Below are 115343 nucleotides of genomic sequence, written 5' to 3' on the forward strand. Positions count from 1 at the left end.
TCCACCCCGAAGGGCTTCACCGTTCGACTTGCATGTGTTAAGCACGCCGCCAGCGTTCGTCCTGAGCCAGGATCAAACTCTCCGTGAATGCTTTTTCACGAAAGAGCGGCACGGCAACCACCGGAATAAGGTGATCCCGCGCACTGCGTCCTCGCTAGTGTTATTTCAAAAGGAATCTCCAACCCCGATCAGACGATCGAGGCCGGGGATGTCAACATATCTGGCGTTGACTTTTGGCACGCTGTTGAGTTCTCAAGGAACGGACACTTCCTTCGGACCGCCTTCCAGCGGGCCCTCCGGGCGCTTCGTTCTTTCGTGTTTCCAGCTTATCAGATGTTTTCCGCTCCGTTTTCCCGGAGTTTCCTTCATCGGATTCGCTTTCCGCTTTGTCGCCCCGGTCTCCCGCGGCGACTCCGGAACTGTACGGGGCCGGGCCCACCACATGCAAATCGCCCCGCCCTGCTGTCGCAGGACGGGACGATCCGCTGTTGCAGCACCGTCAGGCGCGGCCCATCTCCTCGGCGATGGCCGCCGCGAAGGCGTCGATGTCCGCCTCGGTGGTGTCGAAAGCGCACATCCAGCGCACCTCGCCGGTGTGCTCGTTCCAGAAGTAGAAGCGGTACCGCTTCTGCAGCCGCTCGCTGACCTCCCGCGGGAGGATCGCGAAGACCGCGTTCGCCTGGACCGGGCGCACGACCTCGACGCCGTCGATCCGCCGGACCGCCGCCTCCAGGCGGCTGGCCATCGCGTTGGCGTGGCCGGCGTTTCGCAGGTAGAGGTCGCCGGAGAGCAGCGCCTCGAACTGCACGGAGACGAAGCGCATCTTCGACGCGAGCTGCATCGAGGTCTTGCGCAGGTACTTGATGTTGCGGACCCGCTCGGGGTTGAGCACGACCACGACCTCGCCCAGCAGCAGACCGTTCTTCGTGCCGCCGAACGACAGCACGTCGACGCCGACGTCCGTCGTGAAGGCACGCATCGGCAGGCCGAGCGAGGCGGCGGCGTTGGCCAGGCGGGAACCGTCGACGTGGACGAGCATGCCCAGCTGGTGGGCGTGCTCGGTGATCGCGCGGATCTCGTCGACGGTGTAGACGGTGCCGAGTTCCGTGCTCTGGGTGATCGAGACCACGAGCGGCTGCGCGCGGTGCTCGTCACCGAAGCCCCAGGCCTGCTGGTCGAGCAGCTCGGGAGTGAGCTTGCCGTCGGGGGTCGGGACGGTGTGGAGCTTGATGCCGCCCATCTTCTCCGGGGCGCCGCCCTCGTCCACGTGGATGTGGGCGGACTCGGCGCAGACGACCGCGCCCCAGCGCGGGAGCAGCGCCTGGAGGGCGACGACGTTGGCGCCGGTGCCGTTGAAGACGGGGTACGCCTCGGCCTTCTCGCCGAAGTGGCGGCGGAAGACGTCCTGCAGGTGGGCCGTGTAGTCGTCCTCGCCGTAGGCGATCTGGTGGCCGCCGTTGGCGAGGGCTATCGCGGCGAGGACCTCGGGGTGCACGCCGGCGTAGTTGTCGCTGGCGAAGCCGCGGACGGCGGGGTCGTGCCGCCGTACCGCGTCCGTGCGGGTGGAGTCGATCATCGGGCTGTCAGCCACAGGTGCTGTCCGTTCAGTTCTGCTGCGGGGCGGTCCCAGAGGCCCGCCAGGTGTCCGGCGAGGTCGGCGGTGTCGGTGAAGCCGGCGAACTTCGCGTCCGGCTTCTCGGCCCGCATTTCGGGGCTGACCAGCGCCTTGATCACCAGGATGGCAGCTGCGGCGGTGGGCTCGCCGTCGGGGGAGGTGGTCTCCTTCTTGAAGGAGTCGGCCATGGCGAGGGTCCACGCCTCGGTGGCGGCCTTGGCGGCCGCGTAGGCGGCGCCGCCGGCGGTGGGCTTGTGGGCCGCGGCGGCGGAGACCATCGCGTACCGGCCGGCGGGGCTGCGGACCAGCGCGGGCTGGAAGGCCAGCGAGGTGTGCTGGAGGGTCCGCACGACGGTGTCGTGCAGGAAGTCCCAGTCGTCGAGGCGGGTGTCGAAGAACGTCTTGCTGCCGCGCCAGCCGCCGACCAGGTGGAACAGGCCGTCGACGTGGCCGTGCTCCGCCTCCAGGTGGTCGGCCCAGTCGTGGACCTCCTGCGGGTCGAGCAGGTCGATCACCTGGCCGCTGACCTTCGCTCCGCGCACGGCGACGCGGGTGGCGTCGAGGGCGGACTCGAGCCGTACGGCGTCGATGTCGGCGCCGATCACGGTGGCGCCGTCGGTGGTCAGGCGGCGCAGCACGGCCTGGCCGGCCGGGCCGCTTGCTCCGGCGACGGCGATGACCTTGCCGGCCAGCGGGCCGTTGGAGGTGGTGGTCACGCGGCGACTCCCTTGATTCCGGTGCCGGTGATGCCGGCGGTGGCGGCGATGACGCCGCTGAGCTTCTTGGACAGGGCCTCGTAGAACATGCTCAGCGGGAACTCGTCCGGGAGCACGGCGTCGCACAGGGCCTTGTTGAGGGCCTTGCCGTCGGTGATGTCGAGCGGGAGCGCGTCGGAGCCCTTCGCCCAGGTGGAGGCCGGGTGCGGGGTGAGGTAGCGGGAGACGAGCTCGTAGGCGGCGATCCAGTGGGCCGGCTTGGGCCGGTCGATGCCGTCGCGGTACAGGGTCTCGATCTCGGCGCAGAGCGCGTTGGTGACCTGCGGGGCGCGGTCCCAGTCGATGGTGAGGCGGTTGTCGCGCCAGCGCAGCGCGTCGTTCTTGTGGAGGTAGGCGAAGAGGAGCTGACCGCCGAGGCCGTCGTAGTTGCGGACGCGGTCGCCGCTGACGGGGAAGCGGAACAGGCGGTCGAAGAGGATCGCGTACTGGACGTCGCGGGCGTGCGCGTTGCCCTCGGCCTCCAGCTTCACCGCCTCCTTGAAGGTGGTGAGGTCGCAGCGGAGCTCCTCGAGGCCGTACATCCAGAACGGGCTGCGCTGCTTGATCATGAAGGGGTCGAACGGCAGGTCGCCGTGGCTGTGGGTGCGGTCGTGGACGAGGTCCCACAGGACGAAGGTCTCCTGCGCGCGCTCCTGGTCCTGGAGCAGGCCCTCGGCGTCGGCCGGGATCTCCAGGCCGAGCTGCTGGACGGCGCTGGTGGTGACGGCGCGGAAACGGGCGGCTTCGCGGTCGCAGAAGATGCCGCCCCAGGTGAAACGTTCCGGCGCCTTGCGCACGGCGACCGTCTCGGGGAAGAGCACGGCGGAGTTGGTGTCGTACCCGGCCGTGAAGTCGGTGAAGGTGATCGGGACGAACATCGGGTTGTCGAAGCGGGTGCGCTCCAGCTCGGCCAGCCAGTCGGGCCACACGACGCGCAGCAGGACCGCCTCGAGGTTGCGGTCCGGGTTCCCGTTCTGCGTGTACATCGGGAAGACCACGAGGTGCTCGAGGCCGTCGACGCGCTGGTCGGCGGGCTGGAAGGCGAGCAGCGAGTCCAGGAAGTCGGGCTCCCGGTAGCCGGTGTCGGCCCACTTGGCCAGGTCGGCGTCGACGGCGGTCAGGTAGGCGGCGTCGTGCGGGAACAGCGGGGCGAGCTCGGCCACGGCGCTGCGGACGGTGGCGACCAGCGGGTCGACCGTGTGCCGCTGCACTGCGGACAGGTCGATCGAGCCGTCTTTGGACTGCAACGGGCGCAGGGTCTCGACGGCCTCCTTCAGGCGCAGCCACGCCGGGTGGCCGGCGAGGGTCGAGACCGGGGCGTCGGCCGCCACAGCGAGCCTTGGCGAAAGATTCTGCATCGTGGACTCACTTCGACAGGAGGTTTTCGATGTGGACACCATAGATACGAAAGGTTCTCCTGTTCAAGGGGGCTCCGATCGGAGGACCTCCGGTGATGCGGGGTCTTGGGGGCGCCGCGGCCGGATGTCCGGCATGTGGACGCCGCGGTGGATGTTCTGGACAGGCGAGCCGTCGGGGTGCGAATCTCCCGGCATGCTCCCGGCGGTGATCACGATGACCGAGTGCCACGACGGCCTGTTCCGGGTGCCCTCTCGTTGTCACGCCTGCCGTGGCACGCGCGGCCGTTGCCGCCGCTGTCGTTGATCCGCCGATCCGCTCGCTCGCCGATCCGCCGATCAGCTCGGAGGGCGCCGCGGACGCGGGCCCGTACGCCGACCATGCCGCGTGTGTTCCGGCGCCGCCACCGGGGGGAAGTGACCCGCCGGGTCCGCGGCCGCCTCCGGCGCTCTTCGCCGCCTCCCCGTCCTGCCCGGCCTTCCTTCCCTGGAGCCCCGCCATGACCGACCTCCGCCTCCGCAAGTCCGCCGTACTCCCCGTCGCCACACTGCTGGCGGCCGCCGCCGCACTGACCGCGTGCGCTCCGCAGGACGCCGGGACCGACGGGGCCTCGGCCTCGGGAACGTCGGGGACGGTGGCCGCCTGCGCGCCCGGGGCGCTGGCGACCCGGACGGCGGGCACGCTGACGATCGGCACCGACAAGCCCGCGTACGACCCGTGGTTCTCGCAGGACAAGCCGGAGAACGGCAAGGGCTTCGAGTCAGCGGTCGCGTACGCGGTGGCCGACCGGCTCGGCTACCCGAAGGAGAAGGTGAGCTGGGTGGTCGCGCCGTTCAACAAGGCCACCTCGCCCGGGCCGAAGGACTTCGACTTCGACATCAACCAGGTGTCGATCAGCGCCGAACGCAAGCAGGCGGTGGACTTCTCCTCCGGCTACTACGACGTCCGCCAGGCCGTCATCGCGCTCAAGAACTCCAAGGCCGCGAGCGCGAGGAACATCGCCGACCTCAAGGGCGCCAAACTCGGCGCGCAGGTGGGCACGACCAGCCTGGACACCATCACCGACACCATCAAGCCGAGCACCCAGCCAGCCGTCTTCGACTCCAACGACCTGGCCAAGGCCGCGCTGAGGAACGGTCAGGTCGAGGCGCTCGTGGTGGACCTGCCGACGGCCTTCTACATCACCGGCGCCGAGGTGCCGGAGGCCCAGGTGGTGGGACAGTTCGAGAGCGCGACGCAGGGCGAGCGGTTCGGGCTGGTGCTGGACAAGGGCTCCGGGCTCACCGGCTGCGTGTCGCAGGCCGTGGACGCGCTGCGGGCGGACGGCACGCTCGCGAAGCTGGAGAAGCAGTGGCTGTCCGACGCCGTCTCGGCTCCGGTGCTGAAGTGAGCGACAGTACCGGGGCGAGCGGCGACGTCGACGTACGTGCCGACGGCGCAGGTGACGACAGCGCAGGTGATGGCGGCGTACGTGACGACAGCGTACGTAACGACGGCATTCGTGGCGACGGCATTCGCAACGACGGTTACCGCCCGTCCGAGCGGCGGCTCGCGCGCGAGGCGTACCGCCGCGGCCGGGCCCGGCGATCGGCGTTGGTCGCGGGCTCGTCGACCTTGGTGACGGCCGTCGTGCTGTGCCTCCTTATCGTCAACTCCCCGGGCTGGGAGGTGACTCGGCGAACGTTCTTCAACCTCGACTACGCCCGGCAGGCACTGCCCGAGGTACTGACGGGGCTGCGGCTCAACCTGGAGCTGATGCTCGGCTGCGGCGTGCTGATCCTGGTGTTCGGCCTGCTCCTGGCAGTGCTGCGGACCCTGCGCGGTCCGGTGTTCCTGCCGGTGCGGCTGCTGGCCACCGCATACGTCGACTTCTTCCTCGGGCTGCCGATGATCATCTGCCTGCTGGTGATGATCACCGGGGTGCCGGCGCTGCGGCTCACCGGGGTCACCACCGATCCTCTGCTGCTCGGCGGGGCGGCGCTGGTGCTGACGTACTCGGCGTACGTGTCCGAGGTGTTCCGCGCGGGGATCGAGTCGGTGCACCCCAGCCAACGGGCCGCGGCGCGCTCGCTCGGACTCACCAACGCACAGGCGATGCGGTACGTCGTGCTGCCGCAGGCCGTGCGGCGGGTGGTGCCGCCGCTGATCAACAACCTGGTCAGTCTGCAGAAGGACACCGGGCTCGTCTCGATCGGCGGGGCGATCGACGCCGTCTACGCGGCGAAGATCATCGCGTCCCGGTCGTTCAACTACACGCCGTACCTCGTCGCGGGGCTGGTGTTCATCGTGCTGACCGTTCCGCTCACGCGGTTCGCCGACTGGCTGACCGCGCGCATGAACCGTCGGCAGTTCCAGGGAGGTGCGGTGTGAGCGCGAACGGGGGCCCGGCGTCGGACCGGGTGGCGGACGGAGCGGCCGTGCTCCGGTTGGAGTCGGTCCGCAAGACCTTCGGCGCCCAGGTGGTGCTGCGCGACGTGGACCTCGCCGTGCCCGAGCACTCGGTGACGGCGCTGATCGGGGCGTCCGGCTCGGGCAAGTCCACGCTGATGCGCTGCGTCAACCTGCTGGAGGGGATCGACGACGGCGCGATCTTCCTGGACGGCGAGGAGATCACCGACCCGCGGGCGGACGAGGACGCCGTCCGGCGCCGGATCGGCGTCGTCTTCCAGTCGTACAACCTGTTCCCGCACATGACGGTGATGGAGAACATCACGCTCGCGCCGCGGCGGGTGCACGGGCTCGCACGGGCCGAGGCGGAGGCGAAGGCGCTGGAGCTGCTGGAGCGGCTCGGACTGGCTGCCAAGGCGGAGGAGTACCCGGACCGGTTGTCCGGTGGGCAGCAGCAGCGCGTCGCCATCGTGCGGGCGCTGGCCACCGGGCCGCGGCTGCTGCTGCTCGACGAGATCACGGCGGCGCTCGACCCGGTGCTGGTCGGGGAGGTGCTGTCGGTGGTGCGGGATCTGAAGGAGCAGGGCATGACGATGGTCCTGTCGACGCACGAGATGGGGTTCGCGCGCGAGGTGGCCGACCAGGTCTGTTTCCTGGACGGCGGGGTGGTGCTCGAACAGGGGCCGCCGGAGCAGGTGTTCGGCGATCCGCGGGAGGAGCGGACCCGGCGGTTCCTCAGCCGGATCGTCGCCTCGGGGCGGCTCCAGGGCTGAGGCGGGCAGCCCGGGGCGACCGGTCCGGGGTGGGCCCGGGGCGGGGGCGGGGCGCTCGCAGCGACGCACACCACTGGTCACCACTGTGCGCCCCTGCACGCGCCCTGGCCGCTCGGGAGCGGCAGCGGTGATCGTGGACAGGACGATCGCCGCAGAGTACGGGTGGCGGCGAACGGCTGACAGATTTCATCATCTGTCATCTGAAATCTGTCAGCCGTTCGCTGTTCGCCGTCCTCCCGCCACCCCAGGAGGCCGCCGTTGCACGGACCCACCCTGGTCAACTGGCTCCTCGCTCTCTTCACCGCCACCGCCGGGGCGTACTGCCTGACCCGGCTCCGGCACGCCCCGCACTCCCCCTGCGCCCCCGCCGCCACCCACCGAGTGGGCGCCCACCGCCTGCTCGCCCGCGAGGCGGACGCCGCCGAGGCGCTGATGGGGCTCGGCATGGCCGGGATGGCCGTCACCGGTGCCGCCGTCCCGGCGGCTTTCTGGGCCTGGCTGTTCGGCGTCCCCGCGGCCGGCTTCCTGCTCGCCGCCGTCAGCGCCCCGGCCCGTCGGGGGCACCGGCTGCACCACGCGATCGGCGGCCTCGCCATGACGTACACGGCGCTCGCGATGACCACCTCCCCCGGCCATCACCACCACGCGCCGAACGCCGGCGCCCCGCTGCTGACCGGCGCACTGCTGGTCTACTTCGGCGCCTACTCGCTCTGGACCGGCACCCGGCTCCTGCACGCCCCCGGCGGGAGCGTGACCGTCGGAACGGCGGGCCTGCCGCAGGCCTGCCGGCTCACCATGGGCATCGGGATGTTCGCGATGCTCCTGACCTTTTGACCTCCCCGCGCGCCCCGGCGCGGCCATACCCGGAACCAGGGTCCCCCGGGGCGCGTGGCGTTGGTCACTGGCCGACCGAAAGCCGTTCCACCGGGCGTCGCCACCGCATAGGTTGGCAGGGAGCGCGTTGTCGCGCTCCGTGCGTACTCGGGGAGCCCATGCGATGACTGCCCTGATCGGCCTGCTGCTGCTCGGCCTGCTGTTCTCGACCGCCGTGCCCCGGCTCCTCGCACGGGCCCGCTGGGTGGAGCGCGAACCCGTGCTGGCGCTGCTGGTGTGGCAGTGCCTGGTCGTGGCCGTCCTGCTGTGCTGCGCGTTGAGCCTGGTACTGGCCGCCTCGGCCGCGCTGCCCGAGCTGCGCGCGCTGGTGTTCGCGGGAGCTCCGCACGGGGTGGAGGCCGCGTACGGGCTCCAGGACGCCGAGGGCTGGGGCCGGCTGTGCGCGGCGGTGCTCGCCGCGGGCGGGGTGCGGACGGTGCTGGCGCTCACCCGCGAGGTCCGCTCGGCGAAGGCGCTGCGCGATCAGCGCCACGCCCAACTCTCCGACCGGGCACCCGAGTTGCCGGAGGCGATCGCCGCCGCCCGGAGCCGCCGGGAGCGGCTGGTGGTGCTGGAGAACGTCCGCCCGGAGGCCTGGTCGCTGCCCGGGCCGAACTCCCGCCTGGTGGTCACCACGGGCGCTCTCCAGCAGCTGACCGCGCGGGAGTTGGCGGCCGTGCTGAGCCACGAGCGCGGCCACGTCCGGGCCCGGCACCACTGGCTCGCGCAGGCCGCCCAGGCGCTCGCGTCCGGCTTCCCCGGCGTCCGGGTGTTCAGCACCTTCCGGGACCAGGTCGGCGAGCTGGTCGAGCTGGCGGCCGACGACCGGGCGGCCCGTCGGCACGGGCGGCACACCACCGCCCTGGCACTGGCCGAACTCAACCTGGGCCGCGGGGTGTTCGGGTCGTGCCCGCCCGGCCTGGCGCAGTCCCCGAAGCGGGTGGACCGGCTGCTCGCGGGCCGTCCACGCCTGTCCGTGCCGCACCGGCTGCAGCTCACCGTCGCGGCGATCGCCGCACCCGTGGCCGTCGTCCTGCTGGCCGCGGCGCCGGGACTCGCGTCACAGTTCTAGATTGCCCGGCCCGTCACTGCGGGCCTCCCGCAGGCCGTCAGGATGATTTGCCGCACTGGCCGCCGGCCTCACCGCCGAGGGTTCGGGCGAGCACGTCGCGGTGCAGTGCCCGGGCCTGCCGGTAGCGCTCGCGCCCCTCGTCCGTGAGGACGATCAGGATCCCGCGCCGGTCGTCCACGCACATCTCGCGCGCCACCAGGCCCGCCTTCTCCAGCCGGCCGATCAGCCGCGACAGCGCGCTCTGGCTCAGGTGGACGACGTCGGCGAGCTCCTGGACCCGCAGCCGGTGACTGCGGTCCACCGAACAGCCTTCGACCAGGCGTTCCAGCACCTCGAACTCGCTCATCCCGAGCCCGTGCTTCTCGCCCAGCTCACGATCCAGCGCGCAGGCGGTCTCGGCGTGCCGGGCCAGCAGTTCGCGCCACTGCGCGACGAGACCGGCCTCCGCCGGAGAGTCGAGTTCAGCCACGGCGCCAGCCTACCACCGCCACCGCAACTTATGCATTTACATCTTATTCACTTGCATTGAATGCATGTGCATGCAAGCCTCCTCCTCATGACCACCGCGACCGTCACGTCACCCGACGCATCGTCAACGAGCGGGCAGCCCTGGACTCCACGCCTCTGGGGCGCCCTGATCGTGCTCTGCGCCGCGATCTTCCTGGACGCCCTGGACATCTCCATGGTGGGAGTCGCCCTTCCCTCCATCGGCTCCGAGCTGCACCTCTCCACCTCCACCCTGCAATGGGTGGTCTCGGGCTACGTGCTCGGCTACGGCGGCCTGCTCCTGCTCGGCGGACGGGCGGCCGACCTGCTCGGTCGCCGCCGGGTGTTCCTGGTCGCCCTGGGCGTCTTCGGCGCCGCCTCCCTGCTCGGCGGGCTGGTCGACGACGGCGGCCTGCTGATCGCCGCCCGCTTCCTCAAGGGTGTCGCCGCCGCGTTCACCGCCCCGGCCGGCCTGTCGATCATCACCACGACCTTCGCCGAGGGCCCGGCCCGCAACCGGGCGCTGTCGATCTACACCACGTGCGGTGCCAGCGGCTTCTCGCTCGGCCTCGTGCTCAGCGGCCTGCTCACCTCGGTCGGCTGGCGCTGGACGTTCCTGATGCCCGTCCCGGTCGCACTGATCGCGCTCGTCCTCGCCGTCCGCCTGCTCCCCCGGCCCGTCGAGGAGCGCGCCGAGGGCGGCTACGACGTCCTCGGCGCGATCACCGGCACGCTCACCGTCCTGCTGCTCGTGTTCACCGTCACCGAGGCTCAGGGCGCCGGCTGGCTCAGCCTGCGCACCCTCGGCTCGTTCATCGCGGTCGCGGCCCTGGCGGCCTCGTTCCTGGTGATCGAGATCCGCGCCGCGCACCCGCTGGTCCGGCTCGGCATCTTCCGCAACGGCGCGGTGGCCCGGGCCAACGTGATCGCCTTCGCGATGCCCGGCGCGTACGGCGGCTTCCAGTTCATCGTGACGCTCTACCTCCAGCACCTGCTCGGCTGGTCGGCGCTGGAGATGGCGCTCGGGCTGCTGCCGGCCGGCGCGTTCATCGCCCTCTCCGCGCCGTTCATGGGCCCGATCGTGGACCGCTTCGGCACCGGCAGGCTGCTGCCCATCGGCGTGCTGTCGCTGACCGCGGCATTCGCGCTGTTCCTGCGGCTGGACGAGCACAGCTCGTACCCGGCGCTGGTGCTGCCGTCGATGCTGCTGCTCGGCGTCGGCTTCGCGCTCGCCTTCCCCTCGGTGAACATCGCCGCCACCGACGGGGTCGCCGACGAGGAGCAGGGTCTGGCCTCAGGCCTGGTCAACACCGCGATCCAGGTCGGCACCGCCGTGGTGCTCGCCGGGGCGACCGCGATGATCACCGCCGGGAGCGCCGGAGGCGACAGCCCGCAGGCACAGCTGGACGGCTACCGGCCGGCCCTGCTGTTCGTCACGGCGGTCGCTCTGCTCGGGTTCCTGATCGCCCTCGCGGGCGCACTGCTGGAACGGCGACGGAAGTCAACTCCCACGTCAGTACCGGATTATGACTACCCATCACTGCGATCCGACGCGGCGGGCCGGGCGGATGTCCCGACCAAGCTCTGACCGCCGCCGCGCGGACGGCTCCTCGCCGGCAGCTGCGGGCATCCGCCGATCCGGATGCATTCCTTCGGCCGCGGACACCCGTCAGCACGGACACCGCCCCCCGGACAGTGGCGCCGGCTCCACCAAACCCCCGTGTTGGTGGAGCCGGCCGTCTCTTCGTACCCGGCCGTCTTCACACCCGGCCGCCCGGGCGCCGCCCGTCATCGAGGTTCCACGGATCGACCGTCGGCTCCCCCAGTATATTGGCCGGGAGTCAACGAACGTTCGGAGCAGACACGATGGCACCTCGTGGGGATTCGGTCAATGAGGAAATGCGCCAGCGGTCCCGCCGGCGCATCATGCGGGCCACCGTCGAGCTGGTCGACCAGTACGGATACGCCGGGACCACGCTGACCGACATCGCCGAGCGCGCCGGGCTCGCACGCGGGCTGCTGTCGTACTACTTCGACGGCAAACGGCTGCTCATGCAGTCCGCGACGCACCGGATGATGCACCAGTCGCTCACCCGGGCGCTGGCCGAACTCGCCCCGGCCGCCACGCCCGAGGCCCGGCTGGCCCGCGCCATCGACGCCGTCCTCGGCCTCGCCCTCGACCACCCGCGGGTCATGCGCTCGCACCTCGCGCTGATCCTCGACCCGGACACCGGCACCTTCGTCCAGGACCCGGAGCAGCAGCGACTCGGCGCAATCCTCCAAAGTCTGCTGCGGGACTGGGGTGCGCCGGATCCGGTCGCCGAGCACGCGGTGTTGCGCAGCGCGCTCATGGGCGGGTGCATCGGCGTCCTGCTGCCGGGCGCGGAGGTGCCGCTGGCACCGATCCGGGCCGACCTGTTCCGGCGCTACGACCTGGCGTGGGAGCTGGGCCGCCCGCCACAGCGGCTGCCGCCGGAACGCGAACGGCCGCCGGAACGCGGCTGACGGCGGGTGGGCGGCAACGGGTGCTTCCCGGCGGTCGGTTCGGGCAGCGAACCGCGGACGGTTCGGGTCCGGCCGTTCGTCCGACCGTTCGGGCCCGGACGTTCCGGCTCCGGCGGACGCAGGCTCAGCGTTCCTTCAGGATCGAGGCCAGCAGGTCTATCGTGCGCTCGGGCGTGAGGCTGTCCACGCAGAGCCGCTCCATGACCTGGATGTAGGCGTCGACGTCGTCCCGCTTGTCGAGGTAGAGCGCGCTGGTGAGCTGCTCCAGGTAAACGACGTCGGCGAGGTCCTGCTCCGGGAAGCGCAGGATCGTGAACGCGCCGGACTCGCCCGCGTGCGCGCCGAAGCGAAACGGCATGACCTGGATGACGACGTTGGCCTGCTCGGCGACGTCGATCAGGTACTGGACCTGGCCGCGCATCACCTTGGGCCCGCCGACCGGGCGGCGCAGCGCGGCCTCGTCGATGACGGCCCACAGGCGCGGGTTGTTGCCCTCGGTCAGCAGCTTCTGGCGGCGCAGGCGGAGGCTGACCCGCCGTTCGACCTCCTCCTCGCTGATGACCGGCCGACTCTGGCCGAAAACCGCCCGCGCGTACTCCTCGGACTGCAGCAGTCCCGGGATGAACTGAACTTCGTACGTACGGATCAGCTGCGCGGCCTCCTCGAGGCCGACGTAGGTCTGGAACCAGCCCGGCAGGACGTCGTTGAAGCTGTGCCACCAGCCGGACTTGTTGGCCTCGCGGACCAGGCCGAGGAGGGCCTCCCGCTCCAGGCCGTCGTCCACGCCGTAGAGGCTCAGGAGGTCGGCGACATCGCGCTCCTTGAAGCTGACCCGGCCGAGCTCCATGCGACTGATCTTGGACTCGGAGGCGCGGATCGCGTAGCCGGCGTCCTCACGGGTGATGCCGCGCGCTTCGCGCAGGCGTCGCAGCTGTGAGCCGAGGAGGATCCGGCGGACCATCGAGCCGCCGCCCGGCTGAACTGTGGTCATGCGGTCGATACCTCCACCTAGGGCAAACAGCGCACAGTCTGCCATCAGTTGAGCGCTCACGGTGCCGATACTGACGGATGTTCCTATCAGTTCTGCACTCCACACACCAGGATGCACGTGCATCCGGCGCTTGCATATGCCAATAGTGCGACTGCACGTGAATCGACTCTTGCATCTGCAGTGAGCGCAGAGGACCATGGTGCACGTGCACCTGCACATCCCTGGCAATCCCGCGGGCTCCGCGTCGACCCCACGCGCGACTCCGTGCACCAGCCCGGCAGCGTCCCCCGCGCCACCGGGCGTTCGTGTGCGCGCGCGCCTGGTCGAGGAGGGGGCCGTGCGGCCGAGCGAGTCGGAGGTGACCGGCATGACCCCGGCGGGTCCAGCCGTGTCCGCCCCCTTATGGGAGGAGCTCTTCATGAGCACCGGTACGGCTTTGGCGGTTGACCCCCTTGTGGTCACCTGTACGCTCGCTCCTCGTTTCGAAGCCGTCAGAACCGCGCGTGACTTCGCCAGAACCGCCCTGCAGCGCTGGGGGCTGATGGAGTTGTTCGACGACGTCGCGCTGGTCGCGTCGGAACTCGTGACCAACGCGCTGCGGCATGCGATCGGCGCACGGCCCGACCCGGTGGGCGGCGCCCTGGGCGAGTACGACTTTCCCACACAGCCCACCGTGGACGGCAGGCTGCCGATCCGAATAAGCCTCGTGCACCGCGCGCCCCAGATCGTCTGCGCGGTCAGCGACCCGAGCAGCATCGGCCCGGTCACCCGGGAGGCGGACTTCGTGGCCGAATCCGGCCGCGGGCTACACCTGGTGGACTCGTTCAGCCACTCCTGGGGCTGGCACCCGCTGGGTGGCGGCAAGGTCGTCTGGGCGCTGTTCGAGGCCGAATCGGAAGCGGCGAGCTCCGAACTCGGTGGCCGGCACCGGCGCTCCGCCTAGTGGCGGACGGGCACGCACCCCCGCAGCGCGGGCGCGCGTCCCCGGATCGATGGACACCCCGGGAGGGTCGAAACCCCGGGACGGAGCGGCAGTTCACCCCGGCCGGGCTCGCGCCGGAGACCCCCGGGAACCCCGCAGCGCACCCGCGACGACCGGTGCGCCCTCGGCGGCCGACGGGCCGTCGGAGACCGGCGGGCCCCCGAACGCGCGGAACGCCAGGAGCGTGGAGCGCACGGAAGACCCGCGGAGTGCGCGGAGCGCGGAGAAGGCACCGAGCGCGCGGTGCGCGGAGAACACGCGGTACGCGGACGCACCGCAACGCGTGGAGGCCGACGCGAAGAAGACAAAGGCCGTCGCGGTGTCAGCACCCACGACGGCCCCCCGATGGCTCCGAGAACGGAGCGGTGGCCGGCCGGACGGACGTCCGGACGAGTGGCCGGTCGATCGACCGGACGAGTGGCCGGACAGCCGGTCAGACGGCCAGGTGGTCGAACTCCCCGTCCTTGACCCCCAACAGCATCGCGGCGATCTCGGCCCGCGTGTAGATGAGCGCCGGACCGTCCGGGAAGCGCGAGTTGCGCATCGCCACGTCGCCCCCCGGCAGCGCGGCGAACTCGACGCAGTTTCCCTGGGAGTTGCTGTGCAGGCTCTTCTGCCAGACCACTCCCTCCAGCTCGGTGGCGGCAATCCCGTTGTAGGGACCGTACGAGCCGCCCAGGTCCTGCGAATCGTGCGAGTCGTGCATAGAAGTCTCCCGAAGAGCCCCGGAGTTGTGGTCCAGCGCGGCGCCCCCGGCACCCGCCGAACGAACGGGCCGGCCCCGTACCAGCCCGGCACAACGCCTCACTTGACGCGATGATAGCTGTTGTGCACGTGCATCAGCACGAGACGTTGCAGGTGCACGAGGCCTTTCGCCACCCGACCTGAACCCTTCACGGACCCTTCTCCTGGCGGTACGTAAACGGACATAGTCGACCGAACCGGCCGGCTTCCGATAACCGGCCGTGAGCGGCCCCCCGCTGAATGTTGATCTTCGAAAGCCGGGAGTCGCACCCTCGTGACACTCCGTCAGGCCGCCCGTCCACTGTGAGACATCTCACGCGCCACGGGTGCAACGCGACGCCCCGCCCGCCGCGTCTCCTGGAGATACCGGCGGACGCGCGGGGGTTGGGGCAGGCATGTCCGGAATGTGACCTAATGACCGCTCATCGGCCCGCGCACGCGAGCCTTTCGCGCGCCACACACACGACGCTCGCGCGAAACCGGCACGGCAGCCGACTGCAGCCCTGACGGGCCGATGTCCTACGATCTCCGCCATGAGCACCGCAGCCATCCCGGGCGCGCCACTGCCCGTCCGCACCCCAGGCTCCCGCGCGCGGGGGCGCCACCGCCGCCCCGAGCGCCCCGAGATCCCCGCCGGCTCCCCGGCCCTGGTGCTCGCCGTGCCCGCGACCGCCGGGCCCGAGTCCCGCTCGGTCGTCGAGGAGCTCCTCTCGATCGTCCGCAGCGAGCAGAACGGCGTCGAGACCGCGGTGGGCTACCTCCCCGGCAACCACACCGAGGGCGCGGACGACCACGAGCGCAGCGTCGGCGAGCTGCTGGCGGCCGCCGCCGAGGCCGGCGTCCCGGCGCCGATCCTGGTGCCGCTGGTGCCCGGCCCGCACGGCTTCCTGACCGAACTCCACGCACTCGCCGCCGAGCACGGCGCCCACGTCACCGACGCGCTGGGCCCGCACCCGCTGCTCGCCGAGGCCGTCCACGTGCGCCTGTCCGAGGCCGGACTGGCCCGCGCCGACCGCGCGCGCCTGTTCGCCATCGCGACCGCCGCGGACGGCGTCGTACTGACCACCGTCGGCGGCGAGGACGCCGCGGCGGCCGCCGGCATCACCGGCGTGCTGCTCGCCGCCCGCCTGGCCGTCCCGGTCGTCGCCGCCGCGCTCGACGTGCCCGGCTCGGTCGCCGCGGCCGTCGCGCACCTCAAGGAGACCGGCTCGCAGCGCCCCGCGCTGGCCCCGCTGGTGATCGGCCCGGAGGCGGACTCCGAGCTGCTCGCCGCGGCCGCCGAGGAGACCGGCTGCCCGTCCGCCGCGCCGCTCGGCGCGTACCAGACGGTCGGCCAGCTCATCGCCTCCCAGTACCTCGCCGCACTGCCGGCCCCGTCGCCGGAGGCGCTGGCCGCCGCGCAGGCCGAGGCCGAGGCTGCGGAGGCCGCCGCCGGGGGCTCCCACGCGGCCCACGCGGCCGGTGGGACGGCCGCCGGGGCAGCCGAGGAGTCTGCCGGCGAGTAGCAGGCACACGCTCGAGAAAGGGCTCGGAACGGCTGCGTTCCGGGCCCTTTCGGCTTGCGCCATAAGGGAATTAAGAACCAAATATGTAAAATGTCCGTTTTGTAAATATTTGCACCTTGGTGACGCTCTGTCATTCCGATTCTGAGATCCCGCCAGCTGTACACATCCATGGGCCAATTGCAGGAAGACGATCATTTCCGATCATGAGGAGCTGAATTTTTGGCAGTTTCCGATAACCCGTGATGCACATCACAGATATTTGCAGTTTGAACTTAAGTCTGCTTAACGTGCTCCCCGTTCGTGACCACACGAACCCAGCTCATCCGCAACGCCGAGTCCTGCCGTCGGGTGCGCTGGCAGCGCGAAAACGCACCACGGCAGGAGCGGGGGACCCACAGGTAAGTCGCCCCGGACCGCTCCACGGAACGGTTCTGGGCTAGGGGTGAAGCCGCGCCACAGCGCGGCCGGGCAACTCCAGCCCGAATCCGACAGCTCACCTCGCAGGCGTGGGAGAGGACCGCGTCTTCATGCTGCCCACCAACGGCACCCGCCTGTCCAGCCGCACCCATCGCGTCATCGCCGCCCTCGGCGTCGCAGGCGTCGGCCTCACCATCCCCTGCCTCTCCTCCGGGACCGCCTCCGCCGCCTCCGTCGCCACCTGGGAGAAGGTCGCCCAGTGCGAGAGCAGCGGCGACTGGAGCATCAACACCGGCAACGGCTTCTACGGCGGGCTGCAGTTCACCTCCAGCACCTGGGCCGCCTTCGGCGGCACCGCCTACGCCCCGCAGGCCAACCAGGCCACCAAGGACCAGCAGATCGCGATCGCCGAGAAGGTCCTCGCCTCCCAGGGGCCCGGCGCCTGGCCCGTGTGCTCCGTCCAGGCCGGCCTGACCAAGGGCGGCGCCCCGGCCGCCGTCGACACCTCCGCCGGCGCGACCGCCGCGAAGGCTGCCGCGCCGGCCGCCAAGCCGGCTGCCCCGGCCGCGAAGCCTGCCGCCCCGGCGCAGGACCAGGCCCCGGCCGCCGACAACTCCGCCAAGGGCAACTGGGCGCAGAAGCGCCAGGGCTGGACCCAGAACGGCACCCAGACCAACGGCTCCGACTACACCGTCGTGGCCGGCGACTGGCTGTCCTCGATCGCCGACAAGCACAACGTCAAGGGCGGCTGGCAGCGGCTGTTCGAGCTGAACCGCGGCATCCTGACCGAGGGTCCGGACATCATCTACCCGGGCCAGCACCTGACCTTCGGCGACCCCGCCCAGGCTCCGGCCGGCCAGTCCGGCGACTTCAACTGGTTCGACCGCTCGCAGAAGTCGGGCCAGTCCTCCGCCGGGAACGCCGTGAACGCCCAGCCGGCCGCCGAGACCCAGACCCTGGCCGCCAAGCCGTCGACCAAGCCCGCCGCCAAGCCCTCCGCCCAGGCGCAGGCCAAGACCCCGGCCCCTGCCCCGGCCGCCACCGGCACCATGGCCGCCGCGGTCAACTTCGCCAAGTCGCAGGTCGGCCAGGCCTACGTGTACGGCGGCACCGGCAACGGCGGCTGGGACTGCTCGGGCCTGACCCAGGCCGCGCTGCGCGCCGCGGGCATCTCCGTCCCGCGCGTCGCCGCCGACCAGGCCGCCGCCAGCACCCACGTCTCGCTGGACAGCCTGCAGCCGGGCGACCTGCTGTTCTGGTCCAACAACGGCCAGAACTCCGGCGTCTACCACGTCGCGATCTACATCGGCGGCGGTCAGTACGTCGAGGCCGCCAACCCGAGCTCGGGCGTCCGCCTGCAGACCATCGCCAACTGGGCGCCGGACTTCGCCGGCCGCGTCTGACGACGGGTAGCAGATTGCGGATGACGGCAAACAGGTAACAGATTTCATCATCTGTTCGCTGTCATCTGTCACCCGTCCGCCCCGGGGAGAGTCTGGTCGCTCCTCCCCGGGGCTTCGACGTCTCCGCGCATCCGCGCCTCCGCGCCTCCGTGTCTCCGCGTGGTCAAACTCCGGACCAACGGGCATGCTTCTGCTCCGCACCCGAGGAGGAGTCACCCATGGCCCACGTCACCGTCGCACTCGACGCGAACCTCGCGATCGACGCGATGATGCTCTCCGGTACCAAGAACCCGCAGGACGCCGTCGAACTGATCCTGCGCGACTACCTTGCCCGTGGCCGCCGCACCGAGACCCGTACCGGCGAGGCCGCCGACGGCCACCGCCTCACCGCCGACCGCCCGGCCGTCCAGGAGGGCTGACCCTGGGCACGCCGAAGGGCCCGGAGAGCAGCCGCTCTCCGGGCCCTTCGCCGCAAGGCACCGGACCCCGCGCTCAGCGCGCGCAGGCCCCCGTGGAGCCGCGCATGACCAGCTCCGGCTGGAACATGAACTCCCCGCGCTGGGCGGCGTTTCCGCCCACCTCCTCCAGCAGCGCGTCCACCGCCGCCGTCGCCATCGCCTCGACCGGCTGGCGGACCGTCGTCAGCGGCGGCTCCGTGAAGGCGATCAGCGGCGAGTCGTCGAAGCCGACCACCGACACGTCCTGCGGCACCGAAAGCCCCCGCTGCCGCACCGCCCGGATCGCCCCGAGCGCCATCATGTCGCTGCCGCACACGATCGCCGTGCACCCCTTGTCCAGCAGCGCACCGGCCGCCGCGTGCCCGCCCTCGACGCTGAACAGCGTGTGGTGGACGAGTTCCTCGGCCTCCTCCTGCGTCCGCCCGAGGACGGCCTGCATCGCGGCCGTGAAACCCTCGATCTTGCGCAGCACCGGCACGTACCGCCGCTGCCCGACCGCCAGCCCGATCCGCTCGTGCCCGAGCTCGGCCAGGTGCTGGACGGCCATCCACATCGCGGCCCGGTCGTCCGGCGAGATGAACGGCGCGTCGATCCGCTCGCTGAAGCCGTTGATCAGGACGAACGGCACCCCGCGCCCGGCCAGCCGGGCGTACCGGTCGTGGTCGGCGGTGGAGTCGGCGTGCAGCCCGGAGACGAAGACGATGCCCGCCACGCCCCGGTCCACCAGCATCTCGACCAGTTCGTCCTCGGTGGACCCGCCGGGCGTCTGGGTGCACAGCACCGGCGTGTAGCCGTGCCGGCTGAGCACCTGCTCGATGACCTGCGCGAGCGCGGGGAAGATCGGGTTGCTGAGCTCCGGCGTGATCAGCCCGATCAGCCCGGCGCTGCGCTGGCGCAGGCGGGTCGGCCGCTCGTACCCGAGCACGTCGAGCGCTGCCAGCACGGTCTGCCGGGTGGCGGCGGAGACGTTCGCCTTGCCGTTGAGCACGCGCGAGACGGTGGCTTCGCTGACCCCCGCCTGCGCCGCGATGTCTGAAAGTCGCGCCGTAGTCACGGGCCCAGAGCCTATTGCACCCACGTCAGACCGCCCACCAGCCGGTGCTGTCCGGAGCGAGCACCGTCTCGCCGCCGTCCACCACCAGCTCCGTCGAGGACAGGAGCAGCTTCCCGGGGGCGGGTATCCGCACCGGCTCGCCGCTCGTGTTGACCGTGCAGACGAAGGAGCCGCGGCGCAGCGCCAGCGTGCCCTCGGGCGCCTCCAGCCACTCGACCTCCGTGCCGGCGCCCAGGTCGGGCTGCGCCCGGCGGACGGCGAGCGCGCTGCGGTAGAGCTCCAGGGTGGACGTCGGGTCGCCGGTCTGCGCCTCGACGCTGAGCCCGGCCCACTCGGCCGGCTGCGGCAGCCAGGACGGCCCGCCGGCCACCGGCCCGAAGCCGTACGGCGCCTCGGTGCCGGACCACGGGATCGGGACGCGGCAGCCGTCGCGGTAGCCGTCCTGCCCGGCCTGGCGGAAGAAGGACGGGTCCTGGCGGACCTCGTCGGGCAGGTCGGTGACGTCCGGCAGGCCGAGCTCCTCGCCCTGGTAGACGTACGCGGAGCCGGGCAGCGCGAGCATCAGCAGGCTGGCCGCGCGGGCCCGGCGCAGGCCGAGTTCGCGGTCGCCGGCGGTGCGGATCTGGGTGCCGAGGCCGGGCGGGTTGGCGAAGCGGGTGGCGTGCCGGGTGACGTCGTGGTTGGACAGCACCCAGGTGGTGGGGGCGTCGACCGGGCGCATCGAGTCGAGCGAGACGTCGATCACCTCGCGCAGCGCGGCGGCGTCCCAGTCGGTGCCCAGGTACTGGAAATTGAAGGCCTGGTGGAGCTCGTCGGGGCGGACGTAGTTGGCGGTGCGCTGGACGGTCGGGGTCCAGGCCTCGGCGACGCCGATCCGCTGCCCCGGGTACTCGTCGAGGATCCGGCGCCAGCTGCGGTAGATCTCGTGCACGCCGTCCTGGTCGAAGAACGGCATGACGTCGTTGCCGAGCAGCTTGAGCTGGTCCGAGCCGCCGAGGTCGGGCAGGCCGGGGGCCTTGACCAGGCCGTGGGCGACGTCGATGCGGAAGCCGTCCACGCCCATGTCGAGCCAGAACCGCAGGATCGAGCGGAACTCGTCGGCGACGGCCGGGTTCTCCCAGTTGAAGTCGGGCTGCTCCGGGGCGAACAGGTGCAGGTACCAGTCGCCGGGGGTGCCGTCCGGGTTCTCGGTGCGGGTCCAGGCCGGGCCGCCGAAGATGGACTCCCAGTCGTTGGGCGGCAGTTCGCCCGTCTCGCCCTTGCCGGGACGGAAGTGGTAGCGCTCGCGCAGCGGGGACGCGGGACCTTCGCGCAGGGCGCGCTGGAACCACTCGTGCTGGTCCGAGGAGTGGTTGGGGACGAGGTCGACGATGATCCGCAGGCCCAGCTCGTGGGCGTCGCGGATCAGCGCGTCGGCGTCCAGCAGGGTGCCGAACATCGGGTCCACCGCGCGGTAGTCGGCCACGTCGTAGCCGGCGTCGGCCTGCGGGGAGGCGTAGAACGGCGAGAGCCAGACGGCGTCCACGCCGAGGTCGCGCAGGTAGGGCAGGCGGCTGCGGATGCCCGGCAGGTCACCCATGCCGTCGCCGTTGGAGTCGGCGAAACTGCGCGGGTACACCTGGTAGATGACCGCGTCCCGCCACCAGCCTCTGGACGCGCTGACGTTCGCCTCGTGAGCGGTGGCGTCGGCGGCAGGCCGGGAGGTGTCGGCCAGGTTCTGGGTCATGGACGGTATCCCTCGGGGACTAGAGGAGCGCTGCGGGAGCGCCGGAGAGCGGGGAGCGCGGGGGCGTTACGACTTCGAGGCGCCGGCGGTCAGGCCGGTGACCAGGTGTCGCTGCACCAGGTAGAAGAAGGCCGCGGACGGGATCGCGATCAGTACGGCGGTCGCGGCCATGAGGTTCCACTGGGAGTCGTGCTCGCTGACGAAGGTCTGCAGGCCGACGGCCAGCGTGTACTTGTCGGAGCTGAGCATGAAGGTGGAGGCGAAGGGCACCTCGGCCCAGTAGGTGAGGAAGGAGTAGAACGCGGCCACCGCCAGGCCCGGGCGGGCCAGCGGCAGGACGAGCCGCCAGAAGGTGCCGAACGGGCTGAGTCCGTCGACGCGGCCGGCCTCGTCGATCTCCACCGGGATGGTGTCGAAGTAGCCCTTCAGCAGCCAGGCGCAGTACGGCACGGTGGTGGTCGAGTAGACCAGGATCAGGCCGGTGTAGCTGTCCAGGAGGCCGAGTTCGGAGAGCATCGTGTACATCGGCACGATCAGCACCGCGATCGGGAACATCTGGGTGACCAGCAGCGACCACATCAGCGGCTTGTGTCCGGGGAACTTCATCCGCGAGACGGCGTAGCCGGTGGTGGCGGCGAGCATGACGCCGAACACCGTGGTGATGCCGGAGACCAGGAAGGCGTTGCCGAACCAGGTGAAGAAGTCGGTGTCGGACAGCACGTGCTGGTAGTTCGCCAGCGTCATCTTGCCGAGGATCCCTCCGGGGTGGAGGTAGTCGGTCTTGTCCGGGCCGAGCGAGACGTAGAGGATCCACACGACCGGGAACAGCGCGACGAGGCTGGCCAGGATCAGGGCGCCGTGCGACAGCGCCTTGGCCAGCGGGCCGCTCTCGCCGCGGGGGCGGACCTTGGCGGGCCGGGCGGCGGGGGCCGCGGCGGCGGTCGCGGCGGGTCGTTCGGTGGTGGTGCTCATCGGGATTACCTGCCTTCGTGGGTCAACTGGGTCCGCGGCCTCAGCCGTTGGCCTGCTCGTTGCGGGCGAGCCAGCGCCGGTAGAAGGCGGTGAAGACGATCAGGATGGACAGCAGGATCACGCCGTACGCGGCGGACTGCGCGTAGTCCCGGGGCTGTTGGCCGAAGCCGAGCTTGTAGGCCCAGGTGACCAGGATCTGGGCGTCGGGCGCACCGGTGCCGAACAGCAGGAAGATGACGCCGAACTGGTTGAAGGTCCAGATCACGCCGAGCAGCACCACGGTGGAGGAGACGGTGCGCAGCCCGGGCAGGGTGACGTACCGGAAGCGCTGCCAGGGGGTGGCACCGTCCATCTCGGCGGCCTCGTACAGCTCGGCCGGGATGGACTGGAGGCCGCCGAGCAGCGAGATCATCATGAACGGCACGCCGACCCAGGTGTTGACCAGGATCGCGGCGGCCTTCTGTGCCCACGGGTCGGTGAGCCAGCCGGGCTCGGGCAGGTGGAGGAAGGAGAGCAGGCCGTTGACGGCGCCGCCGTCGGCGAGCATCAGGCGCCACGAGAAGACGGTGACGAAGGTCGGTACGGCCCACGGCAGGATGAGCAGCATCCGGTAGACGGCGCGTCCGCGCAGCTTCTTGTTGAGCAGCAGGGCGAGGCCCAGTCCGAGGGTGTAGTGCAGGACGACGCAGATCACGGTCCACGCGATGGTCCACACGAAGTGCGACCAGAAGCGGTCGTACGAGCCGGGGCCCCACAGGATGTCGGCGTAGTTGTCGAAGCCGACGAACTTGTAGCTGGCCGGGATGTGGTTGACGCCGATGGTCCGGGCCGAGTTGAGGCTGTTGGCGTCGGTGAGGGTGAGCCAGATGCCTTCGACGAGCGGGTAGAGCACCAGCACGCCGAGCACGAGCACGACCGGAGCGATCATCGCGTAGGCGTACCAGTGCTTGGCGTAGGAGCGCTTGAGGCGCTCCAGCGGGCCCGGACGCTGCTCGCGCTCCCGGCTGCCCTTGCCGGTGGCGCCCTGCACGGCGACTGACATCGATCACACCTTCTCGGGGGAAGTCTCGGGGGGAAGCGGGTCCGGCCGCCTCAGGAGAGACGGGTCCGGCCGCCTCGGGAGAAGCGGGTCCGGCCGCCGGGCCCGCCGGGGTGAGGGACGTGGGGGTCTCCCTCACCCGCGGCGGGCCGGGCGGCTGGCGACTACTTGGCGAAGCCCGGGAGGAGCTTGGCGTAGTCGGTGGCGACGGTGTTCAGCGCGTCCTGGGTGCTGGTGCCCTGGACGGCCTTGCCGAGGTTGGTGCCGAGCGAGGCGAACAGCGAGCTGTACTCGGGCAGTTCGGGGCGCGGCTTGGCGCTGGCGAGGACGGCCTGGAAGCCGGCGATGCCCGGGTCGGCCTTGACGTCGGGGGTGAAGGCGTCGGAGCGGGTCGGCAGGGTGGAGTTCTTCTGCGCGATGAACGCCTGGCTCTCGGCCGAGGTCATGAAGGCGGCGAACTTCTCGGCGGCGGCCTTGTGGGCGGCGTCGGCGCCGGCGTAGACGGAGATGTTGTGGCCGCCGGTGGGGGCGCCGGCCTTGCCGGTGGAGCCGGCCGGGACGGCGGCGATGCCGAGGTTCTTCTTGTCGGCGAACGCGGAGCCCTTGTAGATGTTGGTGATCTCCCAGGGGCCCTGGATGATCGCCGCGACCTTGCCGCTGTTGAAGGCGTCCATCATGTGCGCGTAGGCGTCGGTGGTGACGTCGGCCTTGGCCGTGCCGGGCGAGGTGAACATCGACTTGTAGGTCTCGATGCCCTTGGCGGCCTCGGGCGAGGTGATGGTGATCTTCTTGCCGGCGGCGTCGACGGTGTCGGTGCCCTCGCCGAACAGGAACGGCATCGCGTAGTAGCCGTCGGCGGCCTTCAGCCAGAAGCCGTCCACGCCGTCCTTGTCCTTGATGGTGGCGGCGTCGGCCTTGAGCTCGTCCCAGGTCTTCGGGGCGTCGGTGATCCCGGCCTTGGTGAACAGGTCCTTGTTGTAGAGCAGGCCCAGGGTGTCGGTCACCAGCGGGACGCCGTACAGCTTGCCGTCGTACTTGGCCTGCTGGATCAGGCTGGGCTGGAAGGCGGAGGTGTCGGCGGCGGCGGGGGTGCCGTCGAGCGGCTCGAGGTAGCCGGCCTTGGCGAAGGCGGCGGTCCAGCCGACCTCCGAGCGGAACACGTCGGGCGCGCCCTTGGCTCCCATGGCGGTCTGCAGCTTGTTCTGCGCCTGGTCGAACGGCACGTTGACGAAGTCGACCTTGATGTTCGGGTTGGCCGCCTCGAACTTCTTGACCAGTTCCTGGTAGTTCGGCGCCTCGTTGGTGGCGTTCGACGTGTCCCAGTAGGTGAGGGTGACCGGCCCGTCGGCCTTGCCGTCCGAGCTGGAGCCGCTGCTGCCACAGGCAGCCATCGAGACCGCGAGGGCCACAACGAGGGCAGAGGCCGCGATGCCACGCCGCATGAGAACTCCTTGGGAGGGTGGGGGTGCCCGAGATGTTCGGAGACAGGCGCATAATGGCTGCCTCGTGCCGACTGCACCTTCGCTGCCGTCGGGCTGGAAGGAAGTTAACAGCGGGCGAAACGTCACGGAAACCCCTTGCAGAAACTTTCTGCAAGAAACGGCGATCGTTACAGCCGCGTGTCCTGGATGTTGCCACACGGTAGTTGACAGTGGCCATACATGTCCGGATTTGACCGGTTGGCCCCATCGGCCTGTGGCCCGGAACGCCACCCTGTGTGGCCGGATACCGCTTGCACGAGACGTGGTCGCATGCGCATCGGACCCGCCGCGACGGACGAACCGCCCCTGCCGTGCGAGCTGGAGCGGGCCGCCGGAGCCCCGTTCGCCGCCATCGGCATGCCGGAGACCGCCGAGGACGAACCCCCGGCCCCGGAGGAGCCGACCCGTTATCCGGACGTGGCAGCCGGGGCCGTCGCCCTCGTCGCAGCGGACGCCGACGACTCCCCCCGTCGCCTACCTCCTCGCCGGACCGGTCGACGGCGCCTGCCACATCGAGCAGGTCTCCGTGCACCCCGGCCACGCCCGCCGGGGCATCGGCCGCGCGCTGATCGAGCACCTCGCTGCCACCGGCGACGCGCCCGCGCTCACCCTCACCACCTTCGCCGGCGCCCCCTGGAACGCCCCCTACTACGCCCGCTGCGGCTTCCGCCCGCTCGCCGACGACGAACTCACGCCGGGCCTGCGGGAGATCCGCCGCAAGGAGGCCGAGCACGGACTCGACAGCCGGCCCCGGCTCTGCATGCGCCGGGACCTGCGAGAGGAGACGCCCCGCTAGTTCGTCCCGAGCCGCAGCACGGTCGTCGAGCGGAACTCCTCCCCCGGCCGCAGCACGGTGCCGGGGAAGTCCGGGTGGTGCGGCGAGTCCGGGAAGTGCTGCGTCTCCAGCGCGATCCCGGCGAACGGCCCGTACGGCACCCCGCTCGCGCCCGTCACCGCACCCTGGAACTTGTTGGCCGTGTAGACCTGGACGCCCGGCTCGGTGGTCAGCACCTCCAGGGTGCGCCCGCTGACCGGGTCCTCCAGCAGCGCCGCCCGGACCGGGACGCCGTCGGCCGGGCGCGGGCGCAGCACCCAGTTGTGGTCGTAGCCGCCGGGCCCGGCCAGCTGCGGGTGCTCGTCGTGCAGAGACTTGCCGATCGGCGTGGCCGTCGTGAAGTCGAACGGCGTGCCGGCCACCGGTTCGATCCGCCCGGTCGGGATCTGCCGTTCGTCGGCCGGGGTGTAGGCGTCGGCGTCGAGGGTGAGCAGGTGGCCGAGGACGTCGCCGCCACCTTCACCCGCGAGGTTGAAGTACGCGTGGTTGGTGAGGTTGACGACGGTCGGCCTGGTGGTGACGGCGCGGTACGCGATCGTCAGCTCGCCCCCCGCGTCCTCGCCCCCGGCGTCGAGGGTGTAGGCGACGGTGACGTCCAGCGCGCCGGGGAAGCCCTGGTCGCCGTCCGGGCTGTGCAGCCGCAGTTCGACGCCGCCCGGGATCGCGGTGGCGGCCCACATCCGGTTGGCGAAGCCGTCCGGGCCGCCGTGCAGGGTCATGCCGCCGCCGGTGGGGGCGAGCGGGTGCTCCTCGCCGTCGATGGCGATCCTCGAACCGTCGATCCGGTTGGCGTAGCGGCCGACGACGGTGCCGTAGTGCCGGGCCGGGCCGAGGATCTGGGCCAGTTCGTCGGTGGCGAGCAGGAGTTGGGCGCGGCGGCCGGCGCGGTCGGGCGCGGTGAGGGTGTGCAGGGTGGCGCCGAGGGTGAGCACGCTCGCCTCGTACGGACCGGCGGTGAGCGTCCAGCGCTCGATCGCGGCGCCCGCGCCCGAGGCGTCGAAGGGTTCGTGGCGCACACCGGTGGCCTCAGTCGCCATGCCCTGCTCCTCACTGGCGGCCGCGGGTTCCGCGGTCGCCCCGTTCCGGGTCGGTCCGGGCCCGGCTGCGGCCGCCCCGGTGTGCGTCAGCCTAACGACGGGGACGGCCGCGGGGGCGCTCCCGAACCCCCGCGCGCCGCCTGTGCGCTTCCGTCCGCCGGGTGCGGGAACCCGGCCGGAACGACGGCTACGCGCCCTCCGCCCCCTCGCGCTCCGCGTTCCTGCACTCCGTGTCCCCGGTCGGCCGCGTCGCCTCGCGCGGCCGCCCCGGCAGCCCGAGCGCGGTGGCGAGGCCGTCCGGCCCGCTGCCCGCCTTGCGGTAGACCGCGGCCAGCCGCCGGTTCACCAGGCTGAGCTGCACGCCGAGCTCGTCGGCGATCCGCTGCGGCGGCACGCCCCGCACGGCCAGCTGGGCGACCTCCCACTCCGCGTTGCTGAGCGCCTCGCGGTAGTCCCGGGAGTCCCCGAGCCGGTTGGGCCGCAGCCCGTAGTTGGCGAGCTCCCGGCGCGCCTGCTCGACGAGGCCCTCGGCCGAGCAGTGCTGGGCCAGCTCGATGCCCTGGTAGAGGTACTCCTGGGCGTCCTCCAGCCGCCCGACGCGGCGCAGCGCCGCCCCGAGATCGACCAGCGCGACGGCGTGCTCGTAGCCGGCCGGGGACTGGCCGAGGTAGGTCACGGCCTGCTCCAGGAGCTCGACCGCCTGCTGGCCGTCCTCGATCTGGGCGTGCAGCCGCAGCGCGGTGCCGATCGCCGAGGCGGTGCCGAAGGTGCGCGCGTCCCGGACGGCCTTCTGCGCGTACTCGCGGGCGCGCTCGGGCTCGTCCTGGGCGATGGCGATGGCGAGGTGGCCGGCCCACGGCGCCCAGACGGTGTTGTGCCAGCCGCGGGCCTCCAGCTGGGCGCCGGCCTCGGTGAGCGCGGCGGCGGCTCCGGCGAAGCGCCGCTTGGCGACGAGCAGCTTGCCGTACAGCGAGGGCGCGTCGGGCAGGACCATCGCGGTGTCGTGGTACGGCGGCTGGAAGCCGAAGCCGGTGGCGAGCTCCCAGGCCTCGTCGACGCGCCCGCGCGCGAGCAGGGTGTCGACGAGCACGCCGACGGCGTCCCACGCGAGCGGCAGCTTGGGGGCGATCCGCTCGGAGAGCCGCAGCGCGCGGCGCAGGAAGTCCTCGGCCTCGGCGAGCAGGCCGCGGCGGAAGCGGGCGAGGCCCATCAGGAAGTAGGCGAAGCCCCGGTGGGCACCGCTCCACCCGGCGACCTCGAACTGGACGATGGCGTCGGCGAACAGCCGCTCGGCCTGGGCGATGCGGTCGTTGTAGGTGTACGTGAGTCCGAGCATCGAGGGCAGTTCGAAGCCCCAGGTGCTGTCGGTCCAGCCGAGGCCCTTGGGCAGCCGGCCGGCCTCCAGGACCTCGTCGGCGTGGGCGAGCGCGTCGGCGCAGGGGGCGCCGCGCAGGGTGAGGTCCCAGGCGCGCATCGCGAGGACGGCGCGGTCGGCGGTCTCGCGGCCGGTGAGGCCCTCGCACATCTCGCCGAGCCGCCGGGAGCGGCCGGGGCCGTCCTCCTCGGACCTGCGGAACGCGTGCCACATGAACGAGGCGGCCTGGAGCCGCAGTCGGCCGGCCGGGTCGCCGGTGACGGCGGCCTCGTCCTGGCAGGTGACCGCGGCCTCGCGCAGTTCGCCGCTGTGCGCGAGCACTTCGGAGAGCCGGAAGGTGGCGTCCACCCGCAGCTCGGGGCGCAGCGGTCCCTCCTCCGGGTCGAGGGCGAGCTTGAGCTGGTTGACGGTGGCGACGGGGTCGGTGAGCAGCGCGGAGCAGCCGAGTTCGTAGAGCACCTCGGCGCGGATGTCGTCGGCGGGCGGCTCGTTGAGGGCGCGGTGCAGGCAGCGCTGGGCGGCCTCGGGGGCGCCGATGAGCAGGTGTTCGGCGGCGGCCTTGCGCAGCTTGCGCACGGTGCGGTCGTCGCCCTCGCCGGAGAAGGTCTCCACGAGGTGGCGGGAGGCGGCGAGCAGGCCGAGGCCGGCGTTCTCGATCTCGGCCGCGGCGACGCCGTGCATGCCGGTGCGGGTGGCCTCCGGCATGGTGTTGTAGATCGAGCTGCCGATCAGCGGGTGGACGAACTCGAGGTTCCCGTTGGGGGTCTGGGTGAGCACGCGCTGCTTGCGGAGGTGCTTGAGGGACTCGCGGGCGCCCTCGGCGCTCTGGGTGGAGATGCGGGTGGCGAGGTCGATGCGGATGTCGGTGCCGAGCATGGCGCAGGCCCAGGCGAAGCGCAGGGTGCTGGCGCCGAGCCGGTCGAGCCAGGTCTTGAGGGTCATCCCGTTGGCGTCGACGGCGAGTTCGCGCAGCTGGACGGAGTTCTCCTCGACCGGTTCGAGCTCCTGGTCGCGGACCTGGTCGAGCAGGGCGACGGCCTCGTAGGGGTTGCCGTTGACGACGTTCCAGAACTCGTAGCAGAAGGCGTCCTCGGCCTTGTCCCCGAGTTCGGCGCGGATGATGTCCGTGACCGAAACGAGGGAGAGACGGTTGAGCTCGTGCCGACGGGTGGCGAGCTTGAGGACGGTGGCGTGGTGGGGTTGGGCTTCGGTTTGCCAGTCGTGTTCGTCCTCGCGGAACGCGAAGACGAGCAGGACGGGCAGTTCACGGGCGCGGACGGCGAAGTGGGTGAGCCAGGAGAGGGATTCGAGGTCGGCCCAGTGCAGGTCGTCGACGATCATCACCAGGGGCGCACTGCGGGGCGCGAGCTGGGTGAGCACGTAGTCCAGTCCGTCGCGCACGCCCTGCGGGTCGAGGCGGCGGGCGCCGGCCTTGGGCTGCTTGAGGCCCATGGCCGGTCCGACGACCTCCTCCCAGGTGCCCATGACCTGCCGGAACTCGGCGGGCGTGAGGCTGGTGAGCGCGGGCTGCAGGAGCTGGCGCAGCACGTGGTAGGGCTCCTTGACCTGCTGTTCGCCGCCGCGGGCGAACAGCACGGTGGCACCGTCGCGGAGCTTGGCGGTGCGCCGGACCTCGTGCAGCAGGCTGGTCTTGCCGATGCCGGGGCGGCCGGAGATGGTGAGGAGTTCGCCGATCTCGGTGCCGCCGGCGGCGAATTCGCGGCACAGCTTTTCGACGGCGGTCTCGGCGGAGCGCAGTTCCGCGTCGCGGTCGCGCAGCCTGACCCGGGGAGCGGCGCCCTCCCGGTGCCGGCCCGGGCCGGTTCCCGTCCGAAGTCCGTTGCCCTGCTCGGTCACGTCACGCCTCCGCCGCTCCTGCTCGCTCCCTGGTCGTGTGCCGAGGTTAGCGCCGCGGGGGGCGTGCCGTGCGGCAATCGCGCAGGCTGGCGCGGACGGTGAGGGTTCGGACGGCTTACCAAGGGCATTTGCCCTATATCCCTAACGTCCAATCATTACATCAGATACCCTACGGCCCGCAGGGCAAAGATGATCTTGCCATGTCACTCTCACCCTCAAAGCCCCGCCGCGTCAACTCCCCCCACACGCCATGTTCGAACCGCCGGCGCCCCCACCCTCCGCTGCACCGGGAGTCCGATGTCTGACGACACTTCACTTCAGATCCCGTTCCCGCACCGCCGCAGTCCCCACATCCCGTACGCCACCGCACTGCACCGCGACTGGCTCGTCCGGCACCCGCTGCTGCCCGACGCCGACCACCCCGGGTACGCCCACTGGGAGGTCGTCGAGCTCGCCGCCCTGGGGTACCCGGACGCCGGGCCGGAGGAACTCGCGCTCGCGGCCGACCTGATGGGGTTCTACTTCCTCTTCGACGACCAGTTCGACGGCCCGCTCGGCCGCAGACCCACCGAGGTCGCCCCGATCTGCGAACGGCTCATCGCGGTCCTGCACGGCGCGCGCGCCGACCAGAGCTCCTCCGTCGAGACCGCGTTCGCGGACCTGTGGAACCGCAGCTCCCGCGGCATGCCCGCCCGCTGGCAGGCCCGCGCCGCCTACAACTGGGAGTGGTACCTGGCCAGCCACCCGGCCGAGGCCGCGGGCCGGATCTCCTCCCGCCCGCCGGACCGGGACGGCTACCTCGTGCTCAGACGGGGCACCGCAGCCATGGAGACCATCTTCGACATGGTCGAACGGCTGAGCCAGTTCGAGGTGCCGCCCGCCGTCCTGCACCACCCGGTGCTCCGCCAGCTGCGCCAACTGGCGGCGGACATACCGTCGTTGAGCAACGACGTGCGGTCCTTCCCGCTGGAGGCCCCGCGCGGCGACGTCAACAACCTCGTGCTGATCGTCCAGCGCGAGCGCCGCTGCTCGGCCGAGGAGGCGTGCGCGGTGGTCCTCGACGAGGCGCAGATCATGGTCGAGCGCTGCGGCGAGCTGCACGCCCGACTCCCCGAGGTCTACCGGGAGCTGGGCCTGTCCCGGGTCGAGGCGAGCATCGCCCAGCGGTACGCCGACGGGCTGCTCACCTGGCTGGCCGGCTACCAGTACTGGGAGTCCCGCACGGGCCGCTACCACGCCGTCTGACGGCCCGCCGGGGCCGCCCGAGCGCGGCCCGGAACCGGACGGCCTCCGCCACCACGCGGCCCGGCGCCGGGACCCGGCGATCTCCACAACGGCCGGAACGCACACCCTCCGTACGCGAGTACCGTACGGATCGTAGCCGCATCGCGCGGTCACGGCTATCGTGCTCGACGGCGGGCGCCCCCGGCGGGACGCCCCGCGCGAGCGCGTGCCCGTACCCTCCCGCCGGACCGCTCCCGAACCGGGCGGTCCGGCCCGCCGCCCCGCCGCAGGGCCCGGGCGGCGCCCGACGTCGCGAGGAGACACATGACGGTCTACCAGCCCCCCGGCGCCCCCGGCAGCATCGTCGCCTACCGCGGGCGCTACGAGCACTGGATCGGCGGCGGCTGGGTGCCGCCGGTGCGCGGCGAGTACTTCGGGAACCCGACCCCGGTCACCGGTGAGGTCTTCACCGAGGTCGCCCGCGGCACCGCCGAGGACATCGAGGCCGCCCTGGACGCCGCCCACGCCGCCGCGCCCGCCTGGGGGCGTACGCCGGCCGCCGAGCGAGCCCAGGTGCTCCTGCGCATCGCCGACCGGATGGAGACGAACCTGGAGCAGCTGGCCGTCGCGGAGAGCTGGGAGAACGGCAAACCGGTGCGCGAGACGCTGGCCGCCGACCTCCCGCTCGCCGTCGACCACCTGCGCTACTTCGCCGGCGCGCTGCGCGCCCAGGAGGGCGGCCTCTCCCAACTGGACGAGGACACCGTCGCGTACCACTTCCACGAGCCGCTGGGCGTGGTCGGCCAGATCATCCCGTGGAACTTCCCGATCCTGATGGCGATCTGGAAGCTCGCCCCGGCGATCGCGGCCGGCAACGCCGTCGTCCTCAAGCCCGCCGAGCAGACCCCGGCCTCCGTCCTGCTGCTCGCCGAGCTGACCGCCGACCTGCTGCCGCCCGGCGTCGTCAACATCGTGACGGGCTTCGGCGAGGAGGCCGGCGCCCCGCTCGCGTCCAGCCCCCGCATCCGCAAGATCGCCTTCACCGGCGAGACCACCACCGGCCGGCTCATCTCCCGCTACGCCAGCGACAACCTGATCCCGGTCTCGCTGGAGCTCGGCGGCAAGAGCCCCAACCTGTTCTTCGAGGACGTCGCCGACGCCCCGGACGCCTTCTACGGCAAGGCCGTCGAGGGCTTCGCGATGTTCGCCCTCAACCAGGGCGAGGTGTGCACCTGCCCGAGCCGGGCGCTGATCCAGTCCCCGGTGTACGAGCGCCTGCTCGTCGACGGCCTGGAGCGGGTCCGCGCGATGCGCCAGGGCAACCCGCTGGACACCGAGACCCAGGTCGGCGCCCAGGCCAGCGCCGAACAGCTGAAGAAGATCCTCTCCTACTTCGACATCGGCCGCGCCGAGGGCGCCAAGGTGCTCACCGGCGGCGAGCAGGCCGACCTCGGCGGTGCCCTGGCCGGCGGGTACTACGTGACGCCGACGGTCTTCGAGGGCGACAACCGGATGCGGGTCTTCCAGGAGGAGATCTTCGGCCCGGTCGTCTCGGTCACCCGCTTCGACGACTTCGACGAGGCCGTCACACTCGCCAACGACACCCAGTACGGCCTCGGCGCCGGCGTCTGGACCCGGGACCTCAACACCGCCCACCGCGCCGGCCGCGCCATCCAGGCCGGCCGCGTGTGGACCAACTGCTACCACGCCTACCCGGCCCACGCGGCCTTCGGCGGCTACAAGAACTCCGGCATCGGCCGCGAGAACCACAAGGCGCTGCTGGAGCACTACCAGCAGACCAAGAACCTGCTGGTCAGCTACTCCCCCGACGCGGTCGGCTTCTTCTAGCCCGAATCCTCGTCACCAGCCCCCTCGCCGGCCCCCTCGTCGCGGATCGGGAGACCGCTCCCGGTCTCCCGATCCACTGCCACTCCCCGTGACATCAGGGCAGATACCATCAAATCGCCCATTTCGCGATCCAAGCACATGAATGCGTAAATTTCCCCGACGCGCCGCCGACATGCCCGGACACGCCCGGCCAACGCCGTAGACAAGGTCTCCCGTCCCTTTCACCCCGGGAGCCCCCGATGACCATCTCCACCGCCAAACTCTCCGACCCCACCGTGCGCGCCTTCGTCACCGCGATCAACGCGAACGACCGCGACGCCTTCCTCGCCACCCTCACCCCGGACGCGACCATGTCCGACGACGGCTCCGACCGCGATCTGCAGGACTGGATCGACCGGGAGATCTTCGGCTCCCACGGCCACATCGAGGTCCAGACCGAAGCCGACGGCGGCCGCGCGCTGGTCGCCAACTTCCGCAACGAGACCTGGGGCGAGATGCGCACCGCCTGGCGCTTCACCGTCGACGACGGGAAGATCAGCCGCTTCGACACCGGCCAGGCCTGACACCTAGCCCGCGAGCCCGAGGCACCCCCGCACCGCGCGGATGAGGCCCCGCGAGCGGATGTCCCCGGTGACGCCCGGCTGCATCCCGTTGGTGACGTAGCCGAAGCCCAGCCCGAGATCCGGGTCGGCGAAGCCCAGCGAGCCGCCCCGGCCCGGGTGCCCGAAGCTCGCCCGGGACGCCATCGGCGCGGTCGGGCCGTGCCGCCAGAAGCCCAGGCCGAACGTGGAGTTGACGATCAGCACCCGGTCCGGCCCGCTCACCGCCGGCCCGACCGCGCGGGTCAGCACCTCGGGCCCGAGCAGCGGTGCGAGCGCGCCGCCCGAACCGTCGTGCCGGTCGGCCGCGCCCACCAGCGCCGCGTAGAACCGGGCCAGCGAGCGGGCCGTCCCGATGCCACCCGCGCCGGGGATCTCGGCGGCCTGCACGGCCGGGTCGTTGAGGTCCACCCCGGGACGCACCGAGGCGAAGGAGCGGGCGGTCAGCGAGGCCGGATCCTGATAGGCGTCCCGGACGGACTGCTTGGGCCGCAGCCGCAGCCCGCCCGGCCCGGTCCTGGCCGCCTCCGGGGCGGGCAGGTCGACCAGCTTCCCGACCCGCGGCACGGCACCGGCCGGCAGCCCGATCCACAGGTCCAGGCCGAGCGGCCGGGCGATCTCCTCCGCGAAGTACCGGCCGACGGTACGCCCGCTCACCCGCCGCACCACCTCGCCGACCAGCCAGCCGAACGTGTGGGGGTGGTAGCCGTGCGCGGTGCCGGGCTCCCAGGCGGGCGTCTGCGCGGCGACGGCGGCGGCCGCGCGCTCCCAGGTCAGCACGTCCTCCAGGCGCAGCGGCACGTCCAGCGCGGGCACCCCGGCCTGGTGCGAGAGCAGCCAGCTCACCGGCACCCCGCCCTTGCCGGCCGCCGCGAACTCGGGCCAGTAGGAGGCCACCGGCGCGTCCAGGTCGAGCTGCCCGCGCTCGGCGAGCAGGAGGGCCGTGGTGGCGGTCAGGCCCTTGGTGACCGAGCGCAGCACCTGGGCGGTGTCCGCCGTCCAGGCGACCGCGGGCGCGGGCCGCCCGCCCACCTCGGGCCGGGCGTCACCGCCCCACAGGTCGACCACCTTGCGGCCGCGCACGTACAGCGCGAAGGCGGCACCGAGCTCGCCGTACTCGCGGAAGTTCCGCGCGAAGGCCTCGCGCACCGGCTCGAACCCCTCGGCCGTCTCGCCCCAGACATCCACCATCGCGTGCCGCCTCAGCCCGTTCAATGCGCCCCGTGCCCGTTCGTGTCCCGTTCGCGCCCGCCCGTGTCCGTTCGCGCCCGTTCGCGCCCGCGTTCGAAGCGGGCCCAAAAACCCTAACCTGTCCGTCATGACCAACCCTGCCGAAGAGCTGCTGGACGTCGTCGACGAGCACGACCGGGTGATCGGGACCGCGGTGCGCGGGGAGGTGTACCGGCGGGGGCTGACCCACCGGTGCGTCTTCATCCTGGTCCGCGACCCGGCCGGGCGGATCTTCGTCCACCGGCGCACCGACACCAAACTGTTCGCCCCGGGCGCGTACGACATGTTCGTCGGCGGCGTCGTCGGCTCCGGCGAGACGTACGGCGAGGCCGCCGTCCGCGAGGCCGAGGAGGAGCTGGGCGTGCACGGCGTCGCGCCGCGGCCGCTGTTCAAGTTCCTCTTCCAGCAGGACCGCCTCTCCTGGTGGTGCGACATGTACGAGGCCGAGTGGGACGGCCCGGTCGACCCGCAGGAATCCGAGGTGGCCTGGCACGCCTGGCTGACCCCCGCCGAGCTCGCCGAGCGCCTCACCCGCGACGAGTTCGTCCCCGACGGCCGCGAGGCCTACCGCCGCTACCTGGACTTCCACGCCGCGTGACGCCGCACGGGGCCCGTCACGGACGCCGGACAGCGCCGCACGGGCCCCGTTGCGGGAGCCGGATAAGGTGGCGCGCATGGCCTCCCGTACGCCGTCGCCGACGGCCGCCCGCGCCGAACGGAAAGCCGCCCCGGACCGGGCCCCGGCGCCCGCCGTGGCCGGCGCCGCCGCGAGCGAGCGCCCGCGCCGCCGGCTGAGCGTCGACGAGCGGCGCGAGCAGCTGATCGCCGTCGCGCTGGAACTGTTCAGCGTGCGCCCGCCGGAGGAGGTGTCGATCGACGACATCGCCGCCGCCGCGGGTGCCTCCCGGCCGCTGGTGTACCACTACTTCCCCGGCAAGCAGGCACTGTACGAGGAGTCGCTGCGCCGGGCCGGGCGGGAGCTCGCCGGGCGCTTCGAAGAGCCCGCCGAGGGGCCGCTCTCCGAGCGCCTGTACCGCGTGATGGGCCGCTACCTGGACTTCGTCCAGAGCCACGGGCCCGGCTTCGCGGCGCTGCTGCGCGGCGGCTCGGTGGCCGCGAGCGCCGGCACCTCGGCGGTGATCGACGAGGTCCGGCGGGCCGCCCACGACCAGATCCTCAGCCACCTCGCCGTCCCCTCCCCGAGCCCCGGGTTGCGGCTGACCGTCCGCGCCTGGATCGCCAACGCCGAGATCACCTCGCTCGAATGGCTGGCCGAGCGCTCGGTGCCGCTGGAGGAGCTGCAGCTGCACCTGGTCCAGGAGTTCGTCGCCGCGCTCGTCCTCACCGCCGCGCGCGAACCCGCGCTCGGTGCCGAGCTCGCGACGTTCCTCACCGACGAACGGCCGGACGGACCGACCGGGCGCCTCGTTCACGATCTTGCCGGACTGCTCGCCGTCCCCGGGATCACCGAGGCGATCGGGGCGCTCGCCGCACCGCCCGCGGACGAGCCGTCGCCGCAGGCCACGCGGTGATCCGCCCCGGGCGGACCGGCGGCCCGCCGGATGATCGCCGGTTCTGTGCCGCCGGCGGGCTCTGATAGGAATGACCACGGCCGGGAACGGCGCGGACCCCGGCCGGCGCGCCGCCGGGCGCGCGCCCGGACGCACCCGGACACCGACCGCAGACGCAGCAGAGCGGGGGGCTCAACAGTTGACCCAGGACGGCCAGTTCGACGGCCGGTTCGACGACCGGTCCAGCGCGGAGGCCAACCCCTTCGCCGCCGCGGAGCAGGTCAGTGCGACCCTCGGCACCCTCACCGACGCCTTCTTCGACGAGCGCACCTCCCGCCACCCGGCGGCCGTGCTCGGCGCGCACCGCGGCCCGTCGGGCCGGCACCCGGCCGCCGAGGCCCTGTTCGGCCTGCCCCTGGCGCCCAACGGACCGGTGCACGCCGCCCTCGACCGGCTCGGCACCGTCGTCACCGCGGGCACGGCCCGCCCCGGCACCGGCGCACCGGTCGCGGGACGGGCCACCGCCGCGCTCCTCGCCCGCTACGGCGGCGGCGCGGTGCGCGGCGCGATCACCGACCCGGGCACCACCTCGGCCGCGCTCTTCCAGCTGCCCGTCACCGGCGAGATCGCCGACCCCAAGCTGCGCCCGCCGTTCGCGCCCGCACTGGCGGCGCTGGCCGGCGGTCAGCAGACCCGCCTGCCGGTCGAACTGGCCACCGGCGCGGGCACCGAAGTCCGCCTGGTCGTCCCGCCCGGCTTCCACCCGCTCACCTCTCCCGGCGGCCCGGCGGGCGTCTCGGCCAGATCGGTGCCGCCGCTGCCGGCCGGACCGGGCGGCGACCGGGCCGCCGACGCGGCCGCCGACGAGCTGACCGGCCATCTGGCCGAGGTCGCCGAGGAACTGTTCAGCGCCACCGGTCCCGGCCCGCGCCGCGACTTCGCCGTCATCGCGGCCACCCTCGCCGACCTGGTCCACGCCTCGGGCACGGTCTACGCGGGCGTCTGCGCCCTGGAGGCGGACGGCCGCACCACCGAGGCCACCCTCGTCGTCTCGCTCGTCCGGCACCCGCTGCCGATCACGGCGCTCGCCACCGAGCTCGCCACCGTCCGCCGGCACGCCGAGGTGTGGACGGTCCTGCTGCCGGCCGGGCCGGCCGCCGTCCTGGTCGAGGGCCGGACCGTCCCGGTGCCCGGGGCGCTGGCCGCCGACGGGCAGCGGCGCTGGGTGGTCACGTCGGTCGTGGAGGCGTTCGTCCCGCTGCCGGACGGCGTCTCGGTGCTCTGCGTCCAGCTCTCGACGGCGCAGCCGGAGGACTGGGGGCTGTACACGGAGGCGTTCGCGGAGCTTCTGAAGAGCGTCCAGTTCGGGTGGGACGGCGCGCCGGGCGTGCCCGCGCCCATGCCGTCCGAGCGGGATGAGGCCCCGACCACCGCCTCGCCGACGGACTACAACCCGTTCGCCGCGATCGGCGACGCGGCGATCGCCGAGGCAGCGGTCGTCGACGCCGAGGTGGTTGACGCCGCGGACGACCCGGCGCTGAGGGGCACCCCGGTGATGGTGCCCCCGCCGGACTTCAACCCGTTCGCGCCGATCGCCGACACGCCGAACGAGAACGACGCGCCGAACGAGAACGATGACCCGGCGTTGCGGGGCACTCCGGTCATGGTGCCCCCGCCGGACTTCAATCCCTTCGCGCCGGAGACCCTCCCGCCCCTCCCGGAGGACGCCCCGCCTGCGCCCGCCATCGCCACCGACCCGTTCGGCACCGTGACGGCCGACGAGCCGAGCGACCCCTTCGGCACCACGCTCGCGCCCCAGCGCCCGTCCGTCCCGCCGCCGCCCTCGACCCCGCCGCGCATCCCCGCCCCGGCGGGTGCGCCGGCGCAAGCACCGGCGGACGAGGACGAGCCGGAAGGCGACCCGGCTCTCCGGGGGACGCCCGTCAGGGTGCCCCCGCCGGACTTCAACCCGTTCGCCCCGGAGACCCTCCCGCCCCTCCCGGACGAGGCTCCGGACCACCCCGACGCGCCGGCACCGCCCCCGGAGCCGGAGGCCCGGCCGTTCGGCTGAGCCTGCGCCGTACAGGGGACACGTGGCGGGCGGCGGGCGGAGGGTGACAGACGGCGGCGAACAGATAACAACTGACAGATTTCAGATTTCGTTTGCTGTCATCTGTTCGCTGTGATCTGTTCGCCGTCACCCGTCAGCCTCCGCCCACCCGCCGCGCAATCATCGCGCCGATCCCGTCGAGCATCCGCGCCACCCCGAACTCGAACAGCGCGTCCAGGCTCATGTCGATCTCCGGCCCCCGGCTCAGCGCGTCGAACATCGGGAACCGCTCCGGATCCGCCATCAGCAGGTCACGCTCTTCGCTGTCCTGACGATCCATCCACTCATCGGCGGACATCCCGCTGTCCTGGACGGCATGCGCCTCCCGCTCGAAGTGGACCGCCAGCCCACACACGAAGGCCGCCAGCGCGACCGACGCCTGGGCAATCTCCTCGTGGCTCAGCCCCGACCCGGCAAGCGCGGCCATCGCCCGCTCGGTGTGCACGGCCGCTTCCGGCGCCAGCACCGGCCGGGTGAATGACATCGTGCCCGCCAGCCAGCAGTGGCGCCGGTAGATCCGCCACTGCAGCCGGGCGACCGTCTCCAGTCCGTCCCGCCAGCCCGCCGGCAGCGGCTCGGGCAGCGGCTCCTCGCCGAAAACCCGGTCCGTCATGAACCTCAACAGGTCGTCCTTGCCGGGCACATGACGATAGAGCGACATGGTCGCCACGCCGAGGTCGGTCGCGATCCGGCGCATCGACAGCGCCGTAAACCCCTCCTCGTCCGCCACCCGCACGGCCGTCGCGACGATCCGCTCCCGGGTGAGCTCCCGCTCCCCGCCCCGCCTCCGTCGCACAACGCCAGCCCCCGAGCCCCGCTCCGGCCCGCGCCCCGGACCCGGCGCAGAAGAAGCGACCGGAGAAACTGCACCAGCCCGCTCCGCCACCACCGTCCCGACCCCCGGCACCGCCCGGACCAGCCCCTCCTCCCGCAGCCGGCTCAGCACCTTGGTGGCGGTGGCCATCGCGACGCCCCACTCCCGGGTGATCGCCCGGGTGGACGGCACGCGCTCCCCCGGCGCCAACTCCCCCGAGCCGATCCGCCGTCGCAGCTCCACCAGGATCCGCACCGACGGCGTCCCGCCCTCCGCCATGCCCAACTCCTCAGCCCCACAGCCCACAACCCCACAGCACCACAGCACCGAAGCACCACAGCGCCGAAGCAAACCGCCGACGCCCAACCGGCCAAGCCCGCCGACCAGTTGGGCCCCTAGTCGGATCAGTCCACGCGCCGGGCCAGGTGCACCACGTCCGGCACGCCCCGGGAGACCGGCACCTCGCGCGCGGCGACGTCCGAGAACCCCGCCGCGCGCAGCGCCTCGTCGAACGCCGACGAGGGCTGCGCGCTCCACACCGCCAGCACCCCGCCCGGCCGGAGCCGGCGCCAGAGCACCGCGAGCCCGTCCGCGCCGTACAGGGGCGCGTTGCCGTCGGTGACGGTCCAGTCCGGCCCGTTGTCGATGTCCAGGCACAACGCGTCGTAGCGTTCGCCGTCAGCCGCGGCCAGGTACTCCAGCAGGTCGGTGTGGAGCACCACGACCCGCCCGTCCTCCAGCGCGCCGCCGGAGAAGGCGCCGAGCGGCCCGGTCCGGTGCCAGTCGATGATCGCGCTCTCGCGCTCGACGATCGCGATCCGCCCCCAGCGCGGCTCGGCGACCGCGTACGCCAGCGAGAAGCCGACGCCGAGGCCGCCGATCAGCACCGAGGGCTTCTCGACGGTTCCACCCGCGCGGTCGAGTTCGTCCAGCGCGGCCTGGATCAGCAGCCGCTCCGAGCGGCCGTCGGCGGTGTCCATCAGGAAGCAGCCGTTGGCGATGATCTCGAAGTCCCGTCCGCGCTGCCGCAGCACCACCTCGCCGAACGGCCCCTCGCGCCGGTCGAGCGTGACCACGGCCTCGCGGCCGTTCCGTTCGGGCAGTGCGGTCGGCATGCGCATTCCTCGGAAAACTCGGGTGCGGGAGCGTCCCGAAGGACGGTACCCGCCCGACAATACCCAAGGCCGCCGCCGTACCCGGAGCCGTTTTCGTCAGGTCGTGAGCAGCACCCCGGCGTACGAGACGCCCGCGACCATCACCCAGGAGCCGAGCCCGAGCAGGGCGATCCGCCCGCCGGTGCGGACCATGGTGGGCAGGTGCACGGCGCTGCCGAGACCGAACAACGCGGCGGCCAGCAGCAGTTCTTGGGCGTCCGCGGCCAGGGTGAGCGCGCGCTCGGGCAGCACGCCGGTGGTCCGCAGGACGATCATCGCGAGGAACCCCGCCACGAACAGCGGGACGATCGGCGGCCGGCTGTCGCTTTTGACCGAATTCTTCGAACTTCCTTCAGCAATGTTCTTTTTATCCCACTGCTGCCTCCGTCGCACTGCGACCGCCACCCCGGCGACCAGCGGCGCCAGCAGCACCACCCGCATCAGCTTGACCAGGACGGCCTCGCGCAGCGCCCCGGGCCCGCCGGTCTGGGCGGTGGCGACGACCTGTCCGACGTCATGCACGCTCGCACCGACCCAGCGCCCGAACTCCACCTCCCCGAGCCCGAGCGGGTGCTGGAGCAGCGGCAGCACGGCGATCGCGAGGGTGCCGCACAGCGTCACGAGCGCGACGGAGGCGGCGACGTCCTCCTCGTCGCTGTCGGAGGCCTGACTGACCGCGCCGATCGCCGAGGCGCCGCAGATCGAGTAGCCGGTGGCGACCAGCAGCGGCTGGTCCCCCGGCAGCCCGAGCCTGCGCCCGAGCCACAGCGTGCCGGCGAAGGTGGCCGCGACCACGGCGAGCACCATGGCGACGGTGGCCCAGCCGAGGCCGAGCACGTCGTCCAGGCTGAGCTTGAGGCCGAGCAGCACGATCCCGAGCCGCATCAGCCGCTTGCCGGCCGTGGAAAGCCCGGGCCGCGCCACGCCGCGGACGACCGGGCGAAGCCCGGGCAGGTGGGCCGCCGCCATGCCGAGCACGACGGCGGCGGTGAGCTTGGGCACGGCCGGCACCGCCGCGTGGACGGCGAGCGCGGCGGCGACGCCCGCGGCCGCGAGCAGCAGGCCGGGGGCGTCGCTGCCGAGTGGGGGGATGGAGCGGGTGCGGGTGGCCCGCTCCCGGAGGGTCAGCGCCACGCCGCGCTCACCGCTGCCCGTCGGCGGGCAGCCGGTAGACGCGCCGGATGCTGGTGCCGAGCCGCGACACGTCGGCGCCGTACACGTGGATGGAGATGGCGGTGGTGCTGCACGCGTTGCGCACGAGGTGGATGTCACCGGGCGGGGCGAAGGCGGCGACGGTGCCGGCCGGCCCGGCGACGTGCTCGGTCTCGACGAGCCGCGCGGTGCGGCCGTCGGAGACGAGCCGGTAGCGGATCTCGCTCTCCTGGCCCTGGTGGACGCCGGCGACGCACCAGGAGACGTGGTCGTGGATCGGGGTCTGCTGGCCGGGCAGCCAGACCAGGGCGACGACGGAGAAACTGCCGTCCTCCTCGGCGTGCACCACGTGCTGCCGGTAGCGGGCGGGGTCGGCCTCGCACTGGGCGGGGGTGAGCAGGGCACCGGGGCCGTCGGGGTCGGCCGACAGGTGGGGGGCGAGGCGTTCGCCGACCAGGTACGCCGTGAGTTCCGGCGGCAGGCCGCGGTCGACGACGGCGCGGATCTCGCCGATGAGGGCGTTCATCCGCTCGGTGAGACGGTCGCTGCCGACCGTGGCTGAGGCTGTCATGGCAGCAGGTTCGGCCAAGCGGACCCATCACGTCTAACGAGGGATCCTAAGCAGGATCCCAACGCCTGCTTATAAGTCCGCAGACGATCAGCCCCCGCCGCCAAGCCTGGCCGCCCAGGACCCGGCCTCGGCCAGTGGTCAACCGGCAAGAGGGCCCGGCAGAGGTTTCGGGAAAGGGCCCGGGAAGGACCGCGAAAGGCTCAGCACCCCACCCGGCTGGCCGCCGCCTGCCGCAGGTGGTCCAGCACGAGCGCCGTGGCCGGGATCCGCCGGTGCTCGCGCAGCACGAACGCGCTCACGTGCCGCCGCAGGTGCGGCTCGACGGCCCGCCCGGTGACCTTGCGGTGGCACATGAAGGAGAGCACGAGGGCCGGCATCAGCGCGATCCCGACCCCGGCCGCGACGAGGCTCTGCACCGCGAGGTTGTCGTCCGTCGAGAAGACGATGTCCGGCGCGAAACCCTCCTCCGCGCAGACGTGCAGCAGGTTCGCGCGGCATCGCGGACACCCGGCGATCCAGCGCTCGCGGTCGAGGTCGGCGAGCCGGACGGCGTGCCGTCGCCCGAGCGGGTGCCCGACCGGCAGCAACACCGTGAGCAGGTCCTCCATCAGCGGAATCTCGTCCAGCCCCTCCGGCACGTCGCTCGGAGCGCCGGGGTAGCGGAAGGCCAGCGCGATGTCGCACTCCCCGCGCAGCAGCCGCTGGACGGAGTCCGGCGGCTCGGCCTCCAGCAGCTCGACCCGCACGCCCGGGTGCTCGTCGAGCAGCCGCGCCATCGCCTGCGGTATCAGGGTGGCGTTGGCGCTCGGGAACGCGCAGACCCGGACGCGCCCGGTGCGCAGCCGGGCGAGCGCGGCGAGCTGCTGCTGGGCCGCGGAGAGGCTGCCGAGGATCAGTTCGGCGTGCCGGGAGAGCGCCTCGCCGGCCTCGGTGAGCCGCAGCCCGCGCCCGGCGCGGGTGAACAGGGGGACACCGACGGTGCGTTCGAGCGCCTTCATCTGCTGGGTGATGGCGGGCTGGGTGTAGCCGAGTTCGCGGGCCGCCGCCGAGTAGGAGCCGGCCCTGACGACCTCGTGGAACGTCCTGATGTGCCGCGAGTCGAACACCGGCTCCATGGCCCCTCCGCCCGGTCGTCTGCCGCCAGCCTCCGCAATCATAAGAGGAAATTGGAGGTACCGGACCTAACCCCGGGCGCCCCTATGGTTCAGTCTCGAACCAACACCCACCGCAGCACAACCACTCCACCACCGGCCGCGTCCTCACTGCTGCACAGACGGCGGCAGCCCCATCGCCACCCCCGCCTTCGCCACCGGCGCCCCGCCCCGCACGCTCGGGCTTCGCCGACTGCGCCGCTCGACCCAGCGGGCGAGCCACGAGAGCAGCAGACACATCCCGATGTAGATCGGCGCGATCACGATCACCACCGGGATGAACGGGAGGTCGTAGTCCAGGTTGGTGGCGATCAGCTTGCCCGCGTGCAGGAACTCCTCGTACGTGATCAGGAAGCCCAGCGAGGTGTCCTTGAGCGCGACCACCAGTTGGCTGATGATCGCCGGCAGCATCGCCCGGTTGGCCTGCGGCACCAGCACGTAGGCCATCACCTGGGTCTTGCGCAGCCCGAGCGCGTACGCCGCCTCCCCCTGGCCCCTCGGCACGGCGAGCACACCGGCCCGGAACACCTCGGCCAGCACCGAGCCGTTGTACAGCACCAGCCCGGCCACCAGCGCCCAGAGCGGCTGCACCTTCAGCGCGACGAAGATGAAGAAGATCATCACCAGCAGCGGCATGGCCCGGAAGAACTCGACCACCAGCGTCGCGAACCAGCGCACCACCCGGTGGTCCGAGAGCCGCCCGGCCGCGAACAGCGCGCCGAACGGCAGCGCGAACAGCGCCGTCCAGCCGAACGCCCGGAGCGTGTTCCCGAGCCCGCGCAGCAGCAGGTCCTGGACGCCGCGGTACTCGAACGGCTCCCACTTCGCGTACGTGAACTGGTGGGTGTGGAACAGCATGTAGACGACCCACGCGATCAGCGCCGCGATCAGCACCAGCGCGACCGCCCCGCACGTCCGGTGCCGGGCGAGCGCCTTCGGGCCGGGGACGTCGTACAGCGCCGAGGATGCAACGGTCATCGCGACACCGCCAGTCGTCGTTCGAGCAGGTTGAACACGGCGCTGATGGCCAGGGTGATGATCAGGTAGCCGACGGCGATCCAGACGAAGGTCCAGACGATGCTGTAGCCCAGCTCGTTGATGGTCCGGTAGGTGCCCAGCAGCTCGGTGACGCTGAACGAGCCGGCGATCGCCGAATTCTTCACCAGCGCGATCAGCACGCTGCCGATCGGCGCCACCACCGACCGGTACGCCTGCGGCAGCACCACGAGCCCCATCGTCTGCCCGAAGGTCATGCCCAGGCTGCGCGCCGCCTCCCCCTGCCCGACCGGCACGGTGTTGACGCCCGAGCGCATCGCCTCGCAGACGAACGCCGAGGTGTAGCAGCCGAGGGCGAGCACCGCGAAGGTGTAGAAGGGCAGCGTGATGTCGAAGCGCGGCAGGCCCAGCACCACGATGAAGAACAGCAGGGTCAGCGGGGTGTTGCGCAGGATCGTCACCCACGCCGTGCCGAAGATCCGCAGCGGCTTCACCGGCGAGACCCGGAAGCTCGCGATCAGCACGCCCAGCACCAGCGACAGCACGGCGCTGACCGTGAACAGCGAGAGCGTGCCGAGGAAACCGTCCCAGTAGGTCGACCAGTTGTCGGTCAGCGTTTTCACGGCGCGGCCCCTCTCAGTACCGGTCGATCTGCGGCGGGGTCGGCGCGGGCGCCCCCGAGAGGCCGAGGGTCGCGTCGAAGGCCTTCTTCCAGTCGCCGTTCTGCTCGTGGTGGGCCAAGGCGTCGTCGAGCGCGTACCGCAGCACGGTGTCGTTCTTCGGCGTCCCGATCCCGTACGGCTCCGTCGAGAACAGCGGGCCGACGACCTTGAGCTCGTCCGGGACCTTCGCCGCGTAGCCCAGCAGGATCGCGTTGTCCGTGGTGACGGCGTCGACCTGGCCGGTGATCAGGTTGTCCACGCAGGCCGAGTAGGTGTCGTAGCCGATCAGCTTCGCCTTCGGGTACTGCGACTGGATCCGCTGGTACGGGGTCGAGCCGGCCGCCGAACACACCTTCTTGCCGTTCAGGTCCTGCGGGCCGTGGATGCTGTTGTCGTTCTTGCGCACCAGCAGCGACTGCCCGGCGACGAAGTACGGCCCGGCGAAGCCGACCAGCTTCTTCCTGTTGTCGTTGATGGTGTAGGTGCCGACGTAGTAGTCCACCTGGCCGTTCTGCAGCGCGGTCTCGCGGTTGGCCGAGGCGATGGTCCTGAACTGGATCCTGTCCGGCGCGAACCCCAGGGAGGCGCCGACCATCTTGGCGATCTCGATGTCGAAGCCCGAGTAATCACCGGTGGCCGGGTTCTTCTGCCCCAGGTACGGCTGGTCCTCCTTGACGCCGACCACCAGGTGGCCGCGGCTCCGGGCCGCGTTCAGGGTGGGCGAGCCGGTGATCGCGGAGGCGTCCTGCACCCGGTACGTGGGCAGGGCGTTCGGCTGCGGCCCCTTGGGCGGCGGGGTACCGGCCTTGCCGCAGCCCGCCGCCAGCACGGCGATCAGCAGCACGGCGGCGAGCACGGTCTTCCTCGTCACGGCGCCGCCTCAGTGCTTCAGGATCTTGGAGAGGAAGTCCCGGGCGCGCTCGCTCTCGGGAGCGCCGAAGAAGTCCTGCGGGGCACGGTCCTCGATGATCCGGCCGTCCGCCATGAAGACCACCCGGTTCGCGGAGGCCCGGGCGAAGCCCATCTCGTGCGTGACCACGACCATCGTCATGCCCTCGCGGGCGAGCTGGCGCATGACGTCCAGCACCTCGTTGATCATCTCGGGGTCGAGGGCCGAGGTGGGCTCGTCGAACAGCAGCGCCTTCGGGTCCATCGCCAGCGCGCGGGCGATCGCCACGCGCTGCTGCTGGCCGCCGGAGAGCTGCGCCGGGTACTTGTCGGCGTGCGCCGCGAGCCCGACCCGCTCCAGCAGCGCCCGGGACTTGGCGTCCGCCTCGGCCCTGGGCCGCCCGCGCACCTTGATCTGGGCGAGCGAGACGTTCTGCAGCACGGTCTTGTGCGCGAACAGGTTGAAGGACTGGAACACCATCCCGACCTCGGCGCGCAGCCGGGCCAGCCCCTTGCCCTCCTCGGGCAGCGGCTCGCCGTCGATCAGGATGGTGCCGGCCTCGATCGGCTCCAGCCGGTTGATCGCCCGGCAAAGCGTGGACTTGCCCGAGCCGGAGGGCCCGATCACCACGACGACCTCGCCGCGGCCGACCGTCAGCTCGATGTCCCGCAGGACGTGCAGGTCCCCGAAGTGCTTGTTGACACCGCGCATCTCGATCAGCGGCGTGAATCCGGACGCGCCACCCTGCGCGGGCCCCGGGCCTGCGGTCACCTGGCGCGCCGGCCCTTCAGCAGCCAGCCCAGCGCGCCGCCGGCGACCAGCGTGGCCAGCAGGGCGATCCACAACGGCGCGGTGACGGTGAACACCCAGAACTGGATCCTCACCTTTTCGAGGTTGGCGAACAGGAACCACACCGCGAGGATGACGATGACGCCGATCCCGATGTACCGGGTGGGGATCCCGCCGATCTCACTGCGCTGGGGGCCGGACGAGCCGCCTGAAGTCTTGGTCACCGGAGCAGTCTGCGGGTCCGTGCCCCGGTTTGCCCGGTTACGCGCCCTTCCGCGCGGGCGGAGTAACCCGCACGGGGCAATCCGGCCCCGTGCGGGTTTGGAGCGGCCCGGGCCCGGCGCGCACCCGCCCGGACGGTGCTACCGCTCGTCCCGCCAGGAGCGCCACAGCGCCGCGTACGGGCCGCCGGCCGCGACCAGCTCCGGGTGGCTGCCGTACTCGCTGATCCGCCCGCCCTCGACCACCGCGATCACGTCGGCGTCGTGCGCGGTGTGCAGCCGGTGCGCGATGGCGATGACCGTCCGGCCCTCCAGCACCCGGGAGAGCGAACGCTCCAGGTGCCGGGCGGCGCGCGGGTCGAGCAGCGAGGTGGCCTCGTCCAGCACGAGGGTGTGCGGATCGGCCAGCACCAGGCGGGCCAGGGCGAGTTGCTGGGCCTGCGGCGGAGTCAGCGCGGCGCCGCCGGAGCCGACCTCGGTGTCCAGGCCCTCCGGGAGGGCCTCCACCCAGCCGCCGGCGTCCACCGCGTCGAGCGCGGCCCGCAGTTCGGTGTCATCGGCCCCGGGCGCGGCGAGCCGCAGGTTGTCCCGCAGCGTGCCGACGAAGACGTGGTGCTCCTGGTTGACGAGTGCCACTTCGGCCCGGACCCGTTCGGCCGGCATCCGCGCGAGCGCCGCCCCACCGAGCGTGACGCTCCCCCGGCCGGGCGCGTAGATCCCGGCCAGCAGCCGCCCGAGGGTGGACTTGCCCGCCCCGGACGGCCCGACCAGCGCCACCCGGCTGCCCGGAGCGACGTCCAGGCTGATCCCGTGCAGGACGTCCGCGCCCTCGCGGTAGCCGAACCGCACGTTCCTGGCCTCGACCCGGCGGCCGTCCGGGCTCACGCCCTCGTCCCCCTCGTGCTCCGGCACCTCGCGGACGCCGACCAGCCGGGCCAGCGAGGCCTGCCCGATCTGCAGCTCGTCGTACCAGCGCAGGATCAGGTCGACCGGGCCGGTGAGCATCTGCGCGTACAGCACCCCGGTGGTCAACTGGCCGACGGTGATCCACCCGCGCAGGGTGAGCAGGCCGCCGACCACCAGCGTGGCCAGCACCGCCGAGGTGTAGACCGCGTCGATGGACGGGAACCACACCGAGCGCAGCCACAGCGTGTACCGCTCCCAGGCGAGCCACTCGCGCAGCTTGCGGTCCGTCAGCCGGACCCGCTGGTCGCCCAGGCGCAGCGCCTCGACCGTCCGCCCGGCGTCCACCGTCTCGGCGAGCACGGTGTTCACCGCGGCGTACCCGGCCGACTCGTTGCGGTAGGACTGCGGCGCGCGCCGGAAGTACCATCGCGAACTGGCCAGCAGCAGCGGCAGCCCGACCAGCGAGGTGAGCGCGAGCAGCGGCGAGGTGACCACCAGCGCGCCGAGCACGAGCAGCAACGACACGACGGCGACGGCGAGTTCGGGCACCGCCTCGCGCACGGACTTGTCCAGCCGGTCGATGTCGGTGGTGCCCCGGGAGACGAGGTCACCGGTGCCGGCCCGCTCCAGCACGCCGGTGGGCAGCGCGACCGCGCGGACCAGGAAGTCCTCGCGCAGGTCGGCGAGGACCCGCTCGCCGAGGATCGCGCCGCGCATCCGGGACCAGCCGGTGAAGGCGGACTGCACCGCCAGCGCCAGCAGGTACCAGCCGACGGCGACGGCGATGGCGGCCCCGGCGGTCCCGGCGGCCAGCGACTCGACCAGGCCGCCGAGCACCCAGGGCCCGACCAGTCCGGCCACCGTGGCCACCGAGTGCAGCGCCACCACCCCGCAGAAGGCCCCGCGGTGGCGCCGTGCGAGCAGCCGCAGGTACGCGCGCACGGCGGCCGGGGAGCCGACCGGCAGGGTGGCGGCCGGCCCCTGCTCCTGATGCAGAGGGGGCTTCATGACGTACTCCTCGCTTGCGTCGCAGGACAGTTGACGGACGTGCTCACGCAACCCCCTCCCCGGCCCCCACCGAAGCCGCCTCCTCCGCGGGTGCGGCATCCCCTTCCCGGCCGGCATCCTCGTCACGGGTGACCACCGACCGGTACGCGGGCTCCGTCCGCATCAGGTCGCGGTGGCGCCCGGCCACGACCGCCCGGCCGTCGCGGACCAGCACCACCCGGTCCGCCTGGTCGAGCAGCAGCGGGCTGGTCGCGAACACCACCGTGGTGCGCCCGGCCCGGACGTCCCGGAGCCCGGTGGCGATCCGCGACTCGGTGTGGGCGTCCACCGCGCTGGTGGGCTCGTCCAGGACGAGCACCGGCGGGTCGGCCAGCAGCGCGCGGGCCAGCGCGAGCCGCTGGCGCTGCCCGCCGGACAGGGACCGGCCGCGCTCGGTGATCCGGGCCTTCATCACGTCGCCCTCGCACTCCGGCGAGCCCTCCACCAGGGCCTCCAGCACGTCGTCGGAGCGGGCGGCCGCGAGGGCCTCGGCCACCGACACCCGGCCCGAGGACGGGATGTCGAACATCCCGGCCAGCGTGCCGGAGAGCAGCACCGGCTCCTTGTCGTGGACCAGCACCGCCGCCCTGGCCTCGGCCAGCGGCACCGTGTCCAGCTCCGTCCCGCCGAGCCGGGCGGAGGGCTGCCGCTCGCCCTCGGCCGCCGGGACGTGCCCGCCGAGCCGCTCGGCGAGCGCCGCGGCGACGTCCGGGTCGCCGCAGACCACGGCGGTCAGCTCGCCGGCTCGCGCGGTCAGCCCGGTCGCCGGGTCGTACAGGTCGGCGTTGGCCGGCCGGGTCAGCACGGCCTCGGCCGCGCCGCTGGTCCGGCGCAGCGAGAGCACCCGAACGGCGCGGCCCGCGGAGACCCGGGCGACGCTCCAGGCGTGCGCGGCCTCGCCCAGGATCCGCAGCGGCGCCGCCAGGAAGGCGGTGGCGCCGTACACGGCGATCAGCGTGCCGACGGCGAGCTCGCCGGAGGCCGCCAGCCGGGCGCCGTACCAGGTGACCCCGACGACGAACAGGCCGGGCAGGAGCACCTGTTGGGCCTGCATCAGCGACCACAGGCGGGCCGAGCGGACGGCCGCGGCGCGGACCTTCTGGGAGGCGGCGCGGTACCGCTCCAGGAACAGCTCCTCGCCGCCGATACCGCGCAGCACCCGCAGCCCGGCGACGGTGTCGGCGGCCAGCTCGGTGGCCTTGCCGCCGAGTGCGCGCTGCTTCTCGTAGCGCCGCTCGAACGGCCCGATCAGCGGCCAGACGGAGGCCGCGAGCACCGGCACGCCGAGCAGCACGCCGGTGCCGAGCACCGGTTCGGCCACCAGCACGACCGTGCTGACGGCCAGCCAGACGATCACCGCGGCCCGGACGCGGGCGACGAGCTCGACGTACCAGCCGATCCGCTCGACGTCCCCGCTGCCGACCGCGACGACCTCGCCGGTGGCGATCCGCCGGGACAGCCCGGCACCGAGGTGCGAGGCCTGCCGGGCCACCAACTGCCGTACGTGGGTGGCCGCGTGGATCCAGTTCCAGACCGCCTGGCGGTGCAGCAGCACGGTGCCGAGCGAGGCGGTCGCGGCGAGCAGCACGGCGAGGGCGCCGGCCCGCCAGATCCCGGCCGCGTCGCCGTCCACGGCGGCCTGGACGCCGTGTCCGAGCGGTATGGGCAGGGCGGCCTGACCGCCCATCTCCAGCAGGGCCCAGCAGGTGGAGAGCACCTGTCCGCGCCGCTGGCCGCGCTGCAGCCAGCGCAGGAAGGCGAGGGGTGAGGAGAGGTCGGGACGGCCGGGATCGGCCAAGGGGAGGGATGCGAGCGGCATGACACTCCGATGGCGGTGGTTCGGGGGGTGGTTCCGGATTGTTCGGAGGTGGTACGGGGCAGCACTCGGCACGGCGGCGCGGCGACGGTAACGCGCCCGGCAACGGGCCGGGCGGACAAGGGAAGGGCACGAAGGGCCCGTGTCTCAGGAGGCCATGGCCGCGAGCCTGCCAACCCCGGTGTGATCCGCGCAACAGGTTTTCCGCGCCCTCCGTCGCGGTTTCCCGCCCGGACGGCCCACAGCCCCGCAAGGTTCACCCGAACGGCGGGAACAAACCCGTCGAAACGCCAGTTTCCCCACCTGGAACCCATGGTCGACCAGGAGGGCACCCCTTCCCGTGAGCAACATCCCCAGCGTGACCCTGAACGACGGCACGCGGATCCCGCAGCTCGGCTTCGGCGTGTGGCAGGTCCCGGACAGCGAGGCCACCCCGGCCGTCCGCACCGCCATCGAGGCCGGCTACCGGTCCATCGACACCGCGGCGATCTACGAGAACGAGGCGGGCACCGGCCAGGCGATCACCGAGGCGCTGGCCGGCGGTGTGGCCCGCGAGGACCTCTACGTCACCACCAAGCTGTGGAACTCCGGCACCCGCGACTGGTCCGGCGCGCAGGGCCGGGACGCGGTCCTGCGCGAGTTCGACATCTCGCTGGCCAAGCTGGGCCTGGAGTACATCGACCTCTACCTGATCCACTGGCCGCGCCCGATGCACGGCAGCTACCTCAACGTCTGGAAGGCCTTCGAACAGCTCAAGGCGGACGGCCGGGTCAAGTCCATCGGCGTCTCGAACTTCGGCCCCGAGCAGCTGACCCGCCTGATCGACGAGGCCTCGGTCGTCCCGGCGCTCAACCAGGTCGAGCTGCACCCGTACTTCCCGCAGACCGAGCTGCGCGCCTTCCACGCCCAGCACGGCATCGCCACCGAGGCGTGGAGCCCGCTGGGCCAGGGCAAGGACCTGCTCGCCGAGCCGGCGCTGGTGAAGATCGCCGAGAAGCACCGCCGCACGGTCGCCCAGGTCGTGCTCCGCTGGCACCTGCAGAGCGGCGTGATCGCGATCCCGAAGTCGGTCACCCCGTCCCGTATCCGGGAGAACCTGGACGTGACCGGCTTCGAGCTGGACGCGGAGGACCTCGCCGCGATCGCCGGCGTCGCCACCGGCGAGCGCATCGGCCCGGACCCGCAGGGCTTCGACTGGAACTGAGCCCGGCCCCGAACCCGGCGCCGCCGGCAACCGCCACCTGACCGGCAGGCCGGCCGCCCCGCAAACCGACCCGCCAACCGGCAGACCAGCCGACCGGCGGTCATACCGAAAGACCGCCCACCCCGTTCAGGAGTGGGCGGTCTTCGGCATGCCCGGAACGGACCCATGCCGCAAATATGTGAGCACACAAGCACACAATCGCTAGGACATAAGTCCGACCCCCGCCCCGACCCACCCCCGTCCGACCCACGGCCGTCCGTACGTTGGCGAATCGTTTTGGCTGGAGCTCAAAGGGCGGAGACTAGAGCCTGGCGGCCTTGGCGATCAGCGCCAGCGCCGGACCGTGCTCGTGCTCCTCCAGCGGCGCCAGCAGCAGCTGCTGGACCTTGGCGACGCCCGCCGCCGAGCGGTGCAGCAGGTCCTGGCCCGCCGGCGAGAGCGAGAGCAGGTTGCGCCGCCCGTCCGAGGGGTCGCGTCGGCGCTGCACCAGGCCACGGCGGACGAGACGGCTCACCATCTCGGCCATCGTCGCCTTGTCCAGCGACGCCAGTTCACCGACCGTCCGCTGATCGGCGCCCGGTTCCAGCTCCAGCGCGTCGAGCACCGCGTACTGCGGAGCGGTCAGCTCCGCGCCGACGTGCTCCGACCAGAGCTTGGTGTGCACCTGCTGGCCGACCCTGATCAGGTAGCCGATCGCCCGCTGGGCGTCCAGTATCGGCCGCGCATCGCTGTACACGACCGCCGCGGGCTCCAGCCTGGCTATCTTGGCCATCACCCGGACGATCTCGACCTGCTCCTCCGCGCCGAGCGGCTCGAACAGGGTCCGCTGCACGCGGACCACGCCTCCGGTGGCCTCGCGCACCGCCTGGGCCCCGCTCTGCGACAGAGCGAGGAGTTTGCGCCGGCCGTCGGCCGGGTCGCGCCTTCTCAGCACCAGGCCGCGGCGGACCAGCCGCGCGACCATCTCCGCCATCGTGGCCTTGTCCAGCGAGGCACGCTCGCCGACCGTCCGCTGGTCCGCGCCCGGTTCCAGGGCGAGGACCAGCAGCACGGCGAACTGCGGAGCCGTGAGATCGGCTCCGACGTGTTCGGACCACAGTCGCGTGTGGACCTGCTGTGCAACGCGGATGAGGTGTCCGGGCGACTGCTGCAGTCGCGCGGACACGCGGGTCGTCGGGATCTCCCCCAGCACCATGTATCCGTCCCGATGTCACACCCGGTGTGTGTGGGACACCCGGGTGGGGCAGTAACGGCGAGTGGGCGTCCCGCTATGAGGGAGGGCGCTCCAGCCGTGCAGCCGGTGGCTGCTGGCGGACACTATACAAACGGCAGGCCCTCGCTGGCAGGCAGGGGCGGATAGTAGACGCAGGTTCGGCAACATTGGCATATTTACGCGCCGCCACGCCTTCTCGGTAACCCGTTCTCACCAGAAAGCCGACCGGTCGGTCCTTACCCACTGTCACCTGCGCGTCTCCGCCCTGGCCGCCTTTCCTACTCGCGGGTAGGGTGTGGCCAGCGTCACCCGGGGGACGTCCTCCCTGGGAAAATCCTGAGAGAGAGACGAGAGCGAGCATGACCGAGCAGAGCACCCCCCGGGTCGCCGTCGTCACCGGTGCCGCACGCGGCCTGGGCGCCGCCACCGCCGTCCGGCTGGCCGCCGACGGCTACGCGGTCGCCGTCCTCGACCTGGACGAGGCGGCCGGCAAGGACACCGTCGACCGGATCACCGCCGCGGGTGGCAAGGCCCTCGCGGTCGGCGCCGACGTCTCGGACGCCGGGCAGGTCCAGGCCGCCGTGGACCGGGTGGCGGCCGAGCTCGGCGCCCCCGTCGTCCTGGTCAACAACGCGGGCGTGCTCCGCGACAACCTGATCTTCAAGATGTCCGAGTCCGACTGGGACACGGTCATGAACGTCCACCTGCGCGGCGCCTTCCTGATGACCCGCGCGGTGCAGAAGCACATGGTGGACGCCGGGTTCGGCCGCATCGTCAACCTGTCCTCCTCGTCCGCCCAGGGCAACCGCGGCCAGGCCAACTACTCGGCCGCCAAGGCGGGCCTGCAGGGCTTCACCAAGACTTTGGCCATCGAGCTCGGCAAGTTCGGCATCACCGCCAATGCCGTGGCCCCGGGATTCATCGCCACGGACATGACAGCAGCCACCGCGGCTCGGGTCGGCATGGACTTCGAAGACTTCAAGCGGGCCGCGGCCTCACAGATCCCGGTCCAGCGGGTCGGTCTGCCTGAGGACGTGGCCCACACCATCTCCTTCCTCGCGAGCGAGGGCGCCGGCTTCGTCTCCGGCCAGGTGATCTACGTCGCAGGCGGACCCCTCGACTGAGCACGGAACCTACACAGGGTGACCACGGGGCGGGTGGCCGGGCGGACCGGCCGCCCGCCCCCGGTCTTTTTACCGAGCCTTTTGAAGAATGATTCGAACACCACACGGACTTTCGATCGTGGATTAGCGGAAATCACTCCCCCGACCACCCGCCGGCAACCGGATTGTCGATTTCCCGGGGAAATGACAATTCCCTCCGGAATGGCACGGGACGGATGGGTAAGGTCACCCCCGTGCAAGCCCCGAGTACCTCCCGGCAATTCCCGAACCAGGGACCGGAGAACACCGCCGACCGCCCCGGACGGTCGGCCCCGGACCGGCCCGTGCACCCGGCCCCGGACCGCCACCAGCACCCCGGCCCGGACGGCACCGAGCCCGGCTGGCCCCCGATGAGCCGCCGCCGCGCCCTCCTGCTCGCCGCCACCTGTGCCGTCTACCTGCTGGTACTGGCCGGTGTACTCCTCAACACCGACCTCGTCGACCTCGACTGGTCGGTCCGGCTGCTGCGCCCCTACGAGCGCTGGCCCAGTCTGGAGCCGCTGCTCGAAACCTGGGTGGTGGCCGGCCAGCGCGGCCCCTCCGCGATCGCCGCCTTCGCCTGGCTCGCCTGGCGCGCCCACCGGCTCGGCAGGCTCCGCCCCCTCCTGGTGATGGGCATCGCCCTGCTGCTGCTCAACGTCACCGTCGGCGCGGTCAAGATCGTCACCGGCCGGCTCGGCCCGCACTACGCCCAGTACGTCGGCTCCCCCGAGCTCTTCTCCGGCGGCACGATCTTCCCCTCCGGTCACACCGCCAACGCGGTCGTCACCTGGGGCGTGCTCGCCTACCTCGCGGTCCGCTGGCGCCGCACCGGCGCGCTGATCGCCGCTGCCACGGCCTGCTCGATCGGTCTGACCACCGTCTACCTGGGCACCCACTGGGTGACCGACGTCCTGGCCGGCTGGGCCGCCGGACTGCTGGTGCTGCTCTCGCTGCCCCTGCTGGAGCCGCTCGTCACCACGATCGAACAGCGCCTCACCCGCCGCCGAGTCCACCGGAGCGGCTGAGCGAAGGACGGGTCAACGGCCGGGGCCGAAGCCGGCGCTCACCCCTCCCAGCTGCGCTCCACCACCCCGCCGCGCACCGCGAGGTTGAGCCGCCCCTCCCGGTAGTCCATGGTGGTCATCGCGTCCGGCTCCAGCACCCGGACCGACGCCCACCCGTGCCGCCGGGCCAGCTCCCGCGCCCGCTCGATCCGCAGCCCCGCGTAGCCCTCGGCGTCCCCCTCCGGCCCGTCCCAGGCCTGGCCCGCACCCATCGGATCCGTGCCTCCGGCCCCCGGTCCCACCGCGCCCGATCCCGTCATCGCCCCTCCCCGGCCCGTCCCTCGGACGTACGCTGGAATCGTAGCCCGCACCCGCGCGGCCGGGAGGTGAACGAGGATGCGCACCACGACCCCGCGACGCTGGCGCAGCGGCACCGAGCCCTCGACCGCCCGCAGCGACCTCAAGCTGCGCTACCTGCTGTCGCTCACCTTCACCCCGCTGTTCGCGCTCGCGACGGCGGCCTTCGCGGTCTGGGCGGCCAACTCCCCGTCGTACGGGGCCCCGAGCAGCGGCACCCTCACCGGCTTCGCCGTCGCCATGGGCCTGCTCACCCTGTTCGCCGCCGTCGACCTCGTCGTGGTCGTCCGGCGCCGCCGGACCGAGCGCTGACGCGGTGTCTCCCCGGAGTGGGAGGTCGCCACCGACTTCCCACTCCACAGCCCTTTCCACCCCACAGCGGCTTCCACTCCACAACCGCATCCCGCTCCGTCCGCAGAGGGCTCAGCGGTTGCCGACCGCCTGCTTCACCAGCGTCCGCCCGAAGTCCCACATCAGCCCGCTCCCCCGGTGCGCGTCGTCCATGACGTCGGTGAACGCCGTGACGAACCGGTCCACGTCCCGCTCGGTGATGATCAGCGGCGGGATCAGCTTGATCACCTCCAGGTGGTCCCCGGACACCTGGGTCAGGATCCGGTGGCGCTGGAGCAGCGGCACGACCACCATCTGGGCGAACAGCCCCTTGCGGGCCGCCTGGAGCGCGGTCCACCCGGTGCGCAGCTTGAGCGACTTGGGCCGGCCGAACTCGATGCCGATCATCAGCCCCTTGCCGCGCACCTCGGCCAGCAGCTCGTACGTGTCGACGAGCTCGGCGAGCCGCTCCCGCAAGTGGTCGCCGACCTGCCGGGCGTTCTCGACCACCTTCTCGTCGCGCATGACCTCCAGGGTCGCGAGCCCGGCCGCCATCGCCTGGGCGTTGGCGCCGAAGCTGGCCGAGTGGACGAGCACCCGGTCCATCGAGGAGTACACCTTCTCGAAGATCCAGCCCTTGCCGAGCGTCGCCCCGACCGGCACGTACCCGCCCGAGAGCGCCTTGGCCGCGCACACCAGGTCGGGCAGCACGCCCTCCTCGTGCTGGTAGGCGAAGAACTCGCCGGTGCGGCCGATCCCGGTCTGCACCTCGTCGCAGATCAGCAGCGCCTTGTGCTCGTGCACCAGATCCTGAGCCGCGCGCAGCCAGCCGGGCGGCGGCGCGAGAACGCCCTTGCCCTGGATCGGCTCGACGATCAGGGCCGCGACGTCACCGCGCTTCAACTCCTTGGCCAGCGCGCCGAGATCGCCGAGCGGGACGGCGGTGTCGGGCAGCAGTGGGCCGAAGCCCTTTCGGAAGCCGCTCTCCCCGTTGACGGAGAGCGAGCCGGCGGTCAGCCCGTGGAAGGCGTGGTCCGCGTACAGCACCCGCTTGCGCCCGGTGGCGTAGCGGGCGAACTTGAGCGCGGTCTCGACCGCCTCGGTGCCGCTGTTGCCGAAGAACACCCGGTCCAGCCCCGGCGCGTGCGACAGCAGCCGCTCGGCCAGCAGCCCGGGCAGCGGCGAGCAGTCGAAGCGGACGAGGTCGGGCAGGTCGAGGTCCATGACCTGCTGGATCGCCGAGCGCACCGCGGGGTGGTGGCGGCCGAGGGCGAAGATGCCGAAGCCGGCCAGCATGTCGAGGTACTCGTTGCCCTCGGCGTCGTAGAAGTACGGGCCCTGGGCGCGCTCGTAGAACTTGTCGAAGCCGATGGTGTGGAGCATCCGCGGCAGCTGCGGGTTGAGGTAGCGACCGTGCAGCTCGTACCGCTCGGCACCGCGTTCGGCGATCAGGGCGGCGAGATCGAAAGCGGTGCGGTCGGGGTCAGCCGGCATGGCGCGGGTTCGCTCCTCGGGTCGGTAGCAGGTTCTTGGCGAAGACGGCGGTCTGGGCCGCGACCCCGGTGCCGCTCAGCCCGGCCTCCTCCAGGATCTCACCGCGGGCGGCATGGTCGAGGAACTCCTGGGGCAGCCCGAGCACCCGCACCGGCACGTCGACGCCGGCGTCGCGCAGCGCCTGCGCGACGGCGGCCCCGACGCCGCCCGTGCGACCGTTGTCCTCGACGGTGACCACCAACCGGTGGGCGGCGGCGAGTTCGGGCAGCACCGGGTTGACGGGCTTGACCCAGCGCGGGTCGACGACCGTCGCGGTGAAGCCCTCGGCGATCAGCAGCCGGGCCGCGTCCAGGCAGGCCGGCGCGGTGGTGCCGACGGCGACCAGGAGGATCTCGGGCAACTCGCCGGTACGCAGCAGGACGTCCACCCCGCCGATCCGTTCGACGGCCGGGACGGCGGGCCCGATCGTCGCCTTGGGGAAGCGGACGACGGTGGGAGCGTCGGCGACGTCGACGGCCTCGCGCAGCTGGGCGCGCAGTTGGTCGGCGTCGCGCGGGGCGGCGAGCCGCAGCCCGGGCACGACCTGGAGGATCGACATGTCCCACATGCCGTTGTGCGAGGCGCCGTCCGGCCCGGTCACCCCGGAGCGGTCGAGGGCGAAGGTGACGCCGAGCCGGTGCAGGGCGACGTCCATCAGCACCTGGTCGAACGCCCGGTTCAGGAAGGTCGCGTAGACGGCGACGACGGGGTGCAGGCCGCCGGTCGCGAGGCCGGCCGCGCTGGTGACGGCGTGCTGCTCGGCGATGCCGACGTCGAAGATGCGCTCCGGGTAGGCCTTGGCGAACCGTTCCAGCCCGACCGGCTGGAGCATCGCCGCGGTGATCGCCACCACGTCGGGCCGCTCCGCGCCGAGCGCGACCATCTCCTCGCCGAACACCGAGGTCCACGAGATCCCGCCGCTGGGCGAGATCGGCAGGCAGGTGTAGGGGTCGATCGGGTTGACGGCGTGGAAGCGGTCGGCCTCGTCCAGCTCGGCGGGCCGGTAGCCGCGCCCCTTGACGGTCAGGCAGTGCACGATGACCGGGCCGCCGAAGTTCCGGGCCTGGCGCAGCGCCTGCTCGACGGCGCCGAGGTCGTGGCCGTCGATCGGCCCGAGGTACTTGAGCCCGAGGTCCTCGAACATGCCCTGTGGGGCGAAGGCGTCCTTGAACCCCTTCTTGGCACCGTGCAGCGCGTCGAAGATCGGCTGGCCGACCAGCGGGGTGCGCTGCAGCGCTTCCTTGCCGAGGGCGAGGAAGCGCTCGTAGCCCTGGGTGGTGCGCAGGGTGGCGAGGTGGTTGGCGAGGCCGCCGATGGTCTTCGCGTAGGAGCGCTCGTTGTCGTTGACGACGATGACGAGCGGCCGGTCCTTGGCGTCGGCGATGTTGTTGAGCGCCTCCCAGGCGAGCCCGCCGGTGAGCGCGCCGTCGCCGATGACGGCGACGGTGTGCCGGTCGTGCTGGCCGAGCAGCTGAGCGGCCTTGGCGAGCCCGTCGGCGTAGGAGAGGGCGGTGGAGGCGTGCGAGTTCTCGACGAGGTCGTGCTCGGACTCGGCGCGCGAGGGGTAGCCGGAAAGACCGTCCTTCATGCGCAGTCGGCTGAAGTCCTGGCGTCCGGTGAGGAGTTTGTGGACGTAGCTCTGGTGGCCGGTGTCGAAGACGATCCGGTCGTGCGGGGAGTCGAAGACCCGGTGCAGCGCGATGGTCAGCTCCACCACGCCGAGGTTCGGACCGAGGTGCCCGCCGGTCCGGGTGACGGCCTCGATCAGGAAGTCGCGGATCTCCTCGGCGAGCAGCGGCAGTTCGGCCGCGGGGAGCTTGCGCAGGTCGGCCGGGGACGTGACGCTGGAGAGCAGTGACATGGGTACACCTCACGACTGGACTGGTGCGGTGGTGCCCTCGCCTCGAGGGGCTGGGTCGGCCCGGGCACGGCGCCCGGGCCGGTCGGGTGGAGCGGTCGGGTCCCCGGTCAGCGGCCGCGGTTGGCGCTGACGGTCTCGGTGATGGCGCGCAGTGACTCCTTGAGCGAGCCCATGGTGGCGAGCACCGCCGTGGGCTCGTAGCCGCAGTGGGCCATGCAGTTGTCGCAGCGCGGGTCCCGGCCGCGCCCGTACTTGCTCCAGTCGGTATTCTCGACCAGCTCGCGGTAGGTGGGCACGTAGCCGTCGGCCATCAGGTAGCAGGGCCGCTGCCAGCCGAACAGCGAGTAGTTGGGGATGCCCCACGGCGTGCACTCGAAGTCCTTCTTGCCCTCCAGGAAGTCCAGGAAGAGCGGACTGTGGTTGAGCCGCCAGCGCCGGCGGTTGCCGCCGGCGAAGGCCCTGCGGAACAGCTCGCGGGTCTGGGTGACGCCGAGGAAGTGCTCCTGGTCGGGGGCCTTCTCGTAGGCATAGGCCGGGGAGATCATCATCTCGTCGACCTTGAGCTCGTCGTTGAGGTAGTCCAGCACCTCGATGACGGTCTGCGGGGTGTCGGTGTTGAAGAAGGTGCTGTTGGTGGTGACCCGGAAGCCGCGCCGCTTGGCCTCCCTGATCGCCGCCACCGCCTCGTCGAAGGTGCCCTCCTTGGCCACCGACTCGTCGTGCCGTTCGCGCATGCCGTCGATGTGCACGGCGAAGGTGAAGTACGGCGAGGGCCGGAACTTGTCGATCTTCTTGCGCAGCAGCAGCGCGTTGGTGCAGAGGAAGACGTACTTGCGGCGCTCCACCAGCTGCCGGACGATCTCGTCGATCTGCGGGTGCATCAGCGGCTCGCCGCCGGCGATCGAGACCATCGGCGCACCCGACTCCAGGACCGCGCCGACCGCCTGGGCGACCGGCATCCGCTGCTTCAGCACGCCCGCCGGGTGCTGGATCTTGCCGCAGCCCTCGCACGCGAGGTTGCACGCGAACAGCGGCTCCAGCTCGACGATCAGCGGAAACTTGTCCCGCCGCTTGAGCAGCCTCTGCTGCATCAGGTAGGTGCCGACCCGCACGGTCTGGCGCAACGGCATGGCCATGACTAGCTCGCCTCCTGGGGGAGCGTCGAGGATGTGGGGTGGTGCAGTTCCCCGCGGTCGGACGGCAGCTCCTGCCGGTACCAGTCGACGAGGGCGGGGACGGTCGCGCGCAGGGCCCGCCAGGCGCGCACCCCCGCAGGGAGCGTCCCGGGCCGCAGCAGCTCCCGCTCGGGGGTGTCCACCACGACCCGCAGGACGGCCGCGGGCAGCGCGGGCCGCAGCTCGCGCAGCGCGGCGAGGACGGCGGCGGCCTCCATGTCGACGGCGAGCGCGCCCTGGACGTGCAGGGCCCGCCGTTCGATGCCGCGGACCACGTGGTCGGCGGTGTGGTGCACCCCGGTGTGCACGACCAGCCCGCACTCCTTGAGGGCCCGGGCGAGGCCGGCGGCCGAGCCGACCGGGAACAGGTTGCCCTCCGGGTCGCGCACGCCGTCGGCGGCGACGACGTCCCCCGGGGCGATCCCGGGACCGACGGCCGCGCCGAAGCCCGCCACCACGACCGCGCCGTAGCCGCCCGGGGCGGAGCCGAGCACCCGGCGCACCGCGTGGCCGGCCCGCCGCCGGCCGACCCCGGTGCGCAGCAGCACCGGCGGCCCGCCGGCCGAGCCGCGCCAGTCCCCTCCGCGCAGGGCCCAGACCTCGGGGCCCAGCGCGCAGAGCACCAGCAGGGGCGGGGTGGTCACCGCGACGCCCCGATCACCGGGCCGCCGCTCTCCCGCAGGGCCGCCGGGCCGCCGCCCAGGTAGCGGCCGAGCGCGGTGACGGGGAAGACCAGCCGGTACAGGTGGTAGTTGATGGAGAAGTCCCACGGGAAGCCGGTGCCGGTGAACTGCGGCTCGTCCCACGTGCCTTCGGGCAGCTGGGTGCGCACCAGCCAGTCCACCCCGCGCTCCACCGCCGGGTTGGCCCGGCCGTCCGGGCCCTCGCCGGCCGCGAGCAGCGCCATCAGCGCCCACGCGGTCTGCGAGGCGGTCGAGTCGCCGCGCCCGGCCCAGCGCGCCGGGTCGTCGTAGGAGCGCATGTCCTCGCCCCAGCCGCCGTCGGCGTTCTGCCGGTCCTCCAGCCAGCGGACGGCCTGGCGGATCGCCGGGTGCTCGTCCGGCACGCCGGCCGCGACGAGGGCGGGCAGCACCGAACCGGTGCCGTAGATGTAGTTGGTGCCCCAGCGGCCGAACCAGGAGCCGTCGGCCTCCTGGTTGCGCAGCAGCCACTCGACGCCGCGCCGGGTGCGCTGGTCCCGCGCCTGCCCCACCTCGGCGAGCATCTCGACGACGTGCGCGGTGACGTCGGCGGACGGCGGGTCGACCACCTCGCCGAAGTCGCAGAACGGCAGCTTGTTCGGCAGCGTGCTGGTGTTGTCGACGTCGAAGGCGCCCCAGGCCCCGTTCCTGGACTGCATGCCGAGGTTCCAGCGCACCCCGCGGTCCACCGCCCCGTCGACCCGCGCCGGGTCGGGGTGGGCGACCCGGCGCAGCGCCAGCACCACCTCGGCGGTGTCGTCGATGTCCGGGTAGGTGTCGTTCTCGAACTCGAACGCCCAGCCGCCGGCCTCCAGCGAGGGCCGCCGCACGCTCCAGTCGCCGCGCTTGCGGATCTCCTCGCCGAGCATCCAGTCGACGGCGCAGACCAGCGCCGGGTGGTCGGCCGGCAGCCCGGCGTCGACCAGGGCGATGGTGGCCAGGCAAGTGTCCCAGACCGGGGACTGGCAGGCCTCCAGCCAGCGCATCCCGTCCTCGGTGTGCACGGTGAAGCGGTCGAAGGCGGCGAGCCCGGCCTGCATCACCGGGTGCTCCAGCTCGTAGCCCTCCAGGTGCAGGGCGATCAGCGAGTAGACGGCGGGAGGCTGGATGCCGCCCCAGCAGCCGTCGGCCTCCTGCCGCTCGACGATCCAGCGGCAGGCCCGGGAGATGGCGTGCTTGCGCAGCGGGCGCACGGCGCGGCGGTGGTAGGCGTGCAGGATGTTGTCGAGGCGCTCGAACAGGCCGTCCCAGGTGGTGGCGGGGGCGAGCGGCCGGTCGGGGAAGGGGTGCGCGGGGTCGGTGTGCAGCTCGGTGAGCGCGAAGGGCGCCGGACGGACCGGGCGGTGGGCCGAGACGATGGTCAGCGGGACGATGGTCTGGCGGGCCCAGCAGCCGAACGCGTAGATGTTCAGCGGCAGCCACCTGGGCAGGAAGATGATCTCGGGCGGCATCTCGGGCAGCCGCTCCCAGGGCCACCAGCCGAAGAGCGCGAGCCAGATCCGGGTGAACACCCGGGCGGCGGCGATGCCCCCGGCCAGGCGGACGTAGTGCGCGGCGGCCTGCATGTGCGGCGCGTCCGGGTCGTCGCCGGCGAGTTTGAGGGCGACGTACGCCTCGACGGTCGTGGACAGTTCGGGCGGCCCGCCGTGGAAGGTGGCCCAGGTGCCGTCCTCCCGCTGCTGGGAGCGGATCCACTCGGCGGTGGCCCTGGTCTGCTCCTCGGTGCGGATTCCCAGGAACTGCCGGAGCAGTAGGTCCTCCGCGTCCATGGTGACGTTGGTCTCCAGGTCGCCCTTCCACCAGCCCTCCGGACTCTGCAGCGAGAGCAGGTGGGTGGTGGCCCGGGCCAGTGCCTCCCGGGCGTCGGCCGGCCCGCGGGCCGCCTCCCCGCCCGGCCGGGGCGGGGCGGGGTCCTCGGGCTGCCACTGCCCGGTGCCCAGCAGCACCGGGGGGCGGTCGCCCACCGCGACCGGCTCGGGATCGTACTCAGGGTCGAGCCGGCCGTCCGCGGTTGCTGTCAACGTAACGTCACCTCTCTCGTACCACCACGAATTCGGCGAGTGCGACGAAGTGCTCGCGCACCGGGTCGGACATGGGCACCTCGTCGAGGGCGGCGAGGGCGGTCGTGTGCTGGCGGCGGGCCTCCTCCTGGGTCCAGGCGCGGCCGCCGGCCTCCTCGATCAGCGCGGCCCGGGCGGCCAGCTCGGACTCGTTCTCCTCCCCGCGGCCCGACGGGTCGGCCAGCTGCTCGGCGAGCCGGCGCGACGCGGCGCCGCCCTCGGCCAGCGCGGCGGCGACCGGCAGGGACTTCTTGCGCTGGCGCAGGTCGCCCCAGTGCGGCTTGCCGGTGACCTCGGTGGCGCCCCAGATGCCGAGCAGGTCGTCCACCGCCTGGAAGGCCAGGCCCAGGTGGTGGCCGTAGCGCTGGAGGGAGTCGGAGACCTTGTCGTCGGCCCCGGCCAGTACGGCGCCGATCGCCGAGGCGGCGGCGAGCAGAGCGGCGGTCTTGCCGCCCTCCATCTCCAGGCACTCGGCGACGGTGACGCTGTCGCGCTGCTCGAAGGCGACGTCCATCGCCTGCCCGTCGATGAGCCGGCGGGTGGCGGTGGTGAGCAGCCGGACGGCGCGCGCGGCATCGGCGGCGCTCGCCGGTCCGGCTTCGCCGGCGTCGAGCAGCACCTCCGTCCCGAGCGTCGCCAGGGCGTCGCCGACCAGGATCGCCTGGGCCGGACCGAAGACCGTCCAGGCGGTGGCCCGGTGGCGCCGGGTCTCGTCACCGTCCATCAGATCATCATGGAGCAGGGAGAAGTTGTGCACCAGTTCAACAGCGACCCCGCCGGGCACGCCCACCTCCGCCGAGGCGCCCGCGGCCTGCGCGGACAGCAGCGCCAGCGCCGGGCGGACGGCCTTGCCGCCGTCGCCCTTCACCGGGGTGCCGTCGCGGTCGATCCAGCCGAAGTGGTAGGCCGCGACGGTGTCCATCGGTGCGGCCAAACGGGCGACGGCGGCGCGCAGCGGCGGGGTGCAGAGCGTGCGGCTGCGGGCCAGCAGCTCCGGCACCGAGACCGGTTCGGCGTGCGCCGTGCCTCCCACGGCGGTGCCGGTGCGTGACTCCACGTGCGTTCCCTCTCCCTGGTGGTGCCGGACCGCGCGGGCCGGCCGGATGCTTGCGAGGTCGGTGCGCCCGGCGTGCCGGGCGCGACCGACGGTACGGCCGCCGGCTCTCGCGGGGTCGCCGGCGGCGGGGCCGCTCGTCACCTCGGCCACCTCCCGTCGCCCCGGTCCACCGGGCACCGGGCGCCGGCGGCGGCGAGCGCCGCGTCGGCCGCGGCGTGGCCGCTGCGCACGGCCCCCTCCATCGTCGCGGGCCAGCCGGTGGCCGTCCACGCACCGGCCAGCAGCAGGCCGGGCACGTCGGTGCGCGCCGAGGGGCGCAGGGCGGCGGTACCGGGGGCCGGGTCGAAGGTGGCGGTGCGCTCGCGGGTGACGAAGAAGTCCAGCACCTCGGCGCCGGCCGCGGCGGGCAGCAGCCGGGCGAGCTCGGGCAGGTAGCGCTCGCGCAGCTCGGCGACCGGCAGGTCGATCTCGTCCCGCACGGCGGACTGCGACAGCGCCAGGTACTGGGCGCCGGGGTGCGCGCGGCCGAGCGCGGTGGCGGCCAGGCCGGAGTGCGCGGTGCGGTCGAAGACCCACTGCACCGGGGAGTCGAGCGCGGCGAAGAAGGGGCGGCGCAGGACCTTGCGGCCGTAGACCACGTGGACGTTGAGGATCGGCGAGGTGCCGAAGCCGGCCAGGCGCTCCTGTGCGGGGATCGCGCCCTGCGGCAGCAGGGCGGCGGCGCTGTCCTGGGCACCGGCCAGGACGACGGTGTCGGCGGTGAGCAGCTCGCCGCTCTCCAGGCGCACGGCGTGCTGCTGCGCGCCGGGCTTGAACTCCGCCGCGCGGGCGCGCAGCAGCACCGTCACGCCGGCACGCTCCAGCTCCCCGAGCGCCCGGTCGTGGTGGATGGTGCCGAGCGGGACGGCGGCGATGCCGATGTCGGAGGCGCCCGGGTCGGAGAGCAGGCCGGTCTTGAACACCATGGCCGCGAGGGCCAGCGACACGTCGTCGGCGTAGGCGTTCAGGGTGGCGACGCCGACCAGGTCCCACAGGGCGGCGAGGGTCCGCTCGTTCTGCCCCCGGCGGCGCAGCCACGCGCCGAAGGACGTCCCGTCCAGCGCCGGGTCCCCGAGGTCGAGGCGCTGGAGGGCGAGCGCGCCGCGGACCACCCGGGCGCGGTCGGCCGGGCCGAGGTGCGGGTAGCGGGCGAGGCTGCCGGCCAGGTGCAGCGGGACGGGCAGGCCGGCCCGGCGCAGCCGGCCGAGGGTGCGCACGGGGGCGTCGGCGGGCCCGGTGACGGAGAGCACGGGGACGTCGAGCCGGTCCTGCAGATGGGTGAGCCGGGTGGCGCCGAGCCGGTCGAGCAGGCCGCGGTAGGCGGTGCAGCAGCGCAGGTAGACGTGCTGGCCGTTGTCGACGGTCAGCTCGCCGCGCCGGAAGGAGAAGGCGAGGCCGCCGAGCCGCGGCCGCCCCTCCACCAGGGTGACCCGCTGCCCGGCCTCGGCCAGGCGCAGCGCGGCGGTGATCCCGGCCAGACCGCCGCCGACCACGACGGCGGCCGGGCGCGCGGCAACGGCTCGCCCGGTCATCGGCCCTCCCCCTCGCGATCGCTGGACCGCCCGGCGGCGGCTGCTGCTGTGGTCAGCGCAGTCGTGGCCGACACGGCTCCACCCATGCGTGATTCCACGCTGACACAGCGTGACAGAACTGCGGCGAGAATCAAGAACGCCCCCCGGCGAGCCCGGAAAGCGCCACGTACGCCTTCTCCCAGCCCGGCAGCGAGACCCGGCCGCGCAGCACCGACTCGGGGTCGGCGGCGATCCGGCCGAGCAGCCGGTGGTAGATGCCGGCCATCGCGGCGGTGCAGGCGCGACTGCGGCGGTCGAGCATCGGCAGCAACCGCAGGCCCTCCTCGAACGCGGCCTGCGCGCGGGCGGCCTCGAAGGCGACCAGGCCGGTGAAGTCGGCGCCGGTCGGCGGCTTGGGCTGGGCGAAGCCCTGCTGGCAGCCGAACCGGACCAGGTCCTCGGTGGGCAGGTAGGTGCGGCCGTTCAGGGCGTCCTCGCGCAGGTCGCGCAGGATGTTGGTGAGCTGCAGCGCGAGGCCCAGGGTGTCGGCGTAGTGCGCCCCGCGCTCGGGGTCCTCGCAGCCGTACACGCCGAGCGACAGCCGGCCGATCGCGCCCGCCACGCAGCGGCAGTAGACCTTGAGCTCCTCGTACGTCTGGTACTCGGCGCCCTTGAGGTCCATCTCGACGCCGTCGATCAGCTCGTCGAAGCCGCCGAGCGGGATCGGGAAGCGCCGGGCCGCGTCCGCGAGGGCGACCTTGATCGGGTCCGTGTCGTCCTCGGCGACCCTGCCGGCGCGGACCTCGTCCAGCAGTTCCCGGGTGCGCAGCAGCGCCTCGGCCTTGCGGTCGGCGGGCAGGTCGCCGTCGCCGATGTCGTCCACCCGGCGGGCCAGGGCGTACAGGGCCGACATGGCCAGCCGTTTGGGCTCGGGCAGCAGCCGGATGCCGTAGCTGAAGTTACGCGCCTGCAGCCCGGTGACTGCCTCGCAGTACCGGTACGCCGCCATGACCTGGGCCGACGCCAGTGGTGATGCCGCCACTCGGGCGTTCACCTTCCCTTCGCGAAGATGGCCGCCGCCTTCGCTGCGAGGCGGCGCTTGTCCGGCTTCGCCTGCTGGGCGAGCACGTCGTACCCGGCGTCCGCGACGGCCGCCAGGGCCGCGTAGCCGCCTGCGGTGAATCCCGCCAGGAGCAGTCGAAGCCTCCCCCGAACCGTACCTACCAACGGCGCGCCGCGGTCGAGCAGGGTGCGGGCCCGCTCGGCCTCGAAGGCGATCAGTTCGCGGACGGCGCCGTCGGCGCGGGGCGCGGCGAGGTCGGCCTCGGTGACGCCGAAGCGCTCAAGGTCCTCGGCCGGCAGGTAGATCCGGCCGCGGGCGAGGTCCTCGGCGACGTCCTGGAGGTGTTCGACCACCTGGAGGGCGGTGCAGATCGCGTCGGACAGCTCGATCCGCTCGGGCGTGGAGACGCCGGCGATGGTGAGCACCAGCCGGCCCACGGGGTCGGCGGACAGGGTGCAGTAGCCGACGAGGTCGTCCCAGGTGGCGTAGCGGGCGGTGGTCTGGTCCACCCGGTTGGCCCCGATCAGACGGCGGAAGGGCTCGGGGGTCAGCCCGTGCTTGTCGACGACCGGGACGAGGGCGCGCATCAGCGGGTGCCGGGGCCGGTCCGCGGTGCCCGGGCGGAGCGCCGCCTCGAACACCCGGTCGAGGTCGCGCTCCAGTCCGTCGAGCAGGGCGAGCCGGAAGGCGACCTCCTCCGCGGCGGGCGGGCCGCACTGGGCCGAAGGGGTGGCCGGTGACGCCGGGAGCGGGGTGTCGACGCCGAGGAGGCGGGCGGCGCCGGCCGGGTCGGCGAGGTCACCGTCACCCGCGTCGTCGACCAGCCGGGCGAAGCCGTAGACCGCCATCAGGTCGCCGCGCCAGGCGGCGGGCAGGAAGAAGGGGGCGACCGGGAAGTTCTCCGCGCTCGCCTTCTCCAGGGTCGCCCCCGCGGTCTGGTCCACGGGCTCACTGCTGGGCTGGGCCGAAGCCGACACTGCTGTCACTCCCCCGTTCTACACCGATGGGCATCACCGGCCCGACTCGGACACGCGTCCGAGCGCGGGCGTCACGTCCGGCACACGACCCCCGCGCATACAGCCTGACACCACGGGCCGCGCCGGAGAAGGGCGCCCCGCCCGGCGCACGGGGCGCTCACCCCGCCGGGGGCGGGCCACCCGGGGGTGTCCGGACGGCGCACCGCGTCGACGGGCGCGGGCACGGCGAGGGGCCGGTCCCGGACGACTTCCGGAACCGGCCCCCGCCGTGCGTCTGAGGTCCTACGGGCGCTCGCCGCGCTCGTACCGGCCGACGACCTCCTCGGTCGGGCCGTCCATGACCAGCTCGCCGTGCTCGATCCAGATGGTCCGCTCGCAGACCTCGCGGATCGAGCTGTTGTCGTGGCTGACCAGGAAGACCGTACCGGCCGACTGGCGCAGTTCCTCGATGCGCTTCTTGCTGCGCTGCTGGAACGCCTGGTCGCCGGTGGCCAGCGCCTCGTCGATCAGCAGCACGTCGTGGGTCTTCGCGGCGGCGATGGAGAACCGCAGGCGGGCGCCCATGCCGGAGGAGTACGTGCGCATCGGCAGGGAGATGAAGTCGCCCTTGTCGTTGATGCCGGAGAAGTCGACGATGTCCTGGTAGCGGCGCCGGACCTCGGCCGGCGGCATGCCCATCGCGAGGCAGCCGAGGATGACGTTGCGCTCACCGGTGAGCTCGTTCATCAGGGCCGCGTTCACGCCCAGCAGCGAGGGCTGGCCGTTGGTGTAGATGCCGCCCTTCTCGGTCGGCAGCAGGCCCGCGATGGCGGCCAGCATGGTCGACTTGCCGGAGCCGTTCGAGCCGATCAGGCCGATCGCCTCGCCCTTGTAGGCGGTGAAGCTGATGCCGCGCACCGCGTGCACCTCGCGCACGCCCGCCGCGCGCTTGCGGCTGATGATGCGGCTGAGCGCCGAGGTGGCGCTGCCCTTGCCGGAGCCGGCGCCGTGCACGCGGTAGACGATGTGCACGTCGTCGACGACGACGGTGGGCTCACGGGCCACGTCCGCGTCCCGGATGATGTCGCGCTTGCTCAGGTCGGTGTCAGCCACGGCCGTACTCCTCCTCGGCCTTCCAGAAGAAGACGTATCCGATGACGAACATCACGACGGCCCAGGCGATGCCGTAGGTCCACTGGTGCTGCGGGAGGGTCTGGTGCGCGTTCGGGAACTGGTGCTTGTTGTAGATGATCGGCGCGAACGCGTGCCGCAGCAGGTCCATGTAGACCGAGGCCGGGTTGAGGGCCATGATCGTCTGGATGTAGTGCGGCCAGGAGTTGATCTTGTCCTGGATGCTGAACATCACGCCGGACAGGAACATCCAGGCCCGCATCACGAACGGGATCAGCTGGGAGATGTCACTGGTCTTGGCACCGATCCGGGCGAAGATCAGCGCCACGCCGGTGTTGAACATCGACTGCAGGACCAGCGCCGGAACGACCAGCAGCCAGGTCCGGCCCGGGGCGATGCCGCTGAACAGCACGGTGGCGACGAGGACCACCATCGAGATCAGCAGCTGCTGGAGTTGGATCACCGTGAAGGCGATCGGCAGGCTGGCGCGGGGGAAGTGCAGCGCCCGGATCAGCCCGAGGTTGTCGGAGATCGCCCGGGTGCCGGACTGCACCGCGTTCTGGGTGAACTGGAAGACGAAGACGCCGATGCACAGCCACGCGATGTAGGTGTTCGGCGGGAAGTTGTCCTTGCTCTTCAGGATCACACCGAAGACCAGGTAGAACACCGCGCAGTTGAGCAGCGGGGTCACCACCTGCCACAGCTGACCGAGCTTGGCATCGGTGTACTGCGCCACCAGGCGGGCGGTGGCGAAGGCCCAGATGAAGTGGCGCCGGGCCCAGAGCTGCTTGGTGTAGGCGAACAGACCGGGCCGCCGGCCGCTCACGGCCAGGCCGTACTTGTCCGCAAGCTGCTTGGGGGTCAGGCCCGCGTCCGCCCCCCTGGGGGCTGAGAGGCTGACGGGTTCACTCACTGTCGACACATTCGTCCTTCACGCGGGATCGGTCGGGGCGGCCGGTCGGCGGGGGTCCGCCGGCCTTGCGCCGATGGGGATCCACTGGGATCACGGGGGAGTCCGGCCGGTGTGTGGTCACCGGCCGCAGCGATCGATCACTCGATCTCATGAGATCAGATGACCGGTGGACGGCCCAGCCTGGTCAGTCGCCAAACCGTACGCCATCGCATCGGGCGACGCGGACCGCAGGGTTCGCGCCAGCCCGCCCGGAACCCGCCCCACCAGGCCTTCAGCGCCTCCGGGGAGGGGCGGCGGGCCAGGGTCAGCAGGAACCAGGTTCCCAGATAGAGAGGCACGAACAGGGCCGGGAGGTTCCGCCTCGCGAGCCAAACCCTGTTCCGGGCCACGTTGTGGAAGTACGTGGCGTGTCGGGCGGGCGAGGTCGTCGGATGGTGCAGGACCACGTCCGCCCGGTAGTCGATGGCCCAGCCGGCGTCCACCGCGCGCCACGCGAGGTCGGTCTCCTCATGGGCGTAGAAGAACTCGGCGGGCAGCTGGCCGGCCTGCTCGAACACCGTGCAGCGCACGGCGCTCGCGCCGCCCAGGAAGGTCGTCACCCGGGACGAGCGCAGCGGGTCGCTCGCGCGCAGCCGGGGCACGTGCCGGCGCTGGGTGACGCCGGTGTCGGGGTCGGCGATCCGGAAGGAGACGATGCCCAGCTCCGGATCGGCGGTGAAGGCCTCGCGCAGGAGGCGGGCCGAGTCGGTGCGCGGCAGGTGGCCGTCGTCGTCCAGGAAGAGCACGGCGTCGACGTCCCGCCCATCGCGGCCGAAAAGCTCGATGCCGACGTTGCGCCCGCCGGGGATGCCGAGGTTCTCCGGCAGCTCGACGCTGCGCACGCCCTCGGGCAGCGGCGGCAGCGGGGCGCCGTTGGCGACCACGGCCAGCTCGACCGCCGGGCCCTCCTGGGCGCGGACGGACTCGATCAGGGCGTTCAGCTCGGCGGGCCGGTTGCCCATCGTGATGATCACGGCGCCGAGGCGGAAGTTCTCCGCAGTGGTGGGAGCGTTCGTGGAAGTGTTCATCGGAGCCTGCTCGAAAGGACGATGCTCAGCAGGTGCAGGACGGTCTGCAGCATGGCGATCGCGGCCAGCACGACCACCGCGAGCCGGGTGAAGAACAGACCGCCGTGGACGGTGTCGGCGATGCCGGCGGCGAGGATGAACAGCGAGGCCTCGACGGCACCCACCAGGCGGTGGAACTTCAGGAGCGAGGCCGCGCGGCGGGCCTTGGCCACGGCGGCTGAGCGCGGCACCGAGGCGCTGTCCTCGACCGCCGTCAGGCCGCTGCGGGCCCGGGCCACGTCCACCAGGTCCGTCTCGGACTTGATCAGGATCGCGCCCAGCGCGGCCAGCGTGCCGAGGAAGGCCCACTCCCAGTGCGCGGCCGGGCCCTGCTCGTGGAACAGGTCGCAGCCGCGCAGGCCGAGGCCGGTCAGCAGGGCGGCCTCGGACATGTAGTGGCCGACCCGGTCCAGGTAGACGCCGGTGAGCGAGGTCCGCCGGCGCCAGCGGGCCACCTCGCCGTCCACGCAGTCCAGCAGCAGGTACAGCTGGATCAGCAGGGCGCCCAGGAGCGCGCCGGTCAGGCCCGGCACCACCAGCGCGGCACCGGCCAGGACACCGGTGAGCATCATCAGGTAGGTGAGGCCGTTGGGCGTGATCGCCGTCACGGTGGAGAGCACGCGCGTGACCCGCAGCGAGATGCTCCGCATGTACAGGCGCCCGGCCCAGTGCTCGGCGCTGCGGCGCTGGAGCATGCCCTCCGGGTGGATCACCGCGCGCAGTTCCTCGATGGAGGGCCGGCGGGTCAGGTCCACCGGGGGCCGCTCGGCGCCTGCGGTGGAGGGGTCAGCTGTTGACGGCTTGGACATAGTCGGCGTACGCGTCCCTGATTGCTGAGGGGGAGAGGTCGAGGTGCTCGAGGATGGTGAAGCGGCCCGGCCGGGTGTTCGGAGCGTAGTGCACCGCCTCGGTGAACTCCGCTTCGGTGAAGCCGATCTGAGCGGCGGTCACCGGCAGTCCGTGGCGCGCCAGGCGCTCCACGATCAGACCGGTCAGCTCGCGCTCGCCCCGCAGGAAGCTGGCGAACGCCGCGCCGAGGCCGACCTGTTCGCCGTGCTGGGCGGACCGCTTGGGATACAGCACGTCCAGGGCATGCGAGATCTCGTGGCAGGCGCCCGACGAGGGCCGGGTGCTGCCCGCGATGTTCATCGCGATGCCGGACAGTACCAGGGCTTCCGCGAGCGCCGTCAGGAGGTCCTGGTCGGCCAGGGTCCCGGGGTGGCGCAGCAGGTTCTCGCCCGCCGAGCGGGCCATCGCCACGGCCAGCCCGTCCACCGGTTCGCCGGTGACCGCGTGCGAGAGCTCCCAGTCCGCGCAGGCCGAGATGTTGGAGACGACGTCGCCGATGCCGGCCGCCACGAAGCGCGGCGGGGCCTGGCGGATCACGTCCAGGTCGACCACGATGCCGATCGGGCTGGGCACCCCGTAGGAGCCCCGGCCGGCGTCGTTGTCGAGCGTGGAGACCGGCGAGCAGATGCCGTCGTGCGCGAGGTTGGTGGCCACCGCGACCAGCGGCAGGCCGACCCGGGCCGCGGCGTACTTGGCGGCGTCGATGATCTTGCCGCCGCCGAGGCCCACGACCGCGTCGTAGTGGCCGCCGCGCATCGCCTCGGCGAAGCGCACCGCGCTGTCCAGGCTGCCGTCGTCCACGCTGAACCAGTCGGCGCCGGGCAGGGCGGGCTCCAGGCGCTCGCGCATCGCGGCGCCGGAGCCGTTGCTGATCGCCACCGCGATCCGGCCCGAGGCCGACAGCCGCTGGTCGGCGAGGATCCCGCCGAGCGCGTCCAGGGCACCCGGGCGGACCTCGACGAACAGCGGCGACGGGACCAGTCGGGTCAGTACCGGCACGCGATCTCCCGCGCCTTCGCCAGGTCGTCGTGGTTGTCGACCTCGACCCAGGAGACCTCGCCGATCGGCTGCACGCCGATCCGCAGGCCGCGGTCCACCATCTCCTGGTAGCCGTCCTCGTAATACAGCTGCGGGTCGCGCTCGTAGGTGGCGCGCAGCGCGTCGGTGAGGTCCGCGGCGGCGGAGGGGTTGATCACGGTGACGCCGATGTACTCGCCGCTCGCCTCGGCCGGGTCCATCAGCTTGGTGATGCGGCGCATGCCGGCGACCGGGTCGACGACGACCTTCATCTCCTCGTCGGCGAGCTTCTTCACCGTGTCGAGGGCGAGCAGGATGCCGGGCGCGGTGCCGGCGTCGATCAGGCGCTGGTTGCCCTCCAGCATGGTGCGCTGGACCGAGGCCGGGTGGACGGTGTCGCCGTTGGCGAGCAGCAGGCCCTCGGCGAACAGGTCACGGGCGCACCACAGCGAGTAGGCGTTGTTCCACTCCTCGGCCTTGTCGTTCTCGACGAGGGTGAGCTTGACGCCGTACTTCTGCTCCAGGGCGGCCTTGCGGTCGTACACCGCCTCCTTGCGGTAGCCGACGACGATCGCGGCCTCGCGCAGCCCGACCTCGGCGAAGTTGCCGAGGGTGAGGTCCAGGACGGTCCGCTCCCCGTCGACCGGCACCAGTGCCTTGGGCAGGGTGTCGGTGTACGGGCGCAGCCGGCGGCCGGCGCCGGCTGCCAGAACGAGGCCGATCATGCGGGGGTCTCCTGATCCGTCGTGCTGTGCGCGGGTGCGCCGGGGCACCGGTACGAGTCGTCCGAGCTCGTTCGGGCCGCAGAGCGGCGCGCCGGTGCCGGCGCGGATGCGGGCACCTTGTCCTAAGCGATGGTAGGCGACCCGGGCGACCAGCCCGAACGCGGCCGGGGAGCTGGGAGGTGACTGAGTGGCGGCTGGGAATAGACGCCGGCCGCGGGCGTGAACGGGGTGCGGCGCGCCTTCCTATGCGCCTCCCGACGCGCCTCTCAGCGCGTCCGAACGGCCCTCGAACGACTCCGAACCCTTTTGCTACCCCCGTGACCCTTCCGAGGCCCTCTCGGGTCCTTCTATGCCCGGAAAAGTCCCCCTGGGAGTCATGATCCGCCAGGTTGTGCGTGGGACCCGTGCCGACCGCCACCCATACGGCAGACTGGAGCCCGACGCCGGCGCCGGTGCCCCCGCCGCGTCCGCTGTACCCGCTTCACCCACTGTGCCGGACGCAACCCGATGCTTCCGTTGCTCCCGCTCCCGAAAGAGGCCCCATGCCCCAGAGTCCGCCGACCAGCCCGACGCACTTCACGTCCGAGATCGACACCGGTCTCGACGTGGAGACCGACGTGACGGCCGACCCCGGGACCGCCGCCGGGAGCGCAGGCACCGAGATCCTCCTGGAGCTCGTCGACGACGAGGGCGTCACCACCGGCACGGCCGAGAAGCTCTGGGCCCACCAGCAGCCCGGCCGGCTGCACCGGGCCTTCTCGGTGTTCCTCTTCGACCGCCAGGGCCGGCTGCTGCTGCAGCGCCGCGCACTCGGCAAGTACCACTCCCCCGGCGTCTGGTCGAACACCTGTTGCGGCCACCCGTACCCCGACGAGCCGCCGTTCGTCGCCGCCGCCCGCCGCACCGCGGAGGAGCTGGGCGTCGCGCCGGCGCTGCTGTGCGAGGCCGGGACCGTGCGGTACGACCTGCCGGACGAGGCCTCCGGGCTGATCGAGCGCGAGTGGAACCACCTGTTCGTGGGCCTGGTCACGGCGCCGGTCGCCGCCAACCCGGACGAGGTGGACGACTACGCCTTCGTCACCGCGCAGGAGCTGCGCGAGCTGCGGGCCGAGCGGCCGTTCTCGGTGTGGTTCGAGACGGTCTTCGAGGCGGCGCTGCCGGGGATCCGGGAGATCGCCGGGCGGGACTGGTAGCGGGCGGCGCCTACGCCGTGGGGTGCGGCCCGGTTGGCCACGGCCCGGATGGTCACGGACAGTCGTCACACTGCGGACAGACAGCTACGGGCAGTCGTCGCGCTGCGGCGGGATGGGCAGCGAGGCCCAGATGACCTTGCCGCCCTCCCCCGTCCGCTCCACGTCGCACACACCGCCGGCCTGCAGGGTCACGCTCTTGACCAGCAGCAGGCCGCGCCCGCCGGTGCGGCCGGTGTCGCTCTCCAGCGCCTTCGGGCGGTACGGGTCGCCGTCCTCGACCGAGACCCGCACCCAGCCGCCCTGCACCGCCAGCTCGGTGGTCACCTCGGGCGACAGCTCGGCGGCGTGCGTCACGGCGTTGCCGACCAGCTCCGAGACGATCAGCAGCACGTCGTCCACCAGCTCCTGGTAGCGCACCCCGGTCATGCCCTGGGCCAGCAGGCGGTCGCGCACCGCGTGCCGGGTGCGCGGCACCGAGGACTCCGAGGCGGGCACCGGGAAGCGCCACACGCCCTCGGCCGGCTCCGGGCAGGCGGGCCCGCGCAGGGCCTGGTCGCGTCTCGGCTCGGCCTTCGCCGCTCCGCTGATCTGCTCCACGTCCAGCCGCCCTTCGTCCGCGACCCGGGAATCAGGCGTTCCGCTGGCGCCCTCGGTCCACAGAGGCTAGGAGAGCCGCCCCCGGGACCGCGGCACCGTCGAGAAGTTGCCCGTGTCGGATCGGTGTCGACCGGTCCTGATCGGCAGGGCATCGGAGGTCGACCGGGTTCCTTCGCCCTCGCCACCGCTTCGTCTGCGGATCGCACTGCCTCGCGAGCCGGCCCGATCGGCCAGGGGGTCCGGTTCCCAGTGGCGCGGGGGCCGGTTCCGGCTGACGCGGGGATCCCCGCCGGGGAAACGCAGGTGAGAAGCACTCCAGAACCCTGGTAATGTTCTCTCTGTCGCCGAGGGGGCGAGAAAAATCCCCGAAGCACACACCCCGTCCGGGTGGCGGAATGGCAGACGCGCTAGCTTGAGGTGCTAGTGCCCTTTATCGGGCGTGGGGGTTCAAGTCCCCCCTCGGACACCATCGAATTCCCCGTGGATCCGCAAGGATTCCACGGGGAATTTTTTTGTTTCTTGCCTATCCGGCCCGGCAGTTCCGGCCGGTACGTCGTCCCGAGGGCGGTGGAACCCCCGGATACCGGACACGAGATGGCAACGATCGGACGGTTTGAGCTTCCTCTGAGGTAAACGCCCGTTTTTGCCCCTTAGGCTGCTGGGCGTTTGTGTCCGGAATACCGACTCATGACCGTAAAAACCACGACACCACCCGATGCCCCCGAGCGAGAGGACCGATACGTTGAGTGAGCCCGAGCCGTCTACGGCATCGCACCAGAACCACTACCGTCGCTCGCTCGGCACCATCAGCCTCACCGCCGTCGGGCTGGGCTCGATCATCGGATCCGGGTGGCTGTTCGGCGCCGAGCGGGCCGCCAAGCTCGCCGGCCCCGCCTCGATCCTCGCCTGGGCGATCGGCGCCGCGGTGGCCCTGACCATCGCCCTCACCTACAGCGAGCTGGGGTCGATGTTCCCCAAGGCCGGCGGCATGGTCCGCTACGGCCAGTACTCGCACGGCTCGCTGGCCGGCTACCTCGCCGCCTGGGCCAACTGGATCGCCATCGTCTCCGTCATCCCCGGCGAGGCCACCGCGTCCGTCCAGTACATGAGCTCCTGGCACTTCGGCTGGGCGAAGGGGCTGTACGACGGCAAGGAGCTGACCCTCAGCGGCGTCGCCCTCGCGAGCGTGTTGCTGATCGTCTACTTCGTCCTCAACTGGTTCGCGATCACGCTGTTCGCCAAGACCAACACCGCGATCACCGTCTTCAAGGTCGTCGTCCCGACCCTGACCGCCGGCGCGCTGCTGTTCGCCCACTTCGACACCGCCCACTTCACCGCCCCCGGCGGCTTCGCGCCGAACGGCTGGAGCGCGGTGTTCACCGCCGTCGCCGTCTCCGGCATCGTCTGGGCCTTCAACGGCTTCCAGTCCCCGCTCAACCTGGCCGGCGAGGCCCGCAACCCCGGCAAGTCGCTGCCCAAGGCCGTCATCGGCTCGATCCTGATCGCCCTGGTGATCTACGTCGCGCTGCAGGTCGCCTTCCTCGGCGCCATCCCGGCCGCCGACCTGTCGAAGGGCTGGAGCGGCCTCGGCTACACCTCGCCGCTGGCCGACCTCGCGATCGCCTGGGGCATCAACTGGCTCGCGATCCTGCTGTACGCGGACGCCTTCATCTCGCCCTCCGGCACCGGCATGATCTACGCCGCCACCACCTCGCGCATGATCCACGGCGTGCAGGAGAACGGCCACCTGCCGAAGGTCTTCGGCAAGGTCGACGCCAAGACCGGCATCCCGCGCCCGGCGCTGCTGCTCAACCTCGTCGTCGCGTTCCTGTTCCTGGCCGTCTTCCGCGGCTGGGGCTCGCTCGCCGAGATCGTCTCGGTCGCGACCGTCATCTCGTACATCACCGGCCCGGTCGCCGTCATGGCGCTGCGCCGCCTCGCCCCGGACCTGCCGCGCCCGGTGCGGCTGCGCTCGATGCCGGTCATCGCGCCGGTCGCGATGGTCTTCGGCTCCCTGGTCCTGTACTGGGCCCGCTGGCCGCTCACCGGCAAGGTCATCCTGCTGATGGCCGCCGGCCTGCCGATCTGGGCCTGGTACGAGCTGCGCAAGCCGTGGGCCGTGCTGCGTCCGCACCTGATCGCGGGCGCCTGGATGGTCGCGTACCTGTTCGTGATGGCCGGCGTCTCGTGGGCCGGCAGCTCCGACTTCGGCGGGCACGGCTACCTGCCCGAGGGCTGGGACCTGCTGATCGTCGCCGCGATCGGTCTCGCGTTCTACTACTGGGGCGTCGCGAGCGCCTGGCCGAACCCGTCCCTGGCGGAGGTCCGGCGCGAGCTGAGCGAGGCGGAGGCCGCGCCGGGCACGCAGGACTCGGCGGCGGGCGCGCAGGACTCGGCGGCGTCGCCGGAGCCGTCGCGGGCGTGACAGCCTGAGGCGGGCAGGACAGTGCCGGAGTGCCGGTCGAGCTTGGCTCGGCCGGCACTCTTGCGTTCGGGTGGTGGGTGGCGAGGGACAGCCGACAGCAAACAAATGACAGATTTCAAAATCTGTTCGCTGAAATCTGTTACTTGTTACTTGTCATCTGTCGCCCTGCGACCGCCCGGCCGCCCGCCCGCGGCGGGCCCGTGTCAGCCGCGGCGGGCGCGGCGAATGGCGGAGGTGACCACCGGGGGGAGCAGGTCGCGGGCGGCGCGCTTGGCGACGTTGGCGGGGCGTCGCTGCTCGGCAGCGCGGGCGCGGCGGGCGGCGAGGTCGCGGGCGGCCTCCTCCTGCGCCTCCAGGAGCGCCCGGCGGGACTGGTCGGCGGCCCGGTCGGCCTCGCGGCGCGCGCTCAGCGCGGAGAGCCGCTTGTGGTGGCGGGACGGCCGGAACGGCTCGATGCCCTCCGAGGTGCCGGTCATGCGCAGCAGCTGCCGGCCGTTCAGGGTCTCCGTGCTCAGGTGACAGCCCTCGGCGAGGCCCACCCGGTCCAGCAGGTCACGCTGGAAGGGCTCCGGGTCCCCCCAGGTGCCGTAGAACTTGCACTCGGTGAGCAAAATCGGCCTGAGCCCGTGGTTGAACACGGCCTCCCAGGTGGCGGCGGCGACGCCCGGGGTGTGCTGGGAGCGGTAGTCGTCGAGCACCACGACACCCTGGTCCTGCAGCGCGACGCGGGCCACCTGGAGGTCGCCCACGACGTGCTCGTACAGGTGCGAGGCGTCGATGTGGATGAACCGGAACGCGCCCGCCGGTATCCGCCCGCCCGCCAGCGTCGAGGTCGGCGCCTGGACGATCTCCGGCAGCTCGCTGTGGAACGACAGGTAGTTCGACTCGAAGGCCGACCGGGTCAGGGTCTTGCGGTAGGAGATGTCCACCTCGGCGGCGTTCTCGTCGTCCGGCGCGTCCGAGTCGAAGAGGTCACAGACGGTGAACGACTCGCCGGGCTGGAGGTGCTCTCCGATGACGATCGCACTGCGCCCCAGGTATGCGCCCATTTCCAGCAGATCGCCCGTGACGCCGGCCTTCTCCTGCCGGTGCAGGAACCATTCGAAGGAATGCCGGTCGTGGTCCCAGAACCACCCCGGCACGTCGTCCAGCGAGGCCGGCTCGGTGGGCCGGTGCTGCTCGTCGGTGAACGCGGCATCGGTCACGGGGAAGCTCCTTTTGCGGTACGGATGACCTGCGGAATCGAGCCAGACCTCAGAGTGGCGACGGCATCCCGCCACCGCGGGGACGCGCAACGTGCCGACGGTGCGCACACGTCTTGCACCCGCCGCCAACCGTAGCCCCCCACAGCTGAGTTCGCAGCAATCTACAGCGCCGTCCGCGGGATTGAGGAGGCTTTCGCGCAGAAGAATTTCGTGGACCGTCGCATCGGGGCCGGAAGGTGGGCACGGCCGCGTCGATCACATGCATCCATTGTGCCGCATTCGCTCCGCAGAGTCACCATTCCGCGGAATGATCTTCGTCGCTTTTCGGCCGCCTACGGTGGTGGCAGTCGGCCCGCACGGAGGGCCGGGAGCGAGGAGCGGAGCGCAATGGCGACGACGGGGCACGACTTCGCCTCACTGGCCGGTGAGTTGACGGCGATGATGGCCGAGGACGCCGCCGCGGTGCGGCTGGCCAACAGCGCCGACCTGGCCGAGCAGGCGCTCTGGCGGCGGCTCACCGCCCGGCACGGAGACCGGCTGGCCGCGATCATGGCGGAGCACGGCTGGCCCACCGAGGCCCTGGTCGGCCCGGACGCGGCCAGGGCGGCCTGGCTGGTCGCCCAGCACGCCGACCGTCAACTCGACGTCCAGCGGCGGGCCGTGGAGCTGATGGCCGCGGCCGTCGCAAACGGCGCGGCAAGCGCACGCGACCTGGCGTTCCTTCAGGACCGGCTCGCCGTCAACGAGGGGCGCGAGCAGCGGTACGGCACGCAGATCGGCGCGGTCGCGAACGGCCGCCCGGTGCCGTGGCCGTGCGAGGAGCCGCAGCGACTGGACGAGCGGCGCGCCGAGGTCGGGATCGAGCCGTTCGACGAGTACACCGCGCGGTTCGCGCCGCGGTGACCGGCAGGTCCGCGGACCGGATCGACCCTTGCGCGCGACCACCCGGGCCGCCTTGACTTGGCCTTTGAACTAGCGCTGGTAGTCAAGCGCGGTGGAGCGCAGTCAAGCGCGGCCGAACGGCCAGGCGGACGAGAGGACTATCGGTGCAGCACGACGCGGAGCGGGGCGCGCGGAACGACGGGCGGCGTGACGGGCAGGGCGAGGAGCAGCACGGCGGACAGTGGTTCGGGGACCACGCGGACCAGTACATCGACGGAGCCTGGCGGCCCTCCGGGGACGCCGGGTCGATCGAGGTGCTGAACCCCGCGACCGAGCGGGTGCTCGCCACCGTGCCGGCCGGCGGGGCGGCCGACGTGGACGCCGCGGTGGCCGCGGCCCGCCGGGCGGCGCGGGCCTGGGGCGCGACCATCCGCGAGGAGCGGCTCGCGCTGCTGACCCGGCTGCGGGACGGCATCGCCGGGGCGCAGGACGAGATCACCGCGACGGTGGTCGCCGAACTGGGCGCACCGGTGGGCTTCGCGGCCGCCGTCCACGCCGGACTGCCGCTGACCGTCGCGACCTCCTACCTGACGCTGCTCGCCGAGCACCCCTTCGAGGAGCGGATCGGCAACTCGCTGGTGCTCGCCGAGCCGGCCGGGGTGGTCGCGGCGATCACGCCCTGGAACTACCCGCTGCACCAGATCGTGGCCAAGGTCGTCCCGGCGCTGGCGGCCGGCTGCCCGGTCGTCCTCAAGCCGGCCGAGGACACCCCGCTGGTGGCGCGGCTGTTCGCCCGGCTGGTGCACGAAGCGGGCTTCCCGGCGGGTGTGTTCAACCTGGTGACCGGCACCGGCGCGGTGGCGGGCGCGGCGCTCGCCGCCCACCGGGACGTGGACGTGGTGTCGTTCACCGGTTCCACCGCCGTCGGCCGCGCGGTCGCCGAGACAGCCGGCCGCGGCCTGAAGCGGGTCTCCCTGGAGCTCGGCGGCAAGTCCGCCAACGTCGTGCTGCCGGGCGCCGACCTGACCCGCGCGGTCAGCGTCAACGTGGCCAACGTGTTCGCCAACTCGGGCCAGACGTGCAGCGCCTGGACCCGGCTGCTGGTGCACCGGGACCACTACGAGGAGGCCGTCTCCGTAGCGGCGAAGGCCGCCGGCAGGTACGTTCCGGGTGACCCGGCCGACCCGCGGACCCGGGTCGGCCCGCTGGTCAACGCCGAGCAGCTGGCCCGGGTGCGCGGCTACCTGGAGGGCGCCGTCACCGAGGGCGCCCGGGTGGTCGCCGGCGGTCCCGAGCCGGTGGCCGAACTGCCCGTCGGCTTCTACGTCCGCCCGACGGTACTCGCCGACGTGACACCGGACATGACGGTGGCGCAGGAGGAGATCTTCGGCCCGGTGCTGGTGGTCCTCCCCTATCGCGACGAGGACCACGCCGCCGAACTCGCCAACGGCACCGAGTACGGCCTGGCCGGCGGTGTCTGGGCGGCCGACACCGAGACCGCCGCCGCCTTCGCCCGCCGCCTCGACACCGGCCAGGTCGACCTCAACGGCGGCCGCTTCAACCCGCTCGCCCCGTTCGGCGGTTACAAGAGCTCGGGGCTCGGCCGCGAGCTCGGCCGGCACGGGCTGGAGGAGTTCCTGCAGTACAAGTCGCTGCAGTACTGAGGAGGTTGGGGGCGGGGCGCCGCCTGCGCGTCCCGCCCCCTTGGCTGTCGGCCGCTCTTGGCTGCCCGCCGTCAGGCCAAGTCGACGCCAGGGTAGAGGGGGAAGGGGGCGAGGAGGTCGGCGGCGCGCTTGGCGATGCCGTCGCGGAGGGACTCGTCCAGGGCGTACTGGGCCTTGGACGGGGCGCCGTTCGCGGTGGTGGCGGGGGTCGTGGCGCGCAGGACGGTGTCGATGAGGGCGGCGATCTCGTCCATCTCGGCGGCGCCGAGTCCGCGGGTGGTGAGCGCGGGGGTGCCGAGGCGGACGCCGGAGGTGTACCAGGCGCCGTTCGGATCCTGCGGGACGGAGTTGCGGTTGGTGACGATGCCCGAGTCGAGGAGCGCCGCCTCCGCCTGACGGCCCGTCAGGCCGTGGCCGGAGACGTCGGCGAGGACCAGGTGGTTGTCGGTGCCGCCGGTGACGAGCTTGCCGCCGCGGCGCAGCAGGCCCTCGGCGAGCGCCTGGGCGTTGTCGACGACGGCCTGTGCGTAGGCCCGGAACTCGGGGCGGCGGGCCTCGGCGAAGGCGACCGCCTTCGCGGCCATGACGTGCGAGAGCGGGCCGCCGAGGACCAGCGGGCAGCCGCGGTCGACGTGTTCGGCGAGCTCGGCGGTGGACAGCACCATGCCGCCGCGCGGGCCGCGCAGCGACTTGTGGGTGGTCGTGGTGACGATGTGGGCGTGCGGCACCGGGTCGAAGTCGCCGGTGAACACCTTGCCCGCGACGAGGCCGGCGAAGTGCGCCATGTCGACCATGAGCGTCGCGCCGACCTCGTCCGCGATCTCGCGCATCTTCCGGAAGTCCACGCGCCGCGGGTAGGCGGAGTAGCCGGCCACCAGGATGAGCGGGCGGAACTCGCGGGCGGTCTCGCGCAGCGCGTCGTAGTCGATCAGGCCGGTGGCCGGGTCGGTGCCGTAGCTGCGCTGCTCGAACATCTTGCCCGAGATGTTGGGACGGAAGCCGTGGGTGAGGTGGCCGCCGGTGTCCAGGGACATGCCGAGCATCCGCTGGTTGCCGAGCTCGTGGCGCAGCTCGGCCCAGTCCTGCTCGGTGAGGTCGTTGACGCCCCGGACCTCGGCGCGCTCCAGGGCCGGGCTCTCCACGCGCTGGGAGAGGACCGCCCAGAAGGCGGTGAGGTTGGCGTCGATGCCGGAGTGCGGCTGGACGTAGGCGTGGTCGGCGCCGAAGAGGGCGCGGGCGTGCTCGGCCGCGACCGTCTCGACGGTGTCGACGTTGCGGCAGCCGGCGTAGAAGCGGCGGCCGGCGGTGCCCTCCGCGTACTTGTCGCTGAGCCAGTTGCCCATGGCGAGCAGGACGGCCGGGGAGGCGTAGTTCTCGCTGGCGATCAGTTTGAGGGAGGCGCGCTGGTCCTCGATCTCCCGGCCGATGGCGGCGGCGATGCGCGGCTCGACGCCGGCGACGACGTCGAGGGCGCTGCGGAAGGCGGTGTTGGCGGCTGCGCCGGCGGCGGTGTGGGGCGGCTGCTCGTTCTGCGACTGTTGCTCGTTCTGCGGTTGCTGGGCCAAGGCGGTCTCCTCGTGGGGCGCGGACCCGGGTCGGGGACCCGAGGTCCTGGACGCGAAGTCATGGACGAGTGTGGACGGCCCAGGCGCTCGGCAACGGTCGTGCACGGGACACGGAGCCGCTTCCCGATGGTCGATTCCATCCGTGCGCGCCAGTCGCGGCTCACCGGGATCGTATCAATGCCCGCAGGGGCGTGGCGGAGGTCCCGGGATTCGGGACGGGCCGCCCGGATTGCGGCGCGATGTCCGTTTCATTGCAACGCCGGCATTATGGCGGAACGACGCCGCCACACGATCTCAGTGCGTACCAAAACAACGCCCGGGAAATGTCCGGGAAATGCGCGGCGGGCGACTTTCCGAACTCCGTCGCGCCCGGTCTGATGGCGCCCGACCGGCAGGCGGGCAAACCCCGGCAGGCGGTTCGAGAACGCACACGATCGCACTCCCCACCCGCAGGGCGGCGGAGGATTCGGGGAGTACGGCTCTCATGGCGCCCCCTTGCGCTCCCTTGCCGATAGTTGACGAACGGTCGCCTCGGAGGGATTCGCGCCATCCGTGGTGGAGCGGGAATCGGCGCGCCGACTCGTCGAAGTGGACGACCTCGCCGTCGTCCGGCACTTCTGCGACCGGGTGGCCGTGATGCACCGGGGACGGCTGGTCGAGTCCACCGAGCGCGGCCGACTGTTCGCCGTGCCGCACACGGGACTACACGCGCGAGCTGCTCGCCGCCGTGCCCGGGACGGGCTCCCGCGTGGGCTCCGGGCGGGCCCCGGTGGCCGGCTGAAGCTCCAGGTCGGTGGCGAGGAGGGCGTACAGCTCCATGTCGCGGCGCTCGCCGGCGATCGTGCGGTGCCCGCGCAGCAGGCCCTCGCGCCGGAAACCGGCCCGCTCGGCCGTCCGCAGCGAGCCGGTGTTCCACGGCTCGATGTGCAGCTCCAGCCGGGCCAGCCCGACCTCGTGCAACGCCCAGCCCGCGACCGCGGTCAGGGCGTGGCGGGCCACGCCCTGACCGCGGGCCGAGACGGCCGTCCAGTAGCCGATCGTCGCGCGGCCGTCGCCCTGCGGGAACAGCCCCACGAAGCCGACGGCCCGCTCGTCGGCCCGGCGCGCGACGGCGAACGGGTAGGCGGCGCCGTTCGCCGCCTTGGCCCACTGCCGCTCGACGAAGGCCCGCGCGGCGTGCGCGTCGTAGCGGACCGGGACGGTCGTCACGAGCGGGATGTACGGGTCGGCGGCGGCCTCGCGGAGCACGTCGGCGTCGCTGAGCCGCCACGGGCGCAGGTCGAACGGGCCCGCGAAAAGTGTTGGCACGAACAGGGGGCTGCGGTCCATGCTCGAAGCCTGCCACGAACGACCCGGGAGACCCACCGAAAATGTCCGCCTCCGATCCCGTGCCCGCACCCGGGTCTGCGCCCATCCCTGGTTCGGCGTCCGTCCCTGGTTCGGCGTCCGTCCCTGCGTCCGCGCTGTCCGCCGCACACCGGGAGCTCGTCGACGCCGCCGAGGACGTCGTCCGCCGCTTCGCCCGCGCGGACAACCACACCGTCGCCGCGGCCGCCCGCAACGCCGACGGGCGGATCGTCACGGCCCTGAACGCCTACCACTTCACCGGCGGGCCCTGCGCGGAGCTCGCCCTCATCGGCGCGGCGGCCGGCCAGGGCGCGTACGACCTCACCGCCATCGTCGCGGTCGCCGACCAGGGCCGGGGCGTCGTCCCGCCCTGCGGACGGTGCCGGCAGGTGCTGATCGACTACTTCCCCGGGATCGACGTGCTCGTCGGCCGCGGCCCGGACCTGCGGGCCGTCCCGGTGCGCGAGCTGCTGCCCGAGGCGTACGTCTGGGCCGCACACGAGGACTGAGCCCGCGACTTTCGGCGCTCCGGCGCCCCCGCCGTTCGGACCGGATGCGGGTGCGCCGCCTCCGACCAGGGGCTGACGCCCAGGGTCCCTGCGCCCTGGGAGAGTTCACCGACCCGCGAGGCGCGGTAGGTAGCGGGAAGTGCTCGGGTACATGAGGACCCGGGTGGGTGACACGGCCGGGTCGGTGAGGGCCGGGCGGGTGAGGGCCGGGTGGCAGCGGGCTCGGAGCGGATGGGGGGAGCCGGTGGAAGGAAGATCCGCAGTACGGTGGCCACAGATCGGCGTGTGCCTGGCGGTGATCGCGCTCGCGGGCGGGGCGGCGGGAAGCTGGCAGCTGTTCCAGCGGGACGCGCCCTGCCAGGGTGACGGACCCCCGTGGCCGACCCCCGCGCTCGGGGTGGTCGGGCTGGGACTTGTCGGGGCGGTCGCGGCGGCGCTCTCGTGGGTGGCCGGATGGTGGCGGCACTCCCGGCGGGCCCGGACCGCGCTGTGGTCGCTGGCGGCGGTCGCGGTGCTGTGCGGGATCGGGATGGTGCTGCTCGGGCGCTCGTGGTCGTGCGAGTGATCCGGGGCCGACTGGTCGTGCGAGCGACCCGGGACCGGCGCGCGGCGACTGCCGCAGGTCGGTCGGGCCGCCGTTCGCCTGCGCGGCCGCGGCCGGAGGCGCTAGCGTGCTGGCGTCGCGTCGGCGTCGTGCACCGGCATGGCTCAACAGCAGTGTTCACCAGCAGGGACCGTCAGCCGAGGGGACGCATGTCGGACGAGCTGCTCATCGCAAAGATCAACCACGGGTTCGAATGCCTCGACACCGACGGCGACGGGCTGATCACGGAGCGGGACCACGTCCTCATGGGCCGCGCCGTCGCGCGCTCGCTCGGCCACCAGGAGGGCTCGGAGGCGGAGGCGATCATCGTCCGCGCCTACCTGACGATCTGGCACGACCTGCACCTCGCCCACCTCCCCTCCGGCACGGAGTCGGTCACCCGCGAGCAGTTCGTCCGCTCGACGAGCTCGCTGGCCGACGACCCGGAGGCCGCCCGGAGCAGCCTCGGGGCGCTCGCCGAGGCCTTCCTCGCCGTGGCCGACGCCGACCGCAGCGGCACGGTGGACGCGGGCGAGTTCTTCGTCTTCCAGCGCGGCCACTTCGTCGGCCTCTCGCGCGACGACGCCGACGAGGCCTTCCGCCGCCTGGACCGCGACGGCGACGGCACGCTCTCCGCCGAGGAGTTCACCTGCGCGATCATCGAGTTCTGGACCAGCCGTGACCCCGAGGCTCCCGGCAACTGGTGGGCGGGCACCCCGCCGCACGCGCTCTGAGCGGCGGGCCGACTCCCCGACCGGGACGGTTCGTTCGGCGCCGTCAGGCTTGCGGGACGGTCCGCTCGACGACCGTGTCGAGCAGCGCGGCAAGGCCGTCCGCGCCCAACACCTCGGGCAGCGTGAGGTGTTCGAGGATCAGGCCGGCCATGGCGAGGCAGAGCACGACGACCGTGTCAGGCAGTACCCGGTGGTGGCCGGCTCCGGCGTGCCGCCGTTCCGCGCGGACTTCGCGCCGCGCGCATTCGTCCTCACCGGCAGCCGGACCTTCGAGCGGGGCAACGCCATCACTTACGCGCGGACTTCCGGCTGACGCTCACCACCAGGCACACGCCCGCCACCACGACCGCCCCGCCCGCGAGTGTCGGGCCGGTCAGCGGCTCGGTCAGGATCAGCCAGCCGAGCAGCACCGCGACCACCGGGTTCACGTAGGCGTACGTCGAGACCAGCGTCAGCGGCGCGTTCCGCAGCAGCCACGCGTACGCGGTGAAGGCGAGCAGCGAGCCGAACAGCACCAGGTAGGCGAGCGCGAACCAGGACCGGCCGGAGATCGCGGCCACGTCCAGCCCGTGCGTCTCGCCGCGCACCAGGCCGATCAGCAGGTCGCCGAGGCCACCCGCCAGCATCTGGTAGGCGCTCGCGGCGAGCACGTTGCCCGGCATCGGAAGGCGCTTGCTCACGAACGAGCCGCCCGCCCAGGTCAGCGTGCCGCAGATGATCACGATCACGCCGAGCGGCGCGATGCCCCCGCCGATCGCGGGGGCGGAGAGCACACCCAGGCCGACCAGGCCGAGCAGCACCCCGGCCAGTTCGGCGGGCCGTGGGCGCTCGCCGCCGAACGCCGTCAGCAGGACCATCCACAGCGGGACGGCGGCGACCAGCAGCGCGGCGAGGCCGGACGGGACCGAGCGCTCGCCCAGCACCACGAGGCCGTTGCCGCCGGTCAGCAGGAGCACGCCCACCAGCGCCGAGGAGGCGAGCCGGCGCGGGCTCACCCGCAGGCCGGCCGGGCCCTGGCGGACCAGCAGGAAGCCCGCGAGCAGGACGCCGGCGGTCAGGAAGCGGGCGGCGGCGGAGAGGAAGGACGGCATCGTCTCGACCGACACCCGGATCGCCAGGTAGGTGGAACCCCAGACGACGTAGACGACGGCGAGCGCCAGCCAGACCGCGCCACCGAGCCGGGCCGGGCCGGCAGGGGACACGGGGCGCGAGGAGGCCTCGCCGCCGAGGCCCCCGGCGGAGGCCTCGGGCGATTGGGAGGAGGCGGGCGCTGTCATGGGTGTCCCCCTTGGACGGTGCTGGCCGAACACCCGCCATGACACCGCATCGGCGGGCCCGCGCGCCAGTGGGTATCACCAGTCGGGCACGAGGACGTACCGTGGGCGCCCCCCGGGGCAGGAGGTCGAACCCGTGTCTGACGAACCCGCGTCTGATGAATCCGTGCCCGATGAGTCCGCGCCTGATGAGGCACTGCCGTTCTTCGTCTACGGCACCCTGCGCAGCGACGGTCACAACCACGCTGCCCACCTGGCCGGCCGCTGCGCCGACGTCCGGCCGGCGGTCCTCGAGGGCGCCGCCCTCCACGACGGCCCCGGGTTCCCGTGGGCGGTACCGGACCCCACGCCCGGGCGCCGGATCGTGGGTGAGCTCGTCACGGTACGCCCGGGCGCGTACGCGGGCGCGCTCGCCGACCTGGACCGGCTGGAGGAGTGCCGGGCCGACGGGACGGGGCTGTACGTGCGGCGGCGGATGACGGTGCGGACGGGGGCGGCCGAGACGCGGGAGGCGTGGGTGTACTTCGCCGGACCGGCCGCGGCGGAGCGGCTGCGAGCGCGGCCGGCGCTCATCGCCTCGGGGGACTGGGCGAAGAGGTGACGGGGGCGGGGGCGAGGGACAGCTTTCAGCGAACAGATAACAGATTTCGAAATCTGTTATCTGTTCGCTGAAAGCTGTCATCTGTTCGCGGTCATCCGTCGCCCGCACCTCTCCGCTGCCGCACCCCTGCCCGCCCCTCCACCCTGATCCTCCGCCAAACCGCCAGGTAGGCTGCCCCGGCCAGATCCGTTTCCCGTCGACGAGGAGCCACCCGGTGCCCGAGCTGCCACCCACGATCACCGTCGTCGGGATCGGGGCCGACGGCTGGCCCGGCCTCGCCGCGACCTCCCGCGCCGCCCTCCGCGCGGCCGAGGTCGTCATCGGCGGCCCCCGGCAGCTGGACCTCCTCCCCCGAGACGAGGTCGCCGCCGACCGCGTCCCCTGGCCCTCCCCGCTGCGCCCCGCCGTCCCCGGGCTGCTCGCCGCGCACGCCGGCCGCCGCATCGCCGTCCTCGCCAGCGGCGACCCGATGTTCTACGGCATCGGCCGCACCCTCACCGAGACGGTCGGCGCCGCACACCTCCGCGTCCTGCCGCACCCGTCCTCCGTCTCCCACGCGTGCGCCCGCCTCGGCTGGCCCCTGGAGGCCACCGAGGTGGTCAGCCTCGTCGGCCGCCCGCTGGACACCCTCGCCCTCGCCCTCCACCCGGGCCGCCGCCTGCTCGTGCTCAGCGCCGACGCCACCACCCCGGCCGCCGTCGCCGCACTGCTCACCGCCCGCGGCTACGGCACCGCCCGCCTGCGGGTGCTCGAACAGCTCGGCGCCCCGGCCGAACGGCACCTCGAGGGCCCGGCGGACGGCTGGCCGCACCCGCCCGGCGACCCGCTGAACGTCATCGCGGTCGACCTCGACGACGGCCCCCGCACCTCCCTCGTCCCCGGCCTGCCCGACGCCGCGTTCGAGAGCGACGGCCAGCTCACCAAGCGCCATGTCCGCGCCGCGACCCTCGCCGCCCTCGCGCCCGCCCCCGGCGAGCTGCTCTGGGACGTCGGCGGCGGCTCCGGGTCCATCGCCATCGAGTGGCTGCGCGCCCACCGCGACTGCCGGGCCGTCGCGATCGAACGCGACCCCGTCCGGGCCGAGCGCATCGCCCGCAACGCCGCCACGCTCGGTGTCCCCCGCCTGCGCGTCGTCACCGGGCCTGCCCCCGCCGCGATCGCCGAACTCCCCACCCCCGACGCCGTGTTCATCGGCGGCGGCCTCACCGCGCCCGGCCTGCTGAAAAGTTGCTGGGCCGCGCTGCCGCCGGGCGGCCGGCTGGTCGCCAACACCGTGACGCTGGAGTCCGAGGCACTGCTCACCGACTGGTACCGGCGCCACGGCGGCGAACTCGTCAAGCTCGCCGTCGCCCATGCCGTCCCCGTCGGCGGTTTCACCGGGTGGCGGCAGGCGATGCCGGTCACCCAGTGGTCCGCCGTCAAGCCCAACACCCCCCAGGAGGACGCCTCGTGACCGTCTACTTCATCGGAGCCGGCCCGGGCGCCGCCGACCTGATCACCCTGCGCGGCCAGCGGATCCTCGCCCGCGCCGAGGTCTGCCTCTACGCCGGCAGCCTGGTGCCGCGCGAACTGATCGACGAGTGCCCGGCCGACGCCCACCTGGTCGACACCGCCCGGCTCAACCTGGACCAGATCGTCGCCGAGTTGGTCCGCGCCCACGAGGCCGGGCAGGACGTGGCCCGCCTGCACTCCGGCGACCCGTCCGTCTTCTCCGCCGTCGCCGAGCAGATGCGCCGCCTCGACGCGGCCGGCGTCCCGTACGAGGTGGTCCCCGGTGTCCCCGCCTTCGCGGCCGCGGCGGCGGCGCTGAAGCGGGAGTTGACCGTGCCGACGGTCGGCCAGACCGTCATCCTCACCCGGATCGCCAAGCGCGCCACCCCCATGCCCGAGGGCGAGGACCTGGCCACCCTCGGCCGCAGCGGCGCCCTGCTGGTGCTGCACCTGGCCGCCGGCTACGTGGACGACGTCGTCGAGCAGCTGCTGCCGCACTACGGCGCCGACTGCCCGGCCGCCGTCGTCGCGATGGCCAGCCGCCCCGACGAGCTGGTCCTGCGCGGCACCCTCGCCGACATCGCCGAGCAGGTGAAGGCGGCCGGCGTGGTCCGCACCGCGGTGATCATCGTCGGACGGACACTCGCCGCCGAGCAGTTCCGCGACAGCCACCTCTACTCGGCGGACCGCGAGCGCCCGCACGAGCCCTGCGGGGCGTGACCGGGTGGCCCGCCACGTCCTGATCCTCGGCGGCACGACCGAGGGCCGGGCTCTCGCCGCCGAACTCGCCGGGCACCCGCTCGTGCGCGTCACCAGCTCGCTGGCCGGCCGGGTCGCCCAACCCCGGCTGCCCGCCGGGGAGGTGAGGATCGGCGGCTTCGGCGGTCCGGAAGGCCTGGCCGCCTGGCTGCGCGCCGAGCGCGTGGCCGCCGTGGTGGACGCCACCCACCCGTTCGCCGCCGGCATGTCCCGCAACGCCGCCCTCGCGGCCGCCGCCACCGGCGTGCCGCTGCTGGCGCTGCGGCGGCCCGGCTGGGCGCCGGTCGACGGGGACCGCTGGCACCCCGTCCCCTCGCTCGCGGCGGCGGCCGAGGCGCTGCCCGCCCTCGGGCGGCGGGTGTTCCTCACCACCGGGCGGCAGGGCATCGGCACCTTCGCGCACGTCGACGGGCTGCACTTCGTGGCCCGCTCGGTCGACCCGCCCGAGCCGCCGTTGCCGTCCTCGCTCGAAGTCCTGCTGGATCGTGGCCCGTTCACGCTGGACGGTGAACGGGGGCTGCTGCGCGAGCACCGGATCGACGTCCTCGTCACCAAGGACAGCGGCGGCGCCGCCACCGCACCCAAACTCACCGCCGCGCGCGAACTCGGCCTGCCCGTGGTCGTCGTGGAGCGCCCGCCGGTGCCGGACGGCGTGCCGGTCGCACCGGACGTCCCCGGGGCGGTCCGCTGGCTGGCCGGGACGACCGGAGCCCCCGACGGGCTCGCCGGGTAGGCGCGGCGGCTGGAGGCGGTACCGGTCGGCGCGCCCGGCCACGCCGTTCTGCGCGCTCCGCGGAAATCACCTCGCACGTCCGCCCCCGCGTCGGCACGATGGACCGAATGACAACGATCAGCGCACCGCCAGGCTCCGCACCGCCGACGAACGAGTCACCCTGGCCGGCTTCCTGGACCACCAGCTCGACACTCTCGCGATGAGTGCGCGGGCCTGACCTCCGGCCAGCTCCGTGCGCGCGCCCTCGAACCGTCCGGCCTCAGTCTGCCCGGCCTGGTCCGCCACTTCGCCGAGGCCGAGCGCGGCTGGTCCCGCAACGTCTTCGCGGGCCGTCAGATCCCCCCCTCCCGGACCGTCAGATGTCGCGGAACGTCTCGATCTGCGCGCCGATCGAGTTGAGGCGCTCGGCGAGGTCCTCGTAACCGCGGTTGATGACGTAGACGTTGCGCAGCACCGAGGTGCCCTGCGCGGCGAGCATCGCGAGGAGGATGACCACCGCGGGCCGCAGCGCGGGCGGGCACATCATCTCGGCGGCGCGCCAGCGGGTCGGCCCCTGGACGAGGACGCGGTGCGGGTCGAGGAGCTTGACGTCCGCGCCGAGCCGGGTCAGCTCGGTGAGGTAGATCGCGCGGTTGTCGTAGACCCAGTCGTGGATCATCGTGGTGCCGTGCGCCGCCGCGGCGATCGCGGCGAAGAACGGCACGTTGTCGATGTTGATGCCGGGGAACGGCATCGGGTGGATGGTGTCGATCGGCGCGGTCAGCTTGGACGGGCGCACGGTGAGGTCGACCAGGCGGGTGTGGCCGTTGTGGGCCCGGTACTCCGGGGTGCGGTCGTAGTCGAGGCCCATGCCCTCCAGCACCGCGAGCTCGATCTCCAGGAACTCGATCGGCACCCGGCGGATCGTCAGCTCGGAGGAGGTGACGACGGCGGCCGCGAGCAGGCTCATCGCCTCCACCGGATCCTCGGCCGGGGTGTAGTCGACGTCGCAGGTGATCTCCGGGACGCCGTGCACGGTGAGGGTGGTGGTGCCGATGCCCTCGATCTTCACGCCCAGCTTCTCCAGGAAGAAGCACAGGTCCTGGACCATGTAGTTGGGCGAGGCGTTGCGGATGACGCTCACGCCGTCGTGCCGGGCGGCGGCGAGCAGCGCATTCTCGGTGACGGTGTCCCCGCGCTCGGTCAGCACGATCGGACGGTCCATCGGGGTGCCCGGCTCGACCGAGGCGTGGTAGGCGCCGCCGGTGGTGGCGACCTCCAGGCCGAAGCGGCGCAGCGCGGTCAGGTGCGGCTGGACGGTGCGGGTGCCGAGGTCGCAGCCACCCGCGTACGGGATGGCGAAGTGCTGGGCGCGGTGCATCAGCGGGCCGAGGAACATCAGCACGCTTCGGGTGCGGCGGGCGGCCTCGACGTCCATCGCGGCGAGGTCGAGCTCGGCCGGCGGGGTGAGTTCGAGGTCGCGGCCCTCGTTGATCCAGCGGCTCTTGACGCCGATGCTGGTGAGGACCTCGAGGATGCGGTAGACCTCCTCGATCCGGGCGACGCTGCGGATCGTGGTGCGGCCGGTGGTGAGCAGCGAGGCGCAGAGGATCGCGACGCAGGCGTTCTTGCTGCTGCGGACGTCGATCGCACCGGAGAGGCGGGTGCCGCCGGCGACGCGCAGGTGCATCGGGCCGGAGTAGCCGAGGGAGACGATCTCGCTGTCGAGGGCTTCGCCGATGCGGGCGATCATCTCAAGGCTGACGTTCTGCTTGCCCTGTTCGATGCGGTTGACCGCGCTCTGGCTGGTGCCGAGGGCCTCGCCGAGCTGCGCCTGGGACCAGCCGCGGTGCTGGCGCGCGGTACGGATGAGGGTGCCGATACGGGTGAGGTAGTCGCCTGTCACTCGGCAGACCATATCTCACGCTTGAGATGACGACAGAATCAGCGGTGGGCGAACTAATCGTTTTGTCCGTTTCTCGCCCCACATGGGCATCAGATCTTCACACCACCATGAGATATAGCTGAGTTTTCGCCGGCCATCCGAAGCCTCGGCCCGGGCCCGACCGGCCGCGCCTCATGGCCCGAGCGGTTCCGCCCGTCCGACGATGGTGCCCGCGCGGTCGATGCAGATGACGTCCACCGCCACCGGGGAACCGAGGAGCACGCCGAGCGCCGTCGCCCGGGCCGCCTCGGCGACCAGGTCCCCGAGCGGCACGCCCGCCGCCCGGCACAGCTGCACCGCCTCCAGCCCGGTGTTGGCGGCGGCCACCGCCCCGGTCAGCGCCTCGTCCGCGCCGCCGCGCCGAGCCAGCTCCGCGAGGTAGCCCTTGTCCACCTGCGAACGCGCCGAGTGCAGGTCGAGGTGGCCGGCTGCGAGCTTGGACAGTTTGGCGAAGCCGCCCGCGATCGTCAGCCTCGGCACCGGGTGGCGCTTGAGGTATTTGAGGACGGCGCCGGCGAAGTCGCCCATGTCGAGCAGTGCGTCCTCGGGCAGTGCGTGCACGGCGACGGCGACCTTCTCCGAGGTCGAGCCGGTGCAGCCCGCCACGTGCGTACGGCCGGCCGCGCGCGCCACGTCCACGCCGCGGCGGATGGAGTCGATCCAGGCCGAGCAGGAGTAGGGGACGACGATGCCGGTCGTGCCCAGGACGGACAGGCCGCCGAGGATCCCGAGCCGGGGGTTCCAGGTGGAACGGGCGATCTCCTCGCCGTTGTCGACGGAGACCTCGACGACGACGTCCCCCGTGCCGCCGTGCTCGGCGGCCACCTCGGCGACGGCGTCGCGGATCATCTGCCGGGGCACCGGGTTGATGGCGGGTTCACCGACGGGCAGCGGCAGGCCGGCCTTGGTGACCGTCCCGACCCCGGGACCGGCCCGGAACACCACCCCCGCACCGGGCTCACCGGCCCGCACCGTCGCGCGGATGAGGGCGCCGTGGGTCACGTCGGGGTCGTCACCGGCGTCCTTCACCACGCCGGCCATCGCGCTCGGGCCGCTCGGCGCGCCGGGAACGCCCGGGGCGCCCGGCGCACCGGCCGCAGTGAGCTCTTCCGCGGCCAGGGCGAAGGCGGGCTGCTGCCCCTTGGGGAGGGTGACGGTCACCGGGTCCGGGAACTCGCCGGTGAGCAGCGCCGTGTAGGCGGCCTTGGTCGCGGCGGTGGCACAGGCGCCCGTCGTCCAGCCGTGTCGCAGGCCGCTGCTCTTCAGCTGCCCGGCCCGGCCTCCCGGTTCGGCCACGTCCGCCTCGCTCGCTGTCTCGACTGCCGTCTTCGTGTGCCTGCGTGGCGGCCCCGCCGACCGCCGGTGCCGATTTTCCCCCATACGCCGGGCCGGGCGGCGACCGGGGCCCTCGGCGGAGGCGCCGGGTGGAGGTACCGAACGGACGTGCCGGGCGACGCGCCGGGCGGAGGTGCCGGTGAGGCGGCGGGAACGGCCTCCTCAAGTTCCCGAGAAGTTCTCTGCACGGGTCTCGAAAGCGGCACCTACCAGCGAGTAATCTGTCGCTCCGCCAGAAGCGGGTTCATGACACGAGGCCCGGGACCGGAACAGCCGGCCGGGCCATCAGAATGTGGGGTTTTCGTGGCAGGGATGAGTCGGCGCACGTTCGTCACGGGTACGTCGGTGGCCGCCGCCTGGGCGGCCCTGTCGCTGGGCGGCGCGCAGTTCGCGTCGGCGGCGGCGCGCGACCGGGCGCTGGCGGCCACCGCCGCGAGAGCCGTCCGGGTGACCGGGACCACCCTCGACCAGGTGGCGACGCCGGTCGGCGACGGATCCTACAAGCGGCTGACGGCCGGACCGGGCTGGCCGTTGGTCGTGCGCGGGGACATCGCGGCCCCGGGCGGCGGCCGCGACGACCGCCGCACCGGGCTGGCCAGCTTCGTCCAGTTCTCCGACCTGCACCTGGTGGACAGCGAGTCCCCGTTCCGCTTCGAGTACCTGGCCAAGTTCCTCGGTGCCGCGCACCGGCCGCACGAAACCCTGAACGCCCGCGGCGTCTCGGCCCTCGTCGAGCGCGTCAACTCGCTCGCCGGCGGCCCCTACACCGGGATGCCGTTCAGCATGGTGATGGCCACCGGCGACAACACCGACAACCACGAGCACGTCGAACTCGACTGGTACCTGACGGTGATGGCGGGCGGGCGCCTCGCCCAGAACACCGGCGACCCGAACCGTTACGAGGGCGTGCAGAGCTCCGGCAGCTCCCTCTACTGGAACCCCGAACTCGCCTTCCAGGACGACTACAAGGCGAAGGGCTTCCCGCAGATATCCGACTTCCTGTCGGCCGCCGGCCGTCCCTTCGACGCCCCGGGCCTGCGCACTCCCTGGTACACGACGGTCGGCAACCACGATGACAGCCTTGAGGGTTCGCTCCCGGACCTCGGCCTGCTGAACGACATCTACACCGGCGAGTACAAGCTGGAGGGCTGCGACGACGCCGAGGCCGCCCAGCTGATGGAGGCGCTGCGGCACGACCCGGCGGGCGCCGCGCTGCTGCTCGGCAAGCTGCTGGCGACCGGCGACGCCGTGCGCCGGATCACCCCCGACGAGCGCCGACGGCCGTTCACGCTCAAGGAGTTCGCGAAGGCCCACCTCGACCCGGCCGTCACCGGCGCGGGCCCGCACGGACACGGATTCACCTCGGACATGGTGAACAGCGGCAAGCTCTTCTACACCTTCCGCATCTCGGAGAAGGTGCTCGGCATCAGCCTGGACACCACCAACCAGGCCGGGTTCGCGGACGGTTCGCTCGGCACCGCGCAACTGCGCTGGCTGGAGCAGCAGTTGAAGGCGCACAGCGGGCACTGGTACGACGCCGACGGGCGCCGGGTGACGGGCGGCAGCACGGACGACCTGATCCTCGTCTTCAGCCACCACACCAGCACCACCATGGGCAACCTGCTGCCCGACCCGCGCAACATCTTCGAGCGGCGCCACGACGGCAACGAGCTGGTGGCGCTGCTCCAGCGCTACCCGAACGTCGTCGCGTGGGTGAACGGCCACACCCACATGAACAAGATCACGGCGCACGGGCACGCGGTGCCGGAGCGTGCGTTCTGGGAGATCAACACCGCCTCCCACATCGACTACCCGCAGCACGGCCGGATCATCGAGATCGCGGACAACGGGGACGGCACCCTGTCCCTGTTCACGACGCTGATCGAGTCCGACGCGCCGTACGGGACGGACTTCGCCGGCACGTCGGACGCCAACCTGGCCGCGCTCTACCGCGAGCTGTCGTACAACGACCCGTACGGCCGCCCGGCCGCGCTGCTCGGCGCGGGGCAGGACCACAACACCGAGCTGCTGATCACCAAGCCGACGCGCTGACGGGTCGGAGCCGACGGGTGACGCCCGGCGAGTGACGGCCAGCGAGTGACGACTGGCGAGTGACGACGAACGGGTGACAGAAAACAGATGACAGCTAACAGATGATGAAATCTGTCAGCTGTCATCTGTTACTTGTTCGCCGTCCCCGCTGTCACGCCTCCGGGTACCGTCGCGGCGTCCAGACCACCTCGACGCCGCCGGCCCGCTCGACCGCCTGCGTCTGCGACGAGCCGATCAGCAGGATCGTCCGCATGTCGACGAGCGCCGGGTCCAGCTCGCCGAGCCGCACGATCCGGACCCGCTCCGTCGGGCCGCCGACGTCGCGCGCCATCACCACCGGCGTCTCGGGCGAGCGGTACTCCAGCAGGAGGTCCCGGGCCAGGCCGACCTGCGTCGTGCGCGACTTGGACCCCGGGTTGTACAGCGCGAGCACCAGGTCCGCCTCCGCCGCCGCGCGCAGGCGGCGGGCCACCGCGTCCCAGGGCTTGAGCCGGTCCGACAGCGACACCACCGCGTAGTCGTGCCCCAGCGGGGCGCCCGCCCGGGAGGCGGCCGCGTGCGCGGCGGTCATGCCGGGCAGGACCCGCACCGGAACGTCCCGGTAGGCCTCCTCGCAGGCGACCTCCAGCACCGCCGTCGCCATCGCGAAGACGCCCGGGTCGCCCGAGGAGACCACGCAGACCCGACGCCCGCGCCGGGCCAGGTCGAGGGCGAACTCGGCGCGCTCGGACTCCACCTTGTTGTCCGAGCCGTGCCGCAGTTGCCCGGGCCGCTGCGGCACCCGGGCCAGGTAGGTGGTGTAGCCGACCAGATCGGTGGCCTCGGCCAGCGCGCCGCGCGCCTCCGGAGTCAGCCAGAGCGGCCCGGCCGGCCCGGTGCCGACGACGGTCACGCTGCCCGCGCCCTGCGCCGTCCGCACCACCGGCTCCAGCGGGGCGACCTTGCTCGGCAGCACCGCCACCGAGAAGTACGGCACGCTCTCGCCGTCGACCTCGGCGAGCGGCGCGATCCGCTCCCCCTCCATGAACGCGCGCTCGACGTACTGCGCGTCCTCCAGTCGCCCCGCCCGCTCCAGCGCGCGGCGGACGGCCGGGAAGGTGCGCCCGAGCTTCATGATCACGGCCGAGTCGGCGGCGGCGATCCGCGCCGCCAGCTCCTCCTCGGGCAGCGTGCCCGGGATGACGGTGAGCGTCTCCTCGGCCTCGGTCAGCGGCTGTCCGAGCCTGGCCGCCGCCGCGCTGACGGAGGTCACGCCCGGCACCACCTCGGTCGGGTAGCGGTGGGCGAGCCGCTTGTGCATGTGCTGGTAGGAGCCGTAGAACAGCGGGTCGCCCTCGGCGAGCACGACGACGTCGCGCCCGGCGTCCAGGTGGGCGGCCAGCCGGGCGGCGGCCTCCTCGTAGAAGTCGTCCAACGCGCCCCGGTAGCCGCCCGGGTGGTCGGTGGTCTCGACCGTGATCGGGTAGACCAGCTTCTCCTCGATCTGGCCACCCGTCAGGTACCGCTCGGCGATCGAGCGCGCGATGGACCGCCCGTGCCGGGCGCTGTGGTAAGCCACCACGTCGGCCTTGCCGATGAGTTCGGCCGCGCGGACGGTCACCAGCGACGGGTCGCCCGGCCCGAGCCCGACACCGTAGAGCCGACCGGTCGGCTTCTGGCTGTCCGTCACTCTTCTTCGCTCGCAATCGCGTTGATGGCGGCGGCGGCGATCGCGCTGCCGCCGCGCCGGCCGCGCACCACCAGGTGCTCCAGTCCGGACGGGTGCTCCGCCAGGGCCTGCTTGGACTCGGCGGCGCCGATGAAGCCGACCGGCACACCGATCACCGCAGCCGGGCGCGGCGCACCCGCCTCGATCATCTCCAGGAGCCGGAAGAGCGAGGTCGGCGCGTTGCCGACGGCCACCACGGCGCCCTCCAGGCGGGGCAGCCACAGTTCCATGGCGGCGGCACTGCGGGTGTTGCCCATCGTGCGGGCCAGTTCGGGGACCGACGGGTCGGTGAGGGTGCAGACGACCTCGTTGTCGGCGGGCAGCCGCTTGCGGGTCACGCCGCTCGCGACCATGTTGACGTCGCACAGGATCGGCGCACCGGCGCGCAGCGCGGCGCGTGCGGAGGCGACCACGCCGGGCGAGTACACCAGGTCCTCGACCAGGTCGACCATTCCGCAGGCGTGGATCATCCGCACCGCGACCTGGGAGACGTCCGCCGGCAGGGCGGCCAGGTCGGCCTCCGCGCGGATGGTGGCAAAGGACTGGCGGTAGATGGACGCGCCGTCCTTCTCGTACTCGATCACTTCGTGGTCCTCCTGGCCTCGGCGACCGCCTCGGCCATCTCCTCGTTCGTCACATCCACGGCGGAAATCTGAGCGGCCGAAACCTCCACGGCCGGAGCCTGAGCGGCCTGGGCCTGCGCAGCGGAAGCCTCCCCGACCGGAGCCTGCGCAGCGACAACCTGAGCGGCCGGAACCTCCACGGCCGCGCCGGCGCCCGCCGGGCCGTTCACCGTCACCCGGTAGCCCTGCCCGGTGGCGATCACGTCCACCCACCGCCCGGCCGGGTGGCCGCAGCGCCGTTCACAGCCGGACCAGTGCACGGGCAGGCCGCCGCCGGCCGCCGCGTCCAGCGCCCGGGCCGCGTCCGCCCGCACGTCGGCGAGCGACTTGGCGCACCCGGGCAGCCCGGTGCAGGCGGAGGCCCGCTCCCAGGGCGAGCCGGGCACCGTCCGGAAGCCGGCCTCGGCGAGCGCGGCCAGGTGCTCGGCCGGGGCCCCCGGCAGGACGGCGCCGCGCCAGGGGGTCAGCCGCAGTTCACCGGCGGAGGCCGCCACCAGCGCGCGCCACTGCTCCGCGCTCGCCCGGCCGAAGCGCAGGCCCACCGACAGCCCGCCGGGCAGCGCGCCGACGGCGGGGGCTGCTCCCGCAAGAGCGGGCAGCGGCACGGATCCCGCAGGCAGCAGGTCGGGCACCTCGCGCAGGTGCCAGGCCTTGCGTCCGCTCGCACGCAGCGCGTCCAGGAAGGTCCGGGCCGCGTCCAGCACGGCCGTCACCTCCCGCCCGGCCCCGACCGGGTGCGCGGATGCGGCCCGCCCGAGGCGCAGCAGCCGGGTGCCGTCCGGGCCTGCGATCAATGTCACATCGGCGTCGAGCGCGGCGACGTCGCCCCGCCCGTCGTCCAGCGCGAACAGGAACTTGCCGGAGAGTCCGGCCGCCCAGTCGCTCGCGCACAGCCGCGCGTCCAGTTCCCGCACCCAGGCCCGCACGTCGGCGGCGTCCCGGGCGTCGAGTCCCGCGAGCGGCGAGGCGACGATGTTGCGCACCCGCTCGTGGGTGTCGGAGGGCAGCAGCCCGACGGCGCGCAGCCGTTCGGCGAGTTCCGCGGCGCAGTGCGAAGCCAGGCCTCGGAGTTGGACGTTGCCGCGTGAGGTGGTCTCCAGCTCACCGTCGCCGAGGGCCTCGGCCGCGTCGGCCAGCGCGAGCGCCTGATGGTCCGTCAGAAGACCGCCGGGCAGGCGGACCCGGGCCAGGGCGCCGTCGTCGGCCGTGTGCAGACGAAGTGCCCCTGGGCAGGCGTCCGCGCGCCCCCGGTCGGGCACCGCGGCGCCCGGCGCGGTGGCGTCGGGTGTCGGTGGCATGGCGGCGAGCATACAGATGATCCGATCGGTTGCCTCCGTCCGCTGCATCACACTCCGGCTCGCGGCACGCGCAGCCCGCTCGCACCGCCGCCGCACACTCAGCCGCGCCCCGAGCGCGCTCCCGCCCGGGCCCCGCGGCCCGCGCGCCCGCCCGTACGCCGCGCCCGCGCCACGTCCACGCCGCCCCGCACCGCCTGCGCGCCGCCCCTGCGCCGCGCCGCACATGTCAAAACTCGCTCTCCCCCAGGTCAGCCACACCCCGTACGATGCTGGCGGGCGGTCCCCGCGGACCGTCCGCACGCCAGCGACGGCGCAGGGGAGGAAACCGGTGCAAGCCCGGTGCGGTCCCGCCACTGTGACCGCGGCTCACCGGGACCACCGGTGGCCGCGGGAGCCAGGAACTCCCGCCGTCCTCCACCGGCCCGGGGCGCGGACCCCGAGGAAGGCAGAAATGCACCACCGCTGTCGCATGCCCGCGCCCGCGTCCCCGGCCACCACCGAGGCCACCCGGGCCGCCGCCGTCGCGGCCGCCCTGGCCACCACCGAGGCCGGGAGGGCCTTCGCATGATCCTGCTGCTGTCGACGTCCGACACCGACCTGCTCAGCGCCCGCGCCTCGGCCGGCCCCGTCCCGTACCGGCTCGGCAACCCTGCGAGGCTCGCCCCCGAGGACCTGGCCGCCCTGGTGGAGGGCACCGACCTCGTCGTGGTCCGCCTGCTCGGCGGGCGCCGCGCCTGGCAAGAGGGCCTCGACGCGCTGCTGGCCGGCCCGCGCCCGGTGGTCGTCCTGACCGGCGAACAGGCCCCCGACGCCCAGCTGATGGAGCTGTCCACCGTCCCGGCCGGCATCGCCGCCGAGGCGCACGCCTACCTCGCCCACGGCGGCGCGGCCAACCTGGCCGAGCTCGGCGCCTTCCTCTCCGACACCGTGCTGCTCACCGGCCACGGCTTCGCCCCGCCCGCCTCGGCCCCGGCCTGGGGTCCGCTGGAGCGCGAGGCCGGGGCCGCTGACGGGCCGACGGTCGCGGTGCTCTACTACCGCGCCCACCACATGAGCGGGAACACCGCCTTCGTCGAGACGCTGTGCCGGGCGATCGAGGACCAGGGCGCCCGGGCGAAGGCCTACTACTGCGCCTCGCTGCGCGGCGCCGAGCCCGAACTGCTCGCCGCCCTCGGCGAGGCCGACGCGATCGTCACCACCGTGCTCGCCGCCGGCGGCACCCGCCCCGCCGACGCTCAGGCCGGCGGCGACGAGGAGGCCTGGGACGCGGGCGCGCTGGCCGCCCTGGACCGCCCGATCCTCCAGGCGCTGTGCCTCACCTGGTCGCGCGCCCAGTGGGAGGCCAGCGACGACGGCCTGTCCCCGCTGGACACCGCGACCCAGATCGCCGTGCCGGAGTTCGACGGCCGCCTGATCACCGTCCCCTTCTCCTTCAAGGAGCTGGACGAGGACGGCCTGACCGTCTACGCCGCCGACCCGGAACGCGCCGCCCGCGTCGCCGGCACCGCCGTCAAGCACGCCCGCCTGCGGCACGTCCCGGCCGCCGAGCGCCGCCTCGCACTCGTACTGTCCGCCTACCCGACCAAGCACGCCCGGGTCGGCAACGCCGTCGGCCTGGACACCCCCGCCAGCGCCGTCCGCCTCCTGGACCGGCTACGCGAGGAGGGCATGGACCTGGGTTCGGACCTGCCAGGGCTGGACGAGGCCTCCGAGGACGGTCACGAGGGCGCCGGCCACGAGGGCGACGCGCTCATCCACGCCCTGATCGCCGCCGGCGGCTACGACCAGGACTGGCTCACCGAGGACCAGCTCGCCCGCAACCCGGTCCGCATCCCCGCCGCCGACTACCGCCGGTGGTACGCCCGGCTCCCGCAGGCCCTGCGCGAGCAGGTCGAGGAGCACTGGGGCCCGGCCCCCGGCGAGCTGTACGTCGACCGCTCGCAGAACCCGGACGGCGACATCGTGCTCGCCGCGATCCGCTCCGGGAACCTGCTCGTCCTCATCCAGCCGCCGCGCGGCTTCGGCGAGAACCCGGTCGCCATCTACCACGACCCCGACCTGCCGCCCAGCCACCACTACCTCGCCGCCTACCGCTGGATCGAGGCCGCGCAGGAGGACGGCGGCTTCGGCGCCCACGCCGTCATCCACCTCGGCAAGCACGGCAACCTGGAGTGGCTGCCCGGCAAGACCGCCGCACTGTCCGCCGAGTGCGGCCCCGACGCCGTCCTCGGCGACCTCCCGCTCGTCTACCCGTTCCTCGTCAACGACCCGGGCGAGGGCACCCAGGCCAAGCGCCGCGCCCACGCCACCCTCGTCGACCACCTCGTGCCGCCGATGGCCCGCGCCGACTCCTACGGCGACATCGCCCGCCTGGAGCAACTGCTCGACGAGCACTCCAACATCGCCGCGATGGACCCGGCCAAGCTGCCCGCGATCCGCGCCCAGATCTGGACCCTCATCCAGGCCGCCAAGCTCGACCACGACCTCGGCCTCGACGAGCGCCCCGAGGACGACGGCTTCGACGACTTCCTGCTGCACGTCGACGGCTGGCTGTGCGAGGTCAAGGACGCCCAGATCCGCGACGGCCTGCACGTCCTCGGCCAGGCCCCGGCCGGCACCGACCGGGTCAACATCGTGCTCGCCATCCTGCGCGCCCGCCAGATCTGGGGCGGCGTGAGCGCCCTGCCGGGCCTGCGCGAGGCGCTCGGCCTGGACGAGGCCGCTCTCACCCTCGGCGCCACCGACGCGGCCGAGGCGCGGGCCCGCGCCCTGGTCGAGGCGATGGAGGCGCAGGACTGGGCGCCCGAGGCGGTCGAGAAGGTCGCCGCGGGGCTCCCGGAGGCCGTCCACGAGGTGCTCGCCTTCGCCGCCACCCAGGTGGTGCCGCGCCTCGCCGCGACCACCGACGAGCTGGACGCCGTCCTGCACGCGCTCCGGGGCGGCTTCGTCCCGGCCGGGCCCTCCGGCTCCCCGCTGCGCGGCCTGGTCAACGTGCTGCCCACCGGCCGCAACTTCTACTCCGTCGACCCCAAGGCCGTGCCCAGCAAGCTCGCCTGGGAGACCGGCCAGGCGCTCGCCGCCTCCCTGGTCGACCGCTACCGGACCGACAACGACGGCGCGTACCCGCCCTCGGTCGGGCTCTCGCTCTGGGGCACCAGCGCGATGCGCACCGCCGGCGACGACATCGCCGAGGCCTTCGCCCTGCTCGGCGTCCGCCCCGTCTGGGACGACGCCTCGCGCCGCGTCACCGGCCTGGAGCCGATCCCGCTGGAGGAGCTCGGCCGCCCGCGCATCGACGTCACGCTGCGCATCTCCGGCTTCTTCCGCGACGCGTTCCCGCACGTCGTCGCCCTGCTGGACGACGCGGTGCGCCTGGCCGCCGCGCAGGAGGAGGCCGACGCGGACAACTTCGTGCGGGCCCATGTGCGGGCCGACCTCGCGGTGCACGGCGACGAGCGCAAGGCCACCGTCCGCGTCTTCGGCTCCCGCCCGGGCACGTACGGCGCGGGCCTGCTCCAGCTGATCGACAGCCGCGACTGGCGCACCGACGCCGACCTCGCCGAGGTCTACACGGTCTGGGGCGGCTACGCGTACGGGCGCGGGCTGGACGGCCGGCCGGCGCGCGAGGAGATGGAGACCGCGTACAAGCGGATCACCGTCGCCGCGAAGAACACCGACACGCGCGAGCACGACATCGCCGACTCGGACGACTACTTCCAGTACCACGGCGGCATGGTGGCCACCGTCCGCGCCCTCACCGGCAAGGCGCCGACCGCCTACATCGGCGACTCGACCCGCCCGGAGACCGTCCGCACCCGGACGCTCACCGAGGAGGCCGCCCGCGTGTTCCGCGCCCGGGTGGTCAACCCGCGCTGGATCGAGGCGATGCGCCGGCACGGCTACAAGGGCGCGTTCGAGATGGCCGCGACCGTCGACTACCTGTTCGGCTACGACGCCACTACTGGCGTAGTCGCGGACTGGATGTACGAAAAGCTGACCCAGGAGTACGTGCTCGACCCGGTCAACCGGGAGTTCCTCGCCGGGGCCAACCCGTGGGCGCTGCACGGGATCAGCGAGCGGCTCCTGGAGGCGGCGAGCCGCGGGCTGTGGGAGCGGCCGGACCCGGAGCTGATCGAGCAGCTGCAGGCCGCGTTCCTGGAGACCGAGGGGGACCTTGAGGGCGGCGAGGGCTGACGACCCCCGGCCGGTTGGGACGTCTGTTCCAAACGTGGTGTTCCTGTCATCCGTTCGGGTGACAGGAACACTGGTGGCCCACTCCGCCCAAGCGGACAATACGGGGCATGCCGCGACGCCCCGCCCTCAGCCGTCCCGTCTCCCTCACGCCCTTCACGCGTGAACGTGGCGACCCGACCGGCACCGTGCCGCCGCTGCCCGCCCACCGGTACCGGGCGCGCCTCGGGGCACTGGCGGCCGGGGCGGTGCCGGTGCTCGCCTTCCCGCCCCTGGGGCTCGCGTGGCTGGCGTGGGTCGCGCTGGTGCCCGGACTGCTGCTGATGCAGCGGGCTCCGGGGCCGCGGGAGGCGGCGGTGCGCGGGTGGTGGTTCGGCGCGGGTTTCATCATGACGGCGATGTACTGGCTGGTCCCGTCGATCGGACCGGGGCTGCCGGTGCTCGCCGTCCTGTTCGGGGCGCTGCAGGCCGTCGTCGGGTACGGCGTGCACCGGCTGATGCACCCGCCGCTGACGGCCCGTCGGGCACTGCTCGCCCTCACCGTCGTCCCCGCGCTCTGGCTCACCACCGAGTACGCGCGTTCCTGGCACTCACTCGGCGGACCGTGGGCACTGCTCGGCGCCACCCAGTGGCAGCACCCGGCGATCCTCGCGCTGGCCTCGGCGGGCGGCATCTGGCTGGTCAGCGCGGCGGTGGTGGCGGTCAACACCGGAGTGCTGATCGTGCTCACGGCCGCCCCCTGGCGTCCGCGCGCCGTCGCGGCGCTGACCGCCGCGCTGGTGCTGGTGGCCGGCCCGCTCCTGTTCTCGCTGCGCGCCGCGCCCGTGCGGACGGGGGCGGTGACGGTGGCGCTCGTCCAGCCCGGGATCGTCGACGACCCGCAGGCCCGGTTCGACGCGAGCGCCCGGGCCACGGCGGAGCTCGGCGGGCGGCCGGTGGACCTGGTCGTCTGGGGCGAGAGCAGCACCACCTCCGACCTGGACCGCGACCGGGGCGCGCTGGACCGGCTGCGTGAACTGTCCGCCGCCACCGGCGCGCAGGTCATCGCCGGGGAGGACGCGCGCAAGGCCGACGGACGGATCTCCAAGGACGCCGTCCTGGTCTCCCCGGCGGGCGTGCTGGACCGCTACCGCAAGATCCGGCTGGTGCCGTTCGGCGAGTACATCCCGCTGAGGCCGGTGCTCGGGTGGATCGCGGGCGTCAGCCGGGCGGCGGGCGAGAACCGGGCGCCGGGCACCTCGTTCCACGTGCTGCCGGCCACCGACCGGGCCGGTGACGCGCTGCCGGTCGGGGCGCTGATCTGCTTCGAGTCGGCGTTCCCCGACATGGCGCGGACGGCGGCGCGCGACGGCGCCCGGGTGCTGGTCTACCAGTCGTCGACGTCGACCTTCCAGCACACGTGGGCGCCGGCGCAGCACGTCTCGCTCGCGGCGATCCGGGCCGCCGAGACCGGCCGTCCGGCCGTACAGGCCTCACTGACGGGGGCCTCGGCGGCCTTCGACGCGCAGGGGCGCGAGCTCGCGCGGCTCGGCACCGACGGCACCGGGGCGCTGACCGTCCGGTTGCCGCTCACCGCGCCCCACACGCAGACCTGGTACGACCGCGTCGGTGACGTGGTGCCGCTGGCGGCCCTGCTCGTGACGGCGGGGGCGGCAGCCATGGTGTGGCGGGGGCGTCGGGCCGGGACTCGCGCTCGGAGTTCGGGCGGGCGGCCCGACGGCGGGCATCCCAACGACGGGCGGCCTGACGGCGATCAGCCCTTGTCTCCCGCGCGGTAGACGCCGAACACCGCTCCCTGGGCGTCGCGCAGGACGGCGACGCGCGGGCCGTCCGGCACGTCCATGGCGGGCACCAGCACGTCGGCACCGAGGCCGGTCGCGCGGGTGACGGTGTTGTCGACGTCCGCGACCGAGAAGTAGGGCAGCCAGTGCGCCGGGACCTGTGGCGGGAAGCGGTCGTCCATCACCATCATGCCGCCGAAGTCCCGGCCGCCCAGGCCCCATTGGGTGTACTGCGGGGACGCGGTGACGGACCAGCCGAACACCGCCGGGTAGAAGGCGGTCGCGCCCTGCGCGTCCCGGGTGGCCAGTTCCACCCAGCCGAGCGCGCCGGGCTCGTCGAACACGCCGGCGCCCTGGAACGCGCGGGCCTGCCAGAGCGTGAAGACCGCACCGGACGGGTCGGCGACCACCGCGAACCGGCCGAGGTCGTGCACGTCGGCGGGCTCCACCAGCGCCTTGCCGCCGCCGCCCTTGATCTTCTTGACGGTCAGGTCGGCATCGGCGACCGCGAAGGACACCGTCCAGGCCGTCGGCTGCCGGGGCGCGGAGCGCGGGGTGACGGCGGCGGCCGGGGCGTCGCCGAGGAACATCTGCGTGTAGCCGCCGTCCTCGGGGCGCACGTCGGCCTCGGCGCGCCAGCCGAACAGCTCGCCGTAGAAGGACTGGGCGGCGGCGGGGTCGGAGGTGCCCAGCTCGACCCAGCACGGGGCGCCGATGGTGGCGGAGTTCTGCTTCATGGCTTCTCTCTGGCTCTTCCTGGCTCTTCGGGGTTGACATCTGTGACTGATCGTCAATCATGGCTGTTTTCATGAGACTTCGATGACGATCTTGCCCCTCGCGTGCCCGGACTCCACGAGGGCGAGCGCCTCGGCGGCGTGGGCCAGCGGGTAGCGGGCGGTGATGTGCACGTCCAATTCGCCGACGGCCACGAGGGCGGCCAGCGCGGCGAGGCTCTCGGAGGTGGTGGAGCGGGTGATGTAGCGGCCGCCGAGCTCGGCGGCGGTCGCCGGGTCGGCGGTGCTGACCAGCTTCGAGCGGTCGGCGAGGACGCCGGCGGCGTCGCGCAGCGCGTCACCGCCGACGAGGTCGAGAATGCCGTCCACGCCGTCCGGAGCCGCCTGTGCGATCCGCTCGGCGACGCCGTCGCCGTACCGCACGGGCACGGCGCCGAGCGACTCGACGTGGCCGCGGTTGGCGTCGCTCGCGGTACCGATCACGCGCAGGCCGCGACTGCGGGCGATCTGCGCGGCCGCGCTGCCGACTCCCCCGGCGACGCCGAGGATCAGGAGCGTGCGGCCGGAGCCGAGGCCGACGTCGCGGACGGCGTCGTCGGCGGTCGCCGCGGCGACGGGGAGGGTCGCGGCCTGGTCGAAGCCGACGGTCGCGGGCTTGAGGGCGCTCATCCCGGCGTGCAGCAGCGTCTGCTCGGCGAAGGCGCCGGCGGCGACGACCCCGAACACCTCGTCGCCCGGGGTGAAGGCCGTCACGTCCGGGCCGACCTGCTGGACGACGCCCGCGGCCTCCTGGCCCATGACGACGGGCAGGTCGCGGCCCCGGCGGCCGAGGAAGCCGCTGCGGACCTTCCAGTCCACCGGGTTCACCCCGGCCGCGCGGACCGCGATCGCCAGCTGGCCGGGGCCGGCCTCCAGCACGGGCCGGTCGAGGAACTCCTGTGTCTCCGGCCCGCCGTAGTCGACGAACCCGAACGCCTTGGCCATCGGTGATCCCACTCCTCCGGTAGCGGCCTGCGGCCCTCTGCTCCCCCGCCCCAGCATGAGGGGCGCGGTGGAGCGGGGGCGGGCGCTGGTGAGCCGAACGGGGTGGGCGAACAGAAGACAGGTGACAGATAACAGATTTCGAAATCTGTTATCTGTCACCTGTCAGTCGTCAGCTCCGCACAGCCCTCGCCACTGGGATCCACAGCTCCACCTCGGCGTCGCCCGTCCCCGGCACGAAGCGGGTCTGCAGGATCTCCGGGCCCGGCCGGGCCTCGTACGGGTTGGACGGGAACCACTGGCTGGCCACGTCCCCCCACATCTCCTGCAGCGCGTGCGGGAACGACCCCTTGTTGGTGAACACCGCCCACATCCCGGTCGGGACGTGGAGGACGTCCAGGTCGTCCGGGACGACGGCGTCCTCGCGCGCCACCACCGCGTGCCAGTAGTCGAGTTCGGACCCCTCCTCCCGGTTGGGCGAGAAGTCGTCGCACACCGAGACGATGCCGACCGGGTCCTTGCCCGTCAGGGCCGTGATCCGCTCGACGGTCTGCGCGCCGAGCCCCTTGATGAACTCGGCAATGTGCGGGTTGACGCCCAGGTATATCAGCGGCACCCGGGCCTTCCTGCCGACGATCCGGAAGTCCGGCTTCTGCACGATCCGGTAATCCATGCTGCTTGCTCCTTCCACGACGAGTCGGAAGGACATCCGGGGCTGGCACTTGAGCACCGTTCCGTCACGCCGGGCCTCCCCCGGCCCGACCCCGTGCATCGCCCGGAACGCCCGGGCGAACGCCTCCCCCGAGGCGTAGCCGTACCGGACCGCGATGTCGAGCAACGTCTGCTCGCCGCCGAGCACTTCGGCCCCGGCGACGGTCAGCCGCCGACGCCGGACGTACTCCGACAGCGGCATCCCGGCGAGCATCGAGAACAGCCGCCGGAAGTGGTACTCCGACGTCATCGCGATCCGCGCCAGTTCGGCCACGTCTATCTCGCGGTCCAGGTTCCGGTCGATGCTCTCCATCGCCTGGTTCAGGTGCTCCAGCACTCCAGCCCCGCCCTTCCTTGCTGATCACCACCGTAGGAAGGACCCACCCTGCCGCACCCGACAATCGGTGCCCGCTCCGGTCGGGTACCGGTGGCCGGGTGACGGCGAGCGGGGGTACGGGGGCTCGGACCAGGCCCTGTTCCAGCATCGCGTCCGCGACCAGCTCGAAGCCCGCGATGTTCGCGCCCACCACGTAGTTGCCCGGCTGCCCGTAGCGTTCGGCCGTGGTGGCACAGGACTCGTGGATGTGCCGCATGATGCCGGCCAGCCGCTCCTCGGTGCGGGCGAAGGTCCACGAGTCGCGCGAGGCGTTCTGCTGCATCTCCAGTGCGCTGGTCGCCACGCCGCCCGCGTTCGCGGCCTTGCCCGGGCCGAAGGCCACGCCCGCCTCCTGGAACACCCGCACCGCCTCCGGGGTGGTGGGCATGTTGGCACCCTCGGCGACCGCCTTCACCCCGCCGCGCGTCAGCGCGATCGCGTCCGCCTCCGCCAGCTCGTTCTGCGTGGCGCAGGGCAGCGCGACATCGCACGGCACGCTCCACACGCGCGCGCCGTGGGCCGCCGACTCGACGAACCGGACGTGGCTGCCTCGCAGTTCGGCGTACTCGGCGATCCGGCTTCGCCGAACCTCCTTGACCTCCTTGAGGAGTTCGAGATCGATGCCCTTCTCGTCGACCACGTAGCCGGAGGAGTCGGAACGGTGAGGACGGTCGCGCCGAGCTGCTGCGCCTTCTCGGTCGCGTGCACGGCGACGTTGCCCGAGCCGGAGACCGCGACCCGGCACCCCTCCAGGCCCTCACCGCGGGATCGGCGGCGGCAAGGGCGGCTCCGAACTTGACGATGCCGAGGTCGACGGACGGGTGGAAGCGCAGCCCGCCCTTGTACGGGCCGAGGGCACTGCTGAACTCCACGCGGCAGCCGCGGTTGACGTGGATCGCGCCGGCGTCGTCCGTCCACGGCACGCGGAACATGAGCTGGCGCTCGGGCTCGCAGATGCGCTCGATGATCCGGGCGTCGACGAGCTCGGGGCGGCGGGCGAGGACCGGTCCGAGGGTCTCCAGGACCTCATGGACGGCCTGGTGGAACTCGGTCTCGCCCCGGTTGCGGCGGACGACGTCCGCATAGAGCGTCTCGATGGCGCGGTTTCTCGGCCTCGTGGGCCTGCGGGGAGGAAGCGGTGTGAGGGTTGGCGGGCATCCGGTTCAGGACCTTCCGTGGTCGGCAGTGGTCGTGCGCGAGGCGCTCCCGTGCCCAGGAAACACGGGAAGTCTCGCAGTGTCCACGGCGCGGCTCCCGGCCCATCCGCCTACCGAAACCCCCCTCGCCCCGCGGTGGTTACGATCCCTCAGCCTCCTGGTGTCCGCGTTGAGCCCGGCTGTACCGCCGTCCGTACGCGAGGCGGGGCACGCGCCGGCGGGGCGTCCGGGCCGCGGCCGTGGCGTTTCCGGATCGGCGCGAAAATCACGGAACGTAGTCACCGAGGGCGGGAACAGCCGGAGCGGACGTGGTGTTGTCCGCCTCCGTAGTCGCCCACGGGCACGGACAGTACCCAGTTGTTCAAATTGGAACGAACGAGTACGGTCAGAGCCGGTTCACCCCGACGGGGACGTCACCCCTCGACCACTCGCCAACGGAGGCCCGCCCATGCCGCAGCCCGGCTCCGCCACGGTGCGCTCACGCGTGCGCATCCCACTGACCTTCCCGGACGGCTACCGCGCCGACGCGGAGGTCTTCACCTTCCACGGACTGGCCGACGGGGCCGAGCACCTGGCGCTCGCATTCGGGGAGGTGCCGGAGGGCGGAACGCCGCTGGTGCGGCTGCACTCGGAGTGCCTGACCGGCGACGTGTTCGGCTCGGACCGCTGCGACTGCGGCCCGCAGCTGCGCGAGTCGGTCGAGCGGATCAGCGAGGCCGGCGGCTACCTGCTCTACCTACGCCAGGAGGGACGCGGCATCGGGCTCTACAACAAGCTCGACGCCTACGCCCTGCAGGACTCGGGCCTCGACACGTACGACGCCAACACGGCCCTCGGCCTCCCCGAGGACGGCCGCAACTACACCGCCGCGGCCCAGATGCTGACCGCCCTCGGCGCCACCGGCATCGAGCTGCTGAGCAACAACCCGGACAAGGCGGCCCAGCTGGCCGGCCTCGGGATCACCGTCGAGCGGCGGACACCGACCGGCGTCCACCTCTCGGCGAGCAACGTCCGCTACCTGCGCGCCAAGGTCGAGCGGACCGGGCACTCGATCGAGCTGTCCCAGCTCGTCGGCTGATCTGACCGCGCGGGGCTCCAGGACAGAGGCGGGACAGCGGCGCGCGAACAGATGACAGGCGAAGATGGCAGCTAACAGATGACAGATTTCGAAATCTGTCATCTGTTAGCTGTTACCTTGTCAGTCGTCAACCCTCACCGCCGCCCGCTCCTCCGCACCGTCACGAGCACGCCCAGCGCCGCCAGCGGCAGGGCGATGAGGACGGCCGCCCAGAAGGCGCTGTGGCCCCACCAGGAGGCGACGTTCCCGAACATCGGCTGGAGGACGGGGATGCGCAGCGCCTCGAAGGGACCGAGGGGGTTGGGCCAGGCACCGAGGAGGAGGGTGCCGGCGATCCAAACGGCGAAGAGCGCCCGGGCCGTCCGGGGCGCGGCCAGCGCGGCGGTACCCGACAGGACGGCGAGCAGGATCGCGAAGCCCGCCTGGTACGACGCCCCGACCTGTCCGGTGCCCCAGGAGGCCGGCGCCGCGTGGTGCCCGGTGGCCACGGCCGCCAGCCGCACCTCCACCGCCGCCCACAGCAGCGTGACCAGGACGAACGTGCTCCCGAGCGCGAACAGTGCCCGGTCCCGGACGCCGGCCCTCCCCGACGGCCACTGCCGCCGGAGCTTCACGTTCGCCGGCGGCGGCACGGGCCGCCCCGCCGCCCGTCGCCACGCCTCGCCCGCACGGCGCCGGGCATCGTGGGCGGGCCGCAGGAGCCTGCCCGAGGCCCGTTCGATCAGGACCAACGACCCGACGAGCGCCACCACCGCGACCACCCCCGCCCAGCTGCCCATCCCGCCCTCGAACGTCACCACCCGGTCGGCGACGGGCTGTGGCGGTCTGAGGACGGTCATCGGGGCCCCGAGCCGCAGGTAGCCGATCGTGAAGGCCCCGGCGCCGGTGAGGGCCGCCGTGCCGAAGCCCACCCGGGCCGGGAAGACGGCCAGGACGACGGCGGCGGTCAGCGCCGCTCCGAGTTGCCCGACCACCTGGTGGGCGGCATGGTCACCGACCCGGCGCAGCGGCCCGCCGAAGGCGCCGTTAGGCCAGATCTTGAGCTGCTGCCCGGCGTCGATCGGGTACCGGAACACCGCCCCCGCCCACAGCAGCAGGCCGAACGCGACGAGCAGCAGCACAGCCGCCCCCGCCCGGCGCGGCCAGGCGGTGCGCAAGTGCGGCCACCAGGCGCGCAGCACCGCCTTCGGGTCGAGCGCGGGCTGCCGGCGCCCGGGGCCGCGGCCTGGCTGTCGCGCCTGCGCGGGTGCGTCCGTCCGGCGCCCGGCCCGCGTCCGCAGGGCCTCCGCCGCGACCAGCGCCGCCCGCCCGGCGAGCTCCGCCGGGTCGGCGGCCACCGCGCGCCGCCGCAGGGCGGACCAACGGCGGAGGACGGTCCGGTCCGCGCCTTTCCCGCCGACGGCCGAGCGCGCACCCAGCACCCCGTCCGCGACCACCGCCGCCAGCACCACCGCCCCGTCCGACAGCTGCCCCGGCAGCGGCAGCCGGTGCAGCGCGGTCGGCAGCGGCGAGAGCCGCCCGATCAGGCGGTCGCGTTCCTCCGGACGGACGGTCAGCCGCACCGCGAGCCGGTGCGCCTCCTCGCGCTCGTCCGTGCCGAGCCCGTCGCCGCCACGCCGTCCGCCGCCGAGGGAGCGTGCGATGTCGTTCACCGCGGCCAGGACGTCGGGCAGTTGGGCGAGCGCGAGCAGCCGGGAGCAGTGGTCGCCGGAGCACTCGGGGTGGAAGCAGTCGTAGCGGGCGGCGACGGCGGGGACGCCGGCCGCGACGAGCGCGTCGACGAACGCGGCACCGTCCGGATCGGTGGCGATCCGTTCGAGTCCGGCGGTGTCGATCGGGCGGTCGAGGTAGCGCGGGGTGGCGGAGGGCGCGAACGCGGCGCCGAAGGCGAGCACGGCGAGGGCGGCCACCGCATCGCGCCGGTCGCTGCGGGCCCGCGTGACGTCGGTGAGGTAGTGCAGGTCGAAGACGGTGTCCTTGACCTCGTCGCGCAGCCAGTCGCGCAGCCGCTCCGCTCCCCCGGCCGTCAGCCAGCGCGCCGCGTCGGCGGAGCGTGCGAGCAGGGCGACGGCGAGCCCGGCCGGGTCGTGGTGCGGGGTGCCGAAGAAGGTGACCGGCCGGTGGGTGCGGCCGCCCGCCGCGCGGGCGCGGTGCCGGGCGACCTCGGGGCTGCCGCCGGCCAGCCAGCTGCGGACCTGCGGGGCGGTCCAGCGCTCGGCCGGGTTCTTGGTGAACAGGCCCTGGAGGAGCAGCAGTCGGCGCGGGTCGGCGACGGCGGAGAGGTCGACCTCCTCGCTCATGACCAGGTCGTACTGCAGCACCTCGTCGCTGAGCAGCCGGCCGTGCGGGTCCAGGAAGCGGGGGCGGCCGGTGAACAGCTCGTACAGGATGTTGCCGAGCGCCCACCACGGCCCGGCCGGGTGGTTGGTGCCGGCCAGCTGCTCGGGGGCCATGTAGGCGACGGTGATCGTCATCTCGGGCGTGAAGCGGCGGCTGGCGGTGAGCCGGGCGATGCCGCCGAAGTCGGCGATCACGAACTCCCCGGGCGGGCGGCCGGGGCGCACGAGGACGTTGGCGGGCTTGAAGTCGACCGGGTTGCGCCGGATCCGCTGCTGCCAGAAGTCGAGCAGCGAGACGAGCTCGTAGATGACGATCTCGGTCGCGCGCGGGTCGGTGTGCCGGCCCTCGCGGCGCAGGGCGGCGAAGTGGTCGGCGAGGGTGACGGGCAGGTACTCCATCGCCACCCAGTCGCGCGGCACGCCCTGGTGGGTGACGCGGCCGGAGTCGACGATGCGCGGGACGTGGCGGCGGTAGGCGTCGTTGGACAGGTGGTCGAGCAGTTCGGCGTCCATGGACTGGCCCACGGCGGCCACCTTGACGGCGGCCTCGCCGCGCCCGTCGGTGCGGCGGACGTACCAGACGGTGCCCTCGGTGCCGGAGCCGGCGACGCCCAGCGGCTCGAAGCGCTCGCGCAGGGCGGCGGGGAAGCCGCCGACGTACTCGCCCCGGAAGCTGCGGTCGGCGGCGGGACGGCTGTCGGCCGAGGGCCCTACGCCGTCGGCGGGCGTGCCGGACGTGCCGGGCGTGCTGGGCGTGCCGCCCGGCCTGCGCGGGTTGACTCGGGTGCGGGCCTCGGGGGCGACGCGGGTGCGGGCCTCCGGGTCCACCCGGGTCGGCGCGTCCTTCTTGCGCCTCGTCGGGGCCTCCGGGTCGAACCGGGCCCGCTCCGAAGGGCTCCGCCGGGTCGCGGCCTCCGGGTCCACCCGCATGTGCGGGACGGCCCCGAGGCGGGAGGGCCGGTCCGGGACGGCGCCGGGGGCGGGGCGGCGGCCCCACACCGAGCGCCGGTCCACCCTCGTCCTGGGCTCGGGCCCGCGCCGCTCCGCCTCGCGTCCGGGCCCCTCGTCGTCCATCGCGGCGCTCTCCTCCCCGCTCCCCCGGGCCGGTCGCGGGGCCGGTTTCCGGTCCGTGCCCGCAGGTGCGCCCGGGTGCGCCGGCGCCGGGATGGTGATCGTGACGCGCCATCATCCCGCATAGGGGCAGTGCGGTTGGCCCGTTTCTCGGAACGCGACGAACCGCGACGAAACGGTTGCGCCACCGCTGCCGAACCGGGACACGCGCGAGGACGGCCGACCGGTCCACGGACACACGTGCTTCCGTCGTCAAGCGCACCCGAACGTCAACACACCACTGTCAACGCACTGTCGCCGACGCCCCGCCGTCAACACACCGCTGTCGACGCACCGTCGTCAACGCCCCGCCGTCACCGCTCCCCGACCGGCCGTCCATGCGGTTCCTCGGCGATCCGGCGGGCGATCTCGGACGGGCGCACCGGCCGCCCGAAGTGCCAGCCCTGCGCCCAGTCGCAGCCCATCGTCCGCAGCCTCTCGGCGTCCCTGCGGGTCTCCACGCCCTCGGCGGTGACGTTCAGCCCGAGGGCGTGCGCCATCGACACCAGACCGCTGACGATGCGCCACCCGGTGGACTCGTCCTTGCCCGGATCGTGCAGGTCCCCCACGAAGGACCCGGCGATCTTGAGGCCGGACACGGGCAGGTCGCGCAGGTAGGCGAGGTTGGACCAGCCGGTGCCGAAGTCGTCGACGGCCAGCGACACCCCGAGATCGACCAGCCCGTGCAGGGTACGCAGCGCCTCGTCCTCCGGCCCGACCACCGTCGACTCGGTGATCTCCAGCTGGAGCCGGGCCGGGTCCAGGCCGGTGTCGTCGAGGATCCGGCCGAGGTCGGTGACGAGCGCGGCGCTGCGCGCCTGGCGGACCGCCAGGTTGACGTTGAGCTGCGGCGCGGCATCGCCGAACCGTTTGATCCATTCGGCGGCCTGGCCGCAGGCCTGCTCCAGCACCCAGCGGCCGAGCGGCATGATCAGGCCGGTCTCCTCGGCGGTGGTGACGAACTCGTCCGGGCCGAGGACGCCGAGCTGGGGGTGGCGCCAGCGCACCAACGCCTCGACGGCGGCGAGGCGGCCGTCGGCGAGC

97 protein-coding genes, 1 tRNA gene, 1 rRNA gene, 1 pseudogene and 3 riboswitches (1 of these 103 running past the window's edge) are annotated in these 115343 nt (G+C 72.9%); of the genes and pseudogenes, 39 read left to right on the plus strand and 61 right to left on the minus strand.

Features of this window, described 5'->3' with window-relative positions; genetic code table 11:
* The 4 genes from ACWCXH_RS08570 to ACWCXH_RS08585 all read right to left on the minus strand — a co-directional run.
* A 16S ribosomal RNA gene (locus tag ACWCXH_RS08570) occupies positions 1-88 on the minus strand; the annotation flags it as partial.
* A 411-nt stretch (positions 89-499) separates the two neighbouring features.
* On the minus strand, positions 500-1576 hold the full coding sequence (locus ACWCXH_RS08575) for a threonine aldolase family protein (protein WP_449800875.1): 1077 nt from the start codon (positions 1574-1576) through the stop codon (positions 500-502).
* Positions 1573-2331, minus strand: coding sequence for an SDR family NAD(P)-dependent oxidoreductase (locus ACWCXH_RS08580; protein WP_449800614.1), 759 nt, complete (start codon positions 2329-2331; stop codon positions 1573-1575). Before ACWCXH_RS08580 ends, ACWCXH_RS08575 begins: the two co-directional genes overlap by 4 nt.
* A complete protein-coding gene (locus tag ACWCXH_RS08585) occupies positions 2328-3728 on the minus strand; it encodes a DUF6421 family protein (RefSeq protein WP_449800615.1) in 1401 nt (466 codons plus the stop codon). Before ACWCXH_RS08585 ends, ACWCXH_RS08580 begins: the two co-directional genes overlap by 4 nt.
* A 497-nt stretch (positions 3729-4225) precedes the next feature.
* Here ACWCXH_RS08585 and ACWCXH_RS08590 point away from each other — a divergent pair, with 497 nt between their 5' ends.
* The 5 genes from ACWCXH_RS08590 to ACWCXH_RS08610 all read left to right on the plus strand — a co-directional run bounded on the left by ACWCXH_RS08590 (position 4226) and on the right by ACWCXH_RS08610 (position 8832).
* Positions 4226-5116 (plus strand): ABC transporter substrate-binding protein, encoded by an 891-nt coding sequence (locus ACWCXH_RS08590; RefSeq protein WP_449800616.1) that lies wholly within the window; start codon positions 4226-4228, stop codon positions 5114-5116.
* A 107-nt stretch (positions 5117-5223) separates the two neighbouring features.
* Positions 5224-6096, plus strand: a complete 873-nt coding sequence (locus ACWCXH_RS08595; RefSeq protein WP_449800876.1) for an amino acid ABC transporter permease — start codon at positions 5224-5226, stop codon at positions 6094-6096.
* Positions 6093-6887, plus strand: a complete 795-nt coding sequence (locus ACWCXH_RS08600; protein ID WP_449800617.1) for an amino acid ABC transporter ATP-binding protein — start codon at positions 6093-6095, stop codon at positions 6885-6887. Before ACWCXH_RS08595 ends, ACWCXH_RS08600 begins: the two co-directional genes overlap by 4 nt.
* 258 nt (positions 6888-7145) lie before the next feature.
* Complete coding sequence (locus ACWCXH_RS08605) at positions 7146-7721, plus strand: DUF5134 domain-containing protein (protein WP_449800618.1); 576 nt, start codon at positions 7146-7148, stop codon at positions 7719-7721.
* Between the two features lie 163 nt (positions 7722-7884).
* On the plus strand, positions 7885-8832 hold the full coding sequence (locus tag ACWCXH_RS08610) for a M56 family metallopeptidase (RefSeq protein ID WP_449800619.1): 948 nt from the start codon (positions 7885-7887) through the stop codon (positions 8830-8832).
* 37 nt (positions 8833-8869) lie between these two features.
* On the opposite strand, the gene ACWCXH_RS08615 is transcribed toward ACWCXH_RS08610, so the two are convergent.
* Entirely contained in the window at positions 8870-9301 is a 432-nt protein-coding gene (locus ACWCXH_RS08615; protein WP_449800620.1) for a MarR family winged helix-turn-helix transcriptional regulator, read from the minus strand.
* Between the two features lie 87 nt (positions 9302-9388).
* On the opposite strand from ACWCXH_RS08615, the gene ACWCXH_RS08620 reads away from it, so the two are divergent.
* Positions 9389-10906: an MFS transporter gene (locus ACWCXH_RS08620; protein WP_449800621.1), complete on the plus strand. Its 1518-nt coding sequence runs from the start codon at positions 9389-9391 to the stop codon at positions 10904-10906.
* A gap of 311 nt (positions 10907-11217) precedes the next feature.
* Positions 11218-11823 (plus strand): TetR/AcrR family transcriptional regulator, encoded by a 606-nt coding sequence (locus ACWCXH_RS08625; protein ID WP_449800622.1) that lies wholly within the window; start codon positions 11218-11220, stop codon positions 11821-11823.
* Positions 11824-11947: 124 nt separating this feature from the next.
* On the opposite strand, the gene ACWCXH_RS08630 is transcribed toward ACWCXH_RS08625, so the two are convergent.
* Complete coding sequence (locus ACWCXH_RS08630) at positions 11948-12814, minus strand: helix-turn-helix domain-containing protein (protein ID WP_329930454.1); 867 nt, start codon at positions 12812-12814, stop codon at positions 11948-11950.
* A gap of 418 nt (positions 12815-13232) precedes the next feature.
* Here ACWCXH_RS08630 and ACWCXH_RS08635 point away from each other — a divergent pair, with 418 nt between their 5' ends.
* Positions 13233-13757 (plus strand): ATP-binding protein, encoded by a 525-nt coding sequence (locus ACWCXH_RS08635; RefSeq protein ID WP_449800623.1) that lies wholly within the window; start codon positions 13233-13235, stop codon positions 13755-13757.
* A gap of 472 nt (positions 13758-14229) precedes the next feature.
* On the opposite strand, the gene ACWCXH_RS08640 is transcribed toward ACWCXH_RS08635, so the two are convergent.
* Complete coding sequence (locus ACWCXH_RS08640) at positions 14230-14502, minus strand: DUF397 domain-containing protein (protein ID WP_449800624.1); 273 nt, start codon at positions 14500-14502, stop codon at positions 14230-14232.
* A 571-nt stretch (positions 14503-15073) separates the two neighbouring features.
* Here ACWCXH_RS08640 and ACWCXH_RS08645 point away from each other — a divergent pair.
* The 3 genes from ACWCXH_RS08645 (at position 15074) to ACWCXH_RS08655 (ending at position 18284) form a co-directional block, all read left to right on the plus strand.
* A complete protein-coding gene (locus ACWCXH_RS08645; protein ID WP_449800625.1) occupies positions 15074-16045 on the plus strand; it encodes a hypothetical protein in 972 nt (323 codons plus the stop codon).
* Positions 16046-16403: 358 nt separating this feature from the next.
* Positions 16404-16565: riboswitch (cyclic di-AMP (ydaO/yuaA leader) on the plus strand.
* Positions 16566-16572: 7 nt separating this feature from the next.
* Positions 16573-17865, plus strand: coding sequence for a transglycosylase family protein (locus ACWCXH_RS08650; RefSeq protein WP_449800877.1), 1293 nt, complete (start codon positions 16573-16575; stop codon positions 17863-17865).
* A gap of 218 nt (positions 17866-18083) precedes the next feature.
* Positions 18084-18284, plus strand: coding sequence for a hypothetical protein (locus ACWCXH_RS08655; protein ID WP_449800626.1), 201 nt, complete (start codon positions 18084-18086; stop codon positions 18282-18284).
* A gap of 73 nt (positions 18285-18357) precedes the next feature.
* Here the strand turns inward: ACWCXH_RS08655 and ACWCXH_RS08660 are convergent, their stop codons facing one another.
* The 5 genes from ACWCXH_RS08660 to ACWCXH_RS08680 form a co-directional block, all read right to left on the minus strand.
* Positions 18358-19377 carry a LacI family DNA-binding transcriptional regulator gene (locus ACWCXH_RS08660; protein WP_449800627.1) on the minus strand — a complete coding sequence of 340 codons (1020 nt, stop codon included), beginning with the start codon at positions 19375-19377 and terminating at the stop codon, positions 18358-18360.
* 25 nt (positions 19378-19402) lie between these two features.
* Positions 19403-21103: a glycoside hydrolase family 13 protein gene (locus ACWCXH_RS08665; RefSeq protein WP_449800628.1), complete on the minus strand. Its 1701-nt coding sequence runs from the start codon at positions 21101-21103 to the stop codon at positions 19403-19405.
* A 66-nt stretch (positions 21104-21169) separates the two neighbouring features.
* On the minus strand, positions 21170-22075 hold the full coding sequence (locus ACWCXH_RS08670) for a sugar ABC transporter permease (protein ID WP_449800629.1): 906 nt from the start codon (positions 22073-22075) through the stop codon (positions 21170-21172).
* Between the two features lie 40 nt (positions 22076-22115).
* A complete protein-coding gene (locus tag ACWCXH_RS08675; RefSeq protein WP_449800630.1) occupies positions 22116-23117 on the minus strand; it encodes a carbohydrate ABC transporter permease in 1002 nt (333 codons plus the stop codon).
* Between the two features lie 161 nt (positions 23118-23278).
* Positions 23279-24556: an extracellular solute-binding protein gene (locus ACWCXH_RS08680; protein WP_449800631.1), complete on the minus strand. Its 1278-nt coding sequence runs from the start codon at positions 24554-24556 to the stop codon at positions 23279-23281.
* Between the two features lie 565 nt (positions 24557-25121).
* On the opposite strand from ACWCXH_RS08680, the gene ACWCXH_RS08685 reads away from it, so the two are divergent.
* Positions 25122-25391 (plus strand): GNAT family N-acetyltransferase, encoded by a 270-nt coding sequence (locus ACWCXH_RS08685; RefSeq protein ID WP_449800632.1) that lies wholly within the window; start codon positions 25122-25124, stop codon positions 25389-25391.
* On the opposite strand, the gene ACWCXH_RS08690 is transcribed toward ACWCXH_RS08685, so the two are convergent.
* Both ACWCXH_RS08690 and ACWCXH_RS08695 read right to left on the minus strand, forming a co-directional pair.
* A complete protein-coding gene (locus ACWCXH_RS08690) occupies positions 25388-26467 on the minus strand; it encodes an aldose epimerase family protein (RefSeq protein WP_449800633.1) in 1080 nt (359 codons plus the stop codon). The genes ACWCXH_RS08685 and ACWCXH_RS08690 overlap by 4 nt on opposite strands.
* Positions 26468-26654: 187 nt before the next feature.
* The gene (locus ACWCXH_RS08695; RefSeq protein WP_449800634.1) at positions 26655-29699 is read right to left on the minus strand and encodes an ATP-binding protein; all 3045 of its coding nucleotides are present in this window, start codon (positions 29697-29699) and stop codon (positions 26655-26657) included.
* Between the two features lie 297 nt (positions 29700-29996).
* On the opposite strand from ACWCXH_RS08695, the gene ACWCXH_RS08700 reads away from it, so the two are divergent.
* From ACWCXH_RS08700 to ACWCXH_RS08710, 3 genes are all read left to right on the plus strand, one after another.
* Complete coding sequence (locus ACWCXH_RS08700) at positions 29997-30944, plus strand: terpene synthase family protein (protein ID WP_449800635.1); 948 nt, start codon at positions 29997-29999, stop codon at positions 30942-30944.
* A gap of 303 nt (positions 30945-31247) precedes the next feature.
* Positions 31248-32771, plus strand: a complete 1524-nt coding sequence (gene exaC, locus ACWCXH_RS08705) for an acetaldehyde dehydrogenase ExaC (protein ID WP_449800636.1) — start codon at positions 31248-31250, stop codon at positions 32769-32771.
* Between the two features lie 239 nt (positions 32772-33010).
* On the plus strand, positions 33011-33334 hold the full coding sequence (locus ACWCXH_RS08710; protein ID WP_449800637.1) for a nuclear transport factor 2 family protein: 324 nt from the start codon (positions 33011-33013) through the stop codon (positions 33332-33334).
* Between the two features lie 3 nt (positions 33335-33337).
* Here the strand turns inward: ACWCXH_RS08710 and ACWCXH_RS08715 are convergent, their stop codons facing one another.
* Positions 33338-34561 (minus strand): serine hydrolase domain-containing protein, encoded by a 1224-nt coding sequence (locus ACWCXH_RS08715; RefSeq protein ID WP_449800638.1) that lies wholly within the window; start codon positions 34559-34561, stop codon positions 33338-33340.
* A gap of 127 nt (positions 34562-34688) precedes the next feature.
* On the opposite strand from ACWCXH_RS08715, the gene ACWCXH_RS08720 reads away from it, so the two are divergent.
* The 3 genes from ACWCXH_RS08720 to ACWCXH_RS08730 all read left to right on the plus strand — a co-directional run bounded on the left by ACWCXH_RS08720 (position 34689) and on the right by ACWCXH_RS08730 (position 38182).
* Positions 34689-35198: an NUDIX hydrolase gene (locus tag ACWCXH_RS08720; protein ID WP_449800639.1), complete on the plus strand. Its 510-nt coding sequence runs from the start codon at positions 34689-34691 to the stop codon at positions 35196-35198.
* Positions 35199-35274: 76 nt separating this feature from the next.
* Positions 35275-36132, plus strand: coding sequence for a TetR/AcrR family transcriptional regulator (locus ACWCXH_RS08725; RefSeq protein ID WP_449800640.1), 858 nt, complete (start codon positions 35275-35277; stop codon positions 36130-36132).
* Between the two features lie 178 nt (positions 36133-36310).
* Positions 36311-38182, plus strand: coding sequence for a hypothetical protein (locus ACWCXH_RS08730; protein ID WP_449800641.1), 1872 nt, complete (start codon positions 36311-36313; stop codon positions 38180-38182).
* A 133-nt stretch (positions 38183-38315) separates the two neighbouring features.
* On the opposite strand, the gene ACWCXH_RS08735 is transcribed toward ACWCXH_RS08730, so the two are convergent.
* The 12 genes from ACWCXH_RS08735 to ACWCXH_RS08790 form a co-directional block, all read right to left on the minus strand.
* Positions 38316-39314 (minus strand): TetR/AcrR family transcriptional regulator C-terminal domain-containing protein, encoded by a 999-nt coding sequence (locus tag ACWCXH_RS08735; protein WP_449800642.1) that lies wholly within the window; start codon positions 39312-39314, stop codon positions 38316-38318.
* Between the two features lie 125 nt (positions 39315-39439).
* On the minus strand, positions 39440-40150 hold the full coding sequence (locus ACWCXH_RS08740) for a spermidine synthase (RefSeq protein ID WP_449800643.1): 711 nt from the start codon (positions 40148-40150) through the stop codon (positions 39440-39442).
* Between the two features lie 96 nt (positions 40151-40246).
* On the minus strand, positions 40247-41317 hold the full coding sequence (locus ACWCXH_RS08745) for a YeiH family protein (RefSeq protein WP_449800878.1): 1071 nt from the start codon (positions 41315-41317) through the stop codon (positions 40247-40249).
* 13 nt (positions 41318-41330) lie between these two features.
* Complete coding sequence (locus ACWCXH_RS08750) at positions 41331-41912, minus strand: cysteine dioxygenase (RefSeq protein ID WP_449800644.1); 582 nt, start codon at positions 41910-41912, stop codon at positions 41331-41333.
* A gap of 200 nt (positions 41913-42112) precedes the next feature.
* A complete protein-coding gene (locus ACWCXH_RS08755) occupies positions 42113-43018 on the minus strand; it encodes a LysR family transcriptional regulator (protein ID WP_449800879.1) in 906 nt (301 codons plus the stop codon).
* Between the two features lie 153 nt (positions 43019-43171).
* Entirely contained in the window at positions 43172-44041 is an 870-nt protein-coding gene (locus tag ACWCXH_RS08760; RefSeq protein WP_449800645.1) for an amino acid ABC transporter permease, read from the minus strand.
* Entirely contained in the window at positions 44038-44682 is a 645-nt protein-coding gene (locus tag ACWCXH_RS08765) for an amino acid ABC transporter permease (RefSeq protein WP_449800646.1), read from the minus strand. Before ACWCXH_RS08765 ends, ACWCXH_RS08760 begins: the two co-directional genes overlap by 4 nt.
* A gap of 13 nt (positions 44683-44695) precedes the next feature.
* The gene (locus tag ACWCXH_RS08770) at positions 44696-45592 is read right to left on the minus strand and encodes a glutamate ABC transporter substrate-binding protein (protein WP_449800647.1); all 897 of its coding nucleotides are present in this window, start codon (positions 45590-45592) and stop codon (positions 44696-44698) included.
* A gap of 9 nt (positions 45593-45601) precedes the next feature.
* Positions 45602-46330, minus strand: a complete 729-nt coding sequence (locus ACWCXH_RS08775; protein WP_449800880.1) for an amino acid ABC transporter ATP-binding protein — start codon at positions 46328-46330, stop codon at positions 45602-45604.
* 47 nt (positions 46331-46377) lie between these two features.
* Entirely contained in the window at positions 46378-46623 is a 246-nt protein-coding gene (locus ACWCXH_RS08780; protein WP_449800648.1) for a LapA family protein, read from the minus strand.
* 138 nt (positions 46624-46761) lie between these two features.
* Complete coding sequence (locus tag ACWCXH_RS08785; RefSeq protein ID WP_449800649.1) at positions 46762-48534, minus strand: ABC transporter ATP-binding protein; 1773 nt, start codon at positions 48532-48534, stop codon at positions 46762-46764.
* Positions 48535-48577: 43 nt separating this feature from the next.
* Positions 48578-50392 carry an ABC transporter transmembrane domain-containing protein gene (locus ACWCXH_RS08790; protein ID WP_449800650.1) on the minus strand — a complete coding sequence of 605 codons (1815 nt, stop codon included), beginning with the start codon at positions 50390-50392 and terminating at the stop codon, positions 48578-48580.
* A 337-nt stretch (positions 50393-50729) separates the two neighbouring features.
* On the opposite strand from ACWCXH_RS08790, the gene ACWCXH_RS08795 reads away from it, so the two are divergent.
* A complete protein-coding gene (locus ACWCXH_RS08795) occupies positions 50730-51593 on the plus strand; it encodes an aldo/keto reductase (RefSeq protein ID WP_449800651.1) in 864 nt (287 codons plus the stop codon).
* A gap of 301 nt (positions 51594-51894) precedes the next feature.
* Here the strand turns inward: ACWCXH_RS08795 and ACWCXH_RS08800 are convergent, their stop codons facing one another.
* Positions 51895-52788, minus strand: a complete 894-nt coding sequence (locus tag ACWCXH_RS08800; RefSeq protein WP_449800652.1) for a MarR family winged helix-turn-helix transcriptional regulator — start codon at positions 52786-52788, stop codon at positions 51895-51897.
* 377 nt (positions 52789-53165) lie between these two features.
* On the opposite strand from ACWCXH_RS08800, the gene fabG reads away from it, so the two are divergent.
* On the plus strand, positions 53166-53930 hold the full coding sequence (gene fabG / locus ACWCXH_RS08805) for a 3-oxoacyl-ACP reductase FabG (RefSeq protein ID WP_449800653.1): 765 nt from the start codon (positions 53166-53168) through the stop codon (positions 53928-53930).
* 233 nt (positions 53931-54163) lie between these two features.
* Positions 54164-54976, plus strand: coding sequence for a phosphatase PAP2 family protein (locus ACWCXH_RS08810; protein WP_449800654.1), 813 nt, complete (start codon positions 54164-54166; stop codon positions 54974-54976).
* A gap of 38 nt (positions 54977-55014) precedes the next feature.
* On the opposite strand, the gene ACWCXH_RS08815 is transcribed toward ACWCXH_RS08810, so the two are convergent.
* Complete coding sequence (locus ACWCXH_RS08815) at positions 55015-55227, minus strand: I78 family peptidase inhibitor (RefSeq protein ID WP_449800655.1); 213 nt, start codon at positions 55225-55227, stop codon at positions 55015-55017.
* Positions 55228-55351: 124 nt separating this feature from the next.
* Between ACWCXH_RS08815 and ACWCXH_RS08820 the strand changes: the two genes are divergently transcribed.
* Positions 55352-55624 (plus strand): DUF6343 family protein, encoded by a 273-nt coding sequence (locus ACWCXH_RS08820; protein WP_449800656.1) that lies wholly within the window; start codon positions 55352-55354, stop codon positions 55622-55624.
* 111 nt (positions 55625-55735) lie between these two features.
* Here the strand turns inward: ACWCXH_RS08820 and ACWCXH_RS08825 are convergent, their stop codons facing one another.
* The 15 genes from ACWCXH_RS08825 to ACWCXH_RS08895 form a co-directional block, all read right to left on the minus strand.
* Positions 55736-57136, minus strand: coding sequence for an aspartate aminotransferase family protein (locus ACWCXH_RS08825; RefSeq protein ID WP_449800657.1), 1401 nt, complete (start codon positions 57134-57136; stop codon positions 55736-55738).
* Positions 57126-59036, minus strand: a complete 1911-nt coding sequence (gene dxs / locus ACWCXH_RS08830) for a 1-deoxy-D-xylulose-5-phosphate synthase (RefSeq protein WP_449800658.1) — start codon at positions 59034-59036, stop codon at positions 57126-57128. The genes ACWCXH_RS08825 and dxs overlap by 11 nt, the downstream gene beginning before the upstream one ends.
* 107 nt (positions 59037-59143) lie before the next feature.
* The gene (hpnH, locus tag ACWCXH_RS08835; protein WP_449800659.1) at positions 59144-60172 is read right to left on the minus strand and encodes an adenosyl-hopene transferase HpnH; all 1029 of its coding nucleotides are present in this window, start codon (positions 60170-60172) and stop codon (positions 59144-59146) included.
* A 2-nt stretch (positions 60173-60174) separates the two neighbouring features.
* Positions 60175-60855, minus strand: a complete 681-nt coding sequence (locus ACWCXH_RS08840) for a 5'-methylthioadenosine/S-adenosylhomocysteine nucleosidase family protein (RefSeq protein WP_449800660.1) — start codon at positions 60853-60855, stop codon at positions 60175-60177.
* Positions 60852-62933 (minus strand): squalene--hopene cyclase, encoded by a 2082-nt coding sequence (gene shc, locus ACWCXH_RS08845; protein ID WP_449800661.1) that lies wholly within the window; start codon positions 62931-62933, stop codon positions 60852-60854. Before shc ends, ACWCXH_RS08840 begins: the two co-directional genes overlap by 4 nt.
* Positions 62934-62940: 7 nt before the next feature.
* Positions 62941-64029: a polyprenyl synthetase family protein gene (locus ACWCXH_RS08850; RefSeq protein ID WP_449800662.1), complete on the minus strand. Its 1089-nt coding sequence runs from the start codon at positions 64027-64029 to the stop codon at positions 62941-62943.
* A 137-nt stretch (positions 64030-64166) separates the two neighbouring features.
* Positions 64167-65600, minus strand: a complete 1434-nt coding sequence (gene hpnE / locus ACWCXH_RS08855) for a hydroxysqualene dehydroxylase HpnE (RefSeq protein ID WP_449800663.1) — start codon at positions 65598-65600, stop codon at positions 64167-64169.
* A gap of 130 nt (positions 65601-65730) precedes the next feature.
* Complete coding sequence (gene hpnD / locus ACWCXH_RS08860; RefSeq protein ID WP_449800881.1) at positions 65731-66588, minus strand: presqualene diphosphate synthase HpnD; 858 nt, start codon at positions 66586-66588, stop codon at positions 65731-65733.
* Between the two features lie 41 nt (positions 66589-66629).
* The gene (gene hpnC, locus ACWCXH_RS08865; protein WP_449800664.1) at positions 66630-67586 is read right to left on the minus strand and encodes a squalene synthase HpnC; all 957 of its coding nucleotides are present in this window, start codon (positions 67584-67586) and stop codon (positions 66630-66632) included.
* Between the two features lie 315 nt (positions 67587-67901).
* A complete protein-coding gene (locus ACWCXH_RS08870) occupies positions 67902-68711 on the minus strand; it encodes an ABC transporter ATP-binding protein (protein WP_449800665.1) in 810 nt (269 codons plus the stop codon).
* Positions 68704-69651 carry an ABC transporter permease gene (locus ACWCXH_RS08875; protein ID WP_449800666.1) on the minus strand — a complete coding sequence of 316 codons (948 nt, stop codon included), beginning with the start codon at positions 69649-69651 and terminating at the stop codon, positions 68704-68706. Before ACWCXH_RS08875 ends, ACWCXH_RS08870 begins: the two co-directional genes overlap by 8 nt.
* Before the next feature lie 146 nt (positions 69652-69797).
* Positions 69798-70709 carry a glycosyltransferase family 2 protein gene (locus ACWCXH_RS08880; protein ID WP_449800667.1) on the minus strand — a complete coding sequence of 304 codons (912 nt, stop codon included), beginning with the start codon at positions 70707-70709 and terminating at the stop codon, positions 69798-69800.
* Entirely contained in the window at positions 70706-71443 is a 738-nt protein-coding gene (locus tag ACWCXH_RS08885; RefSeq protein WP_449800882.1) for a CDP-alcohol phosphatidyltransferase family protein, read from the minus strand. Before ACWCXH_RS08885 ends, ACWCXH_RS08880 begins: the two co-directional genes overlap by 4 nt.
* 91 nt (positions 71444-71534) lie before the next feature.
* Entirely contained in the window at positions 71535-72596 is a 1062-nt protein-coding gene (locus ACWCXH_RS08890; RefSeq protein WP_449800668.1) for an iron-containing alcohol dehydrogenase family protein, read from the minus strand.
* A complete protein-coding gene (locus ACWCXH_RS08895; RefSeq protein WP_449800669.1) occupies positions 72584-73339 on the minus strand; it encodes a phosphocholine cytidylyltransferase family protein in 756 nt (251 codons plus the stop codon). The genes ACWCXH_RS08890 and ACWCXH_RS08895 overlap by 13 nt, the downstream gene beginning before the upstream one ends.
* A gap of 617 nt (positions 73340-73956) precedes the next feature.
* On the opposite strand from ACWCXH_RS08895, the gene idi reads away from it, so the two are divergent.
* Positions 73957-74532 (plus strand): isopentenyl-diphosphate Delta-isomerase, encoded by a 576-nt coding sequence (idi, locus tag ACWCXH_RS08900; protein ID WP_449800883.1) that lies wholly within the window; start codon positions 73957-73959, stop codon positions 74530-74532.
* 84 nt (positions 74533-74616) lie between these two features.
* On the opposite strand, the gene ACWCXH_RS08905 is transcribed toward idi, so the two are convergent.
* On the minus strand, positions 74617-75129 hold the full coding sequence (locus ACWCXH_RS08905; RefSeq protein WP_449800670.1) for an ATP-binding protein: 513 nt from the start codon (positions 75127-75129) through the stop codon (positions 74617-74619).
* A gap of 381 nt (positions 75130-75510) precedes the next feature.
* Here ACWCXH_RS08905 and ACWCXH_RS08910 point away from each other — a divergent pair.
* Both ACWCXH_RS08910 and ACWCXH_RS08915 read left to right on the plus strand, forming a co-directional pair.
* Positions 75511-75598 (plus strand) — tRNA-Leu (locus tag ACWCXH_RS08910).
* 246 nt (positions 75599-75844) lie between these two features.
* The gene (locus tag ACWCXH_RS08915; protein WP_449800671.1) at positions 75845-77554 is read left to right on the plus strand and encodes an APC family permease; all 1710 of its coding nucleotides are present in this window, start codon (positions 75845-75847) and stop codon (positions 77552-77554) included.
* Positions 77555-77757: 203 nt separating this feature from the next.
* Here the strand turns inward: ACWCXH_RS08915 and ACWCXH_RS08920 are convergent, their stop codons facing one another.
* Positions 77758-78759 (minus strand): class I SAM-dependent methyltransferase, encoded by a 1002-nt coding sequence (locus ACWCXH_RS08920; RefSeq protein WP_449800672.1) that lies wholly within the window; start codon positions 78757-78759, stop codon positions 77758-77760.
* Between the two features lie 387 nt (positions 78760-79146).
* Between ACWCXH_RS08920 and ACWCXH_RS08925 the strand changes: the two genes are divergently transcribed.
* A complete protein-coding gene (locus ACWCXH_RS08925; RefSeq protein WP_449800673.1) occupies positions 79147-79662 on the plus strand; it encodes a DUF6624 domain-containing protein in 516 nt (171 codons plus the stop codon).
* A 248-nt stretch (positions 79663-79910) separates the two neighbouring features.
* Positions 79911-81305 carry an aldehyde dehydrogenase family protein gene (locus tag ACWCXH_RS08930; protein ID WP_449800884.1) on the plus strand — a complete coding sequence of 465 codons (1395 nt, stop codon included), beginning with the start codon at positions 79911-79913 and terminating at the stop codon, positions 81303-81305.
* A gap of 71 nt (positions 81306-81376) precedes the next feature.
* Here ACWCXH_RS08930 and ACWCXH_RS08935 read toward each other — a convergent pair whose 3' ends face one another.
* Both ACWCXH_RS08935 and ACWCXH_RS08940 read right to left on the minus strand, forming a co-directional pair.
* Entirely contained in the window at positions 81377-82870 is a 1494-nt protein-coding gene (locus ACWCXH_RS08935; protein ID WP_449800674.1) for a glycine hydroxymethyltransferase, read from the minus strand.
* Positions 82871-82940: 70 nt separating this feature from the next.
* Positions 82941-83037: riboswitch (ZMP/ZTP riboswitch) on the minus strand.
* A 535-nt stretch (positions 83038-83572) separates the two neighbouring features.
* Positions 83573-84199, minus strand: coding sequence for a GNAT family N-acetyltransferase (locus ACWCXH_RS08940; protein WP_449800675.1), 627 nt, complete (start codon positions 84197-84199; stop codon positions 83573-83575).
* A gap of 41 nt (positions 84200-84240) precedes the next feature.
* On the opposite strand from ACWCXH_RS08940, the gene ACWCXH_RS08945 reads away from it, so the two are divergent.
* From ACWCXH_RS08945 to ACWCXH_RS08955, 3 genes are all read left to right on the plus strand, one after another.
* Positions 84241-84726 (plus strand): cytidine deaminase family protein, encoded by a 486-nt coding sequence (locus tag ACWCXH_RS08945; RefSeq protein WP_449800676.1) that lies wholly within the window; start codon positions 84241-84243, stop codon positions 84724-84726.
* Positions 84727-85009: 283 nt separating this feature from the next.
* Entirely contained in the window at positions 85010-85291 is a 282-nt protein-coding gene (locus ACWCXH_RS08950; protein ID WP_449800677.1) for a hypothetical protein, read from the plus strand.
* 188 nt (positions 85292-85479) lie between these two features.
* Positions 85480-86043: an EF-hand domain-containing protein gene (locus tag ACWCXH_RS08955; protein WP_449800678.1), complete on the plus strand. Its 564-nt coding sequence runs from the start codon at positions 85480-85482 to the stop codon at positions 86041-86043.
* Between the two features lie 43 nt (positions 86044-86086).
* Here ACWCXH_RS08955 and ACWCXH_RS08960 read toward each other — a convergent pair whose 3' ends face one another.
* Complete coding sequence (locus ACWCXH_RS08960; protein WP_449800679.1) at positions 86087-86209, minus strand: hypothetical protein; 123 nt, start codon at positions 86207-86209, stop codon at positions 86087-86089.
* A gap of 121 nt (positions 86210-86330) precedes the next feature.
* Entirely contained in the window at positions 86331-87320 is a 990-nt protein-coding gene (locus tag ACWCXH_RS08965) for an EamA family transporter (RefSeq protein ID WP_449800680.1), read from the minus strand.
* A gap of 163 nt (positions 87321-87483) precedes the next feature.
* Here ACWCXH_RS08965 and ACWCXH_RS08970 point away from each other — a divergent pair, with 163 nt between their 5' ends.
* From ACWCXH_RS08970 to ACWCXH_RS08990, 5 genes are all read left to right on the plus strand, one after another.
* Positions 87484-87918 carry a gamma-glutamylcyclotransferase family protein gene (locus tag ACWCXH_RS08970; protein WP_449800681.1) on the plus strand — a complete coding sequence of 145 codons (435 nt, stop codon included), beginning with the start codon at positions 87484-87486 and terminating at the stop codon, positions 87916-87918.
* 214 nt (positions 87919-88132) lie between these two features.
* Positions 88133-89371, plus strand: a complete 1239-nt coding sequence (gene cbiE, locus ACWCXH_RS08975; protein WP_449800682.1) for a precorrin-6y C5,15-methyltransferase (decarboxylating) subunit CbiE — start codon at positions 88133-88135, stop codon at positions 89369-89371.
* On the plus strand, positions 89368-90129 hold the full coding sequence (cobM, locus tag ACWCXH_RS08980; RefSeq protein WP_449800683.1) for a precorrin-4 C(11)-methyltransferase: 762 nt from the start codon (positions 89368-89370) through the stop codon (positions 90127-90129). Before cbiE ends, cobM begins: the two co-directional genes overlap by 4 nt.
* A 4-nt stretch (positions 90130-90133) precedes the next feature.
* The gene (locus tag ACWCXH_RS08985; RefSeq protein WP_449800684.1) at positions 90134-90901 is read left to right on the plus strand and encodes a cobalt-precorrin-6A reductase; all 768 of its coding nucleotides are present in this window, start codon (positions 90134-90136) and stop codon (positions 90899-90901) included.
* A gap of 213 nt (positions 90902-91114) precedes the next feature.
* Complete coding sequence (locus ACWCXH_RS08990) at positions 91115-91300, plus strand: mycothiol transferase (RefSeq protein WP_449800885.1); 186 nt, start codon at positions 91115-91117, stop codon at positions 91298-91300.
* Here the strand turns inward: ACWCXH_RS08990 and ACWCXH_RS08995 are convergent.
* Together ACWCXH_RS08995 and ACWCXH_RS09000 are read right to left on the minus strand one after the other, a co-directional pair.
* Positions 91257-92786 (minus strand): UDP-N-acetylglucosamine 1-carboxyvinyltransferase, encoded by a 1530-nt coding sequence (locus tag ACWCXH_RS08995; protein ID WP_449800685.1) that lies wholly within the window; start codon positions 92784-92786, stop codon positions 91257-91259. The two genes, ACWCXH_RS08990 and ACWCXH_RS08995, sit on opposite strands and share 44 nt — an antisense overlap.
* A gap of 171 nt (positions 92787-92957) precedes the next feature.
* Positions 92958-94121: a cobalt-precorrin-5B (C(1))-methyltransferase gene (locus ACWCXH_RS09000; RefSeq protein ID WP_449800686.1), complete on the minus strand. Its 1164-nt coding sequence runs from the start codon at positions 94119-94121 to the stop codon at positions 92958-92960.
* Between the two features lie 351 nt (positions 94122-94472).
* Between ACWCXH_RS09000 and ACWCXH_RS09005 the strand changes: the two genes are divergently transcribed.
* Positions 94473-96212 (plus strand): TIGR03767 family metallophosphoesterase, encoded by a 1740-nt coding sequence (locus tag ACWCXH_RS09005; RefSeq protein WP_449800687.1) that lies wholly within the window; start codon positions 94473-94475, stop codon positions 96210-96212.
* A gap of 151 nt (positions 96213-96363) precedes the next feature.
* On the opposite strand, the gene ACWCXH_RS09010 is transcribed toward ACWCXH_RS09005, so the two are convergent.
* From ACWCXH_RS09010 to ACWCXH_RS09020, 3 genes are read right to left on the minus strand one after another with little or no spacing between them, the layout of a single operon-like run.
* Positions 96364-97881 (minus strand): precorrin-2 C(20)-methyltransferase, encoded by a 1518-nt coding sequence (locus ACWCXH_RS09010; RefSeq protein ID WP_449800688.1) that lies wholly within the window; start codon positions 97879-97881, stop codon positions 96364-96366.
* Positions 97878-98504: a precorrin-8X methylmutase gene (locus ACWCXH_RS09015; RefSeq protein WP_449800689.1), complete on the minus strand. Its 627-nt coding sequence runs from the start codon at positions 98502-98504 to the stop codon at positions 97878-97880. Before ACWCXH_RS09015 ends, ACWCXH_RS09010 begins: the two co-directional genes overlap by 4 nt.
* Complete coding sequence (locus ACWCXH_RS09020; protein WP_449800690.1) at positions 98501-99841, minus strand: cobalamin biosynthesis protein CobG; 1341 nt, start codon at positions 99839-99841, stop codon at positions 98501-98503. The genes ACWCXH_RS09015 and ACWCXH_RS09020 overlap by 4 nt, the downstream gene beginning before the upstream one ends.
* Before the next feature lie 318 nt (positions 99842-100159).
* Positions 100160-100245, plus strand: a riboswitch (cobalamin riboswitch).
* Positions 100246-100405: 160 nt separating this feature from the next.
* Here ACWCXH_RS09020 and cobN point away from each other — a divergent pair.
* A complete protein-coding gene (gene cobN, locus ACWCXH_RS09025) occupies positions 100406-104035 on the plus strand; it encodes a cobaltochelatase subunit CobN (protein ID WP_449800691.1) in 3630 nt (1209 codons plus the stop codon).
* Between the two features lie 107 nt (positions 104036-104142).
* Complete coding sequence (gene lnt / locus ACWCXH_RS09030) at positions 104143-105810, plus strand: apolipoprotein N-acyltransferase (protein ID WP_449800692.1); 1668 nt, start codon at positions 104143-104145, stop codon at positions 105808-105810.
* Here lnt and ACWCXH_RS09035 read toward each other — a convergent pair.
* From ACWCXH_RS09035 to ACWCXH_RS09050, 4 genes and pseudogenes are all read right to left on the minus strand, one after another.
* Positions 105786-106550: a VOC family protein gene (locus ACWCXH_RS09035; RefSeq protein ID WP_449800693.1), complete on the minus strand. Its 765-nt coding sequence runs from the start codon at positions 106548-106550 to the stop codon at positions 105786-105788. The genes lnt and ACWCXH_RS09035 overlap by 25 nt on opposite strands.
* Positions 106551-106619: 69 nt before the next feature.
* The gene (locus ACWCXH_RS09040; RefSeq protein ID WP_449800694.1) at positions 106620-107531 is read right to left on the minus strand and encodes an NADP-dependent oxidoreductase; all 912 of its coding nucleotides are present in this window, start codon (positions 107529-107531) and stop codon (positions 106620-106622) included.
* Between the two features lie 169 nt (positions 107532-107700).
* Entirely contained in the window at positions 107701-108576 is an 876-nt protein-coding gene (locus ACWCXH_RS09045; RefSeq protein WP_449800695.1) for an AraC family transcriptional regulator, read from the minus strand.
* Between the two features lie 127 nt (positions 108577-108703).
* Positions 108704-109712 (minus strand): annotated as a pseudogene (locus ACWCXH_RS09050) (Glu/Leu/Phe/Val dehydrogenase dimerization domain-containing protein); the annotation flags it as partial.
* A gap of 508 nt (positions 109713-110220) precedes the next feature.
* Between ACWCXH_RS09050 and ACWCXH_RS09055 the strand changes: the two are divergent.
* Positions 110221-110850, plus strand: coding sequence for a GTP cyclohydrolase II (locus ACWCXH_RS09055; RefSeq protein WP_449800696.1), 630 nt, complete (start codon positions 110221-110223; stop codon positions 110848-110850).
* Between the two features lie 134 nt (positions 110851-110984).
* Here ACWCXH_RS09055 and ACWCXH_RS09060 read toward each other — a convergent pair whose 3' ends face one another.
* Positions 110985-114263 carry a protein kinase domain-containing protein gene (locus ACWCXH_RS09060; protein ID WP_449800697.1) on the minus strand — a complete coding sequence of 1093 codons (3279 nt, stop codon included), beginning with the start codon at positions 114261-114263 and terminating at the stop codon, positions 110985-110987.
* A 350-nt stretch (positions 114264-114613) separates the two neighbouring features.
* Positions 114614-115343, minus strand: partial view of a putative bifunctional diguanylate cyclase/phosphodiesterase gene (locus ACWCXH_RS09065; protein ID WP_449800698.1) — the 3' portion only. It continues 1388 nt past the right edge of the window; only the last 730 of its 2118 coding nucleotides appear in the window; the start codon falls outside the window, past its right edge; the stop codon is at positions 114614-114616.

Source organism: Kitasatospora sp. NPDC001660 (assembly GCF_053596725.1).

Excerpts from the sequence above, each read along its gene's own strand:
- ACWCXH_RS08670 (WP_449800629.1), bottom strand. The coding sequence starts at position 22,075 with ATGAGCACCACCACCGAACGACCCGCCGCGACCGCCGCCGCGGCCCCC.
- ACWCXH_RS08575 (WP_449800875.1), bottom strand. The coding sequence starts at position 1,576 with ATGATCGACTCCACCCGCACGGACGCGGTACGGCGGCACGACCCCGCC.
- exaC (WP_449800636.1), top strand. The coding sequence starts at position 31,248 with ATGACGGTCTACCAGCCCCCCGGCGCCCCCGGCAGCATCGTCGCCTAC.
- ACWCXH_RS08800 (WP_449800652.1), bottom strand. The coding sequence starts at position 52,788 with ATGGTGCTGGGGGAGATCCCGACGACCCGCGTGTCCGCGCGACTGCAG.
- ACWCXH_RS08715 (WP_449800638.1), bottom strand. The coding sequence starts at position 34,561 with ATGGTGGATGTCTGGGGCGAGACGGCCGAGGGGTTCGAGCCGGTGCGC.
- ACWCXH_RS08815 (WP_449800655.1), bottom strand. The coding sequence starts at position 55,227 with ATGGGTGCGGGCCAGGCCTGGGACGGGCCGGAGGGGGACGCCGAGGGC.
- ACWCXH_RS08725 (WP_449800640.1), top strand. The coding sequence starts at position 35,275 with ATGGCCTCCCGTACGCCGTCGCCGACGGCCGCCCGCGCCGAACGGAAA.
- hpnD (WP_449800881.1), bottom strand. The coding sequence starts at position 66,588 with ATGGCGGCGTACCGGTACTGCGAGGCAGTCACCGGGCTGCAGGCGCGT.
- hpnE (WP_449800663.1), bottom strand. The coding sequence starts at position 65,600 with ATGACCGGGCGAGCCGTTGCCGCGCGCCCGGCCGCCGTCGTGGTCGGC.
- ACWCXH_RS08955 (WP_449800678.1), top strand. The coding sequence starts at position 85,480 with ATGTCGGACGAGCTGCTCATCGCAAAGATCAACCACGGGTTCGAATGC.
- dxs (WP_449800658.1), bottom strand. The coding sequence starts at position 59,036 with ATGTCACTGCTCTCCAGCGTCACGTCCCCGGCCGACCTGCGCAAGCTC.
- ACWCXH_RS08885 (WP_449800882.1), bottom strand. The coding sequence starts at position 71,443 with ATGCTCCAGCGCCGCAGCGCCGAGCACTGGGCCGGGCGCCTGTACATG.
- ACWCXH_RS09060 (WP_449800697.1), bottom strand. The coding sequence starts at position 114,263 with ATGGACGACGAGGGGCCCGGACGCGAGGCGGAGCGGCGCGGGCCCGAG.
- ACWCXH_RS08945 (WP_449800676.1), top strand. The coding sequence starts at position 84,241 with ATGTCCGCCTCCGATCCCGTGCCCGCACCCGGGTCTGCGCCCATCCCT.
- ACWCXH_RS08925 (WP_449800673.1), top strand. The coding sequence starts at position 79,147 with ATGGCGACGACGGGGCACGACTTCGCCTCACTGGCCGGTGAGTTGACG.
- ACWCXH_RS08665 (WP_449800628.1), bottom strand. The coding sequence starts at position 21,103 with ATGACCCAGAACCTGGCCGACACCTCCCGGCCTGCCGCCGACGCCACC.
- ACWCXH_RS08625 (WP_449800622.1), top strand. The coding sequence starts at position 11,218 with ATGCGCCAGCGGTCCCGCCGGCGCATCATGCGGGCCACCGTCGAGCTG.
- ACWCXH_RS08720 (WP_449800639.1), top strand. The coding sequence starts at position 34,689 with ATGACCAACCCTGCCGAAGAGCTGCTGGACGTCGTCGACGAGCACGAC.
- ACWCXH_RS09020 (WP_449800690.1), bottom strand. The coding sequence starts at position 99,841 with ATGCCACCGACACCCGACGCCACCGCGCCGGGCGCCGCGGTGCCCGAC.
- ACWCXH_RS08655 (WP_449800626.1), top strand. The coding sequence starts at position 18,084 with ATGGCCCACGTCACCGTCGCACTCGACGCGAACCTCGCGATCGACGCG.
- ACWCXH_RS08590 (WP_449800616.1), top strand. The coding sequence starts at position 4,226 with ATGACCGACCTCCGCCTCCGCAAGTCCGCCGTACTCCCCGTCGCCACA.
- ACWCXH_RS08915 (WP_449800671.1), top strand. The coding sequence starts at position 75,845 with ATGCCCCCGAGCGAGAGGACCGATACGTTGAGTGAGCCCGAGCCGTCT.
- ACWCXH_RS08640 (WP_449800624.1), bottom strand. The coding sequence starts at position 14,502 with ATGCACGACTCGCACGATTCGCAGGACCTGGGCGGCTCGTACGGTCCC.
- ACWCXH_RS09055 (WP_449800696.1), top strand. The coding sequence starts at position 110,221 with ATGCCGCAGCCCGGCTCCGCCACGGTGCGCTCACGCGTGCGCATCCCA.
- ACWCXH_RS08635 (WP_449800623.1), top strand. The coding sequence starts at position 13,233 with ATGAGCACCGGTACGGCTTTGGCGGTTGACCCCCTTGTGGTCACCTGT.
- ACWCXH_RS08690 (WP_449800633.1), bottom strand. The coding sequence starts at position 26,467 with ATGGCGACTGAGGCCACCGGTGTGCGCCACGAACCCTTCGACGCCTCG.
- ACWCXH_RS08645 (WP_449800625.1), top strand. The coding sequence starts at position 15,074 with ATGAGCACCGCAGCCATCCCGGGCGCGCCACTGCCCGTCCGCACCCCA.
- hpnH (WP_449800659.1), bottom strand. The coding sequence starts at position 60,172 with ATGGCCATGCCGTTGCGCCAGACCGTGCGGGTCGGCACCTACCTGATG.
- ACWCXH_RS08825 (WP_449800657.1), bottom strand. The coding sequence starts at position 57,136 with ATGCCGGCTGACCCCGACCGCACCGCTTTCGATCTCGCCGCCCTGATC.
- ACWCXH_RS08895 (WP_449800669.1), bottom strand. The coding sequence starts at position 73,339 with ATGATCGGCCTCGTTCTGGCAGCCGGCGCCGGCCGCCGGCTGCGCCCG.
- ACWCXH_RS08785 (WP_449800649.1), bottom strand. The coding sequence starts at position 48,534 with ATGAAGCCCCCTCTGCATCAGGAGCAGGGGCCGGCCGCCACCCTGCCG.
- ACWCXH_RS08620 (WP_449800621.1), top strand. The coding sequence starts at position 9,389 with ATGACCACCGCGACCGTCACGTCACCCGACGCATCGTCAACGAGCGGG.
- ACWCXH_RS09040 (WP_449800694.1), bottom strand. The coding sequence starts at position 107,531 with ATGGCCAAGGCGTTCGGGTTCGTCGACTACGGCGGGCCGGAGACACAG.
- ACWCXH_RS08940 (WP_449800675.1), bottom strand. The coding sequence starts at position 84,199 with ATGGACCGCAGCCCCCTGTTCGTGCCAACACTTTTCGCGGGCCCGTTC.
- cobN (WP_449800691.1), top strand. The coding sequence starts at position 100,406 with ATGATCCTGCTGCTGTCGACGTCCGACACCGACCTGCTCAGCGCCCGC.
- ACWCXH_RS09035 (WP_449800693.1), bottom strand. The coding sequence starts at position 106,550 with ATGAAGCAGAACTCCGCCACCATCGGCGCCCCGTGCTGGGTCGAGCTG.
- ACWCXH_RS08650 (WP_449800877.1), top strand. The coding sequence starts at position 16,573 with ATGCTGCCCACCAACGGCACCCGCCTGTCCAGCCGCACCCATCGCGTC.
- ACWCXH_RS08675 (WP_449800630.1), bottom strand. The coding sequence starts at position 23,117 with ATGTCAGTCGCCGTGCAGGGCGCCACCGGCAAGGGCAGCCGGGAGCGC.
- ACWCXH_RS08750 (WP_449800644.1), bottom strand. The coding sequence starts at position 41,912 with ATGACAGCCTCAGCCACGGTCGGCAGCGACCGTCTCACCGAGCGGATG.
- ACWCXH_RS08680 (WP_449800631.1), bottom strand. The coding sequence starts at position 24,556 with ATGCGGCGTGGCATCGCGGCCTCTGCCCTCGTTGTGGCCCTCGCGGTC.
- ACWCXH_RS08760 (WP_449800645.1), bottom strand. The coding sequence starts at position 44,041 with ATGACCGTTGCATCCTCGGCGCTGTACGACGTCCCCGGCCCGAAGGCG.
- ACWCXH_RS08700 (WP_449800635.1), top strand. The coding sequence starts at position 29,997 with ATGTCTGACGACACTTCACTTCAGATCCCGTTCCCGCACCGCCGCAGT.
- ACWCXH_RS08585 (WP_449800615.1), bottom strand. The coding sequence starts at position 3,728 with ATGCAGAATCTTTCGCCAAGGCTCGCTGTGGCGGCCGACGCCCCGGTC.
- ACWCXH_RS09005 (WP_449800687.1), top strand. The coding sequence starts at position 94,473 with ATGAGTCGGCGCACGTTCGTCACGGGTACGTCGGTGGCCGCCGCCTGG.
- ACWCXH_RS08790 (WP_449800650.1), bottom strand. The coding sequence starts at position 50,392 with ATGCCGCTCGCATCCCTCCCCTTGGCCGATCCCGGCCGTCCCGACCTC.
- ACWCXH_RS08710 (WP_449800637.1), top strand. The coding sequence starts at position 33,011 with ATGACCATCTCCACCGCCAAACTCTCCGACCCCACCGTGCGCGCCTTC.
- ACWCXH_RS08735 (WP_449800642.1), bottom strand. The coding sequence starts at position 39,314 with ATGGCGGAGGGCGGGACGCCGTCGGTGCGGATCCTGGTGGAGCTGCGA.
- ACWCXH_RS08820 (WP_449800656.1), top strand. The coding sequence starts at position 55,352 with ATGCGCACCACGACCCCGCGACGCTGGCGCAGCGGCACCGAGCCCTCG.
- ACWCXH_RS08630 (WP_329930454.1), bottom strand. The coding sequence starts at position 12,814 with ATGACCACAGTTCAGCCGGGCGGCGGCTCGATGGTCCGCCGGATCCTC.
- ACWCXH_RS08610 (WP_449800619.1), top strand. The coding sequence starts at position 7,885 with ATGACTGCCCTGATCGGCCTGCTGCTGCTCGGCCTGCTGTTCTCGACC.
- ACWCXH_RS08740 (WP_449800643.1), bottom strand. The coding sequence starts at position 40,150 with ATGCCGACCGCACTGCCCGAACGGAACGGCCGCGAGGCCGTGGTCACG.
- ACWCXH_RS08880 (WP_449800667.1), bottom strand. The coding sequence starts at position 70,709 with ATGAACACTTCCACGAACGCTCCCACCACTGCGGAGAACTTCCGCCTC.
- lnt (WP_449800692.1), top strand. The coding sequence starts at position 104,143 with ATGCCGCGACGCCCCGCCCTCAGCCGTCCCGTCTCCCTCACGCCCTTC.
- ACWCXH_RS08965 (WP_449800680.1), bottom strand. The coding sequence starts at position 87,320 with ATGACAGCGCCCGCCTCCTCCCAATCGCCCGAGGCCTCCGCCGGGGGC.
- fabG (WP_449800653.1), top strand. The coding sequence starts at position 53,166 with ATGACCGAGCAGAGCACCCCCCGGGTCGCCGTCGTCACCGGTGCCGCA.